Below are 110331 nucleotides of genomic sequence, written 5' to 3'. Positions count from 1 at the left end.
GCCAATAATGGCGCTGCAGCTGCAGTCGCCCAGTTTTCTTGGTCTGGATGACCGGAAAACTCCTAGCGGGTCCAAGTTGAACATCCACTCCGGTAGTCCGGTCAGCTTCGACCATATAAATAAAGAACAAGCGGAGGTCAAAGCCAGCGACCCCAACATAGTCAAAGTAAGCCACAATTTCCCCGGAACCAAGGCGGGATTGATACACCGTTTGGTGTTGAAGGTAGGCTGTGGCTTGCTCTGGTTTTTCTGGGGACAGGAGGTGCCAGAGAGAGTGCGTGCGCTTATTCTAAACGGGGGTGATCTACTCGTAATGGACCAATTCGCGAAGAGCGCGCCGCGAGAGGCCTATGAGATTGCAAATCACGAGGCTCATACGTTTACAGCAGAGGAAGACGGAGAACATGCAATCTACGTGGCTTTCACTCTACTTCCTGAGGTAATTGATCGTGTCTTCTTTTTTCGCGCTGGCACAAACGAATGCGAGTTACCACTGCGCATTTCCAGACTTAGATAGGCTCAGAATAAGAGACGGCCAACGGAAGGTAGTTGAAGAAATCCTAAAACATCGGCAAGTGTAAGACGACCGCTTTGGGCTCAAAGCGGACCTTCGCAGCGAACGTACCATTCGGTGTATGATCTTGTGTGCCAACGTCGGGTTGGCGTTGCGGCAGGGCGTAGCGGATCGGAGTACTGCCATGACAGTTGCAAATCTGCCAGTCATTCGAGCCTGCCGACCCGCCTGGAAAAAGGGCCGCGTCGTCGGCCAGAAGCGACCCTTGGTGCCCAAGCACGTTTGGGCCATTCGTGTTCGTCTTGAGATCGCCAGCAATCACAGAGACCTGGCACTCTTCAACCTCGCATTTGACAGCAAGCTTCGAGGTTGTGACCTCGTGAAGCTCAAGGTGGCGGACGTCTACGCCTCCAGTCGCGTCAAAGAGCGGGCCTCAATCATCCAGAGCAAGACGCAGCGGCCCGTTCGTTTCGAGATCACGGAGGGCACGGGCAAGTCGCTCTCGCGATGGATGGACGAGCCACTGATGGTCGGCTCGGAATACCTTTGGCCCGGCCGCCTTAACGAGCGTCTCCACATTTCGACGCGGCAATACGCTCGCCTTGTGCGGGACTGGGTGAGTTCCATAGGCTTGGACCCCACGTCCTACGGCACGCATTCCATGCGTCGCAAGAAGGTTGCACACATCGACAAGAAGACTGGCAACCTCAGGGCTGTTCAGCTCCTGCTCGGTCACACCAAGATGGACAGCACTGTCCGCTATCTCGGGGTGGAGCTCGAAGACGCACTGGCGATCTCCGAAGGCGTGGAACTATAAGGAAATGGGCCGCCATCCTCTGGCGGCCCGACTCGATCCCGGTCGCCCAGCGGCCTTGCCAGCCACTCTGCGGTGCGGCGAACGTCTGCTTTGAGCCCCAAGCGGACGAAAGAAAACCACCTCGGGCAACAGCAGGAAGTGTGCTATCAATGCCCGACAAAAAAATGGGGGCGGAGATGACCGACGCGCAAGCCATTGCGGATCACTGGGGCAAGGGAGACGTCTATTCCCTGATCCTGGAAACGATGGAGGTGGCCGGTATTGATCCCAGCTCCGTTACCATTGAACAACTCGCTCCTGTGGACCATTTCCATGCCAGGGGGTTCCCGGCCACTGTGGAGCTGGCGGATGTATTGCCGATCCGAAGGGGGGATCAGCTAGTGGACATCGGCTGCGGGCTTGGCGGTCCCGCCAGGTATTTCGCGAAGCGTTTCGATTGCCACGTCGACGGCATCGACATCACGGCCCCGTTCGTCGATGCGGCCAACCGGCTGAGCGCGCTTGTCGGAATGGAAGATGTGGTTGCGTGTCGGCACGGTGACGGACAGAAACTCCCCTATGGCGACAACTCGTTCGATGGCGGCTACACCCAGCACGTCACGATGAATGTCCCGGATCGAAGTGCCTTCTTCAGCGAGGCGTTCCGGGTCCTGAAGCCGGGGGCGTTCTTCGCCTTGACTGAACACGGGCTCGGCGAAGTCGGTGATCCGCACCACCCGGTTCCCTGGTCGGAAGACGGAAGTGGGGCTTACCTAATGCGCCCCGCCGATACCATTGCAGCATTGGAAGATGCAGGTTTCTCGGAAATCGCGGCCGCGGATATCGGTGAAAAGCATCTCAAGGGTTATCACGCAGTCATTGAGCTTGCGGAAAAGGGCGAAGCCCCTGTTTTCGGCACGCACATACTATTGGGGAAGCAAGCCCCCCAAATCGTCCGGAACGCTGCGCGCAATATTGAAGAGCGAAGAACCCACCCGGTTCAGATCCTTTGCTACAAGCCCGGATAAGTTTTTTGTCGGTCCTTCGTCTCAAGGTCTGCTTAGTCCGCATAGCGGCCGTTCACGCTTACCGTGAGTTTGGCAGAAGCTGACAACACGGGCGCGAACGTCGACTTCGGGCCGTGGCGCTAGTTTCCTTAGCTTCTGCAGCGAACGACCGCTTCCCGCCCATATCTACCTTCGAGCCATCCACAGAGAATGACCGCTTTTCGCCGCAACCCATATTCGTGCATTCTACCATATGACCCAAAGTTCTGTTGGAGCCTGGTCTTGAACCAAAGGGCGCCCCTAAAAATCGAACGTCACATCTAGGCCGGACAGGAAACCGAAGTATTGCAATGCCTTAGCTATCTATTTACCAAACTGACGCGGCCATCAGGTCCGAAGAATTTTGGCCCTGAAAGACTGCCTTCGGGCCTCCCAGCGCCGGAGCCGGTGCTCGACCCCCCCCCCCCCCCCCCCCGCATAACCCCCGAAAACAAGGGGAAAATCCGGCCGCAGCCGGATCGGGAGATCGCTTCGGGACGGCGCGGTTCGGGGAGTTTTACCGAGATCGATCGTCGCCTGGGTTCGTGGCATTATGGGGCTTTTGTGTCTCGCGTCCGTGACTCCGAATGCCTGATCAGTGGGGGACGGGGATCTCCATCTTGACCCTGAAATTCGGAGCCTGATCTATGGACAGCGCACCGCGCCACTTTCCTTCGACAAGCGCGTTCATGAGCTTCGAGCCGAACCCTGTACCCTGGGGTGGCGCTTCGGAATCCGAATGAGGATCATCCCAGGTAAACTGGAACAGACGCGTGCCGTCCGAACGTCGGGCATAGGACCAAAAGACGCTCACCGTGCCCTGATCTTTTCCAAGCGTGCCGTACTTCACCGAGTTCGTGGCCAGTTCGTGCAGGACAAGTCCGAGGTCGAAACAAAGCTCAGGCGGCAACAAAACGTCGCGCCCCTTCATTTCAATGCGCTGTTCGAACGGTCTCAGGGTTTCTTCAAGCAATTCCAGGAAACGCGTCGATGTCCAACCGCCTTGTGAGACCACGTAGTTCGAGCGTGCAAGCGCACTCAACCGCGCGCTGAAGGAGTCCCTGGCAACTTTTATGTCCGGATTCCCGCTAAAGGTTTGGCCCGCGATGCTGCTGACCAGCTGCATGAGGTTGCCTGCGCGATGGGCCATTTCGCGTACCAGCAACATACGATGCTCCGCAGCCGCCACCTGCCGTGCCGCCCCCGCAAGGATGTTGGCCAGAGACTGGAGGAACTCTGCGTCTGTCTGGTCAAAGTCTCGAAGCACTCGTGCATGGATACCGAAGACACCGAATGGACGCGTGTTCGAGCCGGGAATGACCACCGACACACCGCTTCGGACGCCGTGGTCGTGCAGAAGCTGAGGCCCGCTGAAGCGTGTTTCTGACTGCAGGTCTCTCACAATCACCGGGCTTTTTGCCATTAACGTGTAGCCCGCCTGTGACTCGAGATCGATCCCAACCTCCCCCTGCCCCACGAGGCCTTCTGCCCATCCGATGCCAGCACGAAGAATAAGATGTTCCGCTGTCTCGGCGAACTCGAGCACCTTCGTCAGCGGAGCCTGGAGCACGTCCGCGGCAACCCGAACTGCTTCATCCAGCACTTTCTGAAAGTCTTCTTCGTTGAGCGCAAACGAGCCAAAGCTGGCGACCGCATGTTGCTGGGCGAGACGCCGCTCCAGTTGGCGCTCGTCTCGAACACGTTCGGACACATCCATGCAGATTCCAGTCAAGTACCGGGAACCATCGGTGGCTGTGGTGACACCACCACAGGTCTCAATCCAGATCTCGGGTGCGTTCGGGCGTGGAGCAGTGCGGTAAACTGCACGATACGGATCCCCGGTTTTGATGCTCGCCTTAATTTCATGCCAGACTTGGGGGGCATCGTCGGGATGCAGGTCGCGCTGGAAGCTCGCCAGCGTCCCATCAAAAGAGCCCGGTGGAAGATCATGAACACTTTCGAGGTTCCGCGTCCATTCCAGCCGCTCGCTGTCGATCTTCCAACGCCAGACGCCGGCACCACCAAGACGCAGTCCGTCCTCCAGGGCGTCAGGCGCTGCGAGATAGGCGACCGGCAACGGCGTATTGGAGACGTGCTGCATCATTGCGTTTGCTCACAACTTGATCAGGAAACATCGTTGCGGTCGGGGCTGGTTATCCATCGATTGCCTCGGGCTGACGGTATCCTGCGTGGAGGGCGCCGCAATGCAAATATTCGAACAGGTTCTTGTCGACGGGCGTTCGCAAAGGAGTTGAGCCGACGCTTGAGGCTCATCCCACATCGGGATGTGACCTACCACGCTCATGTCAACTGCCGAGAGGGGACAAGGCTGCGGGCAAAGGTTCGATTTCAGGCCCAACCCACTGACTGCCACCGGCGTCGAAGTGTTCAGGTTTCCTCTATGCAAAATGCCAAATATTCAGTCAGTTACGAGCTCTGGACTAAATTGGCGCAGTCATGAGGTCCAGAGAATATCGGCCCTGAGAGATCGCTTACGGGCGTCCTAGCGGCGGGCTCGGTGCTCAGCCCATCCCGCATAACCCTCGAAAACAACGGAAAAATCCGGCCGCAGCCGGATCGGGAGAACGCTTTCGCGAGGGCAAGTGGCGGAGCGCAGGGGATTCGAACGAACGGTCCTCGGCCGGCAAGGACGCCTTCGACCAAGAGGTGGAACTAACACTCCAGAATGCTTCAAGTGCATAAAAAATATATACATCTTGAAAAACTGGTGCCCGAGGTCGGACTCGAACCGACATGATGTTGCCATCGGCGGATTTTGAGTCCGCTGCGTCTACCATTCCGCCACTCGGGCGCACCGGGGCCTGAATACCGGCGGGCGGTCCTCTTGAAAAGGGTCTTCCGCCCCTAGCCTTGCGCCTGTTGCGCCAGGTCGCGAACGACCGCAAAGGCGCCCTGCACGCGCTCTTTCGTCGTCGACCAGTCGCGGCGGACGATGATCTTGTTGTCTTTGACCTTCGCCAGACCCTTCTGGTCCTGGATGAAGGCGACGAGGCCCGCAGGGTTCGGGAACTTGTCGTTGTGGAACTGGATCGTGGCCCCCTTCGGCCCGGTATCGAAGCGTGCGATATGGGCCTTCTTGCACTCGGCCTTGATCCTCACGACCAGAAGCAGCGTGTTGACCTCCTTCGGCAGCGCACCGAAACGGTCGATCAACTCCGCGGCGAACCCTTCCAGCTCGACCTTGGTCGTCAGCCCGGACAGGCGGCGATAGAGCCCCAGACGCACGTCGAGGTCCGGCACATACTCCTCGGGGATCAGAACCGGCACGCCCAGGCTGATCTGCGGTGCCCACTGCTCGTCCGACTCGGACAGCCCCTCGATCTCGCCCGACTTGATCTTGGAAATCGCCTCTTCCAGCATCGACTGGTACAGTTCATAGCCCACCTCGTTGATGTGGCCCGACTGCTCTTCGCCCAGCAGGTTGCCGGCTCCCCGGATGTCGAGGTCCTGCGAGGCCAGCGCGAAGCCCGCTCCGAGCGAATCGAGCGAGCCCAGCACCCTCAGCCGCTTCTCGGCCTGAAGCGTCAGCTTCTGGCGCGGCTTCGTCGTGAGATAGGCATAGGCCCGCGTCTTGGCCCGGCCCACGCGTCCCCGGATCTGGTAGAGCTGCGACAGACCGAACATGTCGGCGCGGTGGATGATCATCGTGTTGGCCGTCGGGATGTCGAGGCCAGATTCCACGATGGTCGTGGCCAGAAGCACGTCGTACTTGCCGTCGTAGAAGGCGTTCATCCGGTCGTCTAGCTCGCCCGCCGCCATCTGGCCGTGCGCCACGACGACGGTGACCTCGGGCACGTTGTCCCGCAGCCAGGCCTCGATCTCGGGCAGATCGGCGATGCGGGGGACGACGAAGAACGACTGCCCGCCGCGATAATGCTCGCGCAGAAGCGCCTCGCGCAGGGTGACGGTATCGAACTCGCTGACATAGGTGCGGATCGCCAGCCGGTCGACCGGCGGCGTGCCGATGACCGAGAGATCCCGCACCCCCGTCAGCGACATCTGAAGCGTGCGCGGAATGGGCGTCGCGGTCAGCGTCAGGACGTGGACGTCCGAACGCAGCGCCTTCAGCCGCTCCTTGTGGCTGACCCCGAAGTGCTGCTCCTCGTCGACGATCAACAGGCCCAGGTTGGCGAACCGCACCGACTTCGCCAGGATCGCGTGGGTGCCGACGACGATGTCGACCGTGCCCCGCGCCAGCCCCTCGCGCGTTTTCTCGGCGTCCTTGGCGCTGACGAAGCGCGACAGTTGACGCACCTCGACCGGAAAGCCACGGAAGCGCTCGCGGAAGCTCGCCGCGTGCTGGCGGGCCAGAAGCGTCGTTGGCGCGATCACCGCGACCTGCACGCCCGACATCGCCGCGACGAAGGCCGCGCGCATGGCGACCTCGGTCTTGCCGAAGCCGACGTCGCCGCAGATCAGCCGGTCCATCGGGATGCCGCCTTCCAGGTCGGACAGCGTGTCGTCGATGGCGCGAAGCTGGTCGTCCGTCTCCTGGTAGGGGAAGCGCGCCGAGAAGGCGTCCCACATGCCGTCGGGCGGCGTCAGGACGGGCGCCTTGCGCAGGTAACGCTCGGCCGCAATGCGGATCAGACGGTCGGCGATCTGCCGGATCCGTTCCTTCATCCGGGCCTTCTTCGCCTGCCAGGCGCCGCCGCCCAGTTTGTCGAGAAGCCCTTCCTCGTGCCCGAAGCGCGACAGAAGCTCGATGTTCTCGACCGGCAGGAACAGCCGGTCGCCGCCCGCATATTCGAGGTGAATGCACTCGTGCGGCGCACCAAGCGCCTCGACCACCTCCAGCCCCATGTAGCGGCCGACGCCGTGGTCGACGTGGACGACGAGGTCGCCGGGCGTCAGGCTCTGGTGCTCGGTCAGGAAGTTCTCGGACCGCTTTTTCTTCTTCGCGCCGCGGATCAGACGGTCACCGAGGATGTCCTGTTCGGCAATGACCGTGAGTCCATCGGCCTTCTGGCCTACCGCTCCGCTGCTTGAGGCCGGAGCCTCGAACCCATGCTCCAGCGCCCAGACCGCGAGAAAGATCCCGCCCCTGCCGTCCGGGACGTCGCGGAAATCCTCGATGAGGCGGACGCCCTCGACGCCCTCGTCCTCCATCAGGTGCTGAAGCCGTTCGCGCGCGCCTGCCGAATAGCCCGCGACGATCACCTGCCCCAGCTTGCGCCTCGCGCCGATATGGGCGGCCAGCGCGCCGAAGAGGCTGATGCTTTCCTGCTGCCGTTCCGGCGCGAAATCGCGCCCCACCCGACCGCCGGCATCGGTGACGTTCAACCCCACAGGTTGCGGCAGGACGCTGAAGCGCAGGACGCGATGACCCTCCACAGCCTTCGAGAATCCCGCGTCGTCGAGGTAGAGCGAGCCTGGAGGCGCGGGCTTGTAGACGGTGTCGACCCGGCCCTTCGCCGTCATCGCCTCGCGCCGCGCGTCGTACTGGTCGGCGATGCCCTCCCACCGGGACAGCCGGAAGGCGTCGGTCTGGTCGTCCATCGTGACCGTGGCGCCCGGCAGATAGTCGAACAGCGTCTCGAGCCGCTCGTGGAAGAACGGCAGCCAGTGCTCGACGCCCGCGTGCTTGCGCCCGGCGCTGACCGCCTCGTAGAGCGGGTCGTCGGTGCCCGCCGCGCCGAATTCCAGGCGATAGTTCTGCCGGAAGCGCGTGATCGACGGCTCGTCGAGGATGATCTCGGACACCGGCGCCAGCTCGACCAGCTTCAGCGTGTCGGTCGTGCGCTGCGTCTCGGGGTCGAACCGCCGCGCCCCGTCCAGCACGTCGCCGAAGAAATCGAGCCGCACCGGCCCCGCCTCTCCCGGCGGATAGATGTCGATGATCCCTCCCCGGATCGCATAGTCGCCCGGCTCGGTCACCGTCGGCGCCTGAACGAAGCCCATCCGCACCAGGAACTGCCGCAGCGCCGCCTCGTTCACCCGGTCGCCGACGCGCGCCGTGAAGGCCGCCTCGCGCAAGACCTCGCGCGCCGGGATCTTCTGTGTCGCAGCGTTGATCGTCGTCAGCAGCACGAACCGCGACGGCATCCCGTGGACCAGCCCCGCCAGCGTCGCCATCCGCGTGGCCGAGATGTCGGCATTGGGCGACACCCGGTCATAAGGCAGGCAGTCCCAGCCGGGAAAGCGCACGACCGGGATATGCGGCCCGAAGAAGGCCAGCGCCTCGGCCATCGCCGCCATCCGCTTGTCGTCGCGCGCGACATGCACGACCGCCCCGCCCCGAGCGTCCAGCTCGGCGAGGATCAGGCGGGCGTCGAAGCCTTCGGGCGCGCCGCTGACGGTGATGTGGCGGGGGTCGGACATGGTTGTGCGGAGGTAACGGCTTCAGGGGCCGTGTCAACTGGCGGAACGGCGTCCGCTCAGAAGCCGCTGTAGGGCGCCACGTAGAGGTTCGTGTACATGCCGTACATCGCGGTGACGAAGATCGACAGGAAGCCGAGCGCCTGTGTGGCGATCCGGTGCCGCAGCAGGCGTCGTATCAGCGCCTCGCCCCTGTCTTCGTTCTCGCGGATCAGATGCGCGGTGCGGACCGTCATCAGCGTCAGGATCGACATCGGCGCCACCAGAAGGAACACCGCCGTCGCAAACTCCACCTGATAGACGAAGGCCGCAAGGCCCAGCATGGTCAGAAGCGCCGACCAGATCAGGGCGATCAGCGTTCCCGACACCTCGGCGATGTAGAGGATGCGGTTGACGTTCACCCGCACGAGGTCGTGGAGGTCGCGCATCGCGTCCTGCGTCTTGCCGCGCCGGGCGCGGATCACGGTGTCATAGGGAACCCCGATGACCCAATGGCTGACCGACGACCACAGCACGGCCAGACCGATCCAGTACCACAGGTTCGAGAAGGACCGCATATCGATGACTTCGAACACGGTATCGTAGAGATTCACGTCCAGAGCGCCCCGACACTGACTTCGAGCCGGACACTAGGCAAAGCCACCGGGCTTGACCACCCTCGGCACCAGGGCTACCGCAATTGTCCATCCCTACGGCACAAAGGCGGCAGCGCATGGTCACAGGCTCCTACCCCGCAACGCGGTTCCGCCGCACCAAGCGCACCGACGCGCTGAGACGGCTCGTGCGCGAGACGACGCTCTCGGTCGACGACCTGATCTGGCCCGTCTTCCTGCGCGAGGGCGACGACGACGAGACGCCGATCCCCTCGATGCCCGGCGTGGCGCGCCTGACGATAGACCGCGTCGTGGAGGCCGCGCGCGAAGCGTACGATCTCGGCGTCCCGGCGATCTGCCTCTTTCCCTACATCGACACGTCGCTCAAGACCGACCTCTGCGAAGAGGCCTGGAACCCCGACAACCTGTCGAACCGCGCCACCCGCGCCATCAAGGACGCGGTGCCGGGCATGGCGGTGATGACCGACGTGGCCCTTGATCCCTACAACATCAACGGCCACGACGGCATCGTGCGGAACGGCGTCATCGTGAACGACGAGTCGGTCGAGGCGCTGGTGAAGATGGCTGTGGCACAGGCAGAGGCCGGAGCCGACATCCTCGGGCCCTCCGACATGATGGACGGGCGCATCGGCGCCATGCGGACGGCGCTGGAGGCGGCGGGACATCAGGACACCTGCATCCTGTCCTACGCCGCCAAGTACGCCTCGGCCTTCTACGGCCCCTTCCGCGATGCGGTCGGCGCGTCGGGTCTGCTGAAGGGCGACAAGAAGACCTACCAGATGGATCCCGGCAACACCGACGAGGCGATGCGCCTGATCGAGCGCGACCTGAAGGAAGGCGCCGACTTGGTCATGGTCAAGCCCGGCATGCCCTATCTCGACATCTGTCGCAGGGTCGCGCAGACCTTCCAGGCGCCGCTCTTCGCCTACCAGGTCTCGGGCGAATACGCGATGATCAAGGGCGCGTCCCTGAACGGCTGGATCGACGGCGACCGTGCCATGATGGAAAGCCTGATGGCCTTCAAGCGCGCCGGCTGCGACGGGATCCTGACCTATTTCGCGGTCGACGCGGCCCGCGCGATGGCGTGATGATTGGTTAAGGATTAACGAAGAATTCATTGGTTTCGCGTGCGAAACCGCCAGCGGGAGAGGCGCGTGAAGGTCGGAGAAAGGCACTACCGCTCGATCTGGATCGAGGCCGGCGAGGTCAGGATCATCGACCAGCGCTGCCTGCCGCACCAGTTTCGCGTCGTGCCTCTCGACACGCTCCAGGACTTCGAGACCGCGATCCGCGACATGTGGGTCCGGGGCGCGCCCCTGATCGGTGCGACGGCGGCCTTCGGCATCGCCGCGCAGATGCACGTCCTGACCCACTGCAACGCCGGCTGGCTCGCCACCGTCGACTGGGGCACCGCGACTTCGCCGCTCTACCAGGCGCATGACGCAGGCATCCCCCTTCACGTCTGGGTCGACGAGACGCGCCCCCGCAACCAGGGCGCGCTGACCGCCTGGGAACTTGGCGCTCACGGCATCCCCCACACCTATGTCACCGACAACGCGGGCGGCCACCTGATGCAGCACGGCCTCGTCGACATGGTCGTCGTCGGCACCGACCGGACCACGGCGGGCGGCGACGTCTGCAACAAGATCGGCACCTACCTCAAGGCGCTCGCCGCCCAGGACAACGGCGTGCCGTTCTACGTCGCCCTGCCCTCGCCCACCATCGACTGGACGATGACGGACGGGTCATCCATCCCGATCGAGGAACGCGCCGGATCGGAAGTCTCCCAGATCCAGGGCACCGACGCCGACGGCGCTCTCTCGCGCCTGCGCGTCACCGAGGCCCCGGTCGGCAACCCGGCCTTCGATGTCACTCCCGCCCGCCTCGTTACCTCTCTCATCACCGAGCGAGGCGTCGTGGCCCCCCACGCCCTCGCCACCCTCTTCCCGGAGCAAGCCGCATGACCCAGAACCGCATTCTCACCCTCGGCGAAGACGACGTCGGCCTCGAGATCTGGACCATCGGCGCGCGTCTGAACGACGTACGGATCGGCGGCGAAGGCGGGCATCTCGCGCGCTGCGAGACCGTCGAAGACGCGCTCGGCGCCAAGAAGAACTACGGCGCGGTCGTGGGCCCTGTCGCGAACCGCCTCGCCCGCGCGGAGGCCCCGGTCGGCGGCACGGTTCACAAGCTTGTCCCGAACGAGAACGGGCGCACGATCTGCCACTCCGGCGCCAAGGGCGTGAACACCAAGACCTGGGAGGTGACGCGCGAGACGGAGGACACGCTGGAGCTGTCGCTTTCCATCGCCGACGGCGCCGACGACTTCCCTGGCAACCGCCGCCTCTCGGTGCGCTATGGGCTGGTGCCGCAGGGCTTCTCGGTGGCCTTCGAGGCGGTGACCGACGCGCCGACGCTGGTTAACCTCGCCCTTCATCCCTACTGGTCGCTGAACCGGACGGGCCGCGAGGGACAGCGGATTGAGGTGAGCGCCGACCGCTATCTCCCGATAGACGCGGACAAAATTCCGACCGGAGATATCGCCTCCGTCGACGGCACGATCTTCGACTTGCGCAAGGCAAAAGAGCCGTCGCACGAGATCGACCACAACTTCTGCCTTTCCGATGCCCCCGCCGTCCGGCTTGTCGCCGACAGCGGCCTCGTCCTCGAGATCGAGACGGATGCGCCGGGACTTCAGCTCTATGCCGGAAGCCCGGTCGGCCTCGCCATCGAGCCGCAGCACTGGCCCGACGCGCCGCATCACGAGGCTTTCCCGTCGATCCTGCTGCAACGGGGCGAGACCTACCGCCAGCTCTCGACATATCGCTTCTCGCGGAGCTAGACCGCATCCCATGCTGAAGACCCGCATCATTCCCTGCCTCGACGTGGCCGACGGCCGCGTGGTGAAGGGCGTCAACTTCATCGACCTGATCGACGCGGGCGATCCGGTCGAAGCCGCCATCGCCTATGACGCCGCCGGTGCGGACGAGCTCTGCTTCCTCGACATCCACGCCACGCACGAGAACCGCGGCACGATGTACGACCTCGCACGCCGGACGGCCGAGCACTGCTTCATGCCCCTGACCGTGGGCGGCGGTGTGCGGTCGGTGGACGACGTGCGCAATCTCCTGCTGGCGGGGGCGGACAAGGTGTCCTTCAACTCCGCCGCCGTCGCGGATCCCGACGTGGTGGCGCGGGCGGCCGACAGGTTCGGCAGCCAGTGCATCGTCGTTGCCATCGACGCCAAGACCGTCAGCCCCGGCAAGTGGGAGATCTTCACCCATGGCGGGCGGCGCGGAACGGGCATCGACGCGGTCGACTTCGCCCGGACGGTCGTGGCGAAGGGTGCGGGCGAGATCCTTCTGACCTCGATGGATCGCGACGGCACCAAGGCCGGGTTCAATCTGCCGCTGACGCGCGCGGTGGCGGACGCCGTCTCGGTGCCGGTGATCGCGAGCGGAGGCGTGGGGACGCTCGACCACCTCGTCGAAGGCGTGACGGAGGGCCACGCGAGCGCCGTCCTCGCCGCGTCGATCTTCCACTTCGGCACCTTCACCATCGGGGAAGCCAAGGCGCACATGGCGGCGGCCGGCATTCCGGTCCGGCTGTCCTAGCGGGGTCAGCAAGCCAAAGACGGTGCGCCAAGCGCCTTGACAAGGCATCTCACCCGCGCGACGGGAAGGGTCATGTCAGACCGCGACGCCCTGTCCCGCCTTGCCGCCACCATCGACGCTCGCAGGGGCGCCGACCCCGCGACGTCCTGGACCGCCAAGCTTCTGGCGGCGGGTCCCGAGGCTGCGGCCGCGAAGTTCGGTGAAGAGGCAGTAGAGGCGGTGATCGAAGCCGTGCGCGGCGACCGGGACCGGCTGACGGCCGAGGCGGCGGATGTGCTTTACCATCTCCTGGTCATGCTCGCGGCGCGTGACGTGTCGCTGGCGCAGGTTCTGGCCGAGCTCGAACGCCGCGAAGGTACCTCGGGCCTTGCCGAGAAAGCCTCTCGCGCCGACTAGAACAGCTCGACGTCGTTCGACGGCATTACCTTCGGCGTCTTGAGACGCGGCGCTTCCTCGACGAACTTCAGTTGCGCGACACCCGTCGCCGGAAAGAAGCGCAGCTTGCGGGCCCGCGTCCCGCCCACGTTCTCGGCGTCGCAGGGGATGCCTTCGGTCTTGAGGTAGGCTTGCCCGAAGGCCGCGTTGCGGGCGCCGATGTCGGTACGGCCCTGAAGCATCGAACTGCCGCCGAAAAGCTTGCCGCGCAGTCGCGGCCGCACTGCGCCCAAAGGCATCATGCGGTTGATGAGCCGGTCCATCGCCACCGCGCCCGAGGTCGAAAGGCTGCCCGCCTGATGCATCTCGGGCAAGAGGAGGTGGTTCATGCCGCCGACGCCCGCCACCGGATCCCAGAGGCAGATCGATATGCACGAGCCGAGGATGGTGGTGATGACCATATCCTCGCTCCGGCCGACGGCGTCCTCGCCCTGCGCGATGTAGAGGTTGGTCATGGCTCGATCCCCCGTCCGTCCGCGCCGACCTGCGCGAGGATGCGGGGGCCGATCTGGCCGAGCCGCGCGACTTCGGAGGCCGCGCCCAGTTCGCGCGCGGCGCGCGGCATCCCGTCGACCACCGCCGTCTCGCCGTCCTGGACGATGGTGCGGGCGCCCGCGTCGTGAAGCGCCTTCATCGCCTCGGCCCCGTCGCGGCCCATGCCGGTCAGCATGACGGCGAGGATGCGCGGCGCGTGCGGGACAGCCGAGGAGAAGAGGACGTTGACGGACGGAACGTAAGCCTCGGTCCCGTCGTGGGGGACAAGGCGCAGACGCAAGGCGTCGCGGCGATCGAGGGCGGCGTGGAAGGTGCCGCCCGGAGCGAGGAAGATTTCGCCGGGTGCGAGCATCGCGTCGTCGGTGGCCAGGCGAACCCGAGGGGCAGAGTGGCGGTCGAGGCGCTGCGCGAAGCTTTCGAGGAAGGCAGCCGGCATGTGCTGCGCGATGACCGTGGGCGGGCCGTCGGCGGGATAGTGCGAGAGCACGTTCATCAGCGCGTCCACACCGCCCGTCGAGCTTCCGATGACGACGATGCGACCGTTCCAGTCGAGTCGGCCGCCGTCCTTCACCCGCTCGCGCAGCGAGGGGCCGGTGGACCGGCTTTCCGCCGCCATCAGCACCGTTCCGGCCAGGTCGACGTTGCCGTCTGCGCCGAGGGTCGCTAGGTCGACGCAATCGACGGCGCCGAGCGACAGGGCCTTCACCGCCTCGGCGCTTTTTTCCGTGGTTCGGGTCGAGACCATGACGACGGGCATTGGCCGAAGCCGCATGAGGCGTTCGAGGAACGACAGCCCGTCCATGCGCGGCATCACCACATCGAGCGTGATGACGTCGGGGTCGAGCGCGCGGATCAGTTCGCGCGCCTCATAGGGGTCTCCCGCCTCTCCCACGACGTCGATCCTGGGCGAACGCTGGAGAAGGGCGCGGATCATGGCGCGGATCGAGCGGGTGTCGTCGACGATGACGACCCTGACCTTCCTGCCGGTCGTGGTCCCGACCAAACTCATCTGCCGTCCCCTGCCTCGACGCTGGGGCGGTTTGTGGCACGGGGCGGTCTAAGATTCGGTTACCCCGAAAAGGAAGGGGCGGCCGAAGCCGCCCACCTCCCCGTAGCGTCCTTTTTCGTGTCGTCAGGTCTCGATCGGGAAGCGCAGGTAGAGACCCTCGACATAGATCTCGGCGGCTTCGCCGACATGGAACATGGTGTAGCTGAGGCCGGATTCCTGAAGGCGGCGGACGCCGGGCCGGGCCAAGAGCATCGAGGCCTCGCGAGAGCCCGATAGGCCCGAGCGGTGATCGCCGGCGATGACCTGGCGCGGCGACACCTGGATCTCGCAGGCGGGCGCCGAGGGTCCAAGGGCGTTGGCGCCGATGACGATCGGGTTGCAGTCGGGCTTGAGCCGGAGGATGTGCTCGTCGAGCATGATCCGGTTCAGCCAGACGATCGGGCGATAGTCGCCGGTGTTCGTCAGGACCGGATCGCCCTTGCGCAGCGCGACGGCGTGGACATCGCCGAAGGAGGTCCGCACACGCGTCATCGGCGCGAGACCGGGAAGCGGCCAGGTGTCGAGACCCTCTTCGCGGACGGCGGCCGGAGCGGCGCGCTCGCGGGGGTGCCTTTCGCTGTCGGCGGGGCTGAGGGGGTGGCCTTCGGCGTCAACGGGCTGGCGCCGGGTCGTCCGTCCCGTTGTCATCCTGCTGACGACACGCGAAAGACGGGATCTTTCTCCGGTGTCCGGAGCGATATTCTTACTCATTACGACCTCTACTCGTACACACACACGCACATCCGCCACTGGCGGTCACTTTGACCGGGACGCGCCACCCGAACAATGAGGTGGCACGTCCCGTAACAAAACCCGGCACAGCACCGGCACACTCGGCACACAACCAGGACGTCGCACCGTCCCGACCGTTCACAGCCTTGGTGTCTCACGCCGGTGAGGCGGGAATTTGACGCTAAGTTTAGCAAGTGAGCCACAATGAGGGAAGCATTGCGCCACGGGCGGTTACGATACGTTAACGGGTTGCGCGGATGGCGACAGTGATGGGGCGGCGGTCTGGCGAACCCTTGAAAATATGGACTGTTTTTTGGCTGGTTTCCCTGACGGAAACGACAGGCTTAAATCATTGAGGCGTTTATGCCTCATTCCACACGGTCACTTCCCCGTTACCCAGGTTTCCGAACGCTGTGTTTCCGTTTCCGCGGATAATCCCGGCAGCTTGCGGCGTCAAAACCAGCGAATAGGCTTGGGAGATGTGGGCCGAACACGACCTGTCGAGGCTGATCGCCTGTCCGACCTGCGATACGCTGACCGTTTCGGACGGTGTGGCAGAGGGAATGCGGCTGACGTGCGCGCGGTGCCACCGCGTACTCGTCTCTCCACGGCGTCACGCCGTCGCGGTCGTCCTGATCCTCGCAGCCGCTTCGGTCGGTCTTGCAGTCGGCGCAGCCGCCCTGCCCTTTCTGACGTTCCATCGCTTCGGTCTGACGCGCGAGACGACGCTTCTGGGCGCGGTGCTGCGGTTCGAGGGCGCCCTTCTCGTCCTGTCGGCGACCGTTCTGGCGCTGGCGATCCTGCTGCCCGTCGCGCGGTTGCTTCTGACGGTCTGGGTGCTGCTGCCGCTTGTCATCGGCTTCAAGCCCTGGCCCGGAGCGGCAAGGGCGTTCCGGCTGGCCGAAGCGCTGCGGCCCTGGGCGATGGCGGAGATCTTTGCCGTCGGGGCGGGCGTCACGCTTCTGAAGGCGTCGGATCTGGCGCGGGTCGATATCGGACCCGCGTTCTGGATGCTGACGGGCCTCGTCGTGCTGGTCTGGGCGCAGGAGTCGATCCTGTGCCGGGCCGGCATCTGGGAGGCGCTCGAGCGATGACGACGGCGCGGGCGGAAGGGCTGGTCGGATGCACGCGCTGCGCCCGCGTCTGGCCGGGGACCACGCCAGTCTGCGGACGGTGCGGCGCACGGCTGGAGAGCCGTCCGGCGCGGCCGCTCCGCAGGGTCTGGGGCTGGTGGGCGCTGGGTGTCGCGGCCTATGTCCCGGCGATGACCTGGCCGATGCTCGAGACGCGGGTCCTTCTGTCGTCGAGCGCAGAGACCGCCGTCGGTGGAGCGGTGGCGCTGGCGCGGTACGGGGAATGGCTGGTGGCCCTGGTGATCCTCCTGGCCTCGGTCGCGATCCCGGTCGCCAAGTTCGGGGCGGTGGCCCTTCTGGCGCTGGCGGTGGGGTCGCGGTCGAGGGGTCGGGCGGAGGCGCGGCACAGGCTGCACGCGGCGGTCGAGTTCATCGGGCGCTGGTCGATGGTCGACGTGTTCGTGGTGGCGCTTCTCGCCTCGACGGTGCGATTCTCGTGGATCGCCACGGTGCGGCCCGGACCGGCGGTGCTGGCCTTCGCGGTGTCGGTCCTGTGCACGATGCTGGCGGCGCGGGCGCTGGACCCGCGGCTGATCTGGGACCTCGACGAGGAGCCTAGCCCGAGAGTTCCATGACCTTGCCGCTGTCGAGAAGCCCGCTCCAGCGCAGGGGCGACACGGGATAGCTGTCGTCCATCGCCAGACGCTCGAAGCTGAAGTCGGGCTCGAGCCGGCGCAGGCGTTCGCCGACGCGTATCGCGTCGTCGGGACGGTCGGCGGCGGCGTAGAGCGCGGTGAGGTAGCGCAGCGGCGGGCGGAATTCGGGAGACAGCGCGTGGGCAGCCTCGGCGAGGCGAAGCGCCTCGTCGCGGCGACCGGTCAGGGCGGCGGTCAGGCAGCGTCCGAAATCCCACCAATGGCCGAAGGGCGAGCCCGACGACATCTTCTGTGCGCGAACGGCCAGCGCGTGGGCCTCGGCGATCTCGCCCGCGTAAAGCTTGGCGGTGGCGAGGCTGTTCCAGGCGAGCGGATTCGCGGGGTTGAGGCTGACCGAGCGCCGCGCCAGTTCGAGGCAGACGCTCACGTCCTTGTCGAGGACGAGGCGGGTGTTGGCGACGGCGGCCAGCACCATCGAGTTCATCGGCTCGCGCTCCATCGCGTCGATGCAGAGGCGCCGCGCCTCTTCGGGCAGGTCGGGCGAGGCGGTCTCGTGCCGCTCGACGTGCTGGATGACGCGAAGCTGGGCGCGCCAGGCGGTCGACAGCGCCCCTGCCCCAAGCTCGCGGGCGCGAAGAAGCATCTCGTCGGCCTCGACCAGCGCTTCGGGGCGCAGGCAGAAGATGCGGCGGATCGCGAGGCGGGTCAGAAGGTTGGCGTCGCGGATGTCGCGGCTGTCGGTGATCGACTGGGTCATCGCCTCGGCCAGAGCGTCGATGAGCTGGTTGCCGAGCGAGACGAATTGAAGGTCTTCGACCGGCGGCGCCCCGTGAAGCTGGGTCGAGGTCATGCCGGACCACACGAGGCGGTCGGGCGAACCGTGATGGACGCGGGCGCGGATGCCGACGGCGGCGCCGTCGCCTCGGAAGGCCTGCACCTCGGCACGGAAGGCGGAGGACGGCGCCTCGCCGCCCACGCGGACGTCGGCGGACAGGGTTTCCCGCATCGACCGCGCCACGCTGTCGACGAAGATGTCCTCGATCAGACCCAGATCGCCCGACCCGCCGGGAGAAGATCCGTTGAGCGTGCGGAAGACGACGACGGGCATCCGAAGCTCGGCCGCGACGTAGATCTGGCGTTGCGAGGCATCCGCGGGGGCCGGCGCACGGGTGGCCGGTGCGCCGGAGGGCGCAGCTTCGCGCTCGCCCCGGTGATGGGCGAGCCAGTCCTCGAGAGCGTGGTCGTTCGCGGGAAGGCCGAGGCCCTCCATGAATTCGGCGCCCTCGTCGGCTTCGGCGATGTCGAGCGTGTCGAGCGAAAGGCAGGCGGCACGGCGGTCGGTCTTGAGAAGGTCGCGGTGGTCGCCAAGCGAGCGCCGGATCTCGGACAGCGCCTGCCTCAGGCTGGTCGCGGCCCGGTCCGCGCCGGAGTTGGGCCAGAGCCGCTTCTGAAGCCACAGCCGTCCCCGGCTGCCGGTCTCGTTGGTGGCGAGGAGCGCGATGAGCGCCTGACTCTTGGCGCTTTTCGGAGAAATGTCCGTGCCGTCCGGCGCCTCGAGACGGAACCTTCCATAGAGTTGAAGGCGTGCCTTGACCCGTTGTTCCACGTCTGACCCCTGTTGCTCTCCCGGCTGCGGCCGGTTGCCCCCACGTCACATTGGACCACGCGCCGATGACATTTTCAAGAAAACTGGCCATTTCGTGCGGCTCACGCGCAAATCGTGAATGAAACGTGAAAATCGACCTGCGGGCGGACGGCCTGCTTGATTTGACGCCGCCTCTTGCTCCTCATCGACCGCACGGAAGCGCGGTTCGCGCTGCGGGGAGAGCGACGTGGGTCAAGGACAGGGACAAGGTCAGGGGCAAGGCCAAGGTCAGGGCCAGGGCCAAGGCCAAGGGCAGGGTCAGGGGCAAGGCCAGGGTCAGGGCATCGACCATGCGGGCGGTCCGGGTTCGGGCATGTTGTCGTGGTCGCTTGTCACAACGCATGACGGCATCGTCGGCTATTGGGACGGTGAGCCTCTGAGGGTGCCGCCGCGCATGGGCACGTCGGACGAGGATCTGAGCTATCTCTCGAAGCCTGTCCGCTCGCTCCTGATCGACGCGATGCTGCATCCCGCGTTCCGCGTGACGGGTTCGGACGGGCAGGCCACGGCCTCGGTCGAGGGCCGGCCGCTCTTCACGATCGAGCGGCCCTCGCGCGCGGTGTTCCGGCAGCAGCTCAAGATGGTGCGCGCCTATGCGGATCTGAGGGCCGACCGGGTGAACGAGATCCTGATGCAGACGGGCGACCTGTTCTCGTTCTTCGGCGCCCAGTGCTATCTGAGCGCCGAGCGGAACGCGAAGACGCTGGCGATGCTCTATACCTGCCAGCGGCTGATGGTGACGCTCGAGATGCCGTTGAAGCATTTCTGCCGCGCGCCGCGCCCGGTGGACTATGCGACGCACATCCAGCCGATGATCCAGACGCCGGACCATTCGAGCTATCCCTCGGGTCACGCCATCGAGGTCTTTGCGGCCGCCACGGTCCTGGCGCGCCTGACCACGGGTCTGGGGCCGAAGGCGGCGATGACGGAGACGACCGCACGGGGCCGCCGGGCAGGCATGGCCTTCAGACTGGCGCACCGGATCGCGACGAACCGCTCGATCGCGGGGGTGCATTTCCCGGTCGATTCGGGCGCGGGCGCGGTCGCGGGATGCCTTCTGGGTGAGGCGGTCTACCGAGTGGCGACGGGGCTCGACGACTGGCCGGACGAAGTGTCCATCGGCTTCGAGACGCAGGGCGACGGCGAGCCGCCCTATGACCTGACGCTGAACTGGCTCAGGAACCGGCTTCCCGACGATGCCGACGCGGGCGCGGGCGATCCCGAGACGATCCTCGGCACGCTCTGGGCCGAGGCGGCGCTGGAATGGCGGGAGCTGACCGAATGACGCTGACCTGGACCGACTGGGAGGACGACCCGTCCGCCTCGGACGGCACACCCCCGTACATCGACTGGCTGCGGACCGTTACATTCGGCGGTGCCGACACGCGCGACGGGCTGTCGCTGGCGCCCCTGCCCCTGTCTCCGATGGCGGCGCGGATCTGCGGGCAGACGCACCGGCGCGCGCCGCTTCCCGGGTTCGCCCGTCCCGGTCCGGACGATTCCGTGTCGGACGATCCGCTGATCGAGTTGTCGTGGATGCCGGACCAGGATTGCGCGGTCGTGGGCGTCATCGACAGCGCCATTGCCCTCTCTCACGCCCGCTTCCGGCGGATCGACGGCGGCACGCGCTTTTTGTCGGCCTGGCTGATGAACGGCACCTGGAGACGGGGTGCGGCAGTGCCATTCGGGCGCGAACTGTTCCGGACCGAGCTTGACCGGCTGATGTTCAGCGCGCTGGCAGCGGGCGGGATCGACGAAGGACGGTTCGACCGTGCGGCCGAGGCCTCGCAGTACCCGCATCCGCGCGGGGACCGCCGGCTCGACACGCACGCGACCCACGGCACGTCTGTCGCGGATCTCGCGGCGGGCTTCGACCTACGGCTGTCGTCCGAAGATGAGAAGCGCCGCCGCCTGCCCCTGATCGCCGTTGGGCTGCCCCCGCGCACGAGTATGGGGTCGTCGGGAAATTTCCTCGAGTTCTTCGCCATGCACGCGGTCGAGTACGTCATCGACCGGGCCGACCGAATCTGGCGCGCCTGCGGGCATGGCGGAGAGGGCGGATTTCCGATCGTCATCAACCTGTCCTATGGACTGCAGGCGGGACCCAAGGACGGTCACCTGGCCGTCGAGACGCTGATCCGCGCCGTCGACCGCGCCGCCGAGGAGATGGGCCGCCCGGTGCGGATCATGCTGCCCGCGGGCAACGACCTGCGCTCTGAAGGCGCGGCGGTCTTCGATCTCGGACGGGGACGGCCGGGGCGTCTCGACTGGCGGATCAGGCCCGAGGATCATACGCCGAACTATGCCGAGGTCTGGTCGGACGAGCTGCCCGGCGATGGCGGCGCGTCTCCCGCGCATCCGGTCGCGGTGAGCTTGTCGCCCCCCTTCGGGCCGGACGGACCGGCCTCGCGCGGGCGGCACGGACAGTGCGCGACGCTTGTCGACAGTGAACGCCCGGACGTGCCCGTCGCGCGCATCTATTGCCGCAGGCACGACGATGCGGCGGACTGCGGGACGGCGACCTGGCACAGGGTAGGCTACATCCTCTGTACCGGGCCCACGCTCGAAGAGGACCGCCTGTACGGAGCGCCCTCGGGCGACTGGCGGATCGGGCTCAGGTCGGACGGGGACGCGACGCGCGCCTTCGCCTATGTGCAGTCGGATCAGAGCCTGACCTTCGGCAGCGATACGGGGCTCGTCCCCATCTTCGCGCATCCGGCCTTCGCGCCCGTGGACGAAGCGGGCCGGGCCATCGACGTCGCGGACTATCCGCTCGACGGATCGGCGCCGCGAGACACCGACACGGCCCCGCCCATGCGGCGGCGGGACACGCTGAACACCATCGCATCGCTTTGCGAGGCGCGGGTGATCGGCAGCTACCGCGCGACGGATGGCCGACCGTCGGGCTTTTCGAGTGCCGCGTCGCTTGATCCCTTGGGCGACGGCCGTGCCGCGCCGACCGCCCTCCTCCCGGGTGAGGACGGCGCGGCACGGTGGGGTGTGCTTTCGGCGGGCTCCAAGAGCGGGTCGGCCGTGGCGATGCAGGGGACGAGTTTCTCGACGGCGCTGGCGACGCGGCGGGTGGCGCTGGCCATGCTCGACTGGCTGGACGACGGCCGCGTGGGCGAGGCGCCGGGCAGCGAGGCCTGGTTCGAGACGGCCGCGCTGGCCGACGAGGCCACGGCCGCCTGGCCGGGGCAGACGGTGCCCGAGAAAGCGGGGTTCGGACGGCTGGCCGCTCCGGCCTCCGGGCGCATGGAACGGTGACATGGTTGTGCGAGGGGTGACGCGCCCACCCAAAAGGCGGCGCGGGTTCGGGGACGCAATCCGCCCCGGATCCGCGCCGCCGACGAGTTGAGAATTCTATGACCTAGGACTTTTGAGCAGGAGGGGCCGGCGCACCGTGAGGCGCCGGCCGTATTTCTTCTGCTGGCGACCGTCATGATCATGGCATATATGTCCGGCGACACTCCCGCCACGCGATCAAGGGACGGTTCGGAAGAAGGAGGGACGCAAGACATGGCAAAGGCTGAGTCCCACCCCCGTCAATCCGAGCGCCTGCACACCCTGCGGTCGTACGAGATCCTCGACACCGATCCCGAACGCGATTTCGACGAGATCGTTGCGCTCGCGGCGGCGCTATGCGGGACACCGATCTCGGTCATCAACTTCATCGACGAGGATCGGCAGTGGTTCAAGGCGGAGACCGGACTGGGCGTACGCCAGACCCCGCTGGAGACGTCGCTCTGTTCGCACGCCATCCTCGAGGAGGAGTTTCTCGAGGTGCCGGATACCCGTGACGACGCGCGGATGTGCGACAACCCGCTGTGCCTCGGCGACGAGGGCCTTCGGTTCTATGCCGGCGCGCTTCTCAAGACGAGCGACGGCCTGCCGCTCGGGACGCTCTGCGTTCTCGACCGCACGCCGCGCAGTCTGACGCCGCTTCAGCGCGACACGCTGCGGGTTCTCGCGGACCAGATCATGGCGCGGCTCGAGATGCGCCGCTCCCTGGCGACTGCGGCGCTCCTCCGGCAGGAGGTCGATCACCGGGTAAAGAACTCGCTTCAGTCGCTCGCCTCGCTGATCAGGATCGCCAACCGGGGTGCGGTGGCCGACGAAACGCGCCGCACGCTGTCGACCCTGGGATCCCGGGTCGATGCCGTGGCGAAACTGCACGAGGAACTGTACCGGACCGACGCGGGTCCGGTCATCGACCTGGCGCATTACGTCGAGAACCTGGGGCGTCACTTCCGCGCCCTGGCGCCCGCGCACCTGAACCTGGATGTGATATCCGAGCCGATCCTCGTCACGTCGGGACAGGCCGTAGCCGTGGGCACGCTTCTGAACGAGTTCGTGGCCAATTCGCTGAAGCACGCGTTTCCGGGAAGCCGCGCCGGGCATGTGCGGATCTCGATCGATCGGGGCGACGACGACACGGTCCGTATCCGGTGTTCGGACGACGGAGTGGGGTTTCCGACCAGCGCCGCAAACGCGACGTCGGGTCTGGGGATGCAGATCAACGATGTGATCTCGGAAGAGCTTCAGGGCCGGATCGAGATCTCGTCGGACAGCGACGGCACCGTCCTGACGCTGTCGTTCGAGGCGCTTCCGACAGCGGTGGCGCGGTCAGCCTAGGGCGCGGCGCCATAGAGCGTCTTCGCCCGGCCCTCGAAGGCACGGACGACGCGCGACATCGCCTCGTTGAAGAACACGGTCGCCGTGGCCTGGAGGATCCGGTTGCGGAATTCGAAATCGACGTGGAAGTGAACGTCGCACCCGCCGTCCTCCGCATCCTCGAACCGCCAGTTCGAGATCATCTTCTTGAACGGGCCGTCGAGGTATTCGGTGTCGATGCGCTTCTCGTCCGGCCAGAGCGTGACGCGGCTGCCGAACCGCTCGCGAAAGACCTTGAACGAGATGACGAGGTCCGCGAGCATCACCGTCCGGTCGTCCTCCTCCCGCGTCTCGCGGATGCGCGCGGCGGCGGTCCACGGAAGGAACTCGGGGTAGTCCTCGACGTCGGCCACCAGATCGTACATCTGCTGGGCGCTGTAAGGCAGGCGGCGGGTTTCGGAGTGGATCGGCATCGCTTCCGTCTGGTCTTGTCCGTGGTCCTGAGTGTAGAGACGGGCGCGGAGCGTCAAGAGGGAAGCGGGCCGTGAGCCAGCCTTACGAGATCGAGCAACTGATTTCGGCCAAGTCCATCGCGGCCCGGATCGAGACGTTGAGCCGCGAGATCCAGCGCGCGTTCCGGGACACCGACAAGCTTGTGGTGGTGGGTCTTCTGCGCGGGTCCTTCGTCTTCATCGCAGACCTCGTGCGCGAGTTGGACCTGCCGGTGGAGGTCGATTTCCTGGAAACCTCGTCTTATGGCGACAGCATGGTGTCGAGCCGCGAGGTTCGGATCCTCAAGGATCTGCGCGGCGAGATCGAGGGGCGCGACGTCCTGGTGGTCGAGGACATCGTCGATACCGGACACACGCTGAGCCACGTCCTGCACCTTCTCGAATCGCGGCATCCGCGGCGGCTGGAGACCATCGCCCTTCTCGACAAACCGTCGCGGCGCGAAACCGACGTGAAGGCGACCTGGACGGGGTTCGAAATTCCGGACGAGTTCGTCGTCGGCTACGGCATTGATTTCGCGCAGAGGAACCGGAACCTTCCCTACATCGGCTGCGTTCGCTTCATCGACGCAACTGAGACCTGAAGGCCACAAGACCGCGCATTTCGCGGAAACCGAAGGTGCGAATCTCGCAGCCTCCGACCTATGGTCCTTTCGGGTGGTGGCGTCGAAAGGAACTTTGGTGCGCCCACCCGGATTCTTGCTCCTTTCCGTCCTCTGCGCGGCTCCGGCGGCCGCCGAGACCCAGTTTTCCGGAGTAGGCCTGAATGAAGGCCTGCGACTGGACAGCCGCATCGAGGCACGGGAGGAGACAGGCACAGGTGCGTTTCGCCTCGGCGGCGCGGTTATGAGGTCGGAGCCTCTGAAGGCGCTGCCGCCGCCAGACACGCCCACGCTGCGGCTCGCAATCCCCTCCATCATCCACGAGACCGGCGTGAGCGAACGCAAGACGCCCTTCGGTGGCCTGGCCCTGACCTTCGGCGAAAGCTGGAACGGGCGCGACGTCTTCCACCTTGGCACGTCCCTGACGCGCGGCGCCACGACGGCGGGGGTATCGGTGACCTACGAGGGAACGGACGGCGACGTGACGGCGGGCAAGCTCTACCTCGACTATGCCGTGACCGAGCGGATGAGCGTGGGCGTGTCGGGCATGCTGACGAACGAGATCACGGTGAACGAGAGCCCTGTCCCCATGGTGGGGATCAACGCCGAGCTGACGGGACGCAACGGCGGCTTCGTTCAGGGCGGGGTCTCCGACGCAGGGCAGGCCGAGCCGATCTTCGGGCTGGCCGTGGGCCTTCGGTTCTAGGCGCTGCGCCGCGCGGACGGCGTGGTGTCCGCTTCTCCCATCATCCGGGGACCGAGGGCGGTCAGCCCCTCAAGCAGCACCTTGCGCACCCGGCGCAGGCGGCCCGAGCGGGCATAGTCGCGGTGGCTGGCGACCCAGACCGGCACGGGGGCGAGGTTGTGGGGCATGTCGATCCGCTCGATGCCGGGCCAGATGTCCCCGAAGAACACCGGCAGAAGCGCCCTGCCCCGGCCAAGCGCCACGAGGGAGGCCAGCATCAGGAAGCTGTCGGAGGCAAGGTGCGCGCCGCCGCCCCGGGCGCGCATCCAGTCGCCCGCCATGGACCGGCCGAGCGGCCCCGACAGCCGGCGAGATCTCGGGCCAGCTTCGCGAGGCGACCGCCGCATTGGCATCCGTTGCAGGCGACGGGCAGGAAGCACTGGCCGCTGGCATGGGTACTGTGGGCCAGGCCTGCGGGGCCTGCCACAAGGCGCACCGCCAGGCCGAAAATTGATCCGGTCCGGCCGGGGCCACCCTGCCCCGGCCGCTTGATGCGCGGATGAAGCGGCTTCTTCTTTGGCTCGTCGGTCTCGCCCTCGTCGTCGCAGGCGCAGGGCTGTGGCTGACGCGCGCGCGCGGTCGAGCCTGAGCGCTTCGCAGCGCTCGAGGGCGACGCCGCGCGGGGAGAGGCGGTCTTCTGGGCCGGGGGCTGCGCGTCCTGCCACACGGCGGCGGAGTCGGACGACCCCCTGGCGCTGCCGGGTGGCAAGCGGTTCGCGACCCCTTTCGGCACCTTCATCGCCCCCAACATTTCGCCCGACGCGACGCACGGCATCGGCGGCTGGAGCCTGCCGCAATTCGCCTCGGCGTTGCTGGAGGGCACCTCGCCCGAAGGCGCGCATTATTATCCCGCGTTCCCCTGGACGACCTACGCCCGGATGAGGGATGCGGACGTGGCGGATCTCTGGACCTTCATGGCGACGCTGCCGCCGCAGGACCGGGCGGATGTCCCTCACGAGGTCGGATTTCCCTTCAACATCCGCGCCTCGCTCGGCGGCTGGAAACTTCTCTTCGCGGACGACGACTGGGTGATGCCGGCGGACACGCCGGAGCTGGAGCGGGGACGTTATCTGGTCGAGGCTCTGGGCCATTGCGCCGAATGCCACACGCCGCGCAATGCTCTTGGCGGGCCGGACAAGACGCTGTGGATGGCGGGCGCGCCCAACCCTGCGGGCGAGGGCAAGATCCCCGGTTTGCGGCAGGGCCAGCTGGACTGGAGCGCCGAGGACATCGCCTATTACCTCGAGTCCGGTTTCACCCCCGACTTCGACAGCGCGGGCGGGCAGATGGCGGAAGTGGTCGAGAACATGTCGAAGCTTGCCCCCGAGGATCGGGCGGCCATTGCGGCCTACGTCAAGGCGCTGCCTCCGGTGCAGTGATGCCAGGCCCTTTCCCGGCAACGGGGCAAGGGCTAGAATCGCGCGCGGAGGAAGCGCGCATGTCGCCTAGAGTGTTGATCGTGGGCGCGGGTCCGACCGGCCTGACCGCTGCCGTGGAACTGGCGCGGCGCGGCATCCTCCCCGAGATCATCGAAAAGCGACCGGGACCGTCCAGGCTGTCGCGCGCCGTGGGCATCCTGCCGTCGAGCATCGAGATCTTCCGCCGCTCGGGCACGGATACGCCCGTGCTGGACGAGGCGGTCCGCTTCGAGGGCGGCGTCTTCCACGACGGAACGAAGCCTGTCCTTCACCTGACGCTGAACTTCGACGCGCGCATGCGGATCTGGGGGCTGGCGCAGGACCGGACCGAGCGTCACCTTGTCGAGACGCTGGAAAGGCTAGGCGGATCGGTGCGTTACGGGGCGACGTTAGACCATCTTCGGGAAACGGAGGACGCCGTCGAGGTCCGCGTCGGAGGGGTCGAGGCGCGCCATGACCTCGTGATCGGCGCGGACGGCGTCCACAGCGCGGTGCGCGCGGCGCTCGGATTCGACTTCCCCGGCCACGACCTGCCCGAGCAGTGGTCGATCGCCGATGTGGACGCCCCGGACTGGCACGGACGCGGCCGATTCATGGGCTATCGGCTGGACGGCGGGAACGTCGCCGTCGTCGTGCCGTTGGAGACGGCGCGCTTCCGGGTCATCGCGAGCGAACCCGACGCGCTCGCCGCGCTTCCCGTGCCGATGCCCGTCACGACCGTCCGGCGCTCCGGAGCCTTCATCATCTCGGTGCGGCAGGTGGCGCGCTATCAGTCCGCGCGCGTCTTCCTCGCCGGCGACGCGGCGCATTGCCATTCGCCGGTGGGTGGACGAGGCATGAACCTCGGGATCTCGGACGCGGCAGAGTTGGCGGAACGGATCGCCCTTGGCACGACGGAGGGCTACACGGAGGCCCGCCATGCCGCCGGGGCGCATGTGATCGCGTTGAGCGAGCGCGGGCGGCGGTTCATCCAGGCCAAGGGGCCGGTCGCGCGCGCGGGCGTGTTGGCGGCGATGCGGACGGTGAACGCGGTCCCTGCCCTGCGCCGGGCCGTCGCGCGGCAACTGGTCAGCGGCTGATCAGACGGCCTGGCCCAGCTTCCTCAGACGCGCGTCGCGCAGGCGGGCGAAGTCGTCGCCCGCGTGATAGGACGAGCGCGTCAGCGGCGTGGCCGAGACCATCAGGAAGCCCTTGCCGTAGGCCGCCTTTTCGTAGCCCGCGAATTCCTCGGGGGTCACGAAGCGGTCGACGCGGTGGTGCTTGGGCGTCGGTTGCAGGTACTGGCCGATGGTCAGGAAGTCGATGTCGGCGGCGCGCATGTCGTCCATGACCTGAAGCACCCCCTGCCGGTCCTCGCCCAGTCCCACCATGATGCCGGACTTGGTGAACATGGCGGGGTCGAGTTCCTTGACCCGCTGGAGCAGGCGGAGCGAATGGAAGTAGCGCGCGCCGGGGCGCACCTCGGGGTAGAGGCCGGGGACCGTCTCGAGGTTGTGGTTGAAGACGTCCGGTTTCGCCTCGACGACCGTCTCGAGAACCGAAGGATCGCAGCGCAGGAAGTCGGGCGTCAGGATCTCGATGGTGGTGGCGGGCGACTGCTTGCGGATGGCGCGGATCGTCATGGCAAAATGTTCGGCCCCGCCGTCGTCCACGTCGTCGCGGTCGACGCTGGTGATGACGACGTGGTTCAGACCGAGTTTCTTCACGGCATCGGCGACGCGGCCGGGCTCGAACACGTCGAGCGACTCAGGGGGCTTGCCGGTGGCGATGTTGCAGAACGAGCAGGCCCGTGTGCAGACGTCGCCCATGATCATCATGGTAGCGTGGCCCTGGCTCCAGCATTCGCCGACGTTCGGGCAGCCCGCCTCTTCGCAGACCGTCACGAGGCGATGCTCGCGCATGATGTCGCGCGTGGCCTTGTAGCCAGCGCCGGTCGGGGCCTTCACGCGGATCCAGTCCGGCTTCTTCGGCTGGGCATTGTCGGGCCGGTGCGCCTTTTCGGGGTGGCGCTGGCCGGGGATCTTGAGGTCTCGGGACGTCATGGGGGCGTGTCCTCCGCTTGGGCGATCTTCTAGCGGCCGCGTGGCGAAAAGTCCAATGGAGACGGGCGCATGTCGGCTATGCGTCCTGAGGCGAGCGGCAGATTTCGACGGTGGCATGTTCGATGCCGAAATCGCGGGCCAGAACCTCCTTCAGGGCGCGCCGCGCGGTCTCGCCATCCGCGCCGGGCAAGAGGTCGGCCTCGAGGGTGGCCATGGGGCGTTCCTCGGTGATCGACCAGGCGTGGAGGTGGTGGACGCGCGCGACACCAGGGACAGCGTTGAGGCGGGCGAGCGCCACCTGCGTGTCGAAGTCGGGCGGCGCTGCCTCGAGAAGGACGCGGGCGGACTCGCTCACCACGCGCCAGGCCGCGCGGAGGATGAGGATCGACACGAGGATCGACAGGATCGGGTCGATCGGGGTCCAGCCTGTCTGGAGGATCACCAGCGAGGCGACGATGGCGCCGACCGTGCCGAGAAGGTCGCCGAGGACGTGAAGGGTCGCAGCGCGGACGTTGAGGTTTTCGTCGCCCGCGCGATGCAGCACCCAGAAGGAGGCGATGTTGACGACAAGACCCAGGATCGCGACGGCCAGCATGGGCCCGCCCAGCACCTCGACCGGATCACGGAGGCGGAGGATAGCCTCGACCGCGATCCAGGCGGCGATGACGAAGAGTGCCACGCCGTTGACGAAGGCCGCGAGGATCGAAAAGCGGTCGAAGCCGTAGGTGCGCTGCCAGTCGGCGGGACGGCGCGCGAGGCGGAAGGCGAACCACGACAGCGCCAGCGCGGCGAAGTCGGTCAGCATGTGGCCCGCATCGGCCAGAAGCGCCAGCGAGCCCGTCAGAAGGCCGCCCGCGACCTCGGCCAGCATGAAGCCGCCGGTCAGAAGGGCGGCGATGCCGACGGCGCGTTCGTTGGCGTGGCCGTGAGCGTGAGCCGCTCTGTGGTCATGGTCGTGGAACTGGCGCTCCGGCATGGGCGACTACCTATGCCGAAGCGAGGTCGCGGCAACGCGACACGTTGCGTCAGACGGCTTATGTCAGACGGGCGCGTCTTCCTTCACGGTCTCTTCCTTCACCACCTCGATCTTGAGGCGGGCGGCAAAAGCGCCGATCGCGCCAAGGACGGCAAGCAGGGGAGCTGCGAGAACGACCGCCCCGCCCGCGAGTGCGCCGTAGGTCAGCGGCACTTCCAGCGCGATGTCGCCGTCGGGTTCGACGATGCGGATGCGCTTGACCTTGTTGTCGGCGGCGAGCGCCTTGACGCGGTTCACGAGCTCCTCGCTCTTGACCTCGATCTCGTCGATCCAGGTACGCTTGCGGCCGTCTTCGGTGTTGGTTTCTTCGGTCATGGGACACCCCTTCTCAAGGTTGATGCCCTTCATATAGGTATCGCCGGGGCTGGTTGCATTGACGCACGTCAAGGTTTGCGCAGCGTGGCGTCCCGCGCCAGGGCGAGCGCCGCGCCGCCGGCATCGATGAGGATCCCGGCCAGCGTGTCCACCCAGCCCGCCCCCTCGGCCGCGCTGCGCGTGACGAGGGCGAGATCGCGGCCCGGCTCTGGCGCATCGAAGCGGCGGAGCGCCAGATCAGGCTGGGCACGCAGTTCGGTCGCGACGGCGAGTTCCGGCAGGAAGGTCAGGCCGAAGCCCTGGGCGACGAGGCCTGCGAGGGTGGCCAGCGAGGACGCCCCAAGATCGACGTTCGGGCGCGAGCGAAGGCCGCAGACCTCGAGCGCCTGATCGGCGAGGCAGTGACCCTCGTCGAGAAGAAGGAGCTGGTCCTGGGCGATGGCCTGCGGGCGCAGGCCCTCGGCCCCCTGCCCCAGGCTGTCGAGCCGGGCCGGAGACCCGCAGAGCAGGAACCGGTCGCGAAAGAGGGGCCGCGCCGTCAGACCGGGATCCTGGAGCGGCAGCGCCATGATCGCCGCGTCGAGCCTGCCGTCGCGAAGGCCCGTCACCAGCGTCGTCGTCTGCGCCTCGCGAATGCGGATGTCGAGCGTGATGTCGCGGGCCCGCAGCCGCGTCAGCGCCATCGGCAAAAGATAGGGCGCCACCGTCGGGATGACGCCGAGCCTCAGGCGTCCGGCGAGCCCGTCGCGCCAGCGCACCGATTGCTCGAGGTCGCCGACCTCGGTCAGAACGCGGCGGGCGCGGTCCAGAACCTCCTGCCCCACGCGTGTCAGACGCACCTCACGCGGGAGCCGGTCGACGAGACGCGCGCCGAGCGCCTCCTCCATCGCCTTGATCTGGAGCGACAGTGCAGGCTGCGAGACGTGGACCTTCTCGGCCGCCGCGCCGAACTGGAGCGTTTCGGCGAGGGCCACGAAGTATTGCAACTGCCGGAGGGTGACGCTCATAGGTTTTAGTTATCGCAGAGGACAGGAAATGCAATTTTTAATTATTCCAGGAATCGGCGAGAAGGTCGGCAGGTTGCACCCACAGACACCTTGAGGAGGATGGCATGGCCCCCCGCCAGACGACCACCGCCGGCGCGCCGGTACCCACGAATGAAACGTCCCAGACCGCCGGCCCTCGCGGCCCGGTTCTGCTGGAGGACTATCAGCTAATCGAGAAGCTGGCCCACCAGAACCGCGAGCGCATCCCCGAGCGCGTCGTCCACGCCAAGGGCTGGGGCGCGCAGGGCACCTTCACGGTGACGCACGACATCTCGAAGTACACCCGCGCCAGCATCTTCTCGAAGGTCGGCAATAGCTGCGACATCCTCTCGCGCTGGTCGACCGTCGCCGGCGAACAGGGCGCCGCGGACGCCGAGCGCGACGTGCGCGGCTTCTCGGTCAAGTTCTACACCGACGAAGGCAACTGGGACGTGGTGGGCAACAACACTCCCATCTTCTTCGTCCGCGACCCCTACAAGTTCCCCGACTTCATCCGCACCCAGAAGCGGCACCCGAAGACCAACTTGCGGTCGCCCGAGGCGATGTTCGACTTCTGGGCGGCGCAGCCCGAGTCGGTTCACCAGGTCACCATCCTGATGTCGGATCGCGGCATCCCGATGAATCCGATGCACATGCACGGCTACGGCAGCCACACCTATTCGTTCTGGAACGACGCGGGCGAGCGCCACTGGGTCAAGTTCCATTTCCGCTGCCAGCAGCCGATCCGGAACTACACCAACGCCCAGGCCGAGAAGCTGATCGGGCAGACGCGCGAGAGCTATCAGGAAGACCTCTACAACGCGATCGACGAAGGCAACTTCCCGAAGTGGGAGCTGAACATCCAGGTCATGGCCGAGGAAGAGGCGCGGACCTGCGGCTTCAACCCGTTCGACCTGACGAAGGTCTGGCCGCACGGCGACTATCCACTGATCCCGGTCGGAATGCTCGAGTTCAACAAGAACCCGGACAACTACTGGATCTTCGTCGAAAACGCCGCCTACTCGCCGTCGAACAAGGTGCCGGGCATCGGCTACAGCCCCGACAAGATGCTCCAGGGCCGGGTCTTCGCCTATGCCGACGCGCACCGCTATCGCCTCGGCACGCACTACGAAGCGCTTCCGGCGAACGCGCCGCAGGTCCCCGTCCATCACTATCACAAGGATGGCACGATGCGGTTCTTCCCGCAGGTGACGGGTCATCCCGATGCCTATTACGAGCCGAACCAGTACGGCGAGTCGGCCAAGCCCGACGCCTCGGTCAAGGAGCCGCCACTGCGCATCGAGGCGGACGCAGACCGCTATCGCCAGAACGAAGAGGACGAGGACTACGTCCAGCCGCGCAAGCTCTATGCCGAGGTGATGGAGCAGGATGAGCGCAACCGGCTGCATTCGAACATGGCCGCCGCCATGGCGCCCTGCTCGGAAAGCGTGAAGGAGCGTTGGCTGGCGGTGCTGAAGAAGGTTCACCCTGACTATGAAGCCGGCGTCCGGGCGGCCTTGCGCCACCCGAAGGACGAGGTCGCGATCTCGGTGACGGAAGAGACGCCGACCGCCGCCGAATAGGGCGGTTCACCGCAGGAAACTTGATCGGGGCGTCCGTCGCGGGCGCCCCTTTCTTGTCCGGTCACCCGATCATCGGCGACCAGTTGCCCGACGTCTCGTCGTAGTGGCCCTTGAGACGGTGGAGCGCGATCCGGAGCACGATCTTGCCCGAGCGTGCCGACCAGCCCATGCGCTGCTCGACCGCCTCCATGCCTTCGAGGAAGCAGCAGCAGCGCAGGACGACGTCGCCCAGGCCCGGCCCCAGGTCCGACAGCGCCGCCGTCACCCGTTCGCGCGCGCGGCTCGAACCGCCGCCCGCGCCGCCCGGATTGAAGCTTCCGCGCGCGCCGCCTTCGAGGAAACGCTCCCAGTTCTGGGTGATGCGGGGGCCCATCTGCGCCAGTTCGAAGTCCTCGCGCAGTCTTTCGCCCGCAGCGACGAGATCGGCGGTCAGGAAAGGCGCGCCGCCCCGGTCCTTGCGGCGGGCGAGCGCGGTCATCGGACTTTCGGCGGCGTTGTAGCGGATGCCGCGCTTCTTGTTCGGCCGGTCGTCCGCGTTGCGCCGCGCCCAGTCGCGGTGCTGCTCGGAATAGGGGTCCATCCCCTCGCCCATGTTGGCGCGGAGCGCTTCCTCCTCGGCCAGAAGACGTTTCAGCGCCATGCGGCCGGCCTGGGTGATGCGGTAGCGCTGGATGCGCCCTTCGCCCTGCGGGGCGATCCAGTCCTTCAGGACCATCGCCTCGGCCAGCGCGCGGTCGACGACAGCGGTGCGCAGCGTCTGGCCGTCCTTCTCCTCGCGCACGATGACGGCCTTTTCCATGTCGGCCGCGATGGCGAGGCAGGCGCCGGGCTCATTGAGACGGCGCAGGATACGCGGCGCGGCCTCCTTCAACTGGTCGTCGTCCGGCACGGCGAAGTCTTCGGGTTTTCTGTTCAGCATCACGACTTGGGTACCCCCTGGAGTTACAGCACGCCGGTCGGGTCGGGCAGCGACCCCTTCAAGCCGGCGAAGTGCCAGATCGACGAGAAGATCGTCGCGGCGCGTCTCGAAGCGCCGCACCTGCCGCAGGACGGTCGAGGCGTGGCAGCCCGCCTCTCGCGCGAGCGACCGTATGGATCTGCCATGGGTCACATGCGCGAGGTAGGTTCTGACCTGGGCGGGAACCCAGTCCGGCCCTTGATCGACGCAGCAAAGTCCTTGCACCGCAAGCGACATCCGTCTCCCCCTTTCATCCCCGGCGCTGATACGCCGTAACAACCTGTGATAGTAATGATTGCCGCTTCATTAACGGCCGCCGGGTTAAGGATGATCGTTCCCCAAGTTTGTAAACAAAGGAAAATATGATCGGGCGCTGATGCGTGGCATTAAGCAACACACGCTTGGGTTGCGTTAGCTGTCGGGAATGCTTAACAGGAGTACCGCCCGTGACCGATCCCCAGAGCCTGCTTTCCTCGCTCCGCCGTCCCAGCCTTCTGGTGCGCGCCGCCCGTCACGGCGCGGCCGATTACAACCGCGACCGCCTGTTGCGGCGCGTGTTGCCGGGAGAGATGCCTCCGGGTCCGGGATTGGCGTTCGAAAGGCTGGCCGAGCGCGAGGCCGAAATCGACCTGGCGCGGCGCGAGGGCGGCGCGGCCTATTCGGTCGCGCGCCATGTCGAGGCGCTGGTGGCGCTGATCGAGGAGGCTCGGCTGGCGCTTCTTCGCCAGCCGGCCGCGAACTGAGACCCTAGTCGAAGCTCTCGGGGATCTCGGACTTCCGTCGCGCGACATAGGCGTCGAGCGCTTCGGCGACGCCCTGGTCCAGCGCGGGTGCCTGATATTCGGACAGCATCCGCGCGACCTTGGCCGTGGCCAGGGCCTCGGTGTCCCGCGCACCTTCCTCGGCCCAGGTCTCGAACGGCTTGTAGTCGAAGACGCCGGTCCGCCAGAAGGCAGTCTGGAAATTGGCCTGGGTATGGGCGCAGCCAAGGTAGTGACCGCCCGGTCCGACCTCGCGGATGGCGTCCATAGCCTGAGCGTTCTCGGACACGTCGACGCCGCCTGCGAGCCCGTGGAGGATGCCGAGCTGATCGGCGTCCATCACGAATTTCTCGTAGCTGGAAACCAGTCCGCCCTCCAGCCATCCGGCCGCGTGAAGCATGAAGTTGACGCCTGAAAGAAGACCGACGTTCAGCGAGTTGGCGGATTCGTAAGCGGCCTGCGCGTCGGGCAACTTGGAGCCGCAGAAGGCGCCCGCCGAGCGGTAGGGCAGCCCCAGGCGACGGGCAAGCTGGCCCATGCCGAAGGTGATCTGCGCGGCTTCGGGCGTGCCGAAGGTGGGGGCGCCCGAGTTCATGTCGATCGAGGTCACGAAGGCGCCCGCGATTACGGGTGCGCCCTTGCGGACAAGCTGGGAATAACCGACGCCGACCATGACCTCGGCCAGCACCTGCGTCAGCGTGCCTGCGACGGACACCGGCGACATGGCGCCGCCCACGATGAAGGGCGACACGATGGCGGCCTGATTCGCCGCGGCATAGGTTTCGAGCGCGCCCATCATCGTGCCGTCGAAGGTCAGCGGCGAGTTGATGTTGACGAGCGACGTCATCACCGTGTTCTGCGCCACGAAATCCTCGCCGAAGAGGACACCGGCCATCTCGACCGAATCCTTCGCCCGCGACGGCTCGGTGACCGAGCCCATGAAAGGCTTGTCCGACAGCGTCATGTGGGCGTGGAGCATGTCGAGGTGACGGACGTGGACGGGCACGTCGGTCGGCTCGCAGACCGTGCCGCCCGAATGGTGCAGCCATTTCGACATGTAGGCGAGGCGGACAAAGTTGCGGAAGTCGGCGATGGTCGCATAGCGACGTCCGCCCGCGGCATCGCGGACGAAGGGCGGGCCGTAGACCGGGGCGAGGACGAGGTTCGGGCCGCCGACCTCGACGTTGCGTTCGGGGTTTCTGGCGTGCTGCGTGAAGCGGGCGGGTGCGGTCTTGCACAGTTCCCGCGCAAGGCCCTTGGGAAGGCGCACACGGTCGTCCTGGACGTCAGCGCCGGCGTCGCGCCAGCGCGCGAGCGCCTCCGGGTTGTCCGAGAAGACGACGCCGATCTCTTCCAGCACCGTTTCGGCGTTGGCCTCGATGATCTCGATCGCCTCAGGGTGAAGGATGTCGAGGTTGGGGATGCGGCGCTCGATGAAGCGCGCGGCCTCGTGCCGGATCTGGGTGCGTTCGGCGCGGCGCGCCGCTCCCCCGCCCGTACCGCGGCGGCGTTTCTGGCTGTTGTCGTCCATGGGTCGGCTCCGGATCTCGACGTCTGTTCCAGTCATAGGCCCGAGACGGCCCGCCGCGGACGATGTTTCCGCCGCTCTGCGACTGAAAACGACATCCTGTGCGACGGGCCGCTTCGTCCGGAGGGAGCGGCTCCGGACGAAGGGTGGGTCAGGTCAGGCGGCCTGACGGTTCAAGGTGCCTTCGGCGAGCTTGGTCAGCTTCTCGTCCGCGGCGTATTCCTGGTCGAGATTGGCCTGGAGAAGCTGTCCGACCTCCTTGGGAAGGCCGAGCGTCTTGCACCACGACACCATCGTGCCGTAGCGCGTGATCTCGTAGTGCTCGACGGCCTGAGCGGCGGCGATCATGCCGGCGTCACGGGTATCGCCGTCTTCGGCCTCGTCCATGATCTCCTTGCCTTCCTCGAGGATGCCCTCGATTGCGGCGCAGGTGACGCCGCGGGCCTTCATGCCAAGGTGCTCGAAGATCTTCTCGAGGTTCTCGATCTGGGTGTTGGTCTCTTCGAGATGGCTTTCGAAGGCCTCCTTCAACTCGGCGCTGTCGGCCTTGCGCGCCATCTTGGGCAGGGTCTTCTTCACCTGCTTCTCGGCGTAGTAGATGTCCTTCAGGAAGTGCTTGAACAGCCCGTCAAGGTCCTTCATGTCGTGTCCTCCGGTCGTGTTTGAGTGTGCCGTGTGCGTATGAAGTCGGAACGCGACGACCGCCGGGCGGTTCCGCCTTTTCCACAGGCGTCGGACACTCTCACATCGCCCGGCGGCGTCCTGCCGGGGACCCTGCCCTTGCACGGCGCGCGGACGCGCCGTAAGCCAGCCCCATGACCCAGCACGCGACCGAACATCAGCGCCTTCTCATCGTCGACTTCGGCAGCCAGGTGACGCAGCTCATCGCGCGGCGGCTGCGCGAGCTGAACGTCTATTGCGAGATCCATCCCTATCAGAACGTGACCGACGCCTTCCTCGCGGATTTCGCGCCGAAGGCCGTCATCTTCTCGGGCGGACCCGATTCCGTGGTGCGCGAGGGCTCGCCGCGTCCCCCCGCCTCGGTTTACGAGCTGGGCGTTCCGATCCTGGGCATCTGCTACGGCCAGCAGGCGATGATGCAGGACCTGGGAGGTCGGGTCGAAGGCGGCAAGATCTCGGGCGGCGGAGGGACTGCTGAGTTCGGCCGCGCCTGGGTCGAGCCGAAAGGATCGCTGCCGCTTCTCGAGGGCTGGTTCCATACCGGCCGCGAGCAGGTCTGGATGAGCCACGGTGACCACGTCTCGCAACTGGCGCCCGGCTTCGAGGTCTATGGCACCTCGCCCAATGCGCCCTTCGCCGTGACCGCCGACACGGAGCGGCACTTCTACGCGGTGCAGTTTCATCCTGAGGTGCATCACACCCCTCGCGGCGCGCGACTGTACGAGAATTTCGTGCGCCTCGCGGGCTTCACCGGCGACTGGACGATGGCCAGCTACCGCGACGAGGCGATCCGCATCATCCGCGAGCAGGTCGGCGACCGGCGCGTGATCTGCGGGCTGTCGGGCGGCGTCGATTCCTCGGTCGCGGCGGTGCTGATCCACGAGGCGATCGGCGACCAATTGACCTGCGTCTTCGTCGACCACGGGCTTCTGCGGCTGAACGAAGCCGACGAAGTCGTGACCATGTTCCGCGACAACTACAACATCCCGCTGATCCACGCCGACGAGAGCGAGCTGTTCCTCAGCGCGCTCGAGGGCGTGTCCGACCCCGAGCTGAAGCGGAAGACCATCGGCCGGCTCTTCATCGACGTTTTCCAGAAGCACGCGAACGAGATCGACGGCGCCGAATTCCTGGCCCAGGGCACTCTCTATCCCGACGTGATCGAAAGTGTCAGCTTCTCGGGCGGCCCCTCGGTCACGATCAAGTCGCACCATAACGTGGGCGGCCTGCCCGAGAAGATGGGCCTGAAGCTTGTCGAACCCTTGCGCGAGCTCTTCAAGGACGAGGTCCGCGCTCTGGGGCGCGAGTTGGGCCTGCCGCCGTCCTTCATCGGCCGGCACCCCTTCCCCGGCCCGGGCCTCGCGATCCGCTGTCCGGGCGAGATCACGCGGGAGAAGCTGGACATCCTGCGGAAGGCCGACGCCGTCTTCATCGACCAGATCCGGCGACACAACCTTTACGACGACATCTGGCAGGCCTTCGTGGCGATCCTGCCCGTCCGCACCGTGGGCGTGATGGGCGACGGCCGGACCTATGACTTCGCCTGCGCGCTGCGGGCGGTCACCAGCGTCGACGGCATGACGGCGGACTACTATCCCTTCAGCCACGACTTCCTGGGCGAGACGGCGACGCGCATCATCAACGAGGTCGGCGGCATCAACCGCGTGACCTACGACATCACCTCGAAGCCCCCCGGGACCATCGAGTGGGAATGAGGACGACGCCATGACGCTCCACCTGACCGGACGGCTGATCTGCCGCGACGAGGCCGAAGCCGGGATCGTGCGGGCTCACCTGGCCGAGCATGTGCGGCTGACGCGGGACGAGCCGGGGTGTATATCGTTCGAGGTCGCTCAGGACGACGATCCTCTTGTCTGGACCGTGACGGAGGCTTTCGCCGACCGGACCGCCTTCGAGGCGCATCAGGCGCGCACGCGGGGAAGTGTCTGGGGCACGGCGACGACAGGGATTCAACGGGACTTCTCGATCCGCGAGGACTGACGTCGGAGGAATCCTGTGGGCCGAACGGCCATTATCGGCCAGAATGGCGTCAGGGGCAGTGCGGGATGACGACATGGGCTTGATTCGATGGATTTTCTCGATCGCGGTGCTGGCGATGTGGCTGGCGCTTATCGGGACGGGGCTCTACGTGGCGATGTACCATGCGCCCGAGACGCCCGAGGGGCAGGCCATCGTCGTCCTCGGTCATGGCATGGATGAGGCCGGCACCGCCCTCTCGCCCGAAAGCGAGGCACGGCTCGCCAAGGGCATCGAGCTCTACGGGGCCGGCAAGGCGCCGCTTCTGGTCCTGACGGGGGGCGGCACACCGCCCGTGGCGCGCGCGATGGAGACGGTGGCCTTGGCAGCCGGTGTCCCGCAGGACGCCATGGTCGTCGAGGACGCCTCGCTCTCGACGTTGCAGAACGCGCTTTTCACCGCAGACATCGAACGGCTGGCGCATGACCGGCCCATCCTTCTCGTCACGAACCGCTATCACCTGCCGCGCGCGAACGCCTCGTTCCGCTGGGCGGGCTTCGAGGACGTGCGCAACGTCGCCGCAGACCCCGAGGGCGGCTTCGCCATCACCGAGGGTCTTCTGTGGGAAGCGGTGAAATGGCCCTGGAACGCCCTTCGCGCCGCGGCGGCGAGCGCGTCCGAAGCGGCGAACGTGCCGCGCGAAAGCTACATCAAGTACCTCGAATGACCGACTCCTCACGGCCGCTGGTGGCAGCGGCCTGGATGAGCGGCGCGGTCGTGTCGTTCTCGTCGATGGCCGTCGCCGGGCGGCAACTCTCGGGCGAGTTGGACAGCTTCGAGATGATGATGTACCGGTCGTTCATCGGGCTCTTCATCGTGCTTGCCGTGGGGACCGCGACGGGCAAGCTGCGCGAGGTGCGCTTCGACCGCCTGCGGCTTCACCTCCTGCGCAACCTCGCCCACTTCACCGGCCAGAACCTGTGGTTTTCGGCCCTGCCGCTCATCACGCTGGCGCAGGTCTTCGCGCTCGAGTTCACCTCGCCCATCTGGGTCGTGGTCTTCGCCGTCCTCTTCGCGGGCGAAAGCCTGACGCGGTCGCGCGGCCTCGCCGTGCTTCTGGGCTTTGCGGGAGCGCTTCTGGTCGCGCGACCGGGCGTCGGAGGAGATGCGCTTGGCCTCGCCTTCGCCGCGGCTTCGGCGATCTGTTTTGCCGGGTCCATCGTGACGACGCGGATGCTGACGCGGAGCGAGACGATCCTCGGCGTCCTCTTCTGGCTGACCGTCATGCAGGCGGTCATGGGCATCGTCGCGGTCGGATGGGACGGCGACGTGGCTTGGCCGCGGGCGTCGTCCTGGCCTCTCGTCATCCTGATCGGCTGCGCCGGCCTTCTGGCGCATACCTGCGTGACGAACGCGCTTGCCGTGGCGCCCGCCATCGTGGTGACGCCGATGGACTTCGTGCGCCTGCCCGCCATCGCCATCGTGGGCGCCCTCTTCTACGGCGAGGCGCTGGACCTCTGGGTCCTTCTCGGCGCGCTGATGATCTTCACGGGCAACTGGTTCAACCTGTTTGCGCAGACACGGCGGTAGGGAATTCGTGACGCTGCGTTACGCCCTTAGGCTGACGCATCGTCAAGAATTGACCGCGGCCTACTATCCTTCCGAATATCAACCCGAGGTTTCAATGAAGACCGGGAGGAGGATCATGAAACACCTTGCGAGCACGACGGCCCTGATCGTCGTCACCGCCGTCCCGGCCTTTGCGGCCGGCGTCGAGCGCAACAACCAATCCGTCGCCGTGCTGTTCGAGCAGGGGCGCTATCTGGAGTTCGGGGGCACCTTCGGAAGCCCTGACGTCTCGGGTGTCGGAAGCCCCACCTCGCCCACGCCGGGCGCGTCCTCGGGCGACATGACCGAGAGCTACTTCTCGTTCGGCGCGGCCTACAAGGCGGACCTGAACGACACATGGTCCTATGCGGTGATCTTCAACCAGCCCTACGGCGCCGACGTGGCCTACCCGACCGGAACCGGCTATTTCGCGCAAGGCTCCACGGCGACGCTCGACACCAACGCGCTGACCGGGATCATCCAGTACAACATGCCGTCGAACGTCAGCCTCTATGCGGGCGTGCGCGGCCAGACCCTGTCGGCCGAGGCGACCGTACCCTTCGTTGCCGACTACTCCGTGGTGGGCGACCGCGACCTGGCCTTCGGTTGGCTCGCCGGCGTCGCCTATGAAAAGCCCGAGTTGGCCCTGCGCGTCTCGCTGACCTACAACTCCGAGATCGAGCATTCGCTCGACACCGAGGAGACCTCGCTGGCCGGCTCCGGTCCGTCGACGACCGAGATCACGGCGCCGCAGTCGCTGCACCTCGAGTTCCAGTCGGGCGTTGCCGAGGACACGCTGGTCTTCGGCTCGGTCAAGTGGGTCGACTGGACCGAATTCGCCATCGCGCCCGCGATCTATACCGGCGCTCTCGTCGGTGCGCCGCTGGTCAGCTATGCCGACGACCGGACGACATTCACGCTTGGTGTCGGACGCCGCCTCAGCGACGTCTGGTCGGTCGCGGCCTCGGTCAGCTACGAGGACCACACAGGCAGCCTGACGGGCAACCTCGGGCCAACGGACGGCCAGCTCGGCGCGACGCTCGGCGCCACCTACACGCGCGGCAACATGAAGCTAACTGGCGGCGTCAGCTACGTCGACGTCGGTGACGCGCGCACCAACGTGGGCGGTGCGGTCGGCGGCATCTTCGACGACAACACTGCCTGGGGCGCGGGCCTGAAGGTCGGCTACACCTTCTGATCGGGTCGCGGCGCGATCATCGGACGGCCCTCCTCGCGGGGGCCGTCTTCATTTCGCAGGTTCCGGGTCGCCTGCTTGTCTGCCGCGCGATAGATCGCGGCGCATGGCACAGACCGACATCACCGCCGCGACCTGGGGCAGGCTCTCCCTCCTCGCCCTGATCTGGGGCGGCTCGTTCCTTTCGGTGCGCGTGGCGCTCGACGAAATCGGGGTACCTTCCGTCGTGGCGCACCGGGTGCTGTGGGGCGCCCTTGCGCTTTGGGCGGTGGTGCTGGCGCGCCGCCTGCCCCTGCCGCGCGACGCGCGCGTCTGGGGCGCGCTTCTGGTCATGGGCTGCCTCAACAACGCCATTCCCTTCACCCTTCTCGCCTGGGGCCAGCTCTATATCGAGACCGGCCTGACCGCGATCCTGAATGCCGCAACGGCGCTTTGGGGCGTCCTCGTCGCGGCGGCGGTGTTTGCGGACGAACGGCTGACACCGGCGCGGCTTGCGGGCGTCCTTATCGGTTTCGGGGGCGTGGTGACGGCCATTGGTCCCGCAGCACTTTCCGCCTTCGACCCGCGGTCACTGGCGCAACTCGCGGTGATCGGTGCGACGGTAAGCTATGCCCTCGCCGGAAGCTGGGCACGGGCCCAACTCTCGGGATTGTCGCCCCTCTTCAGCGCGGCAGGGATGCTGACGGGCGGGGCGCTGATCCTTCTGCCGCTCGCCTGGATGGTCGATGGTCCCCTGCCCCTCGACTTGCGCCCCGAGACCTGGATCGCCGTCGCCTATGTTTCCCTTGCCGCGACGGCACTGGCCTATCTCCTCTACTACCGTATCCTTGCCGCAGCCGGCGCGGGCACGCTGATGCTCGTCACCCTGATGATCCCGCCCGTGGCGATCCTCCTCGGCGCGGCGGTCAGGGACGAGGCGCTGGAGCCGCGCGCCTTCGCGGGCTTCGCGCTGATCGCCCTCGGTCTCGCCGTCCTCGACGGGCGGGCCGGCCACGCCCTGACAAAATCCCGCCGCGCCTGATTGACCGGCCCCGGCCCGCGCCGTAACCCTCGGGCCGGTCACACGGGACGTTCACACAGGTCGGCGGGAATGATCTACGACAGCGGCGAGGCCTGGCGGACGACGCGCGAAAAGCGCGTCATGCTCTTCGGCATGTCGGGCCTGGGCAAGACGCATGTCTCGTCGATGCTGCGCGACGCGGGCAACTGGTTCCACTACTCGGTCGATTACCGCATCGGCACCCGCTACATGGGCGAGCACATCGCCGACAACTTCAAGCGAGAGGCGATGAAGGTCCCGCTTCTACGCGAGCTTCTGATGACGGACTCGGTCCACATCGGCTCGAACATCACCTTCGACAACCTCGCCCCCCTTTCGACCTACCTCGGCAAGCCCGGCGATCCCGCGAAGGGCGGTCTGCCGTGGGAGGAATACCTCCGCCGTCAGGACCAGCACCGCGCGGCCGAGACGGCGGCGATGCTCGACACCGCGCATTTCATCCGCAGGGCGGGCGAGCTTTACGGCTACGACCATTTCGTCTGCGACACGTCCGGCTCTGTCTGCGAGATCGTCGATCCCTCCGATCCCGCCGACCCGGTCCTGTCCGCGCTGTCTGACACGCTCCTGATGATCTGGATCGAAGGCTCGGACGCCCACACGCAGGAGCTTGTCCGCCGTTTCGACCGGGCGCCGAAGCCGATGTGCTACCAGCGCGAGTTCCTCGACGCGGCCTGGGCGGCCTATCTCGCCGAGACCGGCCTCGCGCTCGAGGCCGTCGACCCCGACGCCTTCGTGCGCTGGACCTACGCCCGCGCGCTGGCGCACCGCCAGCCACGCTATCGCGCCATCGCAGACAATTGGGGCCTGACACTCAAGGCCGACGATGTGGCGCGGATCGAGACCGAAGCCGACTTCGTCGACCTCGTCGCCCGCGCCTTTCCGGCCTGACGCTTCATCTTGCCGGAAATACGCAAACCACGCCCGACGGGCGCGGATCGGCCAGAGGCTTGAGGCCTCTGCCCCTTCCGGGTATCGCTATCCTCCGGACCGGAGACCCCAGATGCCTATCAAGCTGCCCTCGACCCTGCCCGCCTACGACGTGCTTTCGCGCGAAGGCGTCATGGTGATGGACGAGGAGCTGGCGCAGCATCAGGACATCCGGCCGCTGAAGATCGGTCTTCTGAACCTGATGCCGAAGAAGATCCAGACCGAGAACCAGTTCGCCCGGCTGATCGGCGCGACGCCTCTGCAGATCGATTTCCGCCTCATCCGCATGTCCGAGCACGAGACAAAGAACACGGCGGCCGAGCACATGGAGGCCTTCTATCGCCCGTTCCAGGAGGTGAAGCACGAGACCTTCGACGGCCTCGTCATCACGGGCGCGCCGATCGAACACCTGCCCTTCGAGCAGGTCACCTACTGGGACGAGCTGACCGAGGTGATGGACTGGACCCAGACCAACGTGCATTCGACCTTCGGCGTCTGCTGGGGCGGCATGGCGATGGCCTGGCATTTCCACGGGGTCGAGAAGCACATGCTGCCGCACAAGGCCTTCGGCTGCTTCCGGCACCGCAACCTGGCGGCGACGCATCCGCTTCTGCGCGGCTTCTCGGACGATTTCGTGATGCCCGTGTCCCGCTGGACCGAGATGCGGCAGGAGGACATCGACGCGGCTCCCGGGCTGACGACGCTTCTGACCTCCGAGGTCACGGGCCCCTGCCTCGTCGACGATCCGGCGCACCGGGCGACCTACATCATCAACCACCTCGAATACGACTCCGGCACGCTGAAGGAGGAGTACGACCGCGACGTGGCGAACGGCACGCCGATCAACGTGCCCGACAACTACTATCCCGGCGACGACCCCTCGCAGCCGCCGCTGAACCGCTGGCGCAGCCATGCGCATCTGCTCTACGGCAACTGGATCAACGAGATCTACCTGACGACGCCCTTCGACACGCGGCTCATCGGGCGCTCCTCGACAGACCTGCGGCGCTGAGCGGGCGGAGGGTCGGGAGGGTGCTGACGACCGGCCTTGTCGCCCTCGCCGTCCTCATCGGCTTCGGGCTGTGGATCGACCGGAAGGCCGACCTGAACGAGGCACGGAGCGAGGCGCGGTTCCCCCCGCAGGGGAGCTTCGTGACGGTGAACGGGCGCGACGTGCATGTCGTCGTCAAGGGCAAGGGGCCGGACCTTGTCCTGATCCACGGCGCGGGCGGGAATTCGCGCGATTTCACCTTCCGTTTCATGGACCGGCTGACCGACCGCTACCGCGTATTCGCCGTCGACCGCCCGGGACTGGGCTACAGCGAACCCCTCCTCCCAATCAGCGCCTTCGGCGGTCGCGCCGCCACGCCCCGCGAGCAGGCGCGGCAGCTTGCCGACGCGGTCGCGCAGCTTGGCGCCGACCGGCCGATCGTCCTCGGCCATTCCTACGGCGGAGCGGTCGCGATGGCCTGGGCTCTCGAGCGTGACGTCTCGGGACTTGTCATCGTCTCCGGCGTGGCCATGCCGTGGCCGGGACCGCTCAGGCTCTATTACCGCTTTTTCGGGTCGCCCCTGGGTGGCGCGCTTGGTGCGCCTCTCGTCTCGGCCTTGTGGGGTCCGGACCGTCTGGACGCCTCGGTCGCGGGCATCTTCGCGCCCCGTCCGACACCCTCCGGCTATGTCCAGGGCGCGGGCGTGTCGCTGGCGACGCGCACCGGGCACTTCAGCGCCAGCGCGCGGCAGGTGCGGGAGTTGAGGCCCCAGATCGTCGAGCAAAGCGCCGATTACGGCCGCATCGAGGTGCCGGTCGAGCTGGTCCACGGGGTAGAAGACGACACCGTCCCCGCCGATGTCCATGCGATCCCGCTGTCGCGGATCCTGCCGGATGTCAGCCTCACCCTCCTCGACGGCGAGGGGCACGCGCCGCATCACACGGACCCCGACGCCGTGGTGCAAGCCATCGACCGGGTGGCCGCCCGCGTCGGATTGCGCTGACCCGACCGCCTGCTAAGGTGGCGAAAAGTGAAAGCGCATCACATGACCACCCTCCCTTTCGACGGCGAGATCTCCCGCTATTTCCGCGAGGAGGCGCCCGCCGAGGTCCGCGAGGCGATCGAGACCGCGGACAAGGACGACATCCTCTCGGACGACTATCCCTACGACGAAGAGATCAAGAGCAAAGACTACGACAGGGAGATGGAGGCGCTCCAGCTCGAACTCGTCCGGCTCCAGGCCGATGTGAAGGAGACGGGCAAGCGCATGGTCGTCGTCTTCGAGGGCCGGGACGCTGCCGGAAAAGGCGGCACGATCAAGCGGTTCCGGGAGAACATGAACCCACGCGTCGTGCGCATCGTGGCCCTGTCGAAGCCGACCGAGACGGAAGCCGGCCAATGGTACTTCCAGCGTTACATCGAGGAGATGCCGACGGCGGGCGAGATCGTGATCTTCGACCGCTCGTGGTACAACCGCGGCGTCGTCGAGCATGTCTTCGGTTTCTGCACGCCAAAAGAGCGCGAGAAGTTCTTCGCGCAAGTCCCTGATTTCGAACGGATGCTGGTCGACGAGGGCATTCACCTCGTCAAGCTCTGGCTGAATGTCGGACGGGCCGAGCAGCTCAAGCGGTTCCTGCAACGCGAGGCCGATCCCCTGAAGCAGTGGAAGGTGTCCTGGATCGACGTCGAGGGATTGAAGAAGTGGGACGCCTATTCCGATGCGATCCGCGAAACGCTGGAGCGGACGCACAGCGATTATGCCCCCTGGACCGTGGTGCGGTCCGACGACAAGGAACGCGCACGCCTCGCCGCGATCCGAACCGTGCTGCGCGACATCGACTATGCCGGGAAGGGCCGGATCGAGGTGCCCGACCCGAAGATTGCGGGTGGGCCGGACATCTGGAATGCCTAAGCAGGGCTACCACCACGGCAACCTCCGGCAGGCGCTGGTCGATGCCGCGCTCGAACTGATCGAGGAGAAGGGCCCGACGGGCTTCACTCTGTCCGAGGCGGCGAAGCAGGCGGGTGTCACGCCTGCGGCCGTCTACCGCCACTTCGAGGGCCGCGAGGACCTGATCGCCGAGGCCGCGCGACAGGGGTTCGAGATCTTCGCCGACCTGATGGACTATGCCTACGAGACGGGCCAGCCGTCCTCGCTGGCCGCGTTCGAGGCGACGGGGCGCGCCTATCTGGCCTTCGCGCGGCGGTATCCGGGGCACTACGTCGCGATGTTCGAGTCGGGCATTCCCGTGAACCGGACGCCCGAGCTCGCCGAGGTCGCGGCCCGCGCGCATGGCGTGCTCGAGCGCGCCGCCCGGACACTGGCCGAACAGATCCCTGTTGAAAGAAGACCGCCGCCGCAGATGTTCTCGGCGCATATCTGGGCTATGTCCCACGGGGTGGTCGAACTGTTCGCGCGCGGTTCGCCCGGGACAAGGTCGCCGTTTCCGCCCGAGGATCTTCTCGAAACCGGGATCGGTATCTATCTGAGAGGTCTCGGGTTGATCGAGAAGGATACGTGACGCCATGCAAAAGCGCTGCGGGACTTCGCCGCAATTCGGCCCGGTTCTCGCGACAGCTTCACCGATGACGGAAAGGACGATCAGATGACTGACAGTTTCCTCCCCCTCGGCCTCCTCGGCGGCCTTCTGGCTCTTGGCCTCGCGCTTGCGGCCAAGGCCCGGCCGAAGCGGGTGCACGTCCCCGTGCGGTCGGAAACGCCGCGTCGCTGACCCTTTCGGGGCGCGACGGGCGTGCATATCTGAGCCGTATGGACGACTTCGATTTTCCAAGGCTTCTCTACCTCGTCATTCTCGGCGCGGCCGTGATCGGCTGGCTTCTGGCCGAGAACCGCCAGAACCTGGGCAGCACGCTGCGGATGGCGCTGGCCTGGGTGCTGATCTTCGTGGGCGCCATCGCGGGTTACGGCTTGTGGCAGGATGTCCGGCAGGAGATCGCGCCGCGGCAGGCGGTCCTCGAGGACGGCGCGCGGATCGCGGTGCCGCAGGGGCCCTCCGGCCATTACCACCTGACGGCGGAGGTGAACGGAACGCCGATCCGCTTTCTCGTCGATACCGGCGCGTCGGACATGGTCCTGACGCTGGAAGACGCGCGACGCGCGGGCCTGGCAGTCGAGAATCTTGCCTTCGTGGGCTCGGCGCGCACCGCGAACGGGGTGGTCAGCACCGCCTCTGCCGTGCTCGATGAGATCGCCATCGGACCCTTGTCCTTCGACCGGGTGCGCGTCTCGGTCAACGGCGGCGAGATGTCGGACAGCCTGATGGGGATGAGCTTTCTGCGCCGCTTCGGGCGCATCGAGATCGCTAACGGCGCGTTGATCCTCGAACCCTAGGTGCCGCTTTCGGCCTTCTTGATCCAGCGTCCGCTGTCCTCGGCCCAATAGTATGCCGCAACGCCCGCCTCGGTCAGGGTGCGCCACTGGGCGCGTGCCGTCTGGACGGCGGCGGCGTCGGCACCTTCAAAGAGGATGCAGACCCTCTCGGCCCCCTTCACCTCGTCCGGCGCGACGTCCGCGCCGCCGACGCTCATCACGCAGGATCGACGGTCGGACGCTGGCGCCACCGTCAGGAGAACGGGCTGGTCGGCGTCATGCGGCCCGCCATCGAGCCCGTGGGGCAGAAAGCCCTCGACCGCCCAAAGCTGTCGGTCGAGCCTATCCATCGCCTCGCGCTCGCGGCCCCGGACCTCGACCCGCCAGCCCTGCTCGAGCGCCTTCGCCAGCAGGACCGGGAGGGTCGATTCCAGCGGGCGCTCGGTCAGGTGATAGAAATAAGCCTGCCCCATCACTCCTCCGCGCCGTCGGTCTCCTCGGGGGCGGGCTCGGGCTGCGGTTCCGGCTTCGGCTCGTAGCGGTCGCGGACGAGCCGGTCGAGCGCCAGGACGCCCCAGCCGGTGGCGCCCTTGGGCGCGAGCGTCGTCGATGTCTTGAGGCTCGCCACACCCGCGATATCGAGGTGGATCCAGGGAGTGCCGTCCTTGACGAAGCGGGCGAGGAACTGCGCGGCCGTGATCGAACCCGCCGGCCGGCCGCCGGTGTTTTTCATGTCGGCCACGCGGCTCTTGATCTGCTCGTCGTAGCCTTTGCCCAAAGGCATCCGCCAGGCGCCCTCGCCCTCGGCTTCGGCTGCGTTGAGGAAGGCTTTCGCCAGCGCGTCGTCGTTGGAATAGACGCCCGCCATCTCGTGCCCGAGCGCGATGATGACAGCACCCGTCAGCGTGGCGAGGTCGATCATCGCGGTGGGTTCGAAACGGTCCTGCACGTACCACATGATGTCGCAGAGAACGAGGCGGCCCTCGGCGTCGGTGTTCACGACCTCGACCGTGTCGCCCTTCATCGAGACGACCACGTCGCCCGGCCGCTGTGCCTTGCCGTCGGGCATGTTCTCGACGAGGCCCACGATGGCCACCACGTTAGCGCGGGCCTTGCGCAGCGCCAGCGCCCGCATGACGCCGGCGACGGTGCCTGCGCCGCCCATGTCCATCGTCATGTCCTCCATGCCGACAGCGGGCTTGATCGAGATGCCGCCCGAGTCGAAGACGACGCCCTTGCCGACAAGGGCGAGGGGCTTTTCGTCGCCGCCGCCGCTCCACGTCATCACGACGACCTTCGAAGGACTTTCGGACCCCTGCCCCACGGCCAAAAGCGTCCGCATCCCGAGCTTGTCGAGATCCGCCTCCTCCAGCACTTCGACCTTCACGCCGAGCTTCGCCAGGCCCTTCAGCCTCTCGGCGAATTCTGTGGTGGTCAGGATGTTCGAGGGTTCGTTGACGAGATCCCGTGTGAAATAGACGCCCTCGGCCAGCGCGGCCTGAGCGCGCGCGCTGTCCTGTGCAGCCTCGGAAGCGCCCATGACCGTCAGAGTTCCGTGCGCGTCAGCCTTCTTCGACAGGTAGGCGTCGAAGGCGTAGCACCGCAAAAGCGCCGCGAGGACGACGTCGTCCAGACCACGAAGCCCGCCGCCAAGGACGAGCGCGCCCTTGGGACCGAGAGCCGCGCCAATGGCGGCGCCTGCCTTCCGCGCGGCCTCGCCCTTTGTCTTGCGGTCGAGCCGGATCACCTGCACCGCTTCGGCAGCGAGGCCGGAAGGCCAGGACATGAGATGCGCGCTGCCGTCCTTCATCTTGCCGAAAGCCTCGCTCTCGGCGAAGCGCTTCAGAGCGCCGCGCGTCAGCTTGTCGATCCGCCGCCCGAACTTGTCGAGCGTCCCGTCCTCGGGGACGAAAACGACGATGCGCCCTTCGGTGTCCGCGATGCGGTCGAGGTCGGCGTCGGTGAAATCGAGCTGCGGCAGGTCGGTCATGGAATCCTCGGACTGGGGTGGAGCCCCATTGCTAGACGCCCTTTTCCGGGCTGACCAGCGCCGATGCCGCGTCTAGCGGTTTTACCAGGGCCCCGCGATCGTCTAGGGTCGCGAACAAAGAAGACCAAACGGGCGGCATGGGCGGACGATTCGACAGATACATCCTGGCGCAGCTCCTGATGCTGTTCGGGTTCTTCGCTCTTGTCCTTGTGCTGGTGTACTGGGTCAATCGCGCCGTCGTGCTGTTCGACCAGCTCATTGCGAATGGACAGTCGGCGGCGGTCTTCCTCGAATTCAGCGCGCTGACCCTGCCGAACGTGATCCGGGTGGTCCTGCCGATCGCGGCCTTCGCGGGCACGGTCTATGCCATCAACCGGCTCATCACCGAAAGCGAGCTTGTCGTCGTGCAGGCCACAGGCTTCTCGCCCTGGAGGCTGGTGCGCCCGGTGATCGTCTTCGGCGTCATCATCTTCGTGCTTTCGTCGATCCTGGCGCATCTTCTCGTTCCTATCTCGACGGCGCGGCTGACCGAGCGGACCGCCGAAATATCCGAGAATATGACCGCCCGGCTTCTGTCCGAAGGGCGTTTCCTTCACCCGGCGGACGGCGTGACCTTCTATATCCGCGAGATCACGCCCCTCGGGTCGCTGTCGAACATCTTCCTGTCGGACTCGCGGACCGAAGGGAGGACCGTGACCTATACGGCGCGCGAGGCGCTTCTGATCCGGGGCGAGGATGCGCCGAGCCTCGTGATGATCGACGGCATGGCGCAGGTCTATGACGAGGCGTCGCGGCGGCTGTCGGTGACGCGCTTCGACGACTTCGCCTTCGACCTGGAGGGCCTCGTCGAAGGGATCAGCGGCGACCGGCGCCGGCCGGCCGAGTTGTCGACGCTCGCACTTCTCGCCGCCACGCCCGAGACGCAGGAGCTGACGCGCTCGTCCCGCGCGACCCTGATCGCCGAGGCGCACGAGCGGTTCTCGAATGCACTGAACGGGCTCGTGGCCCCCCTGATCGGGTTCTCCGCCCTCCTTGTCGGGGGCTTCTCGCGCTTTGGGGTCCGGCGGCAGATCCTCGGCGCGATCTTCGCGCTGATCATCGTGCAGATGGTCACGCAGGCCGGTCAGGGCGCGGTCCAGGGCGACGAAAGGATGTGGCCGTTTGCCTATGCGGGGCCCTTGCTGGGCTTGTTCATGGCCTGGGGCCTTCTCCTTCTGGCCGCGCGACCGACGCTACTGCGGCTAAGGCGGGTGCGGGCATGACGCTGCACTTCTATTTCGCCCGCCGTTTCCTCAAGACGTTCCTGAGCGTCCTCGCGATCTTCTTCGCCGTCCTCCTTCTGATCGCGCTGATCGAGCAGGTCCGACGCTTCGGCGGGTCCGAGGCGGGGTTCGGCACGCTTCTGGTGCTGTCGGTTCTCAGCGTGCCGGATTCGATCTATCGGATCCTGCCCCTGCTTATGATCCTCGCCACTCTGGCGCTGTTTCTCGGCCTCGCGAGGTCGTCCGAACTGGTCGTCACCCGCGCGTCCGGGCGGTCGGCGCTGGTCAGCCTGATGGCGCCGCTTCTTCTGTCCGTCCTCATCGGCATCTTCGCCGTCGCGGTCTTCAACCCGATCGTCGCCGCCACGCAGCAGCAGTACGAGACCCTGTCGCAGCGCCTCTCCGGCGAGGCCGCGACGCTGTCGGTCAGCGACAAGGGACTGTGGCTGCGGCAGGGATCGCGCGATGGCCAGACGGTGATCCGGGCCGACCGCGCCAACCTCGACGGCACCGAGCTGTTCGGCGTCACCTTCCTCGGCTACGACCGCGAGGGCAGCCCGACCTACCGGATCGAGGCCGAAAGCGCCGAGCTTCAGCCCGGCGCCTGGCAGATCACCGGCGCGAAGGAATGGCGCTTCGACACCGAGGCCGCCATACCCGAGGTCGACAGCTTCGAGAGCGAGCGGATGTCGCTGGCGTCGAACCTGACCCGGAACCAGATCCTGGACAGCTTCGGCACGCCGTCCGCGGTCCCGATCTGGGAGCTTCCGGGCTTTATCCGGAGGCTCGAAGCGGCTGGCTTCTCGGCCCGCGTCCACCGCACCTTCTTCCACATGGAGCTTGCCCTGCCGATCCTTCTCGCCGCGATGGTCCTGGTCGGTGCGGGGTTCACGATGCGGCACACGCGCATGGGGCGGACCGGGATGATGGTTCTGATGGCACTGGCGCTTGGGTTCGGCCTCTATTTCATCCGCAACTTCGCGGCGATCCTTGGCGAAAACGGGCAGATCCCCGTCATCCTCGCCGCCTGGGGTCCGCCTGTGGCCGCCCTTCTTCTGCCGCTCGGGCTTCTTCTGCACCTGGAGGACGGATGATCCGCTTCGCCTTCCTGCTCGGTCTCCTGTTGCTGCCGTTCGGCGCGGCGGCGCAGGACCTCGCGTCCCTCGTCGCCGACCGGATCGACGTCGATCCGGCGGGCCGCGTCACCGCAAGCGGAAACGTGCAGGTCTTCTTCGAGGGCGTGCGCCTGTCGGCCGGTGAGGTCAGCTATGACCGCACGGGCGACACGCTGACCATTTCGGGTCCGATCCGGGTCACCGACCCCGGTGGCACGATATTCCTTGCGTCCGAGGCCCAGCTCGACCGCGACCTACGGAACGGCGTGCTGATCTCGGCGCGCATGGTGCTGGACCAGCAGCTTCAGATCGCGGCGAACGAGATCGCGCGGGTCGGCGATCGCTATACCCGGCTCGACCGCGTCGTGGCCTCGTCCTGCGAGGTCTGCTTCAACCGTCCGGTGCCGCTGTGGGAGATCCGCGCCGCGCGTGTGACGCACGACCAGATCGAGCGGCAACTCTACTTCGAGAACGCGCAATTCCGCGTGGCGGGGGTGCCGATCATCTATCTGCCGCGCCTGCGTCTGCCCGATCCCTCGCTCGACCGCGCGACTGGGGTGCTGATCCCCGAGTTCAAGACCTCGTCCGAGCTAGCGGCCGGCATCAAGGTGCCTTACTTCGTCGTCCTCGGACCGCATGCGGACGTGACGGTGACGCCTTATCTGTCGTCGGCGACCACCACTCTCGAGTTCGGTTACCGGCAAGAGACCTCGCGCGGCGACATAAGGGCATTGGGCGCGTTCACGGACGACGATATCGACGGGACACGCAGCTATCTCTTTGCCGATGTGCGCCACCGGCTGCCCAAGGGCTTTCTTCTGGAGGCGCAGGTCGAATTCGTCTCGGATCCCGGCTATCTCTTCACCTACGACTATTCCGACCAGGACCGGCTGACGAACGAAATCCGGCTGTCGCGCGTGCGCGAGAAGGACATCTTCGGCGCCTCTCTCACCGAATACCGCACCCTGCGCGACAGCGAGATCGCGATCCGCGACACGCTGCCGGACCAGTATCTCGAACTGGCCTACAGCCGCGAGGTGCCGGCGCTGTCGTTCGGCGGCCGCACCGTCATCAACGTCAACAGCGCATCCCTTCGCCGGCCGTCATCGGTCGATGGAGACGGACGCGACGTAGGGCGTGTCGGCGCGGGCATCGACTGGTCGAAGGACTGGATCGTCGGACCCGGCCTCGTCACGCGCGCCGAGCTTGGCCTGCGCGCGGACGCCTACACCATCGGGCAGGACAGCACCTATCCCACGACCGCGACCCGGGTCGTGCCGCGCGCCGCGGCCGAATTGCGCTGGCCCCTCTCGCGCGGCATGGCCGGCGGCGTGACCGAAGTGCTGGAGCCAATAGTGCGCATCGACGTCTCGGAGACCGGAGGAACCTCGGTCCCGCTCGAGGACAGCCGCGTCATCGAATTCGACGAGGGCAACCTCTTTTCGTTCTCGCGCTATCCGGGCGTCGACGGCGTCGAGGATGGCGTGAGGGTCGCGGCGGGCGCCACATGGCGGCGGCGGGACGCGAACGGCTGGCGCGTCGACCTCGCCATCGGGCGCGTGGCGAGCCTCGACGGCGACCTCGGCTATGGCAACGCGCTCGGCCTGTCGGGAGACCGCTCGGAATGGCTGGTCGCCGGGCATCTGGGTGTGGGCGACGAGCTGACGCTGGCGTCGCGTGCGCTTCTGAGCGACACCTCGGAGGTGACGCTGACCGAAAGCCGCATCGACTGGGACACCGACCGTTTCATGCTTGGCTCGAGCTATGTCTTCGCCCCGCCCGAACCGGCCGAGGGCCGCGACGCCCGACTGTCGGAATGGACCTTCGAGGGCGCCTACGACCTGACCGACCGCTGGACCGCCAGCGCCGACTGGCGCTACGATTTCACCGGCGACCGAACGGCCCGGGCGGGTCTCGGCATCGAATACACCAACGAATGCGCGCGCCTCGCGCTTTCCATCTCGCGTCGCTACGCCAGCTCGACTAGTGTCGATCCGACGACCGAGTTCGGGTTCAGGGTCTCGCTTCTGGGTGTCGGCGGCTCGGACGCCGAGCGTGTGGCGCGGCAGAGTTGCGGAGGATAGCCCCTTGTTTCCACGTCTGGTTCTTCTGGCGATGCTGGCCCTTGTCCTGCCCTTCGCCCCGGCTGCGGCGCAGGGCCGCTTCTCTCCCGTGGTGCAGGTCGACGACACCGTCGTGACGCGCTGGCAGCTTGACCAGCGGGCGCGCTTCCTGTCGCTCCTCCGCGCTCCTGGCGATCCGAACGAGCTGGCGCGCGAACAGCTCATCAACGAGGCGGTCCAGATGAACGCGGTGCGGGCGGCGGGTGAAGAAACCTCGCCCGAAGCTGTCGACGCGGCGTTGGCCGAATTCGCGGGACGCGCCAACCTGACGACCGAGGAGTTCGTGACAGCCCTCGGCCAGAACGGCGTCGGCGAAGAGACGTTCCGCGATTTCGTGACCGCGGGAATCGCCTGGCGTGACCATGTCCGCGGCCGGTTCGCCAGCGCGGCCCGAAACTCGATCTCGCGCGATCAGATCAGCCAGACCCTTGCCCGAACCGGCACCGAGGGCGGTGTGCGGGTCCTGCTGTCCGAGATTCTGTTGCCCACGACCACGCCCGAGACGGCCTTCGCCTCGCGGACGCGCGCCGCCGAGTTGGCGCAGATCGACGACGACGCCGACTTCGCGGCCGCCGCGCGCCGCTTCTCGGTCGCGCCCTCGGCCTCGCGCGGAGGCGAACAGGCCTGGGTCGCACTCGAAAGCCTGCCCGACGATGTGCGCGGCATCGTGGCGGGACTGACGCCCGGCCAGACCAGCCGCCCGGTCGAAATCGAGAATGCGGTGGCGCTCTACCGCCTGCGCGACCTGGAACGGGTGCAGGCCGGCGCGCCGTCCGACCTTGCGGTCGACTACGCGCTCTACATCGCCGGACCCGACCGGGCGGCGGCCGAGGCGGTCAAGGCCAGCGTCGACACCTGCGACGATCTCTACGGCGTGGCGGAGGGCCTTCCGCCTGAACGGCTGATCCGCGAAACGGTGCCGCAGGGCGCGCTGCCCCCCGATGTGCGCGGCGCCATCGCGTCGCTCGACGTCAACGAGGCGACGACCTCGGTCGTGCGGGGCGCCAACGCGACGGTCCTGATGCTGTGCGAGCGGAAGTCGGGGCAGGAGAGCACGGTCGACTTCGAGATCATCGGGACGCAGTTGCTGAATGCACGGATGACCGCTCAGGCCGTGGACTACCTCGCCGACCTGCGCGCGCGCAGCGTCATCACGACCCTCCAATAGGCGCGGGCGACCCGTGACAGGGCTTCCCCCCGTCGCCGTCACCTGCGGCGATCCTTCGGGCATCGGGCCGGAAATCTCGCTCGGCGCGTGGCGGGCGCTTGGCGCCGACGTGCCTTTCTTCGTGATCGGCGATCCCGCGCATTTCCCATCCGGCACGCCCCTTGCGGTGATCGACGACCCGTCTCAGGCACCCGCCGCCGCCGCGACCGGACTGCCGGTCCTGCCCCATGCCTTCCCCGACCCGGCCCGGCCCGGACGGCCGACACCCGCCAACGCCCCGGGCGTCGTCGAGGTGATCCGGCGCGCGGTCGATCTGACCCGGTCCGGCGAGGCGTCGGCGGTCTGCACTGCGCCGATCTCGAAAAAGGTTCTGGCCGATCACGCGGGCTTCGGCTTTCCCGGACATACCGAGTTTCTCGCCGATCTCGCGGGGGGCGCACAGGCGGTGATGATGCTGGCATCCGACGAACTGCGCGTCGTGCCCGCCACGATCCACATTCCGCTCTCCGCGGTGCCGGGCGCGCTTACGCCCGAGCTTCTGGAAAGCGTCATCCGGATCACGGCGAAGGGCCTTGTCCGCGATTTCGGCCTCGCCGCGCCGCGCATCGCCGTAGCCGGGCTGAACCCGCACGCCGGGGAAGGTGGCCTCTTGGGAGCGGAGGAGATGCGCTGGATCGGTCCCCTGTGCGAGGATCTTCGGGCGGAGGGGATGGCGGTCGCAGGCCCCCTGCCCGCCGACACGATGTTCCATGCCGAGGCGCGGGCGCGCTATGACGCGGCGGTCTGCATGTACCACGACCAGGCGCTGATCCCGATCAAGACGCTGGCCTTCGACCGGGGCGTCAACGTGACGCTCGGCCTGCCCTTCGTACGGACCTCGCCCGACCACGGCACGGCGTTCGACATCGCGGGGCAAGGCATCGCCAACCCGGCTTCGATGATCGCGGCGATCCGACTGGCTGCCCGCATCGCGGCGACGCGCGCCTCGGGCGGCGGGGCGTGAGCGCCATCGACGGGTTGCCGCCGCTGCGCGAGGTCATCGCCCGGCACGGTCTTTCGGCGAAGAAGGCGCTTGGCCAGAACTTCCTTCTCGACCTGAACCTGACCGCCAAGATCGCGCGCGCCGCGGGCGACCTGACGCAATGCGACGTGCTGGAGGTCGGGCCCGGGCCGGGCGGGCTGACGCGCGGGCTTCTGGCCGAAGGCGCGCGCCATGTGCTGGCGGTCGAGAAGGATCCGCGCTGCCTTCCCGCGCTGGCCGAGATCGCCGAGGCCTATCCGGGCAGACTTTCGGTCGTGAACGCCGACGCGCTTGGACTGGACGTCTCGGCGCATCTGACGCCGCCCATCAAGATCGTGGCGAACCTGCCCTACAACGTGGGCACCGAGCTTCTGGTGCGCTGGCTGACGCCCTCCGTCTGGCCTCCCGTCTGGCAGAGCCTGACGCTGATGTTTCAACGCGAGGTGGCCGAACGGATCGTGGCGGTGCCGGGCTCCAAGGCCTATGGCCGGCTGGCCCTGCTGGCGCAGTGGCGGTGCGACGCGAAAATCGTGATGGAGCTGCCGCCCGAAGCCTTCACGCCGCCGCCCAAGGTGCGCTCGGCGGTCGTGAACCTGGTGGCGCGGGCCACGCCCCGGTTCGAGGCCGATCCCAAGGTGCTGGAACGTGTCGTGGCGGCGGGCTTCAACCAGCGCCGCAAGATGCTGCGGGCAAGCCTCAAGAGCCTTGCGCCCGACATCGAGGATCGTCTGAGAGCCGCGGGAATCGACCCCACGGACCGGGCCGAGACGGTGGATCTGGAGCGGTTCTGCGCCCTGGCGCGCAGTCTAGGCTAGACTCTATTCGGCCGCGTCGGGCTGAGGCGTGTCGGTGCCGGCGTCCTGATTTTCGGTCGCGGCTTTGCGACGGGTGCGGCGGGGCCGGGGACGGCTTTCCGGCGTCTCGACCAGGTTCGTGTCATCGCCCTCGGACGACAGGTCGATCACGTCGGGCTGACGCTCCGGCTCGCGCTCGGGTTTCTGCTCGGCACGCTCGGGCTGGCGCTCCTGGCGTTCCTGCTTCTGCTCGGCACGCTCGGGCTGACGTTCAGGGCGGTCCTGACGCTCCTGCCGGTCGCCCCGGTCCTGATTGCGGTCGCCGCGGTTGTCGTTGCGGTCGCCACGGTTGTCGTTGCGGTCGCCTCGGTTGTCGTTGCGCTCGCCACGGTTGTCGTTGCCGCCGTCCTGCTGGCCGTCGAAGCTGTCATCCCTGCGGTCGTCGTTCCGGTTCTGGCCGCCCTGCCCCTGCTGGTTCTGGCCGCCCTGCTGGTTGTGACCCTGACGTTCGTTCTGCTCTTGCAGCGCCTCGGCCAGCATCCGGGTGTAGTGCTCGGCGTGCTGCTGGAAGTTCTCGGTCGCGACACGGTCGTTTCCGAGCTGCGCGTCGCGGGCGAGCTGATTGTACTTGTCGATGATCTGCTGCGGCGTGCCGCGCACCTTGCCCTCGGGCCCGGAGCTGTCGAAGACCCGGTTGACGACGTTGCCGACGGAACGGTTGTTACGGTTCGACTTCGACCGCGATCGTGACTTGGAAGATCTCATAAGGTGTGGTCCAGCCTCTGGTCTGGTTGCTACGGACCTGTCCGAAATTTGCCCCGCATCGGAGCTCTGGTCCGTGAAATGATTTGGCAGATGTTCGGGGGAGCCAGCCTGTGCTCCGCCGCCCGCACGCAATGGGTCTAGACACAGGATCGCCTCAGGGCAAGAGGTTTTTGCGGCATTCTGCCGGCTTTGCGGCGGCATTTCGCACAAGTGTCACGGGTCCGGCGCATCGCTCTTGCGGGCGGACACGACCCGATCCCTGCCATCGAGGTCGGGTGTGATGCTGATGTTTTCAAGACCCGCATTCCGGAACATTTGCGCGACCGCCTCACCCTGCGTCGGTCCGATCTCGACCATGAGCCGCCCGTCGGGCTTCAGATGCCCGGGCGCCCGGGCCGCGATCCGGCGATAGGCGGACAGCCCGTCGAGGTTGTCCGTCAGCGCGATCTCGGGGTCGAAGCGCGAGACTTCGGGCGCTAGGGCGGGCAGTTCGTCGGGATGAATATAGGGCGGGTTCGAGACGATGAGGTCGAAGGTGCCCTCCACAGCCTCGAACCAGTCCGAGACCTCGAACTGCACCCGGTCGGCCACGGTCCAGGAGACCGCATTGATCGCGGCGGTCTCGAGCGCGTCGGGAGAGATGTCAGTGGCGACGGCGACGGCGCCGGGACGCTCGGCGAGAAGCGTCAGGGCGATGCATCCAGAACCTGTTCCGAGGTCCAGGATCTTGGCAAACGGTTCGGACAGGGCGAGGTCGATCAGAAGCTCGGTCTCGGGCCGGGGGTCGAGGACGAAGGGCGAGTTCGCGATCCAGCGGCCGTAGAACAGCCGACCGCCGACGATCCGCGATACAGGCTCGCGCGCCATGCGGGCAGCGACATGCGACGAGAACGTCTCGCCCGCGTCGGGCGGCAGCGGATCGCGAAGCCTGACCGCGACGCCAGATGTCTCGACGCCAAGCGCATCTGCCATGAGCCAGCGCGCGTCGCGGGCTGGATCGGGGATGCCGGACGCCTTGAGGCTGCGCGTGGCCTTCGCCAGCGCCTCCGCCACCGTGCCGTCGTCGCTCACAGCCCCGCTTCCGCCAGTCGCTCGGCCTGGTCGGCCTCGGTCAGGGAGTCGATCACCTCGTCGAGATCGCCGCCCAGGATCTCGTTCAGCCGATAGAGCGTCAGCCCGATCCGGTGGTCGGTCATGCGCCCCTGCGGAAAGTTGTAGGTGCGGATCCGCTCGGACCGATCGCCCGATCCGACCTGGCTCTTGCGGGCGGCGGCGCGTTCGTCGTCGGCCGCCTGGCGCTTCATGTCGAAGAGCTTGGCGCGAAGGTGGGCCATCGCGATGGCGCGGTTCTGGTGCTGCGATTTCTCGGAAGAGGTCACCATGATGCCCGTGGGCAGGTGCGTGATGCGGACCGCAGAATCCGTCGTGTTGACGTGCTGACCCCCGGCCCCCGACGCGCGCATGGTGTCGATGCGGATGTCGGTTGCGGGGATGTCGATGTCGACCTCCTCGGCCTCGGGCAGAACCGCGACCGTCGCGGCCGAGGTGTGGATGCGCCCGCCCGATTCCGTCTCGGGCACGCGCTGCACGCGGTGGACGCCGCTTTCGAACTTGAGCCGCGCGAAGACGTTATCGCCCGCGATGTTGACGACCGCCTCCTTCACGCCGCCAAGCTCGGTCTCGGACAATTCGATCACGCTGAATTTCCAGCCCCGCGCCTCGGCATAGCGCTGGTACATGCGCAGAAGGTCGCCGGCGAAAAGCGCCGCCTCGTCACCGCCCGTACCGGGGCGGATCTCGACGATGGCGGGACGGGCGTCGGCGGCGTCCTTCGGAAGCAGGGCAAGCCGCAGCTTGCTTTCGGCCTTGACGATCGCCTCCTTCAGCGACTGCAATTCGTCCTCGGCCAGCCCCCTGAGCTCGGGATCCGACAGCATCGCCTCGGCCTCGTCGCGGTGGGTCAGCATTGCGCGGTAGCCTTCGATCTCGGCCACCACCGGCTTGAGGTCGGAGTATTCCTTGGCCAGCGTCGCGATCTGGTCAGGGGCCGCGCCGCCCGACATCTTCGCCTCCAGGTACTGGAACCGTTGCCGGATCTGGTCGAGGGTATCGAGAGGAACCATGCGGCTTCCTGTCCTCCGAATGCCGGGCGGCGTCAAGTCGCGGGCCTTTCGGGAATCGCCACGCGCGTGATAGGATCATGGCCATGAGACCGGCCGCCCTACTCCTGGCCGTCCTGGCCCTGCCTTCGCACGCCGACGTCATCGGACCCGGCGGCAAGAAGATCGACTGCTACTGCACCGACACCCAGGGCAGCCGCGTCGAGCTGGGCGAGACGATCTGCCTCTTCGTGAACGGGCGCGCGTTCATGGCGCAATGCCAGATGTCTCTGAACGTGCCGATGTGGCGCGAGGTCAGCGAAGGCTGCCTCAGCTCATCCCTCCCCCAGTCGAAGCCGCATCTCGTGGAGCCAGCGGTCGACACGGGCCGCATTCACACCGGTATCTGAACGCCCGTACTTCGCGCGCGAGATGATCGACAGCTTCGTCCTGTCGCCCTCGGCGGTCGCCTTGACCGTGACGAGGTCGGGAAAACCGAAGACGCGCGAACGGGCGACGAAGGTCATCATGCCCTCGTCCAGGCTGCCGTCGAGCAGACGGGTGCGGGGATCGGACAAGGCGATGTCCGCAAACGCGCCCAGAACCCCGTCCGGCATGCCGGGGAAGCGCGGCGCCTCGGGGCCGATCAGCCTGACGCCCGCGCCGCGGGGCGGGTCCGCGTCGGCGGGGTCGAGGTGCCACTCGTCTCCGTTGATCGGGGCCAGGCGGACCCACAGAAGCGCCAGGGCGAACAGGATCAGGAGCAACAGGAGAATGGTCTTCATCGGCATCCGCCTCGCTTTGTCCGCCTGACAGCGTCAAGGAAATCGTCCTGCCCTGGCGGCAGGCCGTTTCCAGACCGTCAACCTGTGGCGACCGTCCTCCGTGTCCAGCCCCAGAGCGCGATCAGGTCGTAGGCGATGTGCGCCCCCGCCATCGCGGTGATGTTCGCGTGGTCGTAGGGCGGAGAAACCTCGACCACGTCGCCGCCGATCAGGTCGATACCCGCGAGGTGCCGCAGGAACAGGCCCGCCTGCGCCGTGGTCAGACCGCCCCAGACCGGCGTGCCGGTGCCGGGTGCAAAGGCGGGGTCAAGGCCGTCGATGTCGAAGGAGAGGTAGACCGGCCCCTTGCCCACGATCTTGCGCACCTCATTGGCCACCTCCTCGGCCCCGCGCGCATGAACCGCGCGGGCGTCGATCCGGTGGAGGCCGAGGGCCGCCTCGTCCTCGACCTCGACCCGCGTGCCGATCTGCGCCGAGCGTGCAGGGTCGATCAGCCCTTCCCGGATCGCCTTGTAGACGATGGTGCCGTGATCCACCCGCTCGGGCGCGTCGTCGGTCCAGGTGTCTGGGTGAGCGTCGACCTGCACCAGCGCCACGGGTCCGTGCTTCGCCGCGTGCGCGCGCAGGGACGGCAAGGTCGTCGAGTGGTCGCCGCCCAGAAGGATGGCGCCCTTTGCCTGTTTGATCAGCGCCGCGACATGCGCCTCTATCCGGCTCGGCACCTCGGAGGCGCGGGCGTAGTCGAAGGGCATGTCGCCCGCGTCGACGACATGAACCTCGTCGAGGGGAGAATATCCCCAGCCATAGGGCGGATCGCCCGCCATCATGGTCGAAGCCTCGCGGATCGCGCGGGGGCCGAAGCGCGCGCCGGGACGGTGCGTCACCGCCTGGTCGAAGGGGATGCCCGACACGGCAAGGTCAGCGCCCGTCGCATCCTTCGTGAAGGAGCGCCGCAGGAACGACACCGCGCCCGCGAAGGGATTCTCGTAGGCCAGGCCCGTGGCCTTGCCCGAGAGCGCCCGGTCCGCCTCGCGGCTTGCGTCTTCCAGTGCCATCCCGTTCCCTCCGGTAGACTTCCGCGGTTCGGCGTGGAACCTAGTCGCCCGAACGGCAGAGGCAAAGGGGGCAAGATGAGCGAAAGCGATCCGATCTTCGGGGTGCCCGACGGCTTGCCGCGCCTGATCGAGGTGATGCGCCGCCTGCGCGATCCCGACGCCGGCTGTCCCTGGGACATCGAGCAGGACTTCCTCAGCATCGCCCCCTACACCATCGAGGAGGCCCACGAGGTCGCCGACGCCATCGAACGCGAAGCCTGGGACGAGCTCGAGGGAGAACTGGGCGACCTTCTGTTGCAGGTCGTCTACCACGGCCAGATGGGCGCCGAGGCGGGTCACTTCGACGTGGAGACCATCGCGCGGCGCGTGACGGCAAAGATGATCGACCGCCACCCGCATGTCTTCGGGTCCGAAAGCCGCGACAAGTCGGCCGAGCAGCAGACCCGGGACTGGGAGGCGCAGAAGGCGCGCGAACGTGAAGGCTCGGGCGAGAAACGGACGCTCGACGGGGTGGCGAAAGGTCTGCCGGCCCTTCTGAGGGCGCTGAAGCTTCAGAAGCGGCTGGCGCGCGTCGGGTTCGACTGGGGCGACACCGGGCCGGTGCTGGAGAAGCTGGCCGAGGAGCTGCGCGAGCTCGACGAGGCAAGGTCACTGTCGCGCGACGCGGTCGAGGACGAGTTCGGCGACATCCTCTTCGTCCTCGTGAACCTCGCCCGGCACTGGGACATCGACCCGGAAGCCGCACTTCGGCGGACGAATGCCAAGGTCGAGCGCCGCTTCGCGCGCGTCGAGGATCGTCTGGCGGCGCAGGGTTCCTCACCGGCGCAGGCAACGCTCGACGAGATGGACGCGCTTTGGACGGAGGTGAAGCGCGAGGAGAAATCGACGTGATCCGCGCCTTCGTGGCGATCCCGCTGCCCGACTCCCTGCTGCCCGCCTGCCGGGCGGCGGCGCGGGTCGCGATCTCGGGGCGGAAGGTGCCGGAGGAGAACCTGCATCTGACGCTCGTCTTCCTCGGGACGCAGGAAACGCGAAGGCTGGAGGATCTGGCCGAAGCGCTGGAAGTCCTGCGCCCGCCCCCCGTCACAGTTCACCTGACAGGCCTCGATGTCCTCGCGGGCTTCAAGTTGTCGCGGCACCTCGTGGCGACGGTCGAGCCGGAGAAGGGGCTGCTTCAGCTCCAAGAAGCCGTCGAACGTGCCGCGCGCCGAGTCGATATCGCGCTGGAACGCCGGCGGTTTCGCCCCCACGTCACCGTGGTCCGCGACTGTATCGACCCGACGTTGCCGCCGTGGACCGCCGTCCCGGAGGCATCGGCTCTCAGCTTTTCGCTGTTCCGCACGACGCTGAAAAAGCACGGCGCGGAGTACGATGCGCTTGCGACCTACCCTCTTCCCGGTGCCCCGGACCATTGACCTGACAAAAATAGTCGGATTAAAGCGGACCATCGAAAACGAAAAAGGTCCGCGTCATGATTCGCACCGTCACCCTTGCCCTCGCCGGCAGTCTTCTGGCCACCACCGCCATCGCGGAAGAGGTCAATATCTACTCCTACCGCCAGCCCGAGCTGATCCAGCCGATCCTCGATGCCTTCACCGAAGAGACAGGCATCACCACGAACGTCGCCTATATCGACAAGGGTCTCGTCGAGCGGCTTCAGGCCGAGGGCGCTCGTTCGCCGGCCGACATCATCATGACCGTGGACATCTCGCGTCTCGCCGCCGCCAAGGACGCTGGCGTCACTCAGGCCGTGGATGACGAGGCGCTCAAGGCCGCCGTCCCCGCCAACCTTCGCGACGACGAGGGGCATTGGTACGGCCTCACCACCCGCGCCCGCATCGTCTATGCCTCGAAAGAGCGCGTGGCCGAGGGCGAGGTGACGACCTACGAGGATCTCGCCGACCCCAAGTGGAAGGGCCGCATCTGCACCCGCCCCGGCACCCACGACTATAACCTCGGCCTCATCGGCGCGATGATCGCCCACAACGGCGTCGAGGCGACCGAGGAATGGCTTCAGGGCGTGAAGGCCAACCTCGCGCAGAAGCCGGAAGGCAACGACCGCGCGCAGGTCAAGGCGATCTGGGCCGGCCAGTGCGACATCTCTCTCGGCAACACCTACTACATGGGAGCAATGCTCGATGACCCTGAGCAGGTCGAATGGGCCAACTCGGTCCGGATCGACTTCCCCACCTTCGAGAACGGCGGCGGCACGCACGTCAACCTCTCGGGCGTGGCGATGACCGCTTCGGCCCCGAACCGCGATGCGGCGCTGAAGTTCATGGAATTCCTCGTCTCTCCCGAGGCGCAGGCGATCTATGCCGCCGAGGTCGACGAATATCCCGCCCGCCCCGATGCGATGACGAGCGAACGCGTGGCGTCCTGGGGCGAATTCACGCCCGACGACCTTGAGCTGACCGAGATCGCGGCGCACCGCGCCGAGGCCTTGCAACTGGTCGAACGCGTGGATTTCGACGCGGGCAACTGACACTCTTCGAGCAGCAGGCGGACGGGCGGTCCATCGGGGCCGCCCGTCTTGTCTTCCGGTTTTGCGCGGGCCAATGTCCCCGCCGAAAGAGGACGACCCCATGGCTCCGCGCAAGATCATCATCGATACCGACCCCGGCCAGGACGACGCCGTGGCGATTCTGCTGGCCCTTGCCTCGCCCGAGGAAATCGAGGTTCTCGGCGTCGTCGCCGTTGCGGGCAACGTGCCCCTGGCGCTGACGCAGAAGAACGCGCGGATCGTCTGCGAACTGGCGGGCCGGCCCGACGTCCCTGTCTTCGCGGGCCGCGACGCGCCGCTCGATCGCATCCTCGTCACCGCCGAGCATGTCCACGGCAAGACGGGTCTCGACGGTCCGCCCCTGCCCGAACCGACGATGCCGCTTCAGGACAAGGACGGTGTGGACTTCATCGTCGAGACGCTGCGGGCCGAACCCGAAGGAACCGTGACGCTGGTGCCGATCGGGCCGCTCACCAACATCGCCGCCGCCTTCGTCGCCGCGCCCGACATCGTCGAGCGCGTGCAGGAGATCGTGCTGATGGGCGGCGCCTACTTCGAGGTCGGCAACATCACGCCTGCGGCCGAGTTCAACATCTACGTCGATCCGGAAGCGGCCGAGATCGTGTTCAATTCCGGCGTTCCCTTGACGGTCATGCCGCTCGACGTGACGCACAAGGCGCTGACCAGCGAGGCCATCGTCCAGCGCTTCCGCGACATGGGCACCGAGGTCGGGCGCATGGTCGCCGCCTGGACCGACTTCTTCGAGCGGTTCGACATGAAGAAATACGGCTCGGAGGGCGCGCCGCTGCACGACCCCTGCACCGTCGCCTACCTCATCCGCCCGGACCTGTTCGAGGGCCGCCACATCAACGTCGAGATCGAAGTCGCCTCCCCGCTGACGCGGGGCATGACCGTCGCCGACTGGTGGGGCGTCACCAACCGGCCCGCCAACGCCATGTTCATGGGAACGATCGACCGCGACGGCTTCTACGAGCTGATCGTCGATCGCCTGGGACGCTACGCATGAGCCAGATCCTGCATCTTGCCGGACCGGACGACCTGGAGCGCCTGCTCGTCATGGTCGAGGCCTATCACGCCGAGGAGGGCATAGACGTCGATGCGGCGCACCGCACGGCCGCACTCCTGCCCCTTCTCGAAGGCTCGCCGCACGGGGCGGTCTGGCTGATCGGACCGCGCATGTCGCCGGTGGGCTATGTTGCGGCGTCCTTCGGGTGGTCGATCGAGCTGGGCGGCATGGACGGCTTCGTCGACGAGCTCTGGATTCGCGAGAAGGTGCGTGGGCGAGGCATGGGGGCCGAGGCGCTGACGGCACTCCAGAGAGCGCTTGCCGACGCGGGCGTGAAGGCCCTGCACCTCGAGATGGCCGAAGGCAACCGGGCCGAGCGGCTTTACCGGCGCGCGGGCTTTCGCCGCCGTCCCTTCGCGCTGATGACCTGGGTGGCGTAAGGGGGCGCTGCCCCCTCCTGGCCTGCGGCCAGTTCACCCCCGGCGTACTTCGCGCAAGATGAAGGGCGTGGGAATCTCGACCGAGGCTCCCTAGATAGGGGGCATGAGCCTCGATCTGCCCTTTGACAACTCCTATGCGCGGCTGCCCGAGCGGTTCTACGAACGCCTCGCGCCGACGCCTGTCGCCGCCCCGGTCCTTGTTGCCCTGAACCGTCCGCTGGCCGCGCGACTCGGCCTCGACGCCGATGCGCTGGCCTCGATCGAGGGTCTTCAGGCGCTGGCGGGCAATTCGGTTCCCGACGGCGCCGAGCCGATCGCGCAGGCCTATGCGGGGCACCAGTTCGGCGGCTTCGTGCCGCAACTGGGCGACGGGCGCGCGATCCTTCTGGGCGAGGTGGTGGCGCCCGATGGCGCACGCTTCGACATCCAGCTGAAGGGATCCGGCCCGACGCGCTTCAGCCGGCGGGGCGACGGACGGGCGTGGCTCGGGCCGGTGATGCGCGAATACGTCGTGTCCGAAGCGATGGCCGCGCTCGGCGTGCCGACGACACGCGCGCTGGCGGCCGTGCTGACCGGCGAGGCGGTCATGCGCGAAGCGCCGCTTCCGGGCGCGGTCCTGACCCGCGTGGCGTCGAGCCACCTGCGGGTCGGCACCGTCCAGTACTTCGCCGCGAAGGACGACCGCGAGGGTCTCGAGGCGCTCGTCGCGCATGCCATCGCGCGGCATTATCCCGGAGCGGACGGCGCGCTCGATCTCTTTCAGGGCGTCGTCGAGCGTCAGGCCCGGCTGATCGCGTGCTGGCTGTCGCTCGGCTTCATCCACGGCGTGATGAACACCGACAACATGACCCTCTCGGGCGAGACCATCGACTATGGCCCCTGCGCCTTCGTCGACACCTATCACCCGTTGCGGGTCTTCTCGTCCATCGACAGCCAGGGCCGCTATGCCTATGCCCGCCAGCCCGAGATGGCGCTGTGGAACCTCGCGCAACTGGGTCAGGCGCTGATGCCGCTCATCGACGACGTGGGCGCGGCGCAAGGGGCGCTCGACGGCTTCGCGCCGGTGTTCCAGGCCGAATGGCTGCGGCTGTTCCGGGCCAAGATCGGGTTGGGCGATGGAGACGACGAGGAAGACGGCGCGCTGATCCACGGTCTTCTCGACCTGATGGCCACGGGACGCGCGGATTTCACCAATGCCTTCCGCGCGCTCGGCACGCCTCTGGCCCGGGATGAAGTTCTCGACCCCGCCGCGTTCGACGTCTGGGAGCGCGACTGGCGCACCCGGCTTGCGCGCGAGGGAACCACGCCGGAGGATCGTGCCCCTGCGATGCGGCAGGCGAATCCGGCGCTGATCCCGCGCACGCACCGGATCGAGGAGGCCATCCGCGCCGGCGTCGCCGGAGACATCGGCCCCTTCGAGCGGCTCAATCGCGCGCTCGCCCGTCCCTTCGATCCCGATCCGGACGACGCCGACCTCGCGCGCGCCCCGACGGAAGAGGAAGTCGTGCCCCGCACCTTCTGCGGCACCTGATCGTTTCGCTGGCAGGTCCTCTCCCCTGTGCTATTGGGGGGGCATGGACCTGTTGCAGCTCACGTCCCTTCTCATCGTCCTCGCGGCCCTTTTCGGCGCGGTGAACTATCTGTTCCTGCGTCTTCCCTCATCCATCGGCATCCTCGTCGTCTCGCTTGCGGCGTCTCTTGTCATCCTTCTGCTCGACGTCCTGGTGCAGGGATTCACGGTGGACGACGAGGTCCGTCGTCTCGTCGGCGGGATCGACTTTTCGGACGCGCTGCTCGAGGGAATGCTGGGGCTTCTGCTGTTCGCCGGCGCGCTTCACGTCAAGCTGAGCGACCTGCGGGCCGAGTGGAAGGTGGTCGCGCTGATGGCGACCATGGGCGTCGGGATTTCGACGCTGATCGTCGGCGCGGGGTTTTCCTGGCTGACGGGCATGCCCTTCCTCGTGGCGCTGGTCTTCGGCGCTCTCATCTCGCCGACCGACCCGGTTGCCGTCCTCGGCGTCCTGCGGGAGGCGTCGCTGCCGAAGACGCTCGAGACCAAGATCGCGGGCGAGAGCCTTTTCAACGATGGCGTGGGCTACGTCGTCTTTCTTGTCCTCGTCGGCATCGCCTTTCCGGTCGCAGGCTCGCACGGCAGCGAGGCGCACGGACCCGAAGGCTCGGTCATCCGGGGGGCGGCCGAACTGTTCTTCCAGGAAGCGGCGGGCGGAGCGGCGCTCGGTCTCGTACTCGGCTACCTGACGTTCCGGCTCATGCGGCGGATCGACGACTATTCGCTCGAGGTGCTGCTGACGCTGGCGCTTGCCTTCGGCGGCTACCAGCTGGCCGTCTTCCTGCATGTCTCGGCGCCGATCATGGCGGTCTGCGCTGGACTTCTCATCGGCGACGTCGGTTCGTCGAAAGGCATGAGCGAGGAGACGCGAAAGTACGTCGACGCCTTCTGGAAACTGATCGACGAGATCCTGAACGCGGTTCTTTTCATGCTGATCGGCGTCGAGGTCTTCGCCGTCACCTTCGACTGGCCCGCGTTCCAGACCGGCCTCGCCGCGATCATCCTCGCCCTTGGCGCGCGGCTGGCGGCTGTGGCCGTCCCGGTCTTCCTTCTCAAGCCCTTCCGGGGCTTCTCGACCGGAACCGTCCGCATCATGACCTGGGGCGGGCTCAAGGGCGGGATCTCGGTGGCGTTGGCCCTGTCGCTGCCGGACAGCGAGTGGAAACCCCTCATCCTCACCTCGACCTACATGGTCGTCGTCTTCTCGATCATCATCCAGGGCCTGACCGTCACGAGCGTCGCGAACCGGGTCGGGCGCGAACCGGACCTCGTGTGAGCCCATGACCGAAGCGCCCTTCGTCACCTACGACGTCTTCACCGACCGCCGCTTCGGCGGCAATCCCCTGGCCGTCGTCATCGACGCTACAAAGGTGCCCGAGGCGATGTTCCAGACCGTCGCGCGCGAGTTCGGCTATTCCGAGACGACGTTCGTCCTGCCGCCCGAGGATCCGGCGCGCGACGCGAAGGTCCGCATCTTCACGCCGACGATGGAGCTGCCCTTCGCCGGCCACCCGACCGTCGGCACGGCCCTTGCGCTGCACGAGGCCGGACGGGCGGGCGACGACATGGTGCTCGAGCTTGGCGTGGGTCCGATCCCGGTGACCGTCCGCGACGGCGTGGCGCGCTTCACGACGCGCGTGCCGCTGTCGACCTCGCCCGGACCCAACGCCGCGGCAGTCGCGGGTATGGTGGGTCTGGCGCAGACGTCCGTGCGCATCGACCGCCACCCGCCCGAGGTGGCGGGCGTGGGGCTGCCGTTTCTTCTCGCCGAGTTGGGCGGGGACGCCGATCTGGTCGCCGCCTATCCGGACCTCGACGCGTTCCGGCGCGCGGCGGGCGAGGAGGCGGAGCGGCTTGGTCTGCTCGTCTACCTTCGCGACGGCCCGTCGATCCGCGCCCGGATGTTCGCTCCCCTCGGCGGCGTCATGGAGGACCCGGCGACCGGAAGCGCCGCCGCCGCGCTGACGGCCTATCTCGGCAGGCTCGACGGCCGCTCGCAGCACTTCGAGATCGTCCAGGGTGTCGAGATGGGGCGCCCGAGCCTGATCCTGACCGAGGTGACGGTCGAAGGCGGCGCGCCAGTCGAAGTCGCCGTCTCGGGCCGCGCGGTGCGCGTCATGGAGGGGCGGATTGCTGTCTGACGTCATGCCCGATCCGTTGAAGCCCACCCTGCCCGACCTGATCTCGCTCCACCTCGACGGAAGGGGAAGCGGCCATGCCGAACCTCCGCTGTCGGCGACCGAAGGCGCGGGCTTTCACTGGGTCCACCTGCGCCGCGACGCCGAGGCGACGCCTGCGATCCTCTCCGGTCTCGGGCTCGACCCCGAGGTGCTAGCGGCGCTGACGGCCGAAGAGACGCGGCCCCGCTGCACGGTCCACGGCGAGGGCATCCTTCTCAACCTGCGCGGCGTGAACCTCGACCCCTCCGAAGAACCCGAGGACATGGTCTCGGTCCGCCTGTGGCTGACGGCGGCCCGCGTCGTCGGAGTGTGGCTCAGACCGCTTCTGGCGATGCAGGACGTGCTCGACGCCATCGAGCGGGGCCAGGGGCCGGTCTCGCCCGGCGATTTCGCCTCCAAGCTGGCGCTGAGGCTCGCCGACAGGGCCGAGCCGTCGGTGGCGTCGCTGAACGAGGACATCGACGCGCTGGAGGAGGCCGTCGACGAGCCCCAGACCGACAACCTGAGACCCGAGCTGTCGCGCATCCGGCGCGCCGCCATCCTGCTGCGCCGCTTCATGGTGCCCCAGAAGGACGCGCTCTCGACCATGCAGATCGAGGACGTGGCCTGGCTGACGCAGCGCGACCGCATCCGCCTGCGCGAGGCCACCGAGCGTGTGGTGCGACTGGGCGAGGACCTCGACGCGATCCGCGACCGGGCGCAGGTCGTCCACGAGCAGATCCTCGACCGCCGGTCCGAGGATCTGAACCGGCGGATGCTGCTTCTGGCCGTGATCTCGGTGATCTTCCTGCCGCTGACACTCGTGACGGGCCTTCTGGGCGTGAACGTCGCGGGCATCCCCTTCGCCGATCGTTCCTGGGCCTTCTGGGCGTTGAGCGGGGGAATGCTGGTGCTGGCGGGCGGTCTCTACCTGTGGATCCGGCGGACCGGGTTCGGTCGCTGAGCCGTCAGGCGCGCTTCAGCGCGATCACGGCGTTCGAACCGCCGAAGGCGAAGGCGTTCGACAGGACATAGTCGACCTTCGCGTCGCGCGCGACGTTCGGCACCACATCCAGCGCGCATTCCGGATCCGGCTCCTCATAGCCGATGGTGGGCGCGATGACCCCGTCCTTCAGCGCCATGATGCAGGCCAGAAGCTCGACCGCACCGGTGCCGCCGATCAGGTGGCCGTGCATCGACTTCGTGGACGAGATCATCACCCGGTCTGCATGGTGGCCGAAGACCCGCGCCACGGCGGCGCATTCGGTCTTGTCGTTGGCTGCGGTCCCGGTGCCGTGAGCGTTGATGTAGCCGACCTTCTCTGCCGGGATGCCCGCATCCTTCAGCGCGCCCTGGATGGCGCGCGCCGCACCCTGTGTGGACGGCATCACTATGTCCTCGGCGTCGGAGGTCATCGAGAAGCCGACGACTTCAGCCAGGATCGTGGCGCCCCTCGCCTTGGCGTGCTCGTATTCCTCGAACACGAAGACACCTGCGCCCTCGCCCTGGACCATGCCGTTGCGGTTCGCGCTGAACGGGCGGCAGGCGTCCTTGGACATGACGCGCAGGCCCTCCCAGGCCTTCACGCCGCCGAAGCACAGCATGGACTCCGACCCGCCGGTGATCATCACCGTCGCGGCCCCGCCCCGGATCAGCCAGAAGGCCTGACCCATGGCATGGTTCGACGACGCGCAGGCGGTGGCGACCGTAAAGGACGGGCCCTTCAGGTTGAAGGTCATCGAAAGATGGCTTGCAGCGGCGTTGTTCATCAGCTTCGGCACGACGAAGGGGTGAACGCGGTTCTTCCCTTCCTCGTAGACGACGCGGTAGTTCTCGTCCTGAGTGTTGAGACCCCCGCCCGACGTACCGAGCACGACGCCCGCCTCGGCGGCGAGATGGCCGGAGAACTCGAGCCCCGACTGGCGGATCGCCTCTTCGCCGGCAATCAGCGTGAACTGGGTGAAGCGGTCGTAGAGGGCAAGCTGCTGACGGTTGAACCGCGTCTCGGGGTCATACCCCTTGACCTGGCCGCCGATACGGATGGACAGGCGGTCGACGTCGCGTATGTCCAGCTCGCCGATCCCGCAGCGACCCTCGCGGAACGCCTCGAAGGTTTCGGAGACAGAATGGCCGAGCGGATTGATGGTGCCCGCGCCGGTGATGACGACGCGCCGCATTCAGCCCGACTGCTCGGCCACGAGACGCTCGACCGCGGCCACGATGGCCCCGACCGACGAGATGTCGAATTCGGACTTGTCGGGCTCGTTCGCGTTGAAGGGAACCTGGATGTCGAAAGCCTCCTCGATCGAGAAGATCGCCTCGACGAGCGCCATGCTGTCGATACCAAGGTCCTCGAGGGATTGGTCCATCCTGATGTCCGACGGCTGCAGCACCGCCTGCTCGGCGACGATCCCGACAACCTTTTGCCTGACGTGCTCGCTCATCCCGGTGCCCTTTGCGGCTGTTAGGCCGCTGTTTAGTCGTCCTCGTCCCTCAAGGAAACCGGATTCTTCAGCGCACGCACGTCCTCGAAGAGCCGTGGAAGACGGCGCCAGTTCCGGCTCGCCTCAAGGTATTGCTCCATCTTCATCGCGGGATAGCCGAGGATGACGCGGCCCGCCGGCGTCTTCGACAGGATCTTGGTGCCACCGCCCGCGACCACGTCGTCACCGATGAAGATGTTGTCCGTCACGCCGACCTGTCCGCCGAGGACGACGCGGTTGCCGATCACCGTCGACCCGGCGATCCCGGTCTGGCCGCAGAGCAGGCAGTCCTCGCCCACGACGACGTTGTGGCCAAGGTGGACGAGGTTGTCGAGCTTGCTGCGGTCGCCGACGCGCGTGGCGCGGATCGTACCCCGGTCGATGGTCGAATTCGCGCCGACCTCGACGTCGTCGCCGATCTCGACGGTGCCGAGCGAATGGATGCGCGTCCAGGCCGCGTTCCTGGCGCCGACCTCCTGGCCCCGGGCATGGCGCGCCTCCTCGACGCGGCTCTTCTCGGGGGTAACGAAGCTGAAGCCGTCGGCTCCCACGACCGCGCCAGGCTGCGCGATGAAACGCGCCCCGATGCGGACGCGCGCGCCGATGCGCACGCCCGAATGGATCAGCGCGTGATCGCCGATGACGGCGTCTTCGGCGATGGAGGCGTGGGAGGCGATGCGCGCCCCTGCCCCTATCCGCGCCCGGGGTCCGATGACCACGAAGGGTCCGATGGCGGCGCCCTCGCCCACCTCGGCCGTTGGATCGACGACGGCGCTGGCGTGGATGCCGGGCGCGATCTCGGGGCCCGGATCCATCAGACGGGTCAGGCCCGACATGGCGTAACGCGGGCGTGGCACGACGATGGCGGCCTCGAGCCCGAGCGCCTGCCAGTCGGCGCCGTCCCAGACGATGGCGGCGCGCGCGCGGCCCTGCGACAGGCCCTCGGCGTATTTCGGGTCCATCGCCAGGGCAAGATCGTCCGGTCCGGCAGAGGCCGGCTCCGCCGCGCCGGCCACGGAAAGCTCGGCGTCTCCGAAGGCGGTGGCGCCGAGTGCAGCCGCGATGTCCCCGATGGTAAAGCGCATCCTTGGCCCCTTTCAGGGCTCAGACTTAGCCCTGAACCCCGCCGGACGAAACCCCGGCCGACTGAAGCGCCTGCCAGATCCGCGCGTCCCTGCCATAGATGTCGCGGCGGAACTGGATGCGGCCCTTCGCGGGCGCGATGGCTGTACGATAGATGAGGTGGACCGGGATATACTCCTCGAGCTCCACGATGGTCTCGCGTCCGGTGGCGAGCTGCGACTGGAAGAGGCCTACGGGGTCCGACGTCTGCGGCATCAGCAGCGTGTAGGCGAAGTCGAACGGGTCCCCCAGCCGGATGCAGCCGTGGCTGAAGGCGCGCGCCTCGCGGCCGAAGAGGTTCTTCGTCGGCGTGTCGTGCAGGTAGATGTTGTAGCGGTTCGGGAACATGAACTTGACGAGGCCAAGCGCATTGCCGTCCGACGGCGGCTGCTTGAGGTCGAACGGAAAGGTCCGCTCGTTGAACTGGCGGAAGTCGACCACGTCGCGCGGCACCGTCCGGCCCCGGCGGTCGATGATCCGCAGGTGTCCGGCGGCGTAGGGGTTCCGCTGCAGAAGCGGCAGGTATTCCTTGATCGCGATCGAGCGCGGCACGTTCCAGGTCGGGTTGATGACCATGTGCTCCATCATGTCCGAAAACTCGGGCGTGCGCTGGTCGGCCACGTCGGACCCCACCACGGCGCGGGTCTTGAAGGTCACCTTGCCGTCGTCGATCACCTGCGCATGGAAATCGGGGATGTTGACCAGGATATGGCGCTTGCCGCGCGGCATGTTGGTCCAGCGCTCCCGCTCCATCGCGACGATGATCTGGTGCAGCCGCGTCGTCGCGCCCGTGTTGATCTCGGCCAGAGTGCCGGGTCCGACAACGCCGTCGACGTCGAGCCCGTGTTCGGCCTGGAAGGCACCCACAGCCTGGCGCATCCGCTCGTCGTAGGTCGTCGTTGCGGTACGCTTGAGGTAGCCCATGGCGATCAGGCGGTTCCGCAGGGCGACGACCGCCTGTCCGGACTGGCCCGGCTCCAGCTTCGAGGCGGCAACCTCGGGCCCCCAGCCGCCGCGGGCGACGAGCCGCTCGAATTCCACCTTGGCCTTCATCAGGCGGACGTATTCCGGGTTCTGCGGCGGCAGGGCACGCAAAAACCCCGTGGGCGAGGATTTCGAGAAGGCCGACAGCAAACCCTTGCGGTCGCGATAGGGCACCTCCCGGACGATGCCCGCATCCACCTTCGCGGGCGTCAGCACTCCGGTCTGCACGTCGCGCGCATAGGTGAGAAAGAGCTTCGACATCGCGACCTCGAGGCGGCCGAGGTCGCGTTCCGACCGGACCGATCTCAGGCCGACCTTCAATGCCGCGGTATCGTAGGCGGCGGCGGGCAGCCCGTGTGCCGGCGCCTCCTCGATGGCCCGGAGAAGGGCCTCGCGCCGCTTGGCCGACGTCCTGTCGGTGCCGGTCCAAAGGGCTGCGTACCCGGTCGAGCGGTAGAACTCCGCGATGTCGCGGTCTGCCGCCGCACCTTCGGCCACCGCCTGCACGAAGGCCGTCACCTGCGCGTCGGCTGGACGGATCCAGCCGGCAACGGACAGGGAAAGGGCGAGGAGGCATGTCAGGCTGAAGGTCCTGACGGCAAGGGCTGCGGTCATCGAGCGTCCTGGGTTTGGGTCACTGTTACAGGTCTTTGATGCCTGCTGTTCTTCGAGGGTGTCCATTCACAATCCCGCAAGATCTGGGCCCTGTCTCCCGGAAGACACGCGGCTATCACAAAATTGCCGCAGACCGCCCCACAAGGCCGCGTTGGCAGAATTCTGCCGATATCGTGCCCCAGTTCTTAATTTTCGTCTTACGCGGTTTCTTCGCTTAACCATTGCTGCCATAAAACTCGTGCACCTGGGGGACAGAGGTGACTCCAACGTCGGTTCCAACCGGCGAGGGGCAGAAAACGGGACATGTGCAGCATGACGACTTCTTCCTTGAAGGGCGTGACGCGTAGAGGTTTGCTCAAAGCGTTCGCAGCAACCACTCTTGTGGCAGCACCCACCTACTCCAATGCATTCGGACTTCTCAGGGGCGCAGGCGACATACGCCGCCTCCGGATGCACTCGGGCCGAACGGGCGAGAAACTCGATACGATCTACTGGATCGAGGGCGAGTACATCCCCGAGGCCTTCGCGGAAATCAATTCCTTCATGCGCGACTGGCGCACGAACGCGGTCATCAAGTTTGACAACCGCACCGTCGACATCCTTGCGGCCTCGCACCGCCTGCTGGATGCCGACACGCCTTATCTTCTCCTCTCCGGATACCGCTCGCCCGAGACGAATTCGATGCTTCGCTCGAAGTCGAAGGCCGTTGCGCGGAACTCGCTCCACATGAAGGGCCAGGCCGCGGACATCCGGGTCGAAGGGCGTTCGGTCAGCCAGATCTCGAAGGCAGCGGTCTCGTGCTCGGCCGGCGGCGTCGGCAAGTACTCGGGCTCAAACTTCGTCCACATGGACTGCGGCCCGGTCCGCGTCTGGGGCCGCTAGGCCCCTGCACTCTCGCAGACGGATATCTCCGGTCAGTGCGTGTCCCGCGCGCCGATGGAGTGATGCCAGAAACGCGCCCGTGTCCCTCCGGGCGCGTTTGTCGTTTCAGCCCCGAAAAGAGTGGCTTAGCAGGTGTAGTTCAACGCCAGCCGTCCCGCGTCGACATAGATCGTCTCGCCGGTGATGTAGCTTGCCTTTTCCGACGCCAGGAAGGCCACCACGTCGCCGATCTCGTGCGGAGTGCCGATGCGCTTCAACGGCGTGCGCGACAGCACCCGCTCCATCGCGGCGGGGTCAGCGTTGACGCTCGCCAGCATGTCGGTGTCGATCGAGCCGGGACCGACCGCGTTCACCCGGATGCCATGCGGCGCAAGTGCCAGCGCCACCGACTTCGTCAACTGCATGACGCCACCCTTCGAGGCGCAATAGGCCGGGATCGTCGGGATCGCGACCTGCGCGTTGATCGAGCTCATGTTGACGACGGCACCCTTGATCCCCGCCTCGACCATCCCGCGCGCGGCGTGCTGGAGTGCCAGGAAGCTGCCCGTCAGGTTCACGTCGATCACGCGCCGCCAGTCTTCGAGCGAGAGCGTCAGCACGTCGCCTGCGAGGGCGATGCCTGCGTTGTTGACGAGAACCGACAGCGGACCGTGATCGGCCGCGATCCGCGCGAAGAGCTCGTCCACCGCCTCTGCGTCGGCCATGTCGCAGGCGTAGCCCGCTCCGCCAAGTCGGTCCGCCGCCTCCATCGCCGCGTCGCCCCGCAGGTCGGCGAGGATGACCTCGCAGCCGTCCTCCTTCAGCGCCTCGGCGCAGGCATAGCCGATGCCTCGCGCCCCGCCGGTGATGAGAGCCTTGCGTGTCATGTGTCGTCCTCCAGTCCGTAGGTCTTCCGCGCGTTCTCGGCCGAGACGTATCCCGCCGCCACGTCCGCGCGCACCGCGTCGCGGTCGCGCGCGCCGGGATCTCCGTATCCGCCGCCGCCCGGAAGCGAAAGCCTCAGCGTGGCGCCTTCGGGCACCGACTGACGACCCTTGGCGCGCAGGGTCGTGCCGTCTGTCAATTCGACACGGCCGGGTGCGCCCTGCCCGCCGCCGTCGCGGCCGCGCGCGGGATAGGCGCAGCGGTCGAACATGGCGTTGAACATCAGCGCATAGCCCTCGCGCGGCGATATCTCGATGACCTGCCCCAGCCCGCCCCTCTGCTGCCCGGCGCCGCCGGAATCGGGCCGTAGTTCCTTACGCCAGACGGTGATCGGCCCGACCTGCTCGGTCGCTTCGACGCTCATGGTCGAGACGCCGGAGGGGAAGGCCGTCGCCGACAGCCCGTCGAGCGCGGGCCGCGCGCCCGTTCCGCCCGAGTTGAACATCAGCACCTCGCGCCGCGGCAGGTTCGAGGCGTCGTCGACCGGCCGACAGGAGATCTGGATGTTCCACAGGGCCGATGCCCCCTCGGCGGGGACCGTCGCCGGCAGCGCCTTGTGCAGCGCGCCGAGCACAACGTCGGGGACGAGGTGCCCCATGACGTGGCGCACCGAGACCGGCGCCGGTCGCCTTGCGGCGAGGATCGAGCCTTCGGGCGCGGTGATCTCGAACGGCTCCAGGGCGGCTGCGTTGTTCGGCACCTCGGGTGCTATGGCGCACTTGAGCGCATAGCAGGCATAGGCGCGGGTATAGACTTCGGGGCAGTTGACGCCGAAGCGGCTCATCCCACTCGTGCCCGCGAAATCGCAGGTGATGCGGTCGCCTGCGACGGTCAGGGTCACATGCATCTCGACCGGGGCCTCGAAGCCGTCGACGGTCATCTCGTGGGTGTAGGTGCCGTCCGGCACCTTCGCGATGGCGGCGCGTGTCGCCTGGTGGCTGGCCTTCGCGATGAAGTCGGACAGATCCTCGAGGTCGTCGGTCCGGAACTCGTCCAGCATCGCCTGAAGGCGCTTCTCGCCCGCCTCGTTGCAGGCGGCGAGCGAATAGATGTCGCCCACGACCTGAACCGGCTCGCGCACGTTGGCGCGCACGATGTCGACGAGGAAGGCGTTGACCTCGCCTGCGTCGGCGAAGCGCGAAATGGGGATCAGGAGACCCTCCTCGTAGACCTCGTTCGCATCCGGACCAAAGCCCCTGCCCCCGATGTCGACAATATGCGCGGTGCAGGCGAAGAAGCCGATCAGACGAGCTTCGCGGAACACCGGCGTGACCACGGTGATGTCGTGCAGATGCCCCGTCCCGAGCCAGGGATCGTTGGTGATGTAAACGTCGCCCTTCTTCATCGTCTGCCGCCCGATGGCGTCGACGAAATGCCCCACGCTTTCAGCCATCGCGTTGACGTGGCCGGGGGTGCCGGTCACCGCCTGCGCCATCATCCGGCCCCGCGCGTCGAAAAGGCCCGCCGACAGGTCGCCCGCCTCGCGCACCGAGGTCGAGAAGGCAGTACGCACCAGCGTCGTCGCCTGCTCTTCGACCACGGCGATCAGGCGGTTCCACATGATCTGGGCGTCGATGCTCATGTGCGGTCCTTCCGGATCAGAAGAAGGCTGCCGTCGTCCTGCGCGATGCAGGTGAAGGCGCTGGTGACGATGGTCGAGGTCTCGTCCTCGGTCACGATGGCCGGACCATCGACGCGGTCGCCGGGCGAGAGGTCGGCGCGCGCCACTTCGGCGGCGTCGACATGGGCGCGAAGGGCGGCATCGAGGAACCGGCGCGCCTTGCCCTCCGCTTTTCTCCCGGTCTCGCGCCGGGTCACGGCCGCGCGCGGCGGTTTTGGCGTCGCGACGGACAGGGTCCAGTTCGCCACCTCGACGGCCAGACCCTCGATGATGCGGCCGAAGAGCGTACGGTAGGCCTCCTCGAAGGCCGCGCGCAGCTTTGCAGGCGCATCCTCCCCGAAGACACGACTGTCGAGCAGCACGGGGATCTCCCACCCCTGCCCCGAATATCGCATGTGGGCGACGAGGCGCGTCTCGGTCGCCTGCCCCTGCGCCCCCGCCTCGACGAAGCGGCGCGCTTCGGCCTCCATCGTCTCGAGCGCCGCATTGACCGTGCCCGCGTCGAAGGTGTCGAGCCTCTGAAAGAGACCCCGCGCGGTCTCATAGCTGACGGGCGCCTCGAGAAATCCGATGGCCGATCCGACGCCCGCGCCGGGCGGCACGAGGACCGCGGCGATGCCCAGCTTCTCGGCCAGCCGCGCGGCGTGAAGGGGCGCGCCGCCGCCGAAGGCGATCATGGTGAAGTCCTCGATCTCGCGACCGTTCTCGACGGCGTGGACGCGCGCGGCGTTGGCCATCTGCTCGTCCACCATCTCGGTCACGCCGAAGGCCGCGTCGGCGGGGCCGAGGCCCTGCGCCTGCCCCACATGAGCGGCAAGCGCGCGTTCGGCGGCCTCGGTGGACAAGGGGATCTTGCCGCCCGCAAAGGCTTCGGGGTCAAGCCGACCGAGCGTCAGGTTGGCGTCCGTCACCGTGGGGTGCTGCCCGCCCCGCTGATAGCAAGCCGGTCCCGGTTCGGAGCCCGCCGAGCGCGGGCCGACCTGGATGCGCCCCAGGGCGTCGATCGAGGCGATGGAGCCGCCGCCCGCGCCGATCTCGACCATCTCGACCACTGGGGTCGAGACCGTCATCCCCGAGCCTTTCTTGAAGCGCCATGTCCGCGCGATCTCGAAGGACGAGGCGGTCTTGGGCGCGCCGTCTTCGATCAGGCAGATCTTGGCCGTCGTGCCGCCCATGTCGAAGCTGAGGGCGCGGCCGATGCCATGCGCGCGGGCATAACCTGCGGCGAAGATCGCGCCGCCCGCCGGGCCGCTCTCCAGAAGGCGCACCGGTTCTTCGGCTGCCGTCTCGACCGAGATCAGCCCGCCGCCCGAATGCATCATGTAGACGGGCGCGTCGGTTCCCGCCTCGCGCAGACGCGTGACGAGCCGGTCGAGGTAGGCTGCGACCTGGGGCCGGACATAGGCGTTGGCGATAACGGTGTTGAAGCGCGGCAGTTCGCGCATCTGGGGCGAGACGCGCGACGAGATCGACACGGGAAGATCCGGCGCGATGCGAGAAAAGAATTCGTAAACAACGCGTTCGTGGGCATCATTCGCGTAGGAATGAAGGAAGCCGACGGCGACCGTGGCGTAGTCCTTGGCAGCTATGTCCCGAACCAGAGCCTCGACCGCATCCGGATCGAGCGGACGCAGGACGTCGCCTTGAGGCGACATGCGTTCGGACAGGGTGAAGCGGTCCTTGCGCGGCACCAGAGGCTCGGGCAGGCGCAGGTTCAGGTCGTACTGCTCGAAGCGGTTCTCGGACCGCATCTCGATCACGTCACGAAAGCCCTCGGTCGTGACGAAGGCCATGCGCGGACCGGAGCGCTGGATCAGCGCATTCGTGACGAGGGTGGTGCCGTGGATCACCTGCCCCAGGTCGGACAGCGCCACTCCCGCCGCATCGGCCGTGAGGCGGATGCCTTCCAGGATCGCATCCTCGGGCCGGGCATAGTCGGTCAGGACCTTCGTCGTCGCGCGCCCGCCCGGATGATCGAGGACCACGTCCGTGAACGTGCCGCCGATATCGACGCCGCAGCGGATCACAGGAGACCCCGCGCAAACTGGTGCGCCGCGAAGGCGGTGTCGTAGGCCAACTCCCTGACGCCCGAGAAGCGCTCCGGTGCGCCCAGTTCCGTCAGTGGCAACGGCATGTCGGCCGGGTCGCCGCCGCTCAACAGGTCGGCCATCGCGGCGCCGAAGATGGTCCCCGTGATGATGCCGCGCCCGTTGTAGCCGATCGGCGTATAGGCGTTCTCGCCCAGGTGGACGACACGCGGCAGGTGGTCAGGGGTCATGGCGATGTCTCCGTGCCAGCTTGTCTCGAAGGCGACGGGCCCGAGATCGGAGAAAAGGCGGCGCAACTCGCGCGTCGCCCATTTCCGGGTGACGCCTCCCAGATCGCGCCCCATGCTGCCGACGATCAGGCGGTCCTGCGCGTCACGCCGGATCGAGGTCATAATGGGGGCCGTCGTCCACAGACCCTGACGACCTGGAAGGATATTTGTTAGCCTGTTCTCAAGTGGTTCCGAAGCGACATTGAAGTAACGGATACGATGATAGAGCCGCGACAGACCGGGCCAGAGCGTGTCTGTATAAGCATTTGTCCCGAGGACCAGCGACTTGGCCGTCACGGCTCCCTTCGTGGTCTCGAGATGCCAGCGCCCGCCCTCCCGCGTCAGCTTCGTCACCCGGCAGCCCGTCGCGAGCCGCGCGCCCGCAGCACGGGCGGCGCGCGCCAGGCCTCGGGTATAGCCCATGGGGTTGATCGTCCCCGCCCGGTGGTCGAGAAGCCCGCCCGCGAAAGCGGGGCTGCCCGTGCGGGCGGCGATCTCGGAGGCCGAAAAAAGCTCGACCGGCGCGCCGAGGGCCGACCAGTCGCGGTGGCGCAACTGAAGCTCGGCAAAACCCTTTGCATTGTGCGCCGCGTGGATCGTGCCTTCGCGCGTCGCCTCGCAGCGGATCTGGTGTCGCTCGATCAGGTCGAAGACGCGCCGGGGCCCGTCGCCGAAGATGCGCAGGAAGTGCCCCGCCGTCTTGTCGCCAAGCGTCGCCGTCACTTGCGACGGAGGCAGCCAGACGCCCGCGTTCACGAGCCCCACGTTGCGCCCCGATCCGCCGTAGCCGAAGGTCTCGGCCTCGCAAAGTTGCACGGACAGCCCGCGTTCGGCGGCGTGGAGCGCGGTCGAGAGGCCGGTGAACCCGCCCCCCACGATCGCAAGATCGACGTCGCCAGGCGCGAGCGGGTCGCGGTCTGTCAGCGGTTCGGCCGACGTCGCGTCCCAGAGGGAAATCGCGGCGTTGCCGGGGCGGTCTGGGTTCATTACGGTCGACTCGACAGCGGTTGCGGGGGCGAGTGTTTCACTCTTCCCCCGGACCTGCCAGAGGCGAGGTCGGACATGCGGAAACTGAAGAGAACCTCGGCGGACCTCGTGGCCGAAGCGAGGGCGAAGATCGAGGAGATCGCACCCGCCGACCTGCTGGCGCGGCACGGCGATGCGGACCTCGTGATCGTGGATATCCGGGACGTCCGCGAACGCCAGAAGCTGGGCTTCATTCCGGGCAGCATTCACGCGCCGCGCGGGATGCTCGAGTTCTGGGTCGACCCTGAAAGCCCCTATTACCGCGAGGTTTTCGGGCAGGACAAGACATATGTCCTGCATTGCGCCGCCGGATGGCGGTCGGCGCTGGCGGCGGCCACGCTGACCGACATGGGGTTCGAGGCCGCCCACTTGGACGGCGGGTTCAAGGGCTGGGTCGAAGCCGGCGGGCCGGTCGAAGAGGCCGCGCCGCGTAGCTGACCGCGCCGGCCTGTTTCAGGGCGCCGGAAGCGATGCGACGGCCTCCCGCGCGCGGGCGATCATGCGGGTGAGGTCGGCCTCGCTGCTGGTGGGCCCGCGCCGTTCGATCTCGACGAGGATGCCGCGCAAGTCGTCGTAACCGACCAGCCCCGCCGAACCGGCCAGCTTGTGCGCCGCGGCAGCCATGGCCGAGCGGCCGGGCTCGTCCCGCGCGAGCAGGTCGAGGCCGCCGACGCCCTCGGTCAGCATGGCGCGGGCGTCCTCTAGGACCGTCATCGCCTTGTCGCGGCCAAGCGTCTCGATCAGTTCGGTCATCGCCGGCGAGATCCTGGACAGGACCCGACGGTCCGGCCCCCTCAGAACCGCGTAGAGCCGGTCGCGTGACAGGGGCTTGGTCAGCACGTCGTTCATGCCGGCACTCAGGAAGCGGTCGACGTCGTCCTGCATGGCATGCGCCGTCAGCGCGATGATGGGGGTTTGCGCGTTCGGCCCCTGCCCGCCCCGGATCCGGCGCGTCGCGGCGATGCCGTCCATGCGCGGCATGCTGATGTCCATCAGGATCATGTCGAACGGCTCGAGCGCCGCGCGTTCGACGCCTTCAAGCCCATCCTCGGCCTTGGTGACCGAGCAGCCGGCCTGCTCCAGCATCTCGCCCACGACCATTCGGTTGATCTCGTTGTCCTCGATGACGAGGACATGCGCGGACGAGACGGCCGTGCCGGTCGCCGCCTGCACCCGGGTGCTGCGCGGACGGCTCGCCAAGACCGCTGCCGCGTCGCAGAGGGGCAGCCTGAACCAGAACACCGATCCTTCCCCGCGCTCGCTTTCGACACCGAGTTCGCCGCCCATGAGCTCGACGAGACGGCGGACGATGCCGAGGCCAAGTCCCGTGCCTTCGACCTCGCGCTGGTAGGAGGCGTCGAGCGTGACGAAGTCCTGGAAGATGCGGGGGATATCCTCGGCCGCGATGCCATGGCCCGTGTCGATGACGCGGAAGTCCACGGTGCCCTCGTCGGGCGCGTGTTCGACCTCGATGGTGATGCGGCCGTTGTCGGTGAACTTGTTGGCGTTACCGACGAGGTTGAAGAGGATCTGGCGCAGGCGGGACGGGTCGCCCACCACGCGTCCGCGCGGCTCGCGGCAGACGTTGACCGCGATGGCGTTGCCGCGGCGTTCGGCCTGCGCGCGCATCCCGTCGGCGACGGAGCGCACCAGGTCGACCACGTCGAAGGGTTCGGCCGCGACCTCGGCCATGCCGGCGTCGACGCGCGAGATGTCGAGGACGTTGTTGACATGCTCCAGCAGGTGCCGCCCCGACGCTTCCATCACGCGGACATAGCGCATCTGGCGGTCGTCGAGACCGCTTTCGGACAAGAGATCGAGGGTGCCGAGGACGCCGTTCAGGGGCGTGCGCATCTCGTGGCTCATCACCGCGAGAAGCTCGGCCTTGGCCTTCTCGCCCGCCACGGCCAGGTCGCGGGCGGTGACAAGCTCGCGCTCGGCCCGGACGCGGTCCGAGATGTCGCGGATATAGGCCACGATCAGCTCGCCCTCGGCGCTGTCGGCAGAGGAAATCGAGAACTCGACCGGGAGGACCTCGCCGGCCTTGTTCATCACCTCGTACTGGTCGGCGCCGCGGTGCGCCACGGGGTCGCTGACGGTGCGCAGGAAGCGCTGCATGTCCTTCGTCACGGTGGCGCGAAGATGGCCGGGGATCATCAGCTCGGCGACGTTGGCGCCGACGGCCTCGTCGCGGGTGTAGCCGAAGATGCGCTCGGCCGCGCCGTTGTAGTCGACGATCCGGCCCTGCGGCGTGATGACGAGGATGGCGTCGATCGACGACGAGATCATCGCCTGAAGCCGGCTTCGGCCCGTCGCGATCTCTTCCGTCTGCCGCTTCGAGGACTGGATCAGGATGAACAGTGCGCCGACCGAAGCCATGAGCGTGGCGAGGAGCAGGAACATGATGACGCCAAGGTCGAAAAGCGCGCCAGCGACCCGGTTGCGCTGCATTTCGGCGGTGGTGGCGAAGACACCCACGGCCTGGAGGGCGATCAGCCGCATGTCGTAGTGCATGGCGTCAAGCTGTTCGGCGATGTCCGGAAGGGCGTCAAGCAGAGCCTCGGGAGGGCCGTCGATCAGCGGGACCGTGCGGTCGATGAAGGTCTCGATCGTGCGGCGCGTGTCCTGAAGCTCGGGCAGGCCGCGGACAGAGGCGAGCGAACCGGCTTCCTGGAAGGTCTGAAATCGCGAGTAGAACACGTCGAACCGGCGACGCACGGCGGCGAGGTCGGGTTCGGGGCCGACGATCGACTTGATGACGGTGGACTCGAACGCCAGGAACTCCACCTCGATCTGGGCGATGGACCATTGCGAGCTGTCGCTGTTGGCTGTCGCGAGCCGGTCGATCTCGTGCCGGGCGTCGGCCGAAAGGATCCAGATCATCATGGCCGAGGCCAGGACGGTCAGAGCGAAGAGCAGGCCCCAGACCCAGACGTGCGTCCGTCGGGGCGTCGGCAGGTCAGCCGCCGTCACCGCTGGCGCCGCGCCGTCAGGGAAGGACAGAGAGGCGGTCGAGTTGCCAGATGCTGCGGGAATAGATCACCTCGGACTGATATTCCTGTTTAGAATCGAATGGATAGACGATCCACAAGGGACCCTTGTCGCGCACGCTCATGTCTTCGCCGTTGCGGCGGTAGGCGATGATGGGGCCGTCCTCGACCGCGTCCGAGACGGGGATCTGCACCGCATAGTCGTTGATCGCACGCGCTTCGATCATGCCCTCTGCGACATCGACCACCGCCAGGAAATGCGCTAGCGGCACCCCGGTGAAGGTCTGGTCGCCCTCGGTCCAGATCGTCGTCGTGCGGAATGTCACGGCGGGCATCGCCGCCAGCGCTTCGCGGTCATATTCGTGGACGTCCTCGCCGACGCGAAAGGTGAGGATCGCCTCGCCCGCCGCGGCGAGCGCGGGCCAGGGGATCAGGACGGCGGCGATCAGGGCGCGGCAAAAACGGGTCATCACGGGCTCCATGATAAGGACATCGGTCGAGCGGGGAAATAACCTGTGCGGCGTTACGAAATCGTAACCCGACTCGGATCGATCTTCTGCTAGTCTGGCGGCCAGGCTGGGCACGCAGGTCGGCACCTCCACGTTCGCCTTGCCATTTCGACACATTGCTTCTCGAATTGTAGGCGAAGTAGCGTCGCGATAAGGGTTGGAGCAAGCGCTTCTTAAGGGTTTGCGCAGGATACCTCGGTGCCGCCACAGCAGGACGGGCACGGAATGCGGATACTGATCGCCGACGATCACGGGATGGTGCGGGACACCATTGCGCTCTTTCTCGAAACCGAGGGCGTGGAACAGATCGTGCGCGCCGAAAGCCTCGACGCGGCCCTCGCGGCGGTGCGCGGCACGGGAAGCTTCGACCTCGTCCTTCTCGACTACAACATGCCCGGGATGCTGGGCCTGTCCGGCCTGGAACGGATGCGTGCCGCGAACGACGGGCGGCCCGTCGCCATCCTCTCCGGCACGGCGACGCCCACGATTGCACGCGATGCGATCTCGGCCGGCGCCGCGGGTTTTCTGCCGAAGACGCTCGACGCGCGCTCGATGATCTCGGCGATCCGGCAGATGGTCGCCGGCAAGACCTATGTCCCTTTCGACTTTCTCGAGCGTGACGCGGCGCGGACGGTGGGCAACCTGACCGAGCGCGAGACCGAAGTTCTTCGCGGCCTCTGCGAGGGCAAGTCGAACAAGGAAATCGCGCGGGATCTCATGTTGCAGGAGGTCACGATCAAGCTTCACGTCAAGACGCTCTGCCGCAAGCTGGATGCGCGCAACCGGACGCAGGCCGCGATGATCGCGCGCGACCTGAGCCTGGTCTGACGCGCAGGGCGATGTCGTCCGGGGATCTTCTGGTAGGGCGGTGGCGTCCCGCAGGCGGGACGCCGTGAAATCCTTCGGCATGACCCTGTCGGGCGAGGTGGCGCTTCCCCTAGGCTTCGTTGCGGGGCGGATCGAGGCGGCAAGGCACGCGTTCGGCGAGGCGGAGGCCTTTCGCATAGGCATCGCGGCGGCGTCGGTTCTTTCCGGAGGTCCGGTCGTCGTGGGACGCGACGGCGATGCCGGAGAGGACGACGGGGATGCGGACCGGGGCGGCGCGCTGTCCGACGCCCTTGCGCGAGGTCTCGCGGCGCGGGGCGCAGACGCGATCGACCTGGGCGATTGCGGACGAGAGGAGGTCGACTTCGCCATCAGCTATCTCGGCGCGGCGGGTGGTCTTGCCTTGAGGATGCGTGGCGCGGACGAGGTCATCCTGGAGTTCGCGGGGCCCGGATGCCGGCCGCTTTCGGTCGACGCGTTCCGCCGTGTCGGCGTCCTTGCGCGCGCGCAGAACATCGACGCCCCGCTCAGCTCCGACGCGACGCGCGGATCGGTGCGACGGATGGACCTGCGGGAAGCCTTCGCCTGGTACGTCACCGGCCTTGTCGATCCCGGCGCCATCGGCTCGGTGCGTCTGTGCGTGGGAGCAGGATCGCGCTCGACGGCAGGCACCCTCGCGGCGGTTGCCGAAGCTCTTAGGGCGCGCGGAGCGGACCTCGACGTGATCGGAGACCGCGCGATTCCCGCCGACCGCCTGCCAGGTGCCATCCGGCGACACGGCTGCCACATGGGCCTGAACCTCGACGACGGCTGTCTCGGCGCGCGCTTCCTCGATGACGGCGGACGGGTCATCCGACCCCCTGCGCTGGCCGCGATCCTTGCCGACGCCGCCATCCGGCGCGCGCCGGGCGGGGCGGTTCTGCACGATCCGGCTTATGCCTGGACTCTCGGCGACCGAGTGGCGCGCGCGGGCGGGGAAAGCCGCAACCACTCCGGCGGGGCCGCGACGCTGGCGCAAGCGATGCGCGACGCGGGTGCGGTCTATGGCACGCACCGCGATGGCCGACACGTCTTTCGCGACTTCATGTTCCGCGACAGCGGAATGATCTCGCTTCTTCGACTGCTTGAAGTCAGGGGACGCGAGCGTGCCGACCTCAGCCAACTCTGCGAGGAACAGGAGGCGCGGTTTCCGGCGTCGGACGTACTTGGCTTCGACATCCCCGAGCCAGGGCGCGCGATGGACGACCTTCACGCGATGTTCCGTCCCGCGGCGATCCGCATCCATCGGGACGCGGCGCTGACGATGACCTTCGAGGCGTGGCGGTTTCATCTCTGGCGGCGCGGCGCGGCCGGTCTGGGCCTTACAGTCGAGACGCGGCGCGATCCGGGACTTCTGGCCGACCGCGTCGCGGCCCTGTCGCAGCGGATCGGGGGCTATGCCGCCGCCGGCTGAACCGGGTCGGGCGGCTGGAGCGAGACGATCCGCGCGCCCTCGCCCACCTGCAGGTCCGCCGTGTCGTCGACGAAGGACAAGTCGCGCCGCCCGTTCAACGTGGCGAGGATCATCGCCCCCGGCCGGGTCGCCCGCCAGTCGTCGAGCGTGAACTCTTCGGTGATGCGGGTCAGTCCGAAGCGCCAGCCGTCACGCATCAGCGTCTGGAGCGCATCGTAGCTGCGGCCCTCTCCGATGGACATGCCGCCAAGCTGCGAGGGAAGCGCGTGGCGTGCCTCGTTTTCGCGCGTGCGGGCGATGCGCCAGACCTTGTCGCGTCCGAACTCGGGGGCGAGGTCGGTGGTGACGAGGGTGTTGTAGGCGTCGTTGTCGGTCGCCGCGACGACGGTCGTATAGGCCAGAAGCTCGATCGAATGCTCGGCAGCCTCGCCCAGGATGTCGCCATAGAAGGTGGGGATCCCGGCGGTGCGCGCGGCCACGAGGTGGGCGTGGTTCGGATCGGTGAGAAGGACCGGAAGCTCGGCCTTCTTCAGCGCTTCGGCGAAGGCGGTGGTGAAGCGCGACCCGCCGATGAGAAGAACGCCCGGCGCCTCGCCGCCCGACAACCCCAGCCAGCGCGCCATAGGGGCGAGCGTGAAGCCGTGCAGCACGACGGTGGCGGCGACAAGCGCGAAGGCCAGCGGTCCGACGATGGCGCCGTCCGGGACCCCGGCTTCGGCCAGCCGCTCTCCGAACAGCCCTGCGACGGCGACGAGGACAACGCCGCGGGGGCCTGTGAAGGCGATGAGCGCACGTTCGCGCCAGGGCAGGTTGGTGCCGAGAAGCGAGACGAGGACGGTCAGCGGCCGCACCACGACGACGACGAGCGCCACGAAAAGAGCCGCGCGCCAGGTAAGCTGGCCCAGAACCGCGAAGTCGAGCGATGCGGCCAGAAGGATGAAGACGCCCGAGACCATGAGGACCGTCGCCTGCTCCTTGAAGCGCCTGAGTTCCTCGTAGGACGGAAGGTCCGCGTTGGCGATGACGAGGCCCATGACCGTCACGGCGAGAAGGCCGCTTTCGTGAAGCACGCCATCGGTCAGCGCGAAGGCGGCGATCACGCCGCTGAAAAGGACCGGGACCTTCATGTATTCGGGCACAAGCGCCTTGCGGAACAGGACCACGATCCCCGCACCGACGGCGAAGCCCGCGACCGCCGCGAAGACGATGCCGAAGGCCGTGGCGGCGAAACTGACCTCGGACGAGCCGTTGAGGACGAGGACCGTCTGGAAGGCGATGACGGCGGCGATGGCGCCGATGGGGTCGTTGACGATGGCCTCCCATTGCAGAAGCGCCGCGGGACGCCGTTGCAGGCGCGCCTGCCGCAGAAGGGGCGCGATGACGGTGGGGCCGGTGACGATCATGATGCCGCCGAAGACGGTCGAGGCTTCCCAGCTGAGCCCCGCGCCGTAGCGCAGCGCCAGCGTCGACAGAAGCCAGCCAAGCGGTGCGCCGATGACGACAAGGCGGAACACGCCCGCCCGCGCATCGCCAAGCTTGCGGAGGTCGAGCGTCAGACCGCCCTCGAAGAGGATCACCGCCACGGCGAGCGCCACGAGAGGTTGGACGAGAGCGCCGAACTCCAGTCCGGGATCGAGGACACCCGCGACAGGGCCGATCAGTACGCCCGCCGCCAGCATCAGCACGATGGCCGGAAGATGCAGCCGCCACGCCAGCCATTGCGAGCCGACGCCGAGTGCGCCCACGAGGGCCACCGCCGCCACCGGCCCCAGGCTTCCCGCCGTCTCGATCGCCATCTATCGCCCCCGCCTTGTTTGCAGAAGGGAAACCACGGCTTCGCCCACGTTGACAATGGGGTGCGACCTCCCGGCGGCCAGCGTGAGCCCCCCGGATGGGTGTGATCGGCGGCGCGTGAGCGCGGGACGTCACGCGGGCGCGCCGTCCAACCGTCTCGCCGTGAACCCCTTCACGACCTCCGGCACGACGACGAGCGGAAGGGCGAAGGCACCGATCGTCAGCCACTCGTCAATCGACAGGGGCACGGTCTTCAGAAGCGTCTGCAGGGGCGGCCAGTAGACCGCCGCGACCTGAAGCAGCAGGCTGGCCGTGAAGGCGGCGATCAGGACAGGGTTGGACAGCCATCCGATGGAAGTGACGGGCTTCTGCAGAGAGCGGAACGCGAACACGCTGACCTTCTCGAAGACCAGCATCCCGGTGAAGGCGGCCGTCCGGGCGAGGTCGGTGCCCAGGGGCAGGAGGGAGTAGAAGATCCAGAGGCTTGCGGCACTGGTGTAGACCCCGAAGCAGAGGACGAGCGCCATTCCCGTGCGACCCAGGATAGGCTCGCCCCGGCGGCGGGGCGGGCTGCGCATCTGTTCGGGCTCGGCCTTTTCCAGTCCGAGCGCCACGGCCGTCGCACCGTCGGTGATGAGGTTCATCCACAGGATCTGCGTGGCGAGAAAGATCACCGGCCCGCCGAGGAAGAGGTTGGCGAGGATCGCCATGACCTCGCCCGCGTTCGAACACAGGAGGTAGCGCACGAACTTGCGCACGTTGTCGAATTGCCGGCGGCCTTCGGCGATGGCGTTCACGATGGTGGAGAAGTTGTCGTCGAGAAGGATGAGGTCGGCGGCGCTTCGCGACACCTCGGTCCCGCGCACGCCCATGGCGATGCCGATGTCCGCCGTCTTGAGCGCAGGCGCGTCGTTGACGCCATCGCCGGTCATGGCGACGATCAGCCCCTGCGCCTGAAGCGTCTCGACGATCCTCAGCTTGTGCTCGGGTCTGGTCCTGGCGAAGAGGACGTCGTTTCGGAGGAGGTCCGAAAGCTGCTCGTCCGACAGCGCATCGAGGTCCCCACCCTCGACGACCTCCGGCCTGCCCAGTCCGACCTGCTCGGCGATGGCCGCGGCGGTGAGGCGGCCGTCTCCGGTGATCATCATCACGCGAATGCCCGCGCTCCTTGCGAGGGCGATGGCGGACTTCACCTCGGGCCGGGGCGGATCGATCATGCCGGCAAGGCCGAGGAAGACGAGGTCATGCTCCCTCACGTCGCCCTCGTCCGCGGGGCGCGCGGCGAGAGCCAGGACGCGCAGCCCCTGCGCCGCCATCCGGGCGTAGGCGTCCGCGATCCTCTGACGCGCGGACGGGTCCAGGGATTCGATGCCGTCCTGACCGAGATACGCCGTCGACCGGTCGAGAACGACCTCCGGCGCGCCCTTCACATGCAGGCGATAGCCGTCCCCCTCCCGCGCCAAGACGCTCATCCTCTTGCGTTCGCTCGAAAAGGCAACCTCGGCGATGCGGTCGGCAGGCGCGACCTCGCAGGCCCGACCCTTGCGGGCTACCGCCACCAGCGCGCCCTCGGTCGGATCGCCGATCATCGCCCATGTTTCGCCGTCCCGCCTCAGCGATGCGTTCGTACAGGTCAGGGCGGTCCGCAGCAGGGCGCCCAGGATCGGGTCGCTTTCGGCGTCGACGCGAATTCCGTCCCTCTCGATGAAGCCGTCCGTGGAGTAGCCCTCGCCAGTGACGTCGTAGGCGCTGTCGGGGGTCCACAGCCGCGTGACACGCATGGCGTTCTCGGTCAGCGTGCCGGTCTTGTCGGTGCAGATGACCGAAGCCGCGCCGAGTGTCTCGACCGCCTGGAGCCTTCTGGTCAGCGCCTGCCGCCGCGCCATCGCTGACGCCCCGAGCGCCAGGGTGATGGTCACGACCGCCGGCAGGCCCTCGGGCACCATGGCGACGGTCAGCGAAAGGCCCGTCATCACCATCTCGAAGATCGGCCGGCCGCCATACCAGCCGACGGCGACGACGAGGGCCGCCACGACGAGTGAGGCGAGACCGATCTCCTTTGCCAGTTGGCCGAGACGCTTCTGGAGTTCGGTCTGCTTTTCGCCGACGGCTCCCGTCAGCGCCGCGACCTTGCCGAAGTCCGTTTGGAGCCCCGTTTCGGTGACGATGCCTGTCGCGCGGCCGGCGACAAGGGTCGTTCCGGCGAAGAGTCGGCTGGCCGCGCCCTCGCCCCCGACCGTCTTTGGGACGGGGAGGGATTCTCCCGTCAGGGCGCTTTCATCCGTCCGAAGCTCCGTGCCGGCCTGCAGTCTCATGTCCGCAGGGATCGCCTCACCCGCGCTCACGATCACAAGATCACCCGGCACGATCTCGCGCGCTGCGATCTTCCGTTCGACGCCATCCCGGACGACGACGGCGACCGGCGTCAGCATGGCCCGCAGGGCCTCGAGGGCGGTCTCGGCACGCCACTCCTGGACGAAGCCGAGAACGGCGTTCAGGACGAGGACGACGAGGATGGCCAGTGCGTCGATCCGTTCGTCGAGAAGAAAGGCGATCGCGGCGGCGAGGCCCAGTATGAGGATGAGGAACCCGCGGAACTGCCGTGCCAGCACGACGAAGGGCGACAGCGCCTTCTGGCGGGGAATCTCGTTCCAGCCATATTGCTCACGCAGGGCGGCGACCGCTTCCGTGTCGAGACCACCGCCGCGGGTCGGGAGCGCGTCTTGCATCGTGCCTTGCCTCGGACCGGGTCTCGGTCTGCTAACATGCCCCGCCGCAATGTCCCATGCGCAAGATCAAAGCCTTGATTGTGAAGAGCTGCACCAGAGCCGACCTACGGCCGGACGGCGGAGGTCTCGAAGGTCAGCGACGCCCAGCAGCTATTCCACATGGCCTCGGCGGAGGCCTCGACAGGCTCCAGATGCACGGCGTTCAACAGGTACTTTCCGGGCTTCGCCATGCGGATGGTGGCCCGTCCGGCAGCATCGGTGCGGAACAGGGTGCGCTCGGTGCCGGCGGGCGGCACACTGTCGCGCGGCAGGAAGAAGACCGACACCTGAACGTCCGCCGCCGGTTCGCCCCGCCAGAGAGCCTCGACGTCGAGGGCGGCGCGTCCGAAGCCAGACAGCATAGGACGAGAACGGCGAGGACCCGGCTCATGCGGCTCGTCATCTCAGAGGGAAGCTCAATGCGATCGTCTTTCCGTCTCTGCTGATCTCGAGCCGCGCAACGCCTGAGGTCGCGACTTCTTCATATCTCGTGCGGTCGGTTTCGACGTTTCCGACGGGTTGCCCGATGACGCGGGCCACGACGTCGCCTGCGTTCAACCCTGTCATTCGCACGGAGCCGACAGGCGGGCGACCTGGACATTGGCGCCGCCGAACTCGACGCCTCGCTCGGTGCGGCGACGGGCTTTGCCCTCTTCGCGATCCTCGGGGCCGCCTACCATCGCAGGTTCGGCGTGGAAGGTCTGGGAGGCGGAGACGCGAAACTCCTCGCCGCCGCCGGAGCATGGCTTGGATGGCAACCCCTGCCCTTCGTCGTCCTGATCGCGTCGGCGGGCACGCTCGCGGTCGTGCTCCTGTCCCGCTCCAAGCGCCGCGACATCGCCTTCGGACCCGGCCTGGCGCTCGCGTTCGCGCTGGTCTGGCTGGCGTTCCTGTCGACGTGACGGCGATGGAGTTTGCGGTGTTGGCGCACCCGACAGGATTCGAACCTGTGACCTCTGCCTTCGGAGGGCAGCACTCTATCCAGCTGAGCTACGGGTGCCTGTGGCCGTCATAGCGTCAGAGGACGGGGGAGGCAATCGGGTATTCGGCGCCGCCTGACCGGGGTCGGCGGCGCCGGGAAGCATCAGTTCTGCGGTGCTGTACCGACGGGCTGGCGACCACGGTCGTTGTCATCGCGGCCGTCATCCTGCGGCTGGCGGTAGACCGGCGGGCAGTAGATGCCCGAGGCCGTTTGGACAGGCTGAAGACACTCGTCCTCGGGGACGCAAAGCTGCTGCGGAGCCGCGCCGGGCGTGTAGATCCAGCCCTCCTGGCAACTGCCGTTTCCGTACTTGTCGAACACCGGCTCGGGGCGGACCATCGTCGTTTCCGTCTGCGCGCAGGCGGTGAGGATCGCGGCCGTTCCGAGCGTGGCCATGAATTTCGTGAGGCTCATCATGTCTCTTCCTGATCGAGTTGGTCCCATCCCCAGGTTGCGCATACCTTCGGACTTCTTGTTGCGCGCTCAAGCAAAACTTTCGCATGATGCTCATGCAGGAACGCAGGACAGGGTATGATCGACTGGGATCACCTCAAGGTCGTGCTCGCGGTATCGCGCGCCGGGTCACTGACCGGCGCAGCGCTTCTCCTCGAGATGGACCAGACGACGGCGGGACGCCGTCTGTCGGCGCTGGAGGAGCAGCTCGAGACACGGCTCTTCCTGCGGGCGAAGACGGGCTTCCTGCCGACCGACGACGGGTTGGCCGCCATCGACCATGCCCTGCGCGTCGAGGCCGAGATCGCGCGGATGTCGGACGCGCTGGCCGAGGCACGCCACTGCGTGTCCGGCGTCGTGCGTCTGTCGGGAAACGACTGGATGCTGGACCGCCTTGCCGGGACGGTGCTGGGCGACGTCCTCGCCGAGAACGAGGGGATGGAGATCCGGATGAACGGCCGCCTGCCGCCCGTGCCGCTCTTTCCCGATCCGGGCATCGCTCTCTGGTTCGACGCCGAGGCCCATGCGCCGGAACGCGCGCATCCCTTCTGCACCGTACCCTACGCCGTCTATCGCGCGGCAAATGGCCCGACGACAGAGGGCGCCTGGGTGCAGTTTCGGGACGACCTGGCGACCGGGCCATCCTTCCGGCGGCAGGTCACGCGGCGGATGCCGAAGGGCGCGCGGGTGAGGCTGACGGCCACGGATGCGGGCACGCTTCTTTCGGCAGTCGCGGCGGGCGTGGGCCAGGGCACCCTGCCCGTCTGCCTCGGCGATGCGGACCCGCGCCTCGTGGCGGCGGAGGTGCCCGACGCAAGGATCGACCGGGTTCTCCACCTTTACGCCAGCGATGAAGTCCTGCGACTGCCGCGCGTGCGCCATCTCGTGAAGGGCATCGCCGCGCGGGCGGCCGAGGTTCTTGGCGGCCGTCTCCTGGCCGACGTGGATCGCCTGACCCAGGCCACGACCTAACAGATTGTTTTCTAATTCCTGTCAGTCTGCCCGGCGGGGGCCGAGGGGACATGAAGGATGGAGCATCTCGACGAAGACGACTGGGCACGCATCCTCTTCGCGCTGCGGCACTTCAGGCACAACGACGAATTCCTGACGACGACCGACAGGGTGACGGCAATCCTCGACCGGACGCGCTAGCCGAACAGGTCGTGGCAAAGCTCCAGCGCCTCGACCAGCGTATCGACCTCGGTCTCGGTATTGTAGAGCCCGAAGGACGCCCGGCAGGTCGCGGTGAGCCCCAGGTGATCCATCAGCGGACCGGCGCAGTGGTGCCCCGCCCGCACCGCGACACCCTTCTTGTCGAGGACGGTCGAGATGTCGTGGGCATGCGCCGCACCGTCGAGAGTGAAGGAAAAGATCGCGGCCTTGTCGGGCGTCGTGCCCTGCACCTGCAGCCAGTTCAGACCGTCGAGCCGTGACCGGGCATAGTCGCGCAGACGCTCCTCGTGGGCGGCGACGTTCTCCATCCCCAGGTCCATGAGATACTCGAGCGCCACGCCGAGGCCGATCTGCTGGACGATGCCGGGGGTGCCGGCCTCGAACTTCATGGGCGGATCGGCATAGGTTATCACGTCCTTGTGGACCTCGCGGATCATGTCGCCACCGCCAAGGAAGGGCCGCATCTCGGCCAGCCTCTCGCGGCGGATCCAGATCGCGCCGGACCCCGACGGGCCGTAAAGCTTGTGTCCCGTGATGGCATAGAAGTCGCAGCCGATATCCTCGACGTCGACCGGCATGTGGACCGCGCCTTGCGATCCGTCGACAAGGACCGGCACGCCCCTATCGCGCGCGCCGGCACAGATCGCCTTCACGTCGACGCGGGTGCCGAGAACGTTCGACAGTTGCGTCACCGCCACAAGTTTCGTGCGCGGGCCGATGGCGTCGATGATCTTCTCGGGCGGCAGCGCCCCCGTCTCGTCGACGTCGACCCACTTCAGCACCACGCCCTGACGCTCGCGCAGAAAGTGCCAGGGCACGATGTTGGCGTGATGCTCCATGACCGACAGGACGATCTCGTCGCCCGCCTCGAAGCGCGGCATGGCCCAGCCGTAGGCCACGAGGTTGATGCCTTCGGTCGTGCCCGAGGTCATCACGATCTCGTCTTCGTGGCGGGCATGGAGGAAGCGCGCGACGGTGCCGCGCACGGCCTCGTATTTCTCGGTCGCGAGGTTCGACAGGAAGTGCAGCCCGCGGTGGACGTTGGCGTATTCCATCGAATAGGCCTGCGTCACGGCGGCGATCACGACCTGCGGCTTCTGCGCCGACGCGCCGTTGTCCAGGTAGACCAGCGGCTTGCCGTTCACCTCGCGCGACAGGATGGGAAAGTCCTTGCGGACCTCAATGACGTCGTACATCAGCCCTGCCCTCCTCCGGCGACGATGGACAGGATCAGGATGCCGAAGACGTAGACCGCGACCCAGGCCATGACGACCACGGCAAATGCCTTGGCCGGCGTGGCGAAGCCGAAGATCTGGGCGAAGAACACGCTCTGAAGCCAGATCCAGGCCATGATCGCGCCAAGCCCCAGCAGACCCGCAAGCGGCGGCAGGACGAAGAGCAGGACGAGCATCGCAAGAAGGCCGAGCGAAAGGAGAAGCTCGAGCCAGGAGAACACCACGATCACCTGAGCGAGGTCGGCCGTGCCCCCCATGATCGAGGCGATCTTCCAGATGGCCCAGACGAGAGCGCCCGTGAAGGGGATCGTCACGAGGAACCGCATCAGGGGCGCGATCGGCTCGCCAAACGTGTCGGGCGGCGCGAGCTGGAACATCGGCTCGGTCACGAGGACAGAGATCGCCAGCGATGCGGCAAGAGCCATCCATGCCGTGCGGCCGGGAAGGTTCAGGCCCGCCAGCATCGCTGCGGCGCCCCGCGGATTGCGGAAAGTCTCGCGCATGAGTTCCGAAAACATCAGACGGTCTCCGCCCGGGCGCCCGCGACCGACAGGCCTGCGGCCGTAAAAAGCCCCACCGCGGCGACAGCCACTGTGCTGACCACGGTCAGCGCCGCACCGTCCCCGTCGAAGCCCGCGATCAGTCCCGACAGAAGCCAGGCCGGCACCGACGCAAGAAGCGCCCAGAACACCGCCTGCCTCACTCGGAAGGCAGTCGTGGCGACACCCGCCGCGCGCAGCACCAGGTGCAGGACAAGCGACAGCGCATAGAACGCCAGGGGCATCACCATGAGCCAGGCGAAAAGCGCACCCGCCATGCGCGCGTCGAGCGCGATGGACGGATCGAGGTGCGCCTCGCGCGCCAGCCTCGGCCATTGGGCGACGTAGATCAGCCCGCATGCGGCAAGAAGGATGGCAAGTGCCCTGTCCTCACGCGGCGGACCCGCCATCCGGCGGGCCTGCACCTGTCTCGGGGCGCGCCAGGTGCCCAGTATGTCCAGCACGATGCTCACCGTCTTCGCCGCGACAGCCAGCCTTCCAGCCGAGACCGGATGTCCTCGGAGATGGTGGCGTCCTCGACCTCGTCGATGGCTTCGGCGAGGAAGGCGAGGACCAGAAGGTCGGTCGCCTGCGATTCCGGCACACCGCGCGAGCGCAGGTAGAACATCGCATCCTCGTCGATCGCGCCCGAGGTCGAGCCATGCGAACAGGCGACATCGTCGGCATAGATCTCAAGCTCGGGCTTCGCGAGGAACTGCGCATCCTCGTCGAGCAGAAGCGCCTGGCTGATCTGATAGCCGTCGGTCTTCTGCGCGCCGCGCTTCACCAGGATCTTGCCCTGAAAGACGCCGACCGCCCCGTTGCGCAGGACCTTCTTGAAGACCTGGCGGCTTTCGCAGTTCAGCGCGTCATGGACAATGAATACCGTGTCGTCATGGTGGAAGTCGCCGTCGCCGACGGCGGCGCCAGCGACATGCGCCACGGCGTCGTCGCCGGTCAGCTCCAGAAAGACCTCGTTCCGCGTCAGGCGCCCGTTCGAGGTCAGGGTGAAGGACTTGAAAACGCTCTCCTTGCCGAGACGGCCGAAGAGATGCGTGACGGCGCGGCGTTCGTGGTCGCGACCCTGCGCGCGGACGTGGTGGAAGGCGGCGCGGTCGGCGACGTCGACCTCCATGCACTTGTTGAAGCGCGCGGCGGCGGGCCCGTTCTCCAGAAGGGTCAGCTCGGCCCCCTCCTCCAGCCGCACGACCACGTGCAGCATGGCGTCGCTGTCCGTCTTCTCGTGCAGGTATCGCAGGTGGACAGGCTTCGTGACGCGTCCCGTGACGCGGATGACGACACCGTCGGCCGCGAAAGCGGTATTCAAGGCGGCGAAGGGACGGACGACGGGCACCTGCGCGCGGGCTTCCAGTACGCCGTAGAGGTCCTTGGCCCAGTGGATGTCGGCGCGGGCGGCGTCGGCCAGCCGCTCGATCTCCAGCCCCTCGCCTTCGAGCTTGTCCGAGGCGGCCTCGTCGAAAACGCCGTCGCGAAAGACGATGCACAGACGGTCGAGGGCGCCAAAGACCTGGGTTTCCTTCGCCTCCAGAATGGCGGCCTCGGGGGCCGCGGCGGCATTCAGCTCGTCAGGCCGGGTGAAACGCCAGTACTCGTCGCGACGCTCCGGCAGACCCATGGAGCGGAACCGCGCCAGCGCCTCGTCCCGGGCCTTGCGGATCCAGCCCCCGCCTCCGGGCGTGTCGAGGGCGGCGATCCGCGCCTCGGTGGCGTCCTGCCTCTTTTGCGGCAATGCCATCAGGCCACCTCCGCCAGGATGTCGGCATAGCCGTTCTGCTCGACCTCGAGCGCAAGCTCGGGACCGCCGGACTTCACGATGCGCCCATTCGCCATGATGTGGACGACGTCGGGGCGGATATGGTCGAGAAGGCGCTGGTAGTGCGTGATGACGAGGAAGGCCCGGCCCGCGTCGCGAAGCGCGTTCACGCCCTCGGCCACAAGGCGCATGGCGTCGACGTCGAGGCCCGAGTCGGTCTCGTCGAGGATGCACATCCGGGGCTCTAGGATCGCCATCTGGAGGATCTCGTTCCGCTTCTTCTCGCCGCCCGAGAAGCCCACGTTGACGGGCCGCTTCAGCATGTCGGGCTCGATCTCGAGAGCCTTCGACTTTTCGCGGACGAGCTTGAGGAAGTCGCCCGCACTGACCTCGGGTTCGCCACGGGCCTTCTTCTGAGCGTTGAGCGCGGTGCGCAGGAAGGTCATGTTGCCGACGCCCGGGATCTCGACCGGGTACTGGAACGCCAGGAAGAGACCCGCCGCCGCGCGCTCCTCGGGCTCCATGCCCAGAAGGTCCTTGCCTTCCAGCGTGGCGGTCCCGCCGGTCACCTCATAGCCGTCGCGTCCCGACAGGACGTAGGACAGCGTCGACTTGCCCGACCCGTTCGGTCCCATGATGGCGTGGACGGCGCCTGCGGGCACCTCGAGGTCGACCCCTTTCAGGATCTCCTTGTCCTCTTCCTCGAGCTTCACCTCGAGGTTTTCGATCTTCAGCATGTCTTTCTTCCTCGCATGACGACAGAAAGGGCACCGCCCGGATGGCGGCGCCCTTCCAAATTCAAAGAGTGTGGGTTGCGGAGACTCAGGCCTTGCCGAGCTGGCTCTCGACGAATTCGTCCGAGAAGAACGCGGCATAGACGCCGGGCACCGATTTGATGAGCACGGGCTGGTACTGGACCATCACGAAAAGCCCGGCCGCGATCGCGGCAAGCCGGACCACGCCCATGAGCTGAAAGGTCCAGGCGAAGAGCACCGCGAAGAACCCGCCGATCACGATATGCGCAACCGGCACGTAGGGCGCCGCCGGCGTGGCCGACAGGTCGAGCTGGATCAGTCCGGTTTCGGCGAAGAGGTGATAGGATGCGGCTTGGCCCACGAACATCGACAGCGCGCCGAAGAGAAACGCAAGGATCAGAAGCGACACGCCGGAGGCGCGGCCGATTTCCTTCTTTGACTGTTTCTTCTTCTTCAACCGCACGGTAGTGCCGGGCTTGCGCTTCTGACCGGCGCGCACCTCGTCCCGAGGCCCGATGTGGACCTCGCCCATGGTGTTGTCGCCGCCCTTCTTGATCCGGGACAGCCTGTCCTCGAACCCGGTGCGCTGAATCTTCGAGGTCGCCATGCCTCTCGCCCTTCTGCTCGTGCCGCGGCGACACTCGCAACGGATCGTGGCCAGAAGATGGCGCAATCGCGGAAAATCCCGCGATACTGTCGCCGTTTCGGGCGAGTTTATGGAGAGGGGACAGGATCATTCGACCGTGACGGCGGTGCCCGAGGCCGAGACCATCAGCATGCCGTTGCCCTCGCCGATCACCTCGTAGTCGAGGTCGACACCGACGACGGCGTTTCCGCCGGCTTTCGCGGCGCGCTGCTCAAGCTCGCGGAGCGCGATCTCGCGCGCTTCCTGCAGCGACTTCTCGTAGGCGCCCGACCGGCCGCCGACGATGTCCGTCACGCGGGCGAACATGTCGCGGAAGATGTTGGCGCCGATGATGGCCTCGCCCACGACGACGCCGTGATAGGCGGTGATGCGGCGGCCCTCGATCGAGGGCGTGGTGGTGACGATCATGCTGCTATCCCCTGAAGACAAAGGCCGCGCCAACGGCGATGAAGGCGAAGCCGATGACCGTGTTCAGCGTCACGGCCTCCTTGAGATAGAGCGCCGAGAAGCCCACGAAAACGGTCAGCGTCACAATCTCCTGGATCGTCTTGAGCTGCGCCGCCGAATAGACCGAGTGCCCGATCCGGTTGGCCGGCACCGCGAGGCAGTACTCGAAGAACGCGATGCCCCAGGACACGAGGATCACGACGATCAGAGGCGTCGCCTTGAACTTCAGGTGCCCGTACCACGCGAAGGTCATGAAGACGTTCGACAGGGCCAGCAGGACGATCGGCAGGACCGTGGGGGGTATGACGGCTGTCAATCACGGCAACTCCGGGGCGCGCGCTACGTCGCGGGCCTTCAGGTCGGCTATGGCCTTGAACTTGTCCGCGTCGCGCGTGTCTCGATGGTTCTGCCTCAGACGTTCCGCGCGCCGTCCACGGGCGGCCGCCAGCGGCCATCCGACAAGCACCGTCAGAAGCACGCCCACGAACGCGGCGGCAATGGCACTTCCCCAGAGCGTCATCTGATCCGGGAGCTGATACAGCGTCGTCACGGTCCCGATGAGGCCCGCTAGCACGGCAAATGGCCAGGCATCCAGCCTGGGATTGCGGACCTGGAGCATCAGCCCGTCGTCGGTGCTGCCGCCCGTCGTCATCGCCTATCCCACCGAGCCTTCGAGCGAGATCGCCACCAGCTGCTGCGCCTCCATCGCGAACTCCATCGGCAGGGCCTGGAGCACCTCCTTGCAGAAGCCGTTCACGATCACCGCCACCGCCTCCTCCTCGTCAAGGCCCCGGCTCCGGCAGTAGAACATCTGCTCGTCGTCGACCTTTGACGTCGTCGCCTCGTGCTCGACGCGGGAGGAATTGTTCTTGACCTCGATGTAGGGGACCGTGTGCGCCCCGCATTCGGAGCCGATCAGAAGGCTGTCGCACTGAGTATAGTTGCGCGAGTTCTTGGCTTTCGGGTGCATCGACACGAGGCCGCGATAGGTGTTCTGCGCCTTGCCCGCGCTGATCCCCTTGGACACGATCCGCGACCGGGTGTCCTTGCCCAGGTGGATCATCTTCGTGCCGGTGTCGGCCTGCTGGTAGTTGTTGGTGATGGCGATGGAATAGAACTCGCCCTGGCTCTCGTCGCCGCGCAGGATGCAGGACGGATACTTCCACGTCACGGCCGAGCCGGTCTCGACCTGCGTCCACATCACCTTCGAGCGGTCGCCGCGGCAATCGGCGCGCTTGGTGACGAAGTTGAAGATCCCGCCCTTGCCGTTCTCGTCGCCCGGATACCAGTTCTGGACAGTGGAATACTTGATCTCGGCGTCCTCGAGCGCCACCAGCTCGACCACGGCGGCGTGAAGCTGCGTCGTGTCGCGCTGCGGCGCGGTGCAGCCCTCGAGGTAGGAGACGTAAGAACCCTTGTCGGCGATGATGAGCGTCCGCTCGAACTGGCCCGTGTTCTCGGCGTTGATGCGGAAATAGGTCGACAGCTCCATCGGGCAGCGCACGCCTGGCGGCACGTAGACGAAGGAGCCGTCGGAAAAGACCGCCGCGTTGAGCGTGGCGTAGAAGTTGTCCGACTGCGGCACGACCGAACCCAGGTACTTCTTCACCAGGTCGGGGTGATTGCGGATCGCCTCGGAGATCGAGCAGAAGATGACGCCCGCCTTGGCGAGCTCCTTCTGGAAGGTGGTGCCGACCGAGACGCTGTCGAAAACGGCATCGACGGCGACCTTGCGGCCCTCGGCGGGCGCGTCCTCGGCCCCCTCGACGCCCGCGAGGATCATCTGTTCCTTCAGCGGGATGCCGAGCTTGGCGTAGGTTTCCAGAAGCTTCGGGTCGACCTCATCGAGCGACTTCGGCTTCACAGCCATGCTCTTGGGCTTGGCGTAGTAGTACTGGTCCTGGAAGTCGATCTTGGGATAGTGGACCATCGCCCATTCGGGCTCGTCCATCGACACCCACCGGCGATAAGCCGTCAGACGCCATTCGGTCATCCACTCCGGCTCGCCGTTCTTGTCCGAGATCAGGCGCACGATGTCCTCGGACAGACCCTTGGGGGCGTAGTCCATCTCGATGTCGGTGTTCCAGCCGTACTTGTACTTGCCCGACAGCGACCGGACCGCATCCACGGTGTCCTGGTCGACGCCTTCCTTCACCTCGTTGTCCAGTGCGGCCATACCGGTGTCCTTCCTCATGCCGCCCGTTGGCGGTATTTCCTTTCTTGCTTCAGCCAGGCATCGGCGAAGCGCATGATATCGTCTTCCGTCGTCGTGGGACCCAGTGACACGCGCAGCGCGCCTTCCGCGGCCCGGGCGTCGAGACCCATGGCCTGAAGCACCCTCGGCGTCTTGACCTTGCCAGACGAGCAGGCCGACCCCGACGACACCGCGAACCCCGCCAGATCCATCTGCATCACCTGCGTCTCGCCCTTCCAACCGGGCGTGACGAAGCAGGACGTGTTCGGCAGGCGTCGCGACTCTTTCCCGACAAAAATAGTCTCTTTCGCGCCGGACACCAGAGCGGATTCTAGAATATTTCTAAGTTTCTCCACCCCGGTCCAGACGCCCGCATCGAGATCGCGCAGCGCGGCGCGCGCTGCTGCGCCGAACCCTGCGATGCCGGTGACGTTCTCGGTGCCGGATCTTCGCCCAAGTTCCTGCCCGCCGCCCGACTGGATCGCGGTGATGTCCATGCCGTCCCGCACGATCAGAGCGCCCACGCCCTTGGGGCCGCCCAGCTTGTGCGCCGACAGGCAGGCAAGCGCTGCGCCCGACCAGGCGAAGGACCAGGGGATGCGGCCCACGGCCTGCGTCACGTCGAGGAACAGGCTGTCCGCCCGCGCGGCGCCGAAGGGGTACGTGCCGTCCAACTTGTCCGGCGGGTCGGTGATGACGCCCGTCTCTGAATTGGCGAGCCCCATCGCCAGCGTGTGTCCCGGTCCATCGGGCCTCTCGGACCAGTTCGACATGCGGACATGCGCCCAGACCGCGTCGTGCGCGGTCGGATCGACCAGGACGTCGTACTGCGCGGGCACCGTCGACAGCACGCGGGCGGCCTCGGTCGCGCCCGAGGTGAACACCACCTCGCCCGGCTTGCAGCCGACCAGTGCGGCCACGTCGGCGCGGGCGTTTTCGACCAGCGCCCGCGCTGCCCGCCCCTCGGCGTGGACGGACGAAGGGTTGCCCGCCACCTCCATCGCGGAGAGCATCGCCTCGCGCGCCTCCGGCCTCAGGGGGGCGGTCGCGTTCCAGTCGAGATAGACACGCCCCGCCCCGCCCGTCATGCCTCGTCCACCACCTCGAAGAGAGCGGGGACGGCAGGACAGGGCACCAGCTCGTTCGTCACCACGTCGGACAGCCGGACCTGGTGGAGGAAGACGTAGACATGCGCCGACAATCCCTCCCAAAGCCGGTTGGTCAGGCTTTGAGCCTTCGACCCCGACACGCCGCCGGACGCGCCCGCGCCGGTATGCATGGCGCTGACCGTCTCGTCCACGGCGCCGAGGATTTCGCTCACGCGGATGTCGGACGCAGGGCGCGCCAGACGGTAGCCGCCGCCGGGACCGCGCACGGAGTCCACCAGCCCCGCGCGTCGCAGCTTGACGAAGAGCTGTTCGAGGTAGGGCAGCGAGATATCCTGCCGGCGCGAGATCTCGGCCAGCGAGAGGTGCAAATCGTCCTTGGCAAGTGCGAGATCGGCGAGCGCCACCATCGCATACCTGCCTTTCGTGCTCAGTTTCATGGAACCGCCTGCGTCATTGACCTTTTCGCGCCCGGGCCTTACCTCAGCCCTTGTCCTTTCGGAGGGCAGACCCGAATTAGAACGCTTCTAAGGTCCCCGACCTTTTCCGTCAACTATGGGCCGGCCCGACGCCCCCGAACGAAGGTGAAGACGACGATATGCCCGAGGTGATCTTTCCCGGCCCCGAAGGCCGTCTCGAGGGGCGCTACCATGCGCAGAAGAGCAAGGATGCTCCGATCGCCATCGTGTTGCACCCTCACCCGCAGTTCGGCGGGACGATGAACAACCTCGTCGTCTACAATCTGCACTACGCCTTCCACAACATGGGTTTCAACGTTCTGCGCTTCAATTTCCGCGGCGTCGGCCGCAGCCAGGGCGAGTACGATCAGGGGATCGGCGAGTTGTCCGACGCCGCCTCCGCGCTCGACTACCTCCAGTCGATGAACCAGAACGCCAAGCATTGCTGGGTCGCGGGCTTTTCGTTCGGCGCCTGGATCGGCATGCAGCTTCTGATGCGGCGGCCCGAGATCACCGGCTTCATCAGCGTATCGCCTCCGGCCAACATGTACGACTTTTCTTTCCTCGCCCCCTGCCCGGCCTCCGGTCTCGTCATCAACGGCACGTCCGACCGCGTCGCACCTCCGCGGGACACGCATGTCCTCGTCGAGAAGCTGCAGGAGCAGAAGGGCATCACCGTGACCCATTCCGAAGTCGATGGCGCAGGACACTTTTTCGAGGATCCGCACATGGAGAAGATGATCGGCACGGTGACCGACTATGTCACCCGGCGTCTGGGCGAGACCTCGCGCTAGGGCTTTCCGGTCGGGCGCCCGAATTTCGCCTCACATCGGTCTTGGCGCCGCCTCACCCTGCGCGCCTGATCGGCGCAACAGGCGGCTCAGGCCTCACTCCGGCCTTCAGACGGCGGAACGACCATCGAGCATACAAGGATGACGGGCCCGGCCATGCCGGGCCCTTTCCGTTTTACGCGGGCGTCAGCGGCCGACGGCCTGCTGCACGGTCCGGATGCGGTCGGCGTTGGGCGGGTGCGTCCCGAGGAACCTGTCGCCCGGATCGGCCGCGTCCTGGAAGTAGAGCACACCACGGACGGGATCGTATCCCGCGCGGGCCGCGATGCGGGCGCCAAGCGAGTCCGCCTCAAGCTCGAACCCCTTGGAGTAGCGCCGCGCGCCAACGGTGCCGCCGATGTTCGTCACCACGTCCACGCCTTGCGCGTCGAGTCCCGCAAGCTGGCCCAGAACCGCTCCCAGAACCGCGCCCGTCTGCGCGCTGCTCTGGGTCTGGCTTATGTGACCCTCGATGTGGTGCGCGGCCTCGTGGCTCAGCGCGAAGGACAGCTCGTCGCGGTTCCTCATCTCGGCGATGAGCGCGGGCGTGAAGGCGATCACCGGCCGGCCCGCGTCGTCGTAGGTCTGGTAAGCGTTCGGCGGCAGGCCGGGACGGGAATCGATGACGATGTTGAAATCGCAGTTGTCGCGGGGCCGCATCTGACGGCACACGCCTTCGGCCACCGGCTCGACCCGCGCCACCACCGCGCGGAAGTCGCCAAGCGACTGGGCGGAGCCGGTGCGCGAGACGACGGCCACGGGTTCGGCGCCGGGTGCGGGCCGCGAGACCGGCACGGGTTCGATGTCGCAGCCCGAGAGCGCGCTCAGGGCGGCAGCGGCGAAAATGGTTTGCTTCAGCATGGATGCCTCGGTGTCTGCTCTGTTTTGTCAATTCTGCTGCGTAACGCGGCAGGCCGCAATCGGTTCGATGGCAGACAGTCAGGAAACCGCTTGAACCGGCCGGATGTGGCGCGCAGTCTGGGGCCCATGTTCACCATCGAGCACGACTTCGACGCCACCGTCGTCACCCTCATCGACGATCCCGCCAGCCACCGGCAGGAGGACGTCACGATAAACGCCTTCGAGGATTGCGTCACCATCGAGCAGGAAGATGCGCAGTCCGGGCGGCTGTGCAAGATCACCCTGTCGCTGTCGCAGTTGGCCGACCTGACGGCCGCGCTGAACCTGCCCGAGGGCGTCTACAAGCGGAAGGCCTGACGGGGCGCAGCAGCCCGGCGCAGACGGTCGTTGATGGCGCGGCCGAGGCCCCTGTCCGGTATGGGCGCCACGGCGATCCGGTCGCGCCCGGCTGCGTCCGCCTCGTGCAGGAGCGAGAACAGCGCCGCCGCCGCCTCGCGCAAATCGCCTGCCGGGGAGAGCGAGACATCACCCCGAACGGGACCGAAGCCGATGTGCCATTCGCCGGGTCGGGCGGTGACGGCGTCAAGCCGCACCGAACCCTTGGGGGCATAGTGCGACGAAAATTGGCCTGGCGCGTCTGCCCGTCCCTCGCCTGCTTTCGTCAGGCGCGGCATGGAGGCCGGCGCCTGCCATACTCCCTCGCGGTAAACGGTCGGGACGCCATCCGGAAAGCCGAGGATGGTGGATTCGAGCCCCGCCTCAGTCGGTCCGCCGTCGAGCACCGCCGCGATGCGGCCCGAGAGGCCCGACAGGACGTGATCCGCCGTCGTCGGGCTGACCCTGCCCGAGGGGTTGGCCGAGGGTCCCGCCAGAGGGCCGCCGAAGTTCCGCAACAGCCGCTGCGCCAGATCCGCCTTCGGCAGCCTCAGCGCCACGGTCGGATTGCCCGCGCTGACGAGGGGCGACAGCCCCGTCCCCTCGCGCAAGGGCACGACCAGCGTCAGCCCGGCGGGCCATCCGCCGGCCACCAGCGACCGCGCCGCCGCCGGGAAGACGCCATAGCGTTCGGCCTCGCGAACATCCGGGACATGCACGATCAGCGGATTGAACCTCGGACGTCCCTTCGCCTCGAAGATGGCCGCCACCGCCTCGCCCTGCCGCGCATCGGCGCCGAGGCCGTAGACCGTCTCGGTCGGAAACGCCACCAGACGCCCCGCCCGCAGCAAGTCGGCCGCGCGCGCGACGCCAGCCGCATCCGGGTCCAGTCTCTCTGTCGTGCCGTCCATGCGTGACGCTGCGTCCGTGTTGCGGGGCCAGTCGCCCGCTTGCATCCTCGGCCACATCCGTTAGCGAGGACGCAGACCCTTGCCAACCGCCTTTCAGGGAGGCCGCGATGCCCTACACCTCGCCCACGACGGACATCCGCTTCATCCTGGACCGCGTGGTCGGCTTCGAAGACGTGGCGGCGACCGAGCGTTTCGCCGAGGCCACGCCCGACACCGTCGAGGCGATCCTGACGGAAGCGGCTAAGCTCTGCGACCAGGTTCTCGCGCCCCTGAACCGCGCGGGCGACACCTCGCCGGCCCGTCTCGAGAACGGCGTCGTGCGGACCTCTCCCGGCTTCGAAGAGGGTTTCCGCGCCATTGCCGAGGGCGGGTGGATCGGGCTGACCGCCGCGCCCGACCACGGCGGCATGGGCCTCCCCGTGGCGCTTGGCACCGCGCTCAACGACATGATGTCGGGCGCCTGCCTGGCGCTGCAACTGAACCCGCTCCTGACCCAGGGCCAGATCGAGGCGCTCGAAGCGCACGCCAGCCCCGAGATCAAGGCGCTCTACCTGCCGAAGCTCACCAGCGGCACCTGGTCGGGCACCATGAACCTGACCGAACCCCAGGCCGGCAGCGACGTGGGCGCGCTTCGCACCAAGGCCGAGCCGACGGGCGACGGCACCTACGCGATCTCGGGCCAGAAGATCTACATCACCTGGGGCGACGCGGATTTCATCGAGAACATCTGCCACCTCGTCCTCGCCCGCCTGCCCGATGCGGCGCCCGGCACGCGCGGCATCAGCCTGTTCCTCGTCCCGAAGTTCCTGCCTGACGAGGCCGGCAATCCGGGCCGACGCAACGATCTCCGCGTCGTCAGCCTCGAACACAAGCTAGGTCTCCACGGATCGCCCACGGCGGTCATGGAGTACGACGGCGCGACGGGCTGGATGGTGGGGTCCGAGAACGGCGGCATGGCGGCCATGTTCACGATGATGAACAACGCCCGCCTCGGCGTCGGCGCACAGGGCATCGGCGTGGCGGAAGCGGCGTTCCAGAAGGCGCTCGAATACGCGTCGGACCGCAGGCAGGGCAAGGCCGGCGGCTCGGGCGCCATCGTCGAGCACGCCGACGTTCGCCGCATGCTGACCGCGATGAAGGCCGACGTCTTCGCGGCCCGCGCCATAGCCTTGGCCTGCGCCGTCGCCATCGACATGGGGCGCGCCACAGGCGAGGCCGACTGGACCGCGCGCGCCGCCCTTCTGACACCGATTGCCAAGGCCTTCGGCACCGACACCGGCATCGCCGTGGCCGAGGACGCGATCCAGGTCCACGGCGGCATGGGCTTCATCGAGGAGACGGGCGTCGCGCAATACCTTCGCGACGTGCGCGTGACGTCGATCTACGAGGGCACCAACGGCATCCAGGCGATGGACCTCGTCGCGCGCAAGATGTCGGACGGGGGCGAGGCGATGTTCCGGCTTCTGGACGAGGTCGAGACCGCGGCCGAGGCGGCCCGGTCCGAACTTCCGGACCTGGCCCACGTCGTCTGGAGCGCGGCCGAGACGCTGCGAGAGTCGACCGAATGGCTCGTGGCGCAGCCTCTCGACGATCGCTTCGCGGGCGCGGTGCCCTACCTGCGCGCCGCCGCGCGGGTCCTGGGCGGCCACTTCCATCTCAAGGCGGCGCTGGTCGAGAACGGTCCCCGCCGGGCGCTCGCGCGGTTCTACATCACCCGGCTCTTGCCCGAACACGCGGCGCTTCTCGCGCAGGTCTCGGTCGGGGCCGACGGTCTCTACGACATGTCGCCCGAAGACCTGGCCTTCGCCTGATGGACGATGGCGGCCGCCGCATCCGCTATCCCCATGCCGAGCCTCCCGGCCTCGGTGAGGTCATCGAGGTCGCGGAGGGCGTCCTCTGGGCGCGGATGCCCCTGCCGATGGCGCTCGACCACGTCAACGTCTACGCGCTGGACGACGGCGACGCCTGGACGCTGGTCGATACCGGGTTGAACAGCTCGGCCTGCCGCTCGGGCTGGGAAGCGCTGCTTTCCGGTCCGCTGGCGGGCAAGCCCGTTGCGCGCATCGTCGTGACGCATCACCACCCGGACCATGTCGGCCTTGCCGGATGGCTGATGGCGCGTACAGGGGCGACGCTCGTCACGACGCGGACGGCCTGGCTTTTCGCGAGGATGCTCACGCTCGACGTGCAGGAACGGCCGAGCGAGGCCGCGCTGGAGTTCTGGCGCGCCGCGGGAATGCCGGCGGCGATGCTCGAGGCGCGGAAGGCCGAGCGGCCGTTCAACTTCGCCGATGTCGTGGCGCCGCTGCCGGTCGGCTATACCCGGATTTCGGAAGGTGACGTCCTGACCGCAGCCGGTCGTCGCTGGCGCGTCCGCATCGGCCACGGTCACGCCCCCGAACACGCGACGCTCTGGTCCGAGGACGACGACCTTGTCCTGGGCGGCGATCAGCTTCTGCCCTCGATCTCTCCCAACCTCAGCGTCTACCCGACCGAACCCGAGGGCGATCCCGTGGGGGACTGGATCGCATCGTGCAATAGTTTCAAGACCCTGACCTCCGAACCTCATTTGATCCTGCCGGGCCACAAGCTGCCTTTCACCGGCCTTCCGACCCGCCTCGACCAGATGATCGAGAACCACGTCTCGGCGCTTCACCGTCTCGAAACCGCCCTGTCGTCACGGCCTGCAACGGCGGTGGAAAGCTTCGTTCCGGTCTTCAAGCGGGAGATCACCGGTGGCCAGTTCGGACTGGCGCTCGGGGAAGCGGTGGCGCATTGCCTGCATCTCTGGCACCAGGGCCGTGCCAGCCGGGACCGCCGCGAGGATGGGGCTTGGGTGTATCGTGCGGGAGATCAGCGATGACATCGAACGACAGCCCGCCGCCCTATCCCTCGGATCGCAGGCACGCATCTGCGGTCCACGCCGACCCCGACGCGGTCTGCTTCGAGAAGGAGCCGCTGCCCGAGGCCGTGACCCGGCGGCCCGTCGAGCGGAAAAGCCCGGCGGAATGGGCCTATCAGCGCCTGATCCTCTATATCCAGAACTTCGAGAAGGTGCTCGACGCCGAACACGAGGTGGCGATGAGCTTCACCGATACCGGCGGGGGCTTCCTGAGGATCGAGGGGCTGGGGTACTTCGACCCCGATATCGTGACCTTTTACGGCACCGACGGATCGGGCGCGCGCGTCCAGCTGGTGCAGCACGTCACACAGCTCAACGTCCTTCTCCGCGCCATGCCGAAGCAGGAAAAGACCGAAGCGCCCCGGCGCATCGGCTTCCAGTTGGCCGCAGCGCTCGACGATGACGAGAGTGACGACGACGATTGAACGTCGCCCTGCAAGTCACTGCGACGTAATTATTCCGCCGCCTCGAGCGTCTGCTGGTCGCCCTTCTCCTTCGGCGCTCGCATGATCGCGTCGGGCAGCGAGGGATCGGTGATCGCGTCGTAAAGCGCGCGGTACTCCGTCTCGCGCATCAGCTCATCGATC

At 67.2% G+C, this 110331-nt stretch carries 112 protein-coding genes, 2 tRNA genes and 1 pseudogene (2 of these 115 running past the window's edge); 61 read left to right on the top strand and 54 right to left on the bottom strand.

Features of this window, described 5'->3' with window-relative positions; all coding sequences use genetic code 11:
• The 3 genes from C8D95_RS07390 to C8D95_RS07380 form a co-directional block, all read left to right on the top strand.
• Positions 1-517, top strand: the 3' portion of a protein-coding gene (locus tag C8D95_RS07390) for an HNH endonuclease (RefSeq protein ID WP_146202982.1). The gene continues 347 nt to the left of window position 1, outside the view; only the last 517 of its 864 coding nucleotides appear in the window; its start codon lies beyond the left edge, outside the window; its stop codon occupies positions 515-517.
• A 181-nt stretch (positions 518-698) separates the two neighbouring features.
• A complete protein-coding gene (locus C8D95_RS07385) occupies positions 699-1331 on the top strand; it encodes a tyrosine-type recombinase/integrase (RefSeq protein ID WP_109758552.1) in 633 nt (210 codons plus the stop codon).
• Positions 1332-1480: 149 nt separating this feature from the next.
• Entirely contained in the window at positions 1481-2338 is an 858-nt protein-coding gene (locus C8D95_RS07380) for a class I SAM-dependent methyltransferase (protein ID WP_241239652.1), read from the top strand.
• A 613-nt stretch (positions 2339-2951) separates the two neighbouring features.
• On the opposite strand, the gene C8D95_RS07375 is transcribed toward C8D95_RS07380, so the two are convergent.
• From C8D95_RS07375 to C8D95_RS07360, 4 genes are all read right to left on the bottom strand, one after another.
• Positions 2952-4460 (bottom strand): sensor histidine kinase, encoded by a 1509-nt coding sequence (locus tag C8D95_RS07375; RefSeq protein WP_109758506.1) that lies wholly within the window; start codon positions 4458-4460, stop codon positions 2952-2954.
• Positions 4461-5082: 622 nt separating this feature from the next.
• Positions 5083-5168, bottom strand: a tRNA-Leu gene (locus tag C8D95_RS07370).
• Between the two features lie 53 nt (positions 5169-5221).
• Entirely contained in the window at positions 5222-8698 is a 3477-nt protein-coding gene (gene mfd, locus C8D95_RS07365) for a transcription-repair coupling factor (RefSeq protein WP_109758505.1), read from the bottom strand.
• A gap of 56 nt (positions 8699-8754) precedes the next feature.
• Complete coding sequence (locus C8D95_RS07360) at positions 8755-9288, bottom strand: component of SufBCD complex (protein WP_109758504.1); 534 nt, start codon at positions 9286-9288, stop codon at positions 8755-8757.
• A 119-nt stretch (positions 9289-9407) separates the two neighbouring features.
• Here C8D95_RS07360 and hemB point away from each other — a divergent pair, with 119 nt between their 5' ends.
• From hemB to C8D95_RS07335, 5 genes are all read left to right on the top strand, one after another.
• Positions 9408-10397, top strand: a complete 990-nt coding sequence (gene hemB, locus C8D95_RS07355; protein ID WP_109758503.1) for a porphobilinogen synthase — start codon at positions 9408-9410, stop codon at positions 10395-10397.
• A gap of 66 nt (positions 10398-10463) precedes the next feature.
• A complete protein-coding gene (locus C8D95_RS07350) occupies positions 10464-11273 on the top strand; it encodes an S-methyl-5-thioribose-1-phosphate isomerase (protein WP_109758502.1) in 810 nt (269 codons plus the stop codon).
• Positions 11270-12151, top strand: coding sequence for an aldose epimerase family protein (locus tag C8D95_RS07345; RefSeq protein WP_109758501.1), 882 nt, complete (start codon positions 11270-11272; stop codon positions 12149-12151). Before C8D95_RS07350 ends, C8D95_RS07345 begins: the two co-directional genes overlap by 4 nt.
• Positions 12152-12161: 10 nt before the next feature.
• The gene (hisF, locus tag C8D95_RS07340; protein WP_109758500.1) at positions 12162-12923 is read left to right on the top strand and encodes an imidazole glycerol phosphate synthase subunit HisF; all 762 of its coding nucleotides are present in this window, start codon (positions 12162-12164) and stop codon (positions 12921-12923) included.
• 72 nt (positions 12924-12995) lie between these two features.
• The gene (locus C8D95_RS07335) at positions 12996-13319 is read left to right on the top strand and encodes a phosphoribosyl-ATP diphosphatase (protein WP_109758499.1); all 324 of its coding nucleotides are present in this window, start codon (positions 12996-12998) and stop codon (positions 13317-13319) included.
• Here C8D95_RS07335 and C8D95_RS07330 read toward each other — a convergent pair.
• From C8D95_RS07330 to C8D95_RS07320, 3 genes are all read right to left on the bottom strand, one after another.
• Positions 13316-13813, bottom strand: a complete 498-nt coding sequence (locus tag C8D95_RS07330; protein ID WP_109758498.1) for a chemotaxis protein CheD — start codon at positions 13811-13813, stop codon at positions 13316-13318. The genes C8D95_RS07335 and C8D95_RS07330 overlap by 4 nt on opposite strands.
• Positions 13810-14862, bottom strand: a complete 1053-nt coding sequence (gene cheB, locus C8D95_RS07325; protein ID WP_109758497.1) for a chemotaxis-specific protein-glutamate methyltransferase CheB — start codon at positions 14860-14862, stop codon at positions 13810-13812. Before cheB ends, C8D95_RS07330 begins: the two co-directional genes overlap by 4 nt.
• A gap of 123 nt (positions 14863-14985) precedes the next feature.
• Positions 14986-15549, bottom strand: coding sequence for a Hint domain-containing protein (locus tag C8D95_RS07320; protein WP_164721666.1), 564 nt, complete (start codon positions 15547-15549; stop codon positions 14986-14988).
• 563 nt (positions 15550-16112) lie between these two features.
• Between C8D95_RS07320 and C8D95_RS07315 the strand changes: the two genes are divergently transcribed.
• Positions 16113-16727, top strand: coding sequence for a paraquat-inducible protein A (locus C8D95_RS07315; protein ID WP_109758495.1), 615 nt, complete (start codon positions 16113-16115; stop codon positions 16725-16727).
• Positions 16724-17341 carry a paraquat-inducible protein A gene (locus tag C8D95_RS07310; RefSeq protein WP_109758494.1) on the top strand — a complete coding sequence of 206 codons (618 nt, stop codon included), beginning with the start codon at positions 16724-16726 and terminating at the stop codon, positions 17339-17341. The genes C8D95_RS07315 and C8D95_RS07310 overlap by 4 nt, the downstream gene beginning before the upstream one ends.
• Here the strand turns inward: C8D95_RS07310 and C8D95_RS07305 are convergent.
• A complete protein-coding gene (locus C8D95_RS07305) occupies positions 17322-18968 on the bottom strand; it encodes a hypothetical protein (RefSeq protein ID WP_109758493.1) in 1647 nt (548 codons plus the stop codon). The two genes, C8D95_RS07310 and C8D95_RS07305, sit on opposite strands and share 20 nt — an antisense overlap.
• 226 nt (positions 18969-19194) lie before the next feature.
• Between C8D95_RS07305 and C8D95_RS07300 the strand changes: the two genes are divergently transcribed.
• The 3 genes from C8D95_RS07300 to C8D95_RS07290 all read left to right on the top strand — a co-directional run bounded on the left by C8D95_RS07300 (position 19195) and on the right by C8D95_RS07290 (position 23642).
• On the top strand, positions 19195-20292 hold the full coding sequence (locus tag C8D95_RS07300; protein ID WP_109758492.1) for a phosphatase PAP2 family protein: 1098 nt from the start codon (positions 19195-19197) through the stop codon (positions 20290-20292).
• Positions 20289-22274: a S8/S53 family peptidase gene (locus tag C8D95_RS07295; RefSeq protein WP_109758491.1), complete on the top strand. Its 1986-nt coding sequence runs from the start codon at positions 20289-20291 to the stop codon at positions 22272-22274. Before C8D95_RS07300 ends, C8D95_RS07295 begins: the two co-directional genes overlap by 4 nt.
• Positions 22275-22526: 252 nt before the next feature.
• Entirely contained in the window at positions 22527-23642 is a 1116-nt protein-coding gene (locus C8D95_RS07290) for a sensor histidine kinase (RefSeq protein WP_109758490.1), read from the top strand.
• On the opposite strand, the gene C8D95_RS07285 is transcribed toward C8D95_RS07290, so the two are convergent.
• Complete coding sequence (locus C8D95_RS07285) at positions 23639-24094, bottom strand: type II toxin-antitoxin system RatA family toxin (protein ID WP_109758489.1); 456 nt, start codon at positions 24092-24094, stop codon at positions 23639-23641. The genes C8D95_RS07290 and C8D95_RS07285 overlap by 4 nt on opposite strands.
• 71 nt (positions 24095-24165) lie before the next feature.
• On the opposite strand from C8D95_RS07285, the gene hpt reads away from it, so the two are divergent.
• Positions 24166-24714: a hypoxanthine phosphoribosyltransferase gene (gene hpt / locus C8D95_RS07280; RefSeq protein ID WP_109758488.1), complete on the top strand. Its 549-nt coding sequence runs from the start codon at positions 24166-24168 to the stop codon at positions 24712-24714.
• 262 nt (positions 24715-24976) lie between these two features.
• Positions 24977-25438, top strand: a complete 462-nt coding sequence (locus tag C8D95_RS07275) for a hypothetical protein (RefSeq protein ID WP_126918566.1) — start codon at positions 24977-24979, stop codon at positions 25436-25438.
• Here C8D95_RS07275 and C8D95_RS07270 read toward each other — a convergent pair.
• Positions 25435-25824, bottom strand: coding sequence for a hypothetical protein (locus C8D95_RS07270; RefSeq protein ID WP_109758486.1), 390 nt, complete (start codon positions 25822-25824; stop codon positions 25435-25437). The genes C8D95_RS07275 and C8D95_RS07270 overlap by 4 nt on opposite strands.
• Here C8D95_RS07270 and C8D95_RS22925 point away from each other — a divergent pair.
• From C8D95_RS22925 to C8D95_RS07255, 3 genes and pseudogenes are all read left to right on the top strand, one after another.
• Positions 25824-25931, top strand: coding sequence for a cytochrome c (locus C8D95_RS22925; protein ID WP_164721667.1), 108 nt, complete (start codon positions 25824-25826; stop codon positions 25929-25931). The two genes, C8D95_RS07270 and C8D95_RS22925, sit on opposite strands and share 1 nt — an antisense overlap.
• 45 nt (positions 25932-25976) lie before the next feature.
• A pseudogene (locus tag C8D95_RS07260) lies at positions 25977-26856 on the top strand (c-type cytochrome).
• A 59-nt stretch (positions 26857-26915) separates the two neighbouring features.
• The gene (locus C8D95_RS07255) at positions 26916-27974 is read left to right on the top strand and encodes an FAD-dependent oxidoreductase (protein ID WP_164721668.1); all 1059 of its coding nucleotides are present in this window, start codon (positions 26916-26918) and stop codon (positions 27972-27974) included.
• Here C8D95_RS07255 and lipA read toward each other — a convergent pair whose 3' ends face one another.
• The 4 genes from lipA to C8D95_RS07235 all read right to left on the bottom strand — a co-directional run bounded on the left by lipA (position 27975) and on the right by C8D95_RS07235 (position 31295).
• Positions 27975-28937: a lipoyl synthase gene (lipA, locus tag C8D95_RS07250; RefSeq protein ID WP_109758483.1), complete on the bottom strand. Its 963-nt coding sequence runs from the start codon at positions 28935-28937 to the stop codon at positions 27975-27977.
• A gap of 76 nt (positions 28938-29013) precedes the next feature.
• A complete protein-coding gene (locus tag C8D95_RS07245; protein WP_109758482.1) occupies positions 29014-29913 on the bottom strand; it encodes a cation diffusion facilitator family transporter in 900 nt (299 codons plus the stop codon).
• 63 nt (positions 29914-29976) lie between these two features.
• Positions 29977-30288, bottom strand: coding sequence for a DUF4342 domain-containing protein (locus C8D95_RS07240; protein ID WP_164721669.1), 312 nt, complete (start codon positions 30286-30288; stop codon positions 29977-29979).
• A gap of 68 nt (positions 30289-30356) precedes the next feature.
• Positions 30357-31295 (bottom strand): hydrogen peroxide-inducible genes activator, encoded by a 939-nt coding sequence (locus tag C8D95_RS07235; protein ID WP_109758480.1) that lies wholly within the window; start codon positions 31293-31295, stop codon positions 30357-30359.
• Between the two features lie 104 nt (positions 31296-31399).
• Here C8D95_RS07235 and C8D95_RS07230 point away from each other — a divergent pair, with 104 nt between their 5' ends.
• A complete protein-coding gene (locus C8D95_RS07230) occupies positions 31400-32896 on the top strand; it encodes a catalase (RefSeq protein WP_109758479.1) in 1497 nt (498 codons plus the stop codon).
• Positions 32897-32957: 61 nt separating this feature from the next.
• Here the strand turns inward: C8D95_RS07230 and C8D95_RS07225 are convergent, their stop codons facing one another.
• Entirely contained in the window at positions 32958-34091 is a 1134-nt protein-coding gene (locus C8D95_RS07225; RefSeq protein ID WP_109758478.1) for a DUF6456 domain-containing protein, read from the bottom strand.
• Between the two features lie 209 nt (positions 34092-34300).
• Here C8D95_RS07225 and C8D95_RS07220 point away from each other — a divergent pair, with 209 nt between their 5' ends.
• Positions 34301-34597: a DUF6477 family protein gene (locus C8D95_RS07220; RefSeq protein WP_164721670.1), complete on the top strand. Its 297-nt coding sequence runs from the start codon at positions 34301-34303 to the stop codon at positions 34595-34597.
• Positions 34598-34601: 4 nt separating this feature from the next.
• Here the strand turns inward: C8D95_RS07220 and C8D95_RS07215 are convergent, their stop codons facing one another.
• Complete coding sequence (locus tag C8D95_RS07215) at positions 34602-36146, bottom strand: trimethylamine methyltransferase family protein (RefSeq protein ID WP_109758477.1); 1545 nt, start codon at positions 36144-36146, stop codon at positions 34602-34604.
• A 153-nt stretch (positions 36147-36299) separates the two neighbouring features.
• Entirely contained in the window at positions 36300-36785 is a 486-nt protein-coding gene (locus C8D95_RS07210) for a YciE/YciF ferroxidase family protein (RefSeq protein ID WP_109758476.1), read from the bottom strand.
• 173 nt (positions 36786-36958) lie between these two features.
• Here C8D95_RS07210 and guaA point away from each other — a divergent pair, with 173 nt between their 5' ends.
• From guaA to C8D95_RS07150, 13 genes are all read left to right on the top strand, one after another.
• The gene (guaA, locus tag C8D95_RS07205) at positions 36959-38539 is read left to right on the top strand and encodes a glutamine-hydrolyzing GMP synthase (RefSeq protein WP_109758475.1); all 1581 of its coding nucleotides are present in this window, start codon (positions 36959-36961) and stop codon (positions 38537-38539) included.
• Between the two features lie 10 nt (positions 38540-38549).
• Positions 38550-38825 carry a putative quinol monooxygenase gene (locus C8D95_RS07200; RefSeq protein ID WP_109758474.1) on the top strand — a complete coding sequence of 92 codons (276 nt, stop codon included), beginning with the start codon at positions 38550-38552 and terminating at the stop codon, positions 38823-38825.
• Positions 38826-38898: 73 nt separating this feature from the next.
• The gene (locus C8D95_RS07195; protein WP_164721671.1) at positions 38899-39528 is read left to right on the top strand and encodes a YdcF family protein; all 630 of its coding nucleotides are present in this window, start codon (positions 38899-38901) and stop codon (positions 39526-39528) included.
• Complete coding sequence (locus C8D95_RS07190; protein ID WP_109758472.1) at positions 39525-40391, top strand: DMT family transporter; 867 nt, start codon at positions 39525-39527, stop codon at positions 40389-40391. The genes C8D95_RS07195 and C8D95_RS07190 overlap by 4 nt, the downstream gene beginning before the upstream one ends.
• A 115-nt stretch (positions 40392-40506) precedes the next feature.
• Positions 40507-41607, top strand: a complete 1101-nt coding sequence (locus C8D95_RS07185) for an OmpP1/FadL family transporter (RefSeq protein ID WP_109758471.1) — start codon at positions 40507-40509, stop codon at positions 41605-41607.
• Between the two features lie 103 nt (positions 41608-41710).
• Entirely contained in the window at positions 41711-42625 is a 915-nt protein-coding gene (locus tag C8D95_RS07180; RefSeq protein WP_109758470.1) for a DMT family transporter, read from the top strand.
• A 69-nt stretch (positions 42626-42694) separates the two neighbouring features.
• Positions 42695-43552: an ATPase gene (locus C8D95_RS07175; protein ID WP_109758469.1), complete on the top strand. Its 858-nt coding sequence runs from the start codon at positions 42695-42697 to the stop codon at positions 43550-43552.
• Between the two features lie 112 nt (positions 43553-43664).
• On the top strand, positions 43665-44603 hold the full coding sequence (gene metA / locus C8D95_RS07170; protein WP_109758468.1) for a homoserine O-acetyltransferase MetA: 939 nt from the start codon (positions 43665-43667) through the stop codon (positions 44601-44603).
• A gap of 20 nt (positions 44604-44623) precedes the next feature.
• A complete protein-coding gene (locus C8D95_RS07165) occupies positions 44624-45586 on the top strand; it encodes an alpha/beta fold hydrolase (RefSeq protein ID WP_109758467.1) in 963 nt (320 codons plus the stop codon).
• A gap of 42 nt (positions 45587-45628) precedes the next feature.
• Positions 45629-46495 (top strand): polyphosphate kinase 2, encoded by an 867-nt coding sequence (gene ppk2 / locus C8D95_RS07160; protein ID WP_109758466.1) that lies wholly within the window; start codon positions 45629-45631, stop codon positions 46493-46495.
• Positions 46488-47105: a TetR/AcrR family transcriptional regulator gene (locus tag C8D95_RS07155; RefSeq protein ID WP_109758465.1), complete on the top strand. Its 618-nt coding sequence runs from the start codon at positions 46488-46490 to the stop codon at positions 47103-47105. The genes ppk2 and C8D95_RS07155 overlap by 8 nt, the downstream gene beginning before the upstream one ends.
• Before the next feature lie 84 nt (positions 47106-47189).
• Positions 47190-47315, top strand: coding sequence for a hypothetical protein (locus C8D95_RS22730; RefSeq protein ID WP_277601020.1), 126 nt, complete (start codon positions 47190-47192; stop codon positions 47313-47315).
• Between the two features lie 38 nt (positions 47316-47353).
• Positions 47354-47935 (top strand): retropepsin-like aspartic protease family protein, encoded by a 582-nt coding sequence (locus C8D95_RS07150; RefSeq protein ID WP_109758464.1) that lies wholly within the window; start codon positions 47354-47356, stop codon positions 47933-47935.
• On the opposite strand, the gene C8D95_RS07145 is transcribed toward C8D95_RS07150, so the two are convergent.
• Together C8D95_RS07145 and C8D95_RS07140 are read right to left on the bottom strand one after the other, a co-directional pair.
• Positions 47932-48387, bottom strand: a complete 456-nt coding sequence (locus C8D95_RS07145) for a DNA polymerase III subunit chi (RefSeq protein ID WP_109758463.1) — start codon at positions 48385-48387, stop codon at positions 47932-47934. The two genes, C8D95_RS07150 and C8D95_RS07145, sit on opposite strands and share 4 nt — an antisense overlap.
• Complete coding sequence (locus C8D95_RS07140) at positions 48387-49904, bottom strand: leucyl aminopeptidase (protein WP_109758462.1); 1518 nt, start codon at positions 49902-49904, stop codon at positions 48387-48389. Before C8D95_RS07140 ends, C8D95_RS07145 begins: the two co-directional genes overlap by 1 nt.
• A 137-nt stretch (positions 49905-50041) precedes the next feature.
• Between C8D95_RS07140 and lptF the strand changes: the two genes are divergently transcribed.
• The 6 genes from lptF to rsmA are packed head-to-tail and all read left to right on the top strand — an operon-like array spanning position 50042 to position 57408.
• Positions 50042-51166, top strand: a complete 1125-nt coding sequence (gene lptF / locus C8D95_RS07135) for an LPS export ABC transporter permease LptF (protein ID WP_109758461.1) — start codon at positions 50042-50044, stop codon at positions 51164-51166.
• Positions 51163-52260: an LPS export ABC transporter permease LptG gene (gene lptG / locus C8D95_RS07130; protein WP_109758460.1), complete on the top strand. Its 1098-nt coding sequence runs from the start codon at positions 51163-51165 to the stop codon at positions 52258-52260. The genes lptF and lptG overlap by 4 nt, the downstream gene beginning before the upstream one ends.
• On the top strand, positions 52257-54365 hold the full coding sequence (locus C8D95_RS07125) for an LPS-assembly protein LptD (RefSeq protein ID WP_109758459.1): 2109 nt from the start codon (positions 52257-52259) through the stop codon (positions 54363-54365). The genes lptG and C8D95_RS07125 overlap by 4 nt, the downstream gene beginning before the upstream one ends.
• 4 nt (positions 54366-54369) lie before the next feature.
• On the top strand, positions 54370-55572 hold the full coding sequence (locus C8D95_RS07120) for a peptidylprolyl isomerase (RefSeq protein WP_109758458.1): 1203 nt from the start codon (positions 54370-54372) through the stop codon (positions 55570-55572).
• Positions 55573-55585: 13 nt separating this feature from the next.
• Positions 55586-56575: a 4-hydroxythreonine-4-phosphate dehydrogenase PdxA gene (pdxA, locus tag C8D95_RS07115; RefSeq protein ID WP_109758457.1), complete on the top strand. Its 990-nt coding sequence runs from the start codon at positions 55586-55588 to the stop codon at positions 56573-56575.
• Entirely contained in the window at positions 56572-57408 is an 837-nt protein-coding gene (rsmA, locus tag C8D95_RS07110) for a 16S rRNA (adenine(1518)-N(6)/adenine(1519)-N(6))-dimethyltransferase RsmA (protein ID WP_109758456.1), read from the top strand. Before pdxA ends, rsmA begins: the two co-directional genes overlap by 4 nt.
• Positions 57409-57411: 3 nt before the next feature.
• Here rsmA and C8D95_RS07105 read toward each other — a convergent pair whose 3' ends face one another.
• The 3 genes from C8D95_RS07105 to prfA form a co-directional block, all read right to left on the bottom strand.
• Complete coding sequence (locus C8D95_RS07105; RefSeq protein WP_109758455.1) at positions 57412-58152, bottom strand: DUF4167 domain-containing protein; 741 nt, start codon at positions 58150-58152, stop codon at positions 57412-57414.
• A gap of 213 nt (positions 58153-58365) precedes the next feature.
• Entirely contained in the window at positions 58366-59223 is an 858-nt protein-coding gene (gene prmC / locus C8D95_RS07100) for a peptide chain release factor N(5)-glutamine methyltransferase (protein WP_109758454.1), read from the bottom strand.
• Positions 59220-60275: a peptide chain release factor 1 gene (gene prfA, locus C8D95_RS07095; protein WP_109758453.1), complete on the bottom strand. Its 1056-nt coding sequence runs from the start codon at positions 60273-60275 to the stop codon at positions 59220-59222. Before prfA ends, prmC begins: the two co-directional genes overlap by 4 nt.
• 77 nt (positions 60276-60352) lie before the next feature.
• On the opposite strand from prfA, the gene C8D95_RS07090 reads away from it, so the two are divergent.
• On the top strand, positions 60353-60661 hold the full coding sequence (locus tag C8D95_RS07090) for a hypothetical protein (RefSeq protein WP_428842848.1): 309 nt from the start codon (positions 60353-60355) through the stop codon (positions 60659-60661).
• On the opposite strand, the gene C8D95_RS07085 is transcribed toward C8D95_RS07090, so the two are convergent.
• On the bottom strand, positions 60587-61036 hold the full coding sequence (locus C8D95_RS07085) for a DUF1499 domain-containing protein (protein ID WP_109758549.1): 450 nt from the start codon (positions 61034-61036) through the stop codon (positions 60587-60589). The two genes, C8D95_RS07090 and C8D95_RS07085, sit on opposite strands and share 75 nt — an antisense overlap.
• Before the next feature lie 77 nt (positions 61037-61113).
• A complete protein-coding gene (speB, locus tag C8D95_RS07080; RefSeq protein ID WP_109758451.1) occupies positions 61114-62091 on the bottom strand; it encodes an agmatinase in 978 nt (325 codons plus the stop codon).
• Between the two features lie 75 nt (positions 62092-62166).
• Between speB and mazG the strand changes: the two genes are divergently transcribed.
• The 9 genes from mazG (at position 62167) to C8D95_RS07035 (ending at position 70754) form a co-directional block, all read left to right on the top strand.
• Positions 62167-62982 (top strand): nucleoside triphosphate pyrophosphohydrolase, encoded by an 816-nt coding sequence (gene mazG / locus C8D95_RS07075; protein ID WP_109758450.1) that lies wholly within the window; start codon positions 62167-62169, stop codon positions 62980-62982.
• Entirely contained in the window at positions 62979-63506 is a 528-nt protein-coding gene (gene thpR / locus C8D95_RS07070) for an RNA 2',3'-cyclic phosphodiesterase (protein ID WP_164721672.1), read from the top strand. Before mazG ends, thpR begins: the two co-directional genes overlap by 4 nt.
• A gap of 56 nt (positions 63507-63562) precedes the next feature.
• On the top strand, positions 63563-64576 hold the full coding sequence (locus tag C8D95_RS07065; RefSeq protein ID WP_109758448.1) for a Fe(3+) ABC transporter substrate-binding protein: 1014 nt from the start codon (positions 63563-63565) through the stop codon (positions 64574-64576).
• 100 nt (positions 64577-64676) lie between these two features.
• Complete coding sequence (locus C8D95_RS07060) at positions 64677-65621, top strand: nucleoside hydrolase (RefSeq protein WP_109758447.1); 945 nt, start codon at positions 64677-64679, stop codon at positions 65619-65621.
• Complete coding sequence (locus tag C8D95_RS07055; RefSeq protein ID WP_109758446.1) at positions 65618-66061, top strand: GNAT family N-acetyltransferase; 444 nt, start codon at positions 65618-65620, stop codon at positions 66059-66061. The genes C8D95_RS07060 and C8D95_RS07055 overlap by 4 nt, the downstream gene beginning before the upstream one ends.
• 103 nt (positions 66062-66164) lie before the next feature.
• The gene (locus C8D95_RS07050) at positions 66165-67592 is read left to right on the top strand and encodes a protein adenylyltransferase SelO (RefSeq protein WP_109758445.1); all 1428 of its coding nucleotides are present in this window, start codon (positions 66165-66167) and stop codon (positions 67590-67592) included.
• A 43-nt stretch (positions 67593-67635) separates the two neighbouring features.
• On the top strand, positions 67636-68907 hold the full coding sequence (locus C8D95_RS07045) for a cation:proton antiporter (protein ID WP_109758444.1): 1272 nt from the start codon (positions 67636-67638) through the stop codon (positions 68905-68907).
• A 4-nt stretch (positions 68908-68911) separates the two neighbouring features.
• Entirely contained in the window at positions 68912-69772 is an 861-nt protein-coding gene (locus tag C8D95_RS07040) for a PhzF family phenazine biosynthesis protein (RefSeq protein ID WP_109758443.1), read from the top strand.
• Positions 69762-70754, top strand: coding sequence for a zinc transporter ZntB (locus C8D95_RS07035; protein WP_241239653.1), 993 nt, complete (start codon positions 69762-69764; stop codon positions 70752-70754). The genes C8D95_RS07040 and C8D95_RS07035 overlap by 11 nt, the downstream gene beginning before the upstream one ends.
• A gap of 4 nt (positions 70755-70758) precedes the next feature.
• On the opposite strand, the gene C8D95_RS07030 is transcribed toward C8D95_RS07035, so the two are convergent.
• Genes C8D95_RS07030 through C8D95_RS07015 form a run of 4 tightly spaced genes read right to left on the bottom strand, consistent with a single transcriptional unit; the run spans position 70759 to position 74994 of the window.
• Positions 70759-71967 (bottom strand): beta-ketoacyl-[acyl-carrier-protein] synthase family protein, encoded by a 1209-nt coding sequence (locus C8D95_RS07030; protein WP_109758441.1) that lies wholly within the window; start codon positions 71965-71967, stop codon positions 70759-70761.
• Complete coding sequence (locus C8D95_RS07025) at positions 71968-72234, bottom strand: acyl carrier protein (protein ID WP_109758440.1); 267 nt, start codon at positions 72232-72234, stop codon at positions 71968-71970.
• 32 nt (positions 72235-72266) lie between these two features.
• Positions 72267-73358: a UDP-3-O-(3-hydroxymyristoyl)glucosamine N-acyltransferase gene (gene lpxD / locus C8D95_RS07020; protein WP_109758439.1), complete on the bottom strand. Its 1092-nt coding sequence runs from the start codon at positions 73356-73358 to the stop codon at positions 72267-72269.
• 25 nt (positions 73359-73383) lie between these two features.
• Entirely contained in the window at positions 73384-74994 is a 1611-nt protein-coding gene (locus tag C8D95_RS07015; protein ID WP_109758438.1) for a L,D-transpeptidase family protein, read from the bottom strand.
• Between the two features lie 312 nt (positions 74995-75306).
• Between C8D95_RS07015 and mepK the strand changes: the two genes are divergently transcribed.
• Positions 75307-75876, top strand: a complete 570-nt coding sequence (gene mepK / locus C8D95_RS07010; RefSeq protein ID WP_109758437.1) for a peptidoglycan L,D-endopeptidase MepK — start codon at positions 75307-75309, stop codon at positions 75874-75876.
• 125 nt (positions 75877-76001) lie between these two features.
• On the opposite strand, the gene C8D95_RS07005 is transcribed toward mepK, so the two are convergent.
• Genes C8D95_RS07005 through C8D95_RS06990 form a run of 4 tightly spaced genes read right to left on the bottom strand, consistent with a single transcriptional unit; the run spans position 76002 to position 81725 of the window.
• Positions 76002-76742 (bottom strand): SDR family NAD(P)-dependent oxidoreductase, encoded by a 741-nt coding sequence (locus C8D95_RS07005; protein ID WP_109758436.1) that lies wholly within the window; start codon positions 76740-76742, stop codon positions 76002-76004.
• Entirely contained in the window at positions 76739-78382 is a 1644-nt protein-coding gene (locus C8D95_RS07000; RefSeq protein WP_109758435.1) for a hydantoinase B/oxoprolinase family protein, read from the bottom strand. The genes C8D95_RS07005 and C8D95_RS07000 overlap by 4 nt, the downstream gene beginning before the upstream one ends.
• Positions 78379-80448, bottom strand: coding sequence for a hydantoinase/oxoprolinase family protein (locus C8D95_RS06995; RefSeq protein ID WP_109758434.1), 2070 nt, complete (start codon positions 80446-80448; stop codon positions 78379-78381). The genes C8D95_RS07000 and C8D95_RS06995 overlap by 4 nt, the downstream gene beginning before the upstream one ends.
• Positions 80445-81725 (bottom strand): NAD(P)/FAD-dependent oxidoreductase, encoded by a 1281-nt coding sequence (locus C8D95_RS06990; protein WP_109758433.1) that lies wholly within the window; start codon positions 81723-81725, stop codon positions 80445-80447. Before C8D95_RS06990 ends, C8D95_RS06995 begins: the two co-directional genes overlap by 4 nt.
• 75 nt (positions 81726-81800) lie before the next feature.
• Between C8D95_RS06990 and C8D95_RS06985 the strand changes: the two genes are divergently transcribed.
• Positions 81801-82202, top strand: a complete 402-nt coding sequence (locus tag C8D95_RS06985; RefSeq protein ID WP_109758432.1) for a rhodanese-like domain-containing protein — start codon at positions 81801-81803, stop codon at positions 82200-82202.
• Between the two features lie 15 nt (positions 82203-82217).
• On the opposite strand, the gene C8D95_RS06980 is transcribed toward C8D95_RS06985, so the two are convergent.
• Together C8D95_RS06980 and C8D95_RS06975 are read right to left on the bottom strand one after the other, a co-directional pair.
• Positions 82218-84737, bottom strand: coding sequence for a hybrid sensor histidine kinase/response regulator (locus C8D95_RS06980; RefSeq protein ID WP_109758431.1), 2520 nt, complete (start codon positions 84735-84737; stop codon positions 82218-82220).
• Between the two features lie 16 nt (positions 84738-84753).
• Positions 84754-85224 (bottom strand): putative pterin-binding protein, encoded by a 471-nt coding sequence (locus tag C8D95_RS06975; RefSeq protein ID WP_206508299.1) that lies wholly within the window; start codon positions 85222-85224, stop codon positions 84754-84756.
• Between the two features lie 264 nt (positions 85225-85488).
• On the opposite strand from C8D95_RS06975, the gene C8D95_RS06970 reads away from it, so the two are divergent.
• Together C8D95_RS06970 and C8D95_RS06965 are read left to right on the top strand one after the other, a co-directional pair.
• Complete coding sequence (locus C8D95_RS06970; RefSeq protein ID WP_109758429.1) at positions 85489-86091, top strand: response regulator transcription factor; 603 nt, start codon at positions 85489-85491, stop codon at positions 86089-86091.
• Positions 86092-86155: 64 nt separating this feature from the next.
• Positions 86156-87541 carry a phosphohexomutase domain-containing protein gene (locus C8D95_RS06965; RefSeq protein WP_109758428.1) on the top strand — a complete coding sequence of 462 codons (1386 nt, stop codon included), beginning with the start codon at positions 86156-86158 and terminating at the stop codon, positions 87539-87541.
• Here C8D95_RS06965 and C8D95_RS06960 read toward each other — a convergent pair.
• From C8D95_RS06960 to C8D95_RS06950, 3 genes are all read right to left on the bottom strand, one after another.
• Entirely contained in the window at positions 87523-89337 is a 1815-nt protein-coding gene (locus C8D95_RS06960; RefSeq protein WP_109758427.1) for a cation:proton antiporter, read from the bottom strand. The two genes, C8D95_RS06965 and C8D95_RS06960, sit on opposite strands and share 19 nt — an antisense overlap.
• Positions 89338-89466: 129 nt before the next feature.
• Positions 89467-92064, bottom strand: coding sequence for a cation-translocating P-type ATPase (locus C8D95_RS06955; protein WP_109758426.1), 2598 nt, complete (start codon positions 92062-92064; stop codon positions 89467-89469).
• Positions 92065-92168: 104 nt separating this feature from the next.
• The gene (locus C8D95_RS06950; RefSeq protein ID WP_109758425.1) at positions 92169-92465 is read right to left on the bottom strand and encodes a DUF4198 domain-containing protein; all 297 of its coding nucleotides are present in this window, start codon (positions 92463-92465) and stop codon (positions 92169-92171) included.
• A gap of 186 nt (positions 92466-92651) precedes the next feature.
• On the opposite strand from C8D95_RS06950, the gene C8D95_RS06945 reads away from it, so the two are divergent.
• A complete protein-coding gene (locus tag C8D95_RS06945; RefSeq protein ID WP_109758424.1) occupies positions 92652-93005 on the top strand; it encodes a prepilin peptidase in 354 nt (117 codons plus the stop codon).
• 21 nt (positions 93006-93026) lie between these two features.
• Here the strand turns inward: C8D95_RS06945 and C8D95_RS06940 are convergent.
• Together C8D95_RS06940 and C8D95_RS06935 are read right to left on the bottom strand one after the other, a co-directional pair.
• A tRNA-Arg gene (locus C8D95_RS06940) sits at positions 93027-93103 on the bottom strand.
• An 84-nt stretch (positions 93104-93187) separates the two neighbouring features.
• The gene (locus tag C8D95_RS06935; protein WP_126918568.1) at positions 93188-93499 is read right to left on the bottom strand and encodes a hypothetical protein; all 312 of its coding nucleotides are present in this window, start codon (positions 93497-93499) and stop codon (positions 93188-93190) included.
• Positions 93500-93616: 117 nt separating this feature from the next.
• Between C8D95_RS06935 and C8D95_RS06930 the strand changes: the two genes are divergently transcribed.
• Together C8D95_RS06930 and C8D95_RS22725 are read left to right on the top strand one after the other, a co-directional pair.
• On the top strand, positions 93617-94510 hold the full coding sequence (locus C8D95_RS06930) for a LysR family transcriptional regulator (RefSeq protein ID WP_109758422.1): 894 nt from the start codon (positions 93617-93619) through the stop codon (positions 94508-94510).
• Positions 94511-94567: 57 nt separating this feature from the next.
• Complete coding sequence (locus C8D95_RS22725) at positions 94568-94690, top strand: hypothetical protein (RefSeq protein WP_277601021.1); 123 nt, start codon at positions 94568-94570, stop codon at positions 94688-94690.
• Here the strand turns inward: C8D95_RS22725 and C8D95_RS06925 are convergent.
• The 12 genes from C8D95_RS06925 to iscR form a co-directional block, all read right to left on the bottom strand.
• Positions 94687-95907: a cysteine desulfurase gene (locus tag C8D95_RS06925; protein ID WP_109758421.1), complete on the bottom strand. Its 1221-nt coding sequence runs from the start codon at positions 95905-95907 to the stop codon at positions 94687-94689. The two genes, C8D95_RS22725 and C8D95_RS06925, sit on opposite strands and share 4 nt — an antisense overlap.
• Positions 95907-96464, bottom strand: coding sequence for a hypothetical protein (locus C8D95_RS06920; protein WP_109758420.1), 558 nt, complete (start codon positions 96462-96464; stop codon positions 95907-95909). The genes C8D95_RS06925 and C8D95_RS06920 overlap by 1 nt, the downstream gene beginning before the upstream one ends.
• The gene (locus tag C8D95_RS06915; RefSeq protein WP_241239654.1) at positions 96464-96949 is read right to left on the bottom strand and encodes a YIP1 family protein; all 486 of its coding nucleotides are present in this window, start codon (positions 96947-96949) and stop codon (positions 96464-96466) included. Before C8D95_RS06915 ends, C8D95_RS06920 begins: the two co-directional genes overlap by 1 nt.
• A gap of 5 nt (positions 96950-96954) precedes the next feature.
• Positions 96955-98241: a Fe-S cluster assembly protein SufD gene (gene sufD, locus C8D95_RS06910; RefSeq protein WP_109758418.1), complete on the bottom strand. Its 1287-nt coding sequence runs from the start codon at positions 98239-98241 to the stop codon at positions 96955-96957.
• On the bottom strand, positions 98241-98996 hold the full coding sequence (sufC, locus tag C8D95_RS06905; protein ID WP_109758417.1) for a Fe-S cluster assembly ATPase SufC: 756 nt from the start codon (positions 98994-98996) through the stop codon (positions 98241-98243). Before sufC ends, sufD begins: the two co-directional genes overlap by 1 nt.
• An 85-nt stretch (positions 98997-99081) precedes the next feature.
• A complete protein-coding gene (locus C8D95_RS06900; protein ID WP_109758416.1) occupies positions 99082-99621 on the bottom strand; it encodes a hypothetical protein in 540 nt (179 codons plus the stop codon).
• Positions 99622-99747: 126 nt separating this feature from the next.
• On the bottom strand, positions 99748-100068 hold the full coding sequence (locus C8D95_RS06895; RefSeq protein WP_109758415.1) for a heavy metal-binding domain-containing protein: 321 nt from the start codon (positions 100066-100068) through the stop codon (positions 99748-99750).
• A gap of 4 nt (positions 100069-100072) precedes the next feature.
• Positions 100073-100423, bottom strand: a complete 351-nt coding sequence (locus C8D95_RS06890; RefSeq protein ID WP_109758414.1) for a DMT family protein — start codon at positions 100421-100423, stop codon at positions 100073-100075.
• Positions 100424-100759, bottom strand: coding sequence for a hypothetical protein (locus C8D95_RS06885; RefSeq protein ID WP_109758413.1), 336 nt, complete (start codon positions 100757-100759; stop codon positions 100424-100426). It abuts the gene before it with no gap.
• A gap of 3 nt (positions 100760-100762) precedes the next feature.
• Complete coding sequence (gene sufB / locus C8D95_RS06880; RefSeq protein ID WP_109758412.1) at positions 100763-102283, bottom strand: Fe-S cluster assembly protein SufB; 1521 nt, start codon at positions 102281-102283, stop codon at positions 100763-100765.
• A 14-nt stretch (positions 102284-102297) separates the two neighbouring features.
• Complete coding sequence (locus tag C8D95_RS06875; protein ID WP_109758411.1) at positions 102298-103389, bottom strand: cysteine desulfurase family protein; 1092 nt, start codon at positions 103387-103389, stop codon at positions 102298-102300.
• A complete protein-coding gene (gene iscR, locus C8D95_RS06870) occupies positions 103386-103847 on the bottom strand; it encodes a Fe-S cluster assembly transcriptional regulator IscR (RefSeq protein ID WP_109758410.1) in 462 nt (153 codons plus the stop codon). The genes C8D95_RS06875 and iscR overlap by 4 nt, the downstream gene beginning before the upstream one ends.
• Before the next feature lie 158 nt (positions 103848-104005).
• Between iscR and C8D95_RS06865 the strand changes: the two genes are divergently transcribed.
• Entirely contained in the window at positions 104006-104659 is a 654-nt protein-coding gene (locus C8D95_RS06865) for an alpha/beta hydrolase (RefSeq protein WP_109758409.1), read from the top strand.
• Positions 104660-104842: 183 nt separating this feature from the next.
• On the opposite strand, the gene C8D95_RS06860 is transcribed toward C8D95_RS06865, so the two are convergent.
• The gene (locus tag C8D95_RS06860) at positions 104843-105556 is read right to left on the bottom strand and encodes a M48 family metalloprotease (RefSeq protein ID WP_109758408.1); all 714 of its coding nucleotides are present in this window, start codon (positions 105554-105556) and stop codon (positions 104843-104845) included.
• A 126-nt stretch (positions 105557-105682) separates the two neighbouring features.
• On the opposite strand from C8D95_RS06860, the gene C8D95_RS06855 reads away from it, so the two are divergent.
• Positions 105683-105913 (top strand): hypothetical protein, encoded by a 231-nt coding sequence (locus C8D95_RS06855; protein WP_109758548.1) that lies wholly within the window; start codon positions 105683-105685, stop codon positions 105911-105913.
• On the opposite strand, the gene C8D95_RS06850 is transcribed toward C8D95_RS06855, so the two are convergent.
• Positions 105895-106842 carry an L-threonylcarbamoyladenylate synthase gene (locus C8D95_RS06850; protein WP_109758547.1) on the bottom strand — a complete coding sequence of 316 codons (948 nt, stop codon included), beginning with the start codon at positions 106840-106842 and terminating at the stop codon, positions 105895-105897. The genes C8D95_RS06855 and C8D95_RS06850 overlap by 19 nt on opposite strands.
• 107 nt (positions 106843-106949) lie before the next feature.
• Here C8D95_RS06850 and C8D95_RS06845 point away from each other — a divergent pair, with 107 nt between their 5' ends.
• The 3 genes from C8D95_RS06845 to C8D95_RS06835 are packed head-to-tail and all read left to right on the top strand — an operon-like array spanning position 106950 to position 110169.
• The gene (locus C8D95_RS06845) at positions 106950-108653 is read left to right on the top strand and encodes an acyl-CoA dehydrogenase (RefSeq protein ID WP_109758407.1); all 1704 of its coding nucleotides are present in this window, start codon (positions 106950-106952) and stop codon (positions 108651-108653) included.
• Positions 108653-109705 (top strand): MBL fold metallo-hydrolase, encoded by a 1053-nt coding sequence (locus tag C8D95_RS06840; RefSeq protein WP_109758406.1) that lies wholly within the window; start codon positions 108653-108655, stop codon positions 109703-109705. Before C8D95_RS06845 ends, C8D95_RS06840 begins: the two co-directional genes overlap by 1 nt.
• Positions 109702-110169 carry a DUF6173 family protein gene (locus C8D95_RS06835; protein ID WP_109758405.1) on the top strand — a complete coding sequence of 156 codons (468 nt, stop codon included), beginning with the start codon at positions 109702-109704 and terminating at the stop codon, positions 110167-110169. The genes C8D95_RS06840 and C8D95_RS06835 overlap by 4 nt, the downstream gene beginning before the upstream one ends.
• Positions 110170-110198: 29 nt before the next feature.
• Here C8D95_RS06835 and C8D95_RS06830 read toward each other — a convergent pair whose 3' ends face one another.
• Positions 110199-110331, bottom strand: the final stretch of a protein-coding gene (locus C8D95_RS06830; RefSeq protein WP_109758404.1) for a glycosyltransferase family 2 protein. Its footprint extends 2996 nt past the window's final position; only the last 133 of its 3129 coding nucleotides appear in the window; its start codon lies off the right edge, out of view; its stop codon occupies positions 110199-110201.

Origin of the sequence: Silicimonas algicola, assembly GCF_003148765.1 — a bacterium.
Taxonomy (GTDB): domain Bacteria; phylum Pseudomonadota; class Alphaproteobacteria; order Rhodobacterales; family Rhodobacteraceae; genus Silicimonas; species Silicimonas algicola.
The sequence above is the reverse complement of the archived record's forward strand: the minus strand, read 5'-3'. Positions and strand labels throughout refer to the sequence as shown.

Excerpts from the sequence above, each read along its gene's own strand:
- C8D95_RS07385 (WP_109758552.1), top strand. The coding sequence starts at position 699 with ATGACAGTTGCAAATCTGCCAGTCATTCGAGCCTGCCGACCCGCCTGG.
- C8D95_RS07380 (WP_241239652.1), top strand. The coding sequence starts at position 1,481 with ATGCCCGACAAAAAAATGGGGGCGGAGATGACCGACGCGCAAGCCATT.
- C8D95_RS07375 (WP_109758506.1), bottom strand. The coding sequence starts at position 4,460 with ATGATGCAGCACGTCTCCAATACGCCGTTGCCGGTCGCCTATCTCGCA.
- mfd (WP_109758505.1), bottom strand. The coding sequence starts at position 8,698 with ATGTCCGACCCCCGCCACATCACCGTCAGCGGCGCGCCCGAAGGCTTC.
- hemB (WP_109758503.1), top strand. The coding sequence starts at position 9,408 with ATGGTCACAGGCTCCTACCCCGCAACGCGGTTCCGCCGCACCAAGCGC.
- C8D95_RS07345 (WP_109758501.1), top strand. The coding sequence starts at position 11,270 with ATGACCCAGAACCGCATTCTCACCCTCGGCGAAGACGACGTCGGCCTC.
- hisF (WP_109758500.1), top strand. The coding sequence starts at position 12,162 with ATGCTGAAGACCCGCATCATTCCCTGCCTCGACGTGGCCGACGGCCGC.
- C8D95_RS07335 (WP_109758499.1), top strand. The coding sequence starts at position 12,996 with ATGTCAGACCGCGACGCCCTGTCCCGCCTTGCCGCCACCATCGACGCT.
- C8D95_RS07330 (WP_109758498.1), bottom strand. The coding sequence starts at position 13,813 with ATGACCAACCTCTACATCGCGCAGGGCGAGGACGCCGTCGGCCGGAGC.
- cheB (WP_109758497.1), bottom strand. The coding sequence starts at position 14,862 with ATGAGTTTGGTCGGGACCACGACCGGCAGGAAGGTCAGGGTCGTCATC.
- C8D95_RS07320 (WP_164721666.1), bottom strand. The coding sequence starts at position 15,549 with ATGACAACGGGACGGACGACCCGGCGCCAGCCCGTTGACGCCGAAGGC.
- C8D95_RS07315 (WP_109758495.1), top strand. The coding sequence starts at position 16,113 with ATGTGGGCCGAACACGACCTGTCGAGGCTGATCGCCTGTCCGACCTGC.
- C8D95_RS07310 (WP_109758494.1), top strand. The coding sequence starts at position 16,724 with ATGACGACGGCGCGGGCGGAAGGGCTGGTCGGATGCACGCGCTGCGCC.
- C8D95_RS07295 (WP_109758491.1), top strand. The coding sequence starts at position 20,289 with ATGACGCTGACCTGGACCGACTGGGAGGACGACCCGTCCGCCTCGGAC.
- C8D95_RS07290 (WP_109758490.1), top strand. The coding sequence starts at position 22,527 with ATGGCAAAGGCTGAGTCCCACCCCCGTCAATCCGAGCGCCTGCACACC.
- C8D95_RS07285 (WP_109758489.1), bottom strand. The coding sequence starts at position 24,094 with ATGCCGATCCACTCCGAAACCCGCCGCCTGCCTTACAGCGCCCAGCAG.
- C8D95_RS07275 (WP_126918566.1), top strand. The coding sequence starts at position 24,977 with ATGAGGTCGGAGCCTCTGAAGGCGCTGCCGCCGCCAGACACGCCCACG.
- C8D95_RS07270 (WP_109758486.1), bottom strand. The coding sequence starts at position 25,824 with ATGCGGCGGTCGCCTCGCGAAGCTGGCCCGAGATCTCGCCGGCTGTCG.
- C8D95_RS07255 (WP_164721668.1), top strand. The coding sequence starts at position 26,916 with ATGTCGCCTAGAGTGTTGATCGTGGGCGCGGGTCCGACCGGCCTGACC.
- lipA (WP_109758483.1), bottom strand. The coding sequence starts at position 28,937 with ATGACGTCCCGAGACCTCAAGATCCCCGGCCAGCGCCACCCCGAAAAG.
- C8D95_RS07245 (WP_109758482.1), bottom strand. The coding sequence starts at position 29,913 with ATGCCGGAGCGCCAGTTCCACGACCATGACCACAGAGCGGCTCACGCT.
- C8D95_RS07240 (WP_164721669.1), bottom strand. The coding sequence starts at position 30,288 with ATGACCGAAGAAACCAACACCGAAGACGGCCGCAAGCGTACCTGGATC.
- C8D95_RS07235 (WP_109758480.1), bottom strand. The coding sequence starts at position 31,295 with ATGAGCGTCACCCTCCGGCAGTTGCAATACTTCGTGGCCCTCGCCGAA.
- C8D95_RS07230 (WP_109758479.1), top strand. The coding sequence starts at position 31,400 with ATGGCCCCCCGCCAGACGACCACCGCCGGCGCGCCGGTACCCACGAAT.
- C8D95_RS07225 (WP_109758478.1), bottom strand. The coding sequence starts at position 34,091 with ATGTCGCTTGCGGTGCAAGGACTTTGCTGCGTCGATCAAGGGCCGGAC.
- C8D95_RS07215 (WP_109758477.1), bottom strand. The coding sequence starts at position 36,146 with ATGGACGACAACAGCCAGAAACGCCGCCGCGGTACGGGCGGGGGAGCG.
- C8D95_RS07210 (WP_109758476.1), bottom strand. The coding sequence starts at position 36,785 with ATGAAGGACCTTGACGGGCTGTTCAAGCACTTCCTGAAGGACATCTAC.
- guaA (WP_109758475.1), top strand. The coding sequence starts at position 36,959 with ATGACCCAGCACGCGACCGAACATCAGCGCCTTCTCATCGTCGACTTC.
- C8D95_RS07200 (WP_109758474.1), top strand. The coding sequence starts at position 38,550 with ATGACGCTCCACCTGACCGGACGGCTGATCTGCCGCGACGAGGCCGAA.
- C8D95_RS07195 (WP_164721671.1), top strand. The coding sequence starts at position 38,899 with ATGGGCTTGATTCGATGGATTTTCTCGATCGCGGTGCTGGCGATGTGG.
- C8D95_RS07190 (WP_109758472.1), top strand. The coding sequence starts at position 39,525 with ATGACCGACTCCTCACGGCCGCTGGTGGCAGCGGCCTGGATGAGCGGC.
- C8D95_RS07185 (WP_109758471.1), top strand. The coding sequence starts at position 40,507 with ATGAAACACCTTGCGAGCACGACGGCCCTGATCGTCGTCACCGCCGTC.
- C8D95_RS07180 (WP_109758470.1), top strand. The coding sequence starts at position 41,711 with ATGGCACAGACCGACATCACCGCCGCGACCTGGGGCAGGCTCTCCCTC.
- C8D95_RS07175 (WP_109758469.1), top strand. The coding sequence starts at position 42,695 with ATGATCTACGACAGCGGCGAGGCCTGGCGGACGACGCGCGAAAAGCGC.
- metA (WP_109758468.1), top strand. The coding sequence starts at position 43,665 with ATGCCTATCAAGCTGCCCTCGACCCTGCCCGCCTACGACGTGCTTTCG.
- ppk2 (WP_109758466.1), top strand. The coding sequence starts at position 45,629 with ATGACCACCCTCCCTTTCGACGGCGAGATCTCCCGCTATTTCCGCGAG.
- C8D95_RS07155 (WP_109758465.1), top strand. The coding sequence starts at position 46,488 with ATGCCTAAGCAGGGCTACCACCACGGCAACCTCCGGCAGGCGCTGGTC.
- C8D95_RS22730 (WP_277601020.1), top strand. The coding sequence starts at position 47,190 with ATGACTGACAGTTTCCTCCCCCTCGGCCTCCTCGGCGGCCTTCTGGCT.
- C8D95_RS07150 (WP_109758464.1), top strand. The coding sequence starts at position 47,354 with ATGGACGACTTCGATTTTCCAAGGCTTCTCTACCTCGTCATTCTCGGC.
- C8D95_RS07145 (WP_109758463.1), bottom strand. The coding sequence starts at position 48,387 with ATGGGGCAGGCTTATTTCTATCACCTGACCGAGCGCCCGCTGGAATCG.
- C8D95_RS07140 (WP_109758462.1), bottom strand. The coding sequence starts at position 49,904 with ATGACCGACCTGCCGCAGCTCGATTTCACCGACGCCGACCTCGACCGC.
- lptF (WP_109758461.1), top strand. The coding sequence starts at position 50,042 with ATGGGCGGACGATTCGACAGATACATCCTGGCGCAGCTCCTGATGCTG.
- lptG (WP_109758460.1), top strand. The coding sequence starts at position 51,163 with ATGACGCTGCACTTCTATTTCGCCCGCCGTTTCCTCAAGACGTTCCTG.
- C8D95_RS07125 (WP_109758459.1), top strand. The coding sequence starts at position 52,257 with ATGATCCGCTTCGCCTTCCTGCTCGGTCTCCTGTTGCTGCCGTTCGGC.
- C8D95_RS07105 (WP_109758455.1), bottom strand. The coding sequence starts at position 58,152 with ATGAGATCTTCCAAGTCACGATCGCGGTCGAAGTCGAACCGTAACAAC.
- prfA (WP_109758453.1), bottom strand. The coding sequence starts at position 60,275 with ATGGTTCCTCTCGATACCCTCGACCAGATCCGGCAACGGTTCCAGTAC.
- C8D95_RS07090 (WP_428842848.1), top strand. The coding sequence starts at position 60,353 with ATGGCCATGAGACCGGCCGCCCTACTCCTGGCCGTCCTGGCCCTGCCT.
- C8D95_RS07085 (WP_109758549.1), bottom strand. The coding sequence starts at position 61,036 with ATGAAGACCATTCTCCTGTTGCTCCTGATCCTGTTCGCCCTGGCGCTT.
- speB (WP_109758451.1), bottom strand. The coding sequence starts at position 62,091 with ATGGCACTGGAAGACGCAAGCCGCGAGGCGGACCGGGCGCTCTCGGGC.
- mazG (WP_109758450.1), top strand. The coding sequence starts at position 62,167 with ATGAGCGAAAGCGATCCGATCTTCGGGGTGCCCGACGGCTTGCCGCGC.
- C8D95_RS07065 (WP_109758448.1), top strand. The coding sequence starts at position 63,563 with ATGATTCGCACCGTCACCCTTGCCCTCGCCGGCAGTCTTCTGGCCACC.
- C8D95_RS07060 (WP_109758447.1), top strand. The coding sequence starts at position 64,677 with ATGGCTCCGCGCAAGATCATCATCGATACCGACCCCGGCCAGGACGAC.
- C8D95_RS07055 (WP_109758446.1), top strand. The coding sequence starts at position 65,618 with ATGAGCCAGATCCTGCATCTTGCCGGACCGGACGACCTGGAGCGCCTG.
- C8D95_RS07050 (WP_109758445.1), top strand. The coding sequence starts at position 66,165 with ATGAGCCTCGATCTGCCCTTTGACAACTCCTATGCGCGGCTGCCCGAG.
- C8D95_RS07045 (WP_109758444.1), top strand. The coding sequence starts at position 67,636 with ATGGACCTGTTGCAGCTCACGTCCCTTCTCATCGTCCTCGCGGCCCTT.
- C8D95_RS07040 (WP_109758443.1), top strand. The coding sequence starts at position 68,912 with ATGACCGAAGCGCCCTTCGTCACCTACGACGTCTTCACCGACCGCCGC.
- C8D95_RS07030 (WP_109758441.1), bottom strand. The coding sequence starts at position 71,967 with ATGCGGCGCGTCGTCATCACCGGCGCGGGCACCATCAATCCGCTCGGC.
- C8D95_RS07025 (WP_109758440.1), bottom strand. The coding sequence starts at position 72,234 with ATGAGCGAGCACGTCAGGCAAAAGGTTGTCGGGATCGTCGCCGAGCAG.
- lpxD (WP_109758439.1), bottom strand. The coding sequence starts at position 73,358 with ATGCGCTTTACCATCGGGGACATCGCGGCTGCACTCGGCGCCACCGCC.
- C8D95_RS07015 (WP_109758438.1), bottom strand. The coding sequence starts at position 74,994 with ATGACCGCAGCCCTTGCCGTCAGGACCTTCAGCCTGACATGCCTCCTC.
- mepK (WP_109758437.1), top strand. The coding sequence starts at position 75,307 with ATGACGACTTCTTCCTTGAAGGGCGTGACGCGTAGAGGTTTGCTCAAA.
- C8D95_RS07005 (WP_109758436.1), bottom strand. The coding sequence starts at position 76,742 with ATGACACGCAAGGCTCTCATCACCGGCGGGGCGCGAGGCATCGGCTAT.
- C8D95_RS07000 (WP_109758435.1), bottom strand. The coding sequence starts at position 78,382 with ATGAGCATCGACGCCCAGATCATGTGGAACCGCCTGATCGCCGTGGTC.
- C8D95_RS06990 (WP_109758433.1), bottom strand. The coding sequence starts at position 81,725 with ATGAACCCAGACCGCCCCGGCAACGCCGCGATTTCCCTCTGGGACGCG.
- C8D95_RS06985 (WP_109758432.1), top strand. The coding sequence starts at position 81,801 with ATGCGGAAACTGAAGAGAACCTCGGCGGACCTCGTGGCCGAAGCGAGG.
- C8D95_RS06975 (WP_206508299.1), bottom strand. The coding sequence starts at position 85,224 with ATGACCCGTTTTTGCCGCGCCCTGATCGCCGCCGTCCTGATCCCCTGG.
- C8D95_RS06970 (WP_109758429.1), top strand. The coding sequence starts at position 85,489 with ATGCGGATACTGATCGCCGACGATCACGGGATGGTGCGGGACACCATT.
- C8D95_RS06960 (WP_109758427.1), bottom strand. The coding sequence starts at position 89,337 with ATGGCGATCGAGACGGCGGGAAGCCTGGGGCCGGTGGCGGCGGTGGCC.
- C8D95_RS06955 (WP_109758426.1), bottom strand. The coding sequence starts at position 92,064 with ATGCAAGACGCGCTCCCGACCCGCGGCGGTGGTCTCGACACGGAAGCG.
- C8D95_RS06950 (WP_109758425.1), bottom strand. The coding sequence starts at position 92,465 with ATGCTGTCTGGCTTCGGACGCGCCGCCCTCGACGTCGAGGCTCTCTGG.
- C8D95_RS06935 (WP_126918568.1), bottom strand. The coding sequence starts at position 93,499 with ATGAGCCTCACGAAATTCATGGCCACGCTCGGAACGGCCGCGATCCTC.
- C8D95_RS06930 (WP_109758422.1), top strand. The coding sequence starts at position 93,617 with ATGATCGACTGGGATCACCTCAAGGTCGTGCTCGCGGTATCGCGCGCC.
- C8D95_RS22725 (WP_277601021.1), top strand. The coding sequence starts at position 94,568 with ATGGAGCATCTCGACGAAGACGACTGGGCACGCATCCTCTTCGCGCTG.
- C8D95_RS06925 (WP_109758421.1), bottom strand. The coding sequence starts at position 95,907 with ATGTACGACGTCATTGAGGTCCGCAAGGACTTTCCCATCCTGTCGCGC.
- C8D95_RS06920 (WP_109758420.1), bottom strand. The coding sequence starts at position 96,464 with ATGTTTTCGGAACTCATGCGCGAGACTTTCCGCAATCCGCGGGGCGCC.
- sufD (WP_109758418.1), bottom strand. The coding sequence starts at position 98,241 with ATGGCATTGCCGCAAAAGAGGCAGGACGCCACCGAGGCGCGGATCGCC.
- sufC (WP_109758417.1), bottom strand. The coding sequence starts at position 98,996 with ATGCTGAAGATCGAAAACCTCGAGGTGAAGCTCGAGGAAGAGGACAAG.
- C8D95_RS06900 (WP_109758416.1), bottom strand. The coding sequence starts at position 99,621 with ATGGCGACCTCGAAGATTCAGCGCACCGGGTTCGAGGACAGGCTGTCC.
- C8D95_RS06895 (WP_109758415.1), bottom strand. The coding sequence starts at position 100,068 with ATGATCGTCACCACCACGCCCTCGATCGAGGGCCGCCGCATCACCGCC.
- C8D95_RS06885 (WP_109758413.1), bottom strand. The coding sequence starts at position 100,759 with ATGACGACGGGCGGCAGCACCGACGACGGGCTGATGCTCCAGGTCCGC.
- sufB (WP_109758412.1), bottom strand. The coding sequence starts at position 102,283 with ATGGCCGCACTGGACAACGAGGTGAAGGAAGGCGTCGACCAGGACACC.
- C8D95_RS06875 (WP_109758411.1), bottom strand. The coding sequence starts at position 103,389 with ATGACGGGCGGGGCGGGGCGTGTCTATCTCGACTGGAACGCGACCGCC.
- iscR (WP_109758410.1), bottom strand. The coding sequence starts at position 103,847 with ATGAAACTGAGCACGAAAGGCAGGTATGCGATGGTGGCGCTCGCCGAT.
- C8D95_RS06865 (WP_109758409.1), top strand. The coding sequence starts at position 104,006 with ATGCCCGAGGTGATCTTTCCCGGCCCCGAAGGCCGTCTCGAGGGGCGC.
- C8D95_RS06860 (WP_109758408.1), bottom strand. The coding sequence starts at position 105,556 with ATGCTGAAGCAAACCATTTTCGCCGCTGCCGCCCTGAGCGCGCTCTCG.
- C8D95_RS06855 (WP_109758548.1), top strand. The coding sequence starts at position 105,683 with ATGTTCACCATCGAGCACGACTTCGACGCCACCGTCGTCACCCTCATC.
- C8D95_RS06850 (WP_109758547.1), bottom strand. The coding sequence starts at position 106,842 with ATGGACGGCACGACAGAGAGACTGGACCCGGATGCGGCTGGCGTCGCG.
- C8D95_RS06845 (WP_109758407.1), top strand. The coding sequence starts at position 106,950 with ATGCCCTACACCTCGCCCACGACGGACATCCGCTTCATCCTGGACCGC.
- C8D95_RS06840 (WP_109758406.1), top strand. The coding sequence starts at position 108,653 with ATGGACGATGGCGGCCGCCGCATCCGCTATCCCCATGCCGAGCCTCCC.
- C8D95_RS06835 (WP_109758405.1), top strand. The coding sequence starts at position 109,702 with ATGACATCGAACGACAGCCCGCCGCCCTATCCCTCGGATCGCAGGCAC.